This is a genomic window from Rhizobium sp. FKL33 (genome assembly GCF_005222915.1).
In the GTDB taxonomy this organism is placed as follows: Bacteria; Pseudomonadota; Alphaproteobacteria; order Rhizobiales; family Rhizobiaceae; genus Rhizobium_E.
Map to the genome: position 1 here is coordinate 57,672 of NZ_STFX01000006.1, position 113,171 is coordinate 170,842.

Consider the following 113,171-nt stretch of genomic DNA (forward strand, 5'->3'; position numbering starts at 1 on the left):
CTTCAGCCAGCGCCTCCGGACTGGCCGCATAATCGCGCCAGATGCAGACGAGGCCGGCGAGTTTTTCGTTGCCCGGATTGAAGGATTCCACGCCGATCACGCCGGCATAGCCGATATCCTTCAGGGCCCGGAACGTGTCGTTCCAGGGAACCATGTCCCGGCCCGGAACGCCGCGATGGCTGCCGCAGGCATGGAAATAGGCCAGTTGCGACCCGGTCTTGCGGATCGCGTCGGCCATGTCGTTTTCCTCCCGCAACATATGGAACGTGTCGAGGTGCACCTTGCAATTGTCGAGGCCGACATCGTCGATGAAGCGACAGGCGTCTTCGGCAGTGTTGAGATAGTGGGATTCGAACCTGTTGAGGGTCTCCACCGCAATGATCAATCCGCTTCCGGCGGCATATTCGCCGATCGCCCTATAGGCTTCGACGCCCCAGTTCCATTCGTCCTGACTGCGGCGACGGCCGGAATGATAGCCCCAGGCGCAATAATTCGCGCCGCAATAGATTTCCACCCCGGCTTCGACGCAGAGGTCGACGACGCGTTTCGACAGTTCGACGCCTCTTGCGCGGCAGGCGGCATCGGGGCTGATCGTGTTGGCGTCCAGCGGCAGCGCGAAATTGGCGTTGAGCGCCAGACCAAGCTCCTTCGCCCGCGCCCGGAGTTTGGCGGCGGGGAAGACGGAGGGGTCGACGGGAGTGACCTCGAAAACGTCGAAGCCCATGTCGTGGACCTTGTCGCAGAGGGCGATATCGTCTTCGTTGAAGGTTCCGGTGAAAAGAAGAGAGTTGACGGCGAAACGCATGGGTCAATCCTTCTGATTGGGTTGCAGCAGGACCAGACCGGTTGCGCGGTCCAATCCGCGGCTCATATGCACCGCGCTCTCCTCGATGATCAGCTCCATGGTCGGCCGGACGATCCCCTGGATCAGGTGACCGCCGCGTGTAGTGGCGTCGCGAAGCCCGACCACGCAATGGAGATGAAGATGGGGGCCGTCGTCGTCATCGCCGTCACCGTCGCTATCGGCCCCGCCATCCGGCCCGGCAATGTTGCCGACCAGCGCCAGAACCTCGGCCTGGACATCGATGTCGTTGCGGGTGAACTCCTTGGTGGCCGGGTTGAAATGGCCGAAGGAGCAGGTTTCAAACGCGCCGATGCCGGTGACCGAGGAGCCCTCGAGATCCTGAGCGCTCGCAAAAGCCTTGATCGCCGCGACCGCCTCTTCGCCGGCGTCCAGCACCAGCACGAACTTGCGGAGACCATTCTGATCTTCCAGAAGCTTGTGACGCATGGTCAGATCCCTGCCGTCTTGCGGATGTAGTCGCGCGCCTTGCGGGCATAATCCAGCGGATTGGCCTTGGCGGCGTCCTGCTCGGCTTCGACCATCAGCCAACCGGCGTAATCGGCGTCGGCGAGGACCTTGAAGATCGGGGCAAAATCAATGACGCCGTCGCCGGGCACGGTGAACACGCCCTCGATCACGCTCTCGATGAAGGTCCGGTTGGTTTCGTTGCAGCGGAGCATCACGTCGCGGCGGATATCCTTGAGATGGACATGGCGAATGCGTGACGCATAGGCACGGGCCATGTCGAGCGGATCGTCGCCCGCCCAATAGAGATGGCCGGTGTCGAGCAAGAGATGCACGACGTCCGGGTCCGTCTCGGCCATCAGGCGATCCACCTCGGGACGGAACATCACGCCGGTGCCCATGTGATGATGGTAGCAGAGTTGCATGCCGTTTTCGGCTGCGATCCGGCCCAGAGCGTTGAGCCCTTCGGTCAACGCCTTCCATTGATCGTCATTGAACAGCGGCTTGTTGGCGATCGGCGGCACCGGCTGCTGGTGAACGGCGTGACCGAGTTCGGCCACGACGACGGAGGTCCCGCCCATGCGCTTGATGAAAGCCATGGAGTCATGGAAGCTCTCGAACGTGCGCTCGCGCATGTTCTTGACCGTGAAGTAGGTGCTGGACCATGGCTCGGACACACGCAGTCCGCGTTGGGACAGCTCTCGCATCAGAACATCGGGATCGCGCGGAAACTTGTGGCCGACCGAGCAACCTTCATATCCGGCCAGCGCCATTTCCGAGACGCATTGCCCGAAGGAAATATCGTCCCCGAGCGCCGGGTAATCGTCGTTTGTCCATCCCGTTGGCGTGATGCCGACGAACACTTTGCTGCGATCAAACACGATCATATCTCCTGATTGGGATTGGGGATGCGCGGAGGACGGGCCCACATGGCGTAGCCCTGCGCCTTGACGCCAGCCGGGTTCGTGCCGATGGCCGGCCAGAGAAGACCTTCGGTGTAGGATGCGGCGCAGGGAACGGTGTCGACATCGTCGAGCGCCCCGCCGAAACGATCGTGCCATTCGGGGGGCAAGGCGTGCCAGACCCCGACATACCAGAGCTTGAGCAGGCTCCGCACCGGCGGCCCCAGGCAGGGATCGCTCAGCATCGAGTGGCGGATCGCGCGCTTTCTTTCGCCGGCATCGGCGATCGCGTCGATGCCGGCGAAGGTCTCGAGCAACCTGTCGAACGCATCCGCGCCGATGCGATCGGCGAGATGCCGCGCATAGATCTCAACCAATCCCGTGCCGCGCAGGTGAAAGGCCGAAAAGCCGGTGAGCGCGACGCTGAGGGCGGTGAATGTGTCGAGCTGGACATTGGGCATGTCGAGGTCTCCTCAGGCCAGGTTGATTTCGAACGTGGGGGCGGCGTTCAATCCGGAGCCGTCGCCGAGCGGCTGACGCATCAGCTGGTAGATCAGGTCCTTGAGGCGGAACATGTCGCCCACCGCGTCGACCAGCAGATTGGGTTCGCCGTTGAAGGCGCGGGTGAGAAGCGCGAGATAGGCGGCGTAACCGGCGTTGAACGCTTCGGCCGCCGCCCGGGCTTCGGAGCCTTCGGGATAATCGGCGATCTTGGCGTTGGGCTTGATCGGGTAGACGGCGCTCCAGTCGACCTCCACCGCGCCGCCGGTGGGGTGATCGGGCTGATCGCCTTCCTGGTAGAAGCGACCGAGGACCAGTTGCTGAAACCGGTAGTAATGCGCGATCTCGCCATCTTCGTCGAAGATATGGCCTGTCACGCCCTCCCCTTGCTCGGCAATGAGATCCAAGGCTCTCTTCGCCGACGCCAAGTCCGTGACCGGGATCAGTCCGCCGCCGCCGGAATAGTAATATTCGGGGCCGACCTGCAGCGCCGGGTCGCCGGAAAACAGGGCATCCCCCATCTCCGCATAGAGGTCGTCGAGACCGATTTCGACAGCCTTGTAGAATTCGCCGATCGAGAAGAAATGTTCCTCCTCGCCCGCATCGGTGTGTCCGGCTGCGAGCAGACCGCGCTTGCGTTTGCGAAACCGCTTGTTGCTCTCTTCGGGCCTGAGGCTCGCCGGCCGCTCAATCTTGAGAAAAGTCTCGATCGCCTGCGGCGAAAAGGCTTGCAGGCCGGCGGAAAAGTCCTGCTCTCCATCGGGCAGATAGGCCGGATAATTGGGCGTGAAGCCTGGTGTCGAGAGATCGGGACGTCCGCCCACCGCGTTGAGCAGATTGCAGACGAGCGTCAGATGCAGCATTTCCTCCACCGCCACCGCCCTGATGATGTGATAGCCCTCGCGGTTCGTTCCCGGAACGATGGAATAGAGCGCGGTCAGATAGATCGGGATCGTCGCATGCTCAAGCTGCATCGCGGCGAACAGGTGACGCTTCAACTCGTCGAGATTTTTGATCCGGTACAAGCTCATTTTAGGCTCCTGCAGCTGAAGCGGCGGCGGTCGGGGCGAGACGGGCGGCGATGTCCTGGGCTGTCCTGAGACAGATCGCGGCCAGAGTCAGCGTCGTGTTGGCGGTGCCGATGGTGGGCATCGAGCCCGCGCCCGTGAGGTAGAGATTGGGATGTTCCCAGGACTGCTGGCGGTCATTGATCACGGAATCCTTCGCGGAAGCGCCCATCAGATGCGTGCCGGCCCAGTGATTGCCGCCGCGCACGACATAGCCTTCGCCGTTATGCGTCACCCAGCCGGGAGACATAGGATCATAGTGGGAATGGTCGCGCGCGCCGACGCGCTGATAGAGTTGTCTGGTCAGGCGGCGGGAAAAGGCGACGGTTTCCAAAGTGTATTGCGGCACCTCGAAGGAGATCACCGGACGCAGATTGCCCAGCTGGTCCGTATAGCGCGGATCGACGGTGACGCGGTTTCCGGGATCGGCGGGAATTTCGATCATGCAGTCGATGAGCACCTGGCGGGCGACGGTGTCGATCAGGCCCTGGCGGAGGTCTGCCCCGAACAGATTCTGATTGTCGACCGCGTCGTAAAGGTCGGTATAGGGGCCGCCAGTCGCCCATCCCCAGCCGTCATTGTGGATGGAGAACCGCACCGCCGCCATGTCGCGCCGGTAGTTTCCGGTCCTCAGATCCTCGATGCCGGAGGTGCAGACTGGGCCGCGCATCACGCCGATGGGCTCGGGCATCAGCGCCCAGGTCAGGAGATAGCCGTGATCCATGAGATTGCGGCCCATCATGCCGTTCTGGCCTGGAAGTCCCGAAGCCAGCATGAGCCGCGCATTCTCGACCGCATTGGCGGCGAGCACATAGGTCCGCGCCTTGAACAGGCGCGTTTCGAACCCCGGCAGGTCGGGATCCTGATAGGTCTTCACCTCGATGCCGGAGACCGCGCCGGTCGCGGCGTCCACATGGACCTTGCTGGCTACCGACCAGGCCAGCAGGCTGACATTGCCGGTCGCGATCGCCTGCATCAGCGTTCGGCGAGCGTCATATTTGGCCTGCACCGGACAGATCGGCACGCAATTGGTGTTGCCCTGGCAACGTCCGCCCATTTCCGCCTGATCGACGCTGACGGCGCCGGTCGGCTCAAATCCTGCGCCGCCGGCATAGGCCTTGTTCGGAATCCCGTTTCTGGCCTGGGGCGTGGTCCTGACCTTGAGATTGAAGGTCTGGTCGGCGACCTCGACCGTCATGCCGTCGATGTCGCGCGCCAGCACCTGATCCAGATAGCTGGCGGGCATCTTGTGCATCGGCAGAACATAGTCGCCGCCCCCGAAGGTCAGACCGCCATAGAGTTGATCCTCGACATCGCCGGACACCCCGAGTTCGGCCTCGGCCTGACGGTAATAGGGTTCGAGATCGTCATAGCTGATCGGCCAGTCGCGTCCGCGCCCGAACAGGCTATGCATGCGGAAATCGTCGGGCAGCATCCGCAAGGCCTTGCCTTCCCAGTGCCGCGTGGTGCCTCCGAGAACGCGGGTATAGGTGCTGTCGATCTCGAACGGGCCCTTCTGAACCAGATAGCCGCGATCGTTGATCTCACCGTCCCGCAGCCGCACGGTTTCATAGTCGCGGGGCATGGGCGCGTTTTTCGGGTTGTAATAGGCGGAGTTGTTGTCCTTGCCGACGGCGCCATAGAAGCGAAAGACGTTTTCCTCGTAATCGGCGACGGTAATGTCGTCGCCCGAGCCCGCTTCGATCACCAGGACCTTCAGCCCCTTGGACCCCAAACTTTTGGCGATCAGCGCTCCACTTACCCCGGAGCCGACGATCACGGCGTCAAACGCCGTCGAAGCCGCTTCGTCAGCGTCGATGCTGAAGCGATCTCTTGCCTTTCGTGTCATCCGTTCTCTCCTGACGATCAGATTGCCTGAGATGATGGTTTGGACGAGGCGGCGCCCGAGCGCGGGCGCTTGCCCTTCAGCGCCGCCGGCGTCTCGCGGGCGCTTTCGCCGGCGCCGCTGCCGCCGATCGCCAATTCCTCGATGAGGACGCCGACCAGGCCCGTCCAGCCGGTCTGATGCGAGGCGCCGATGCCCGCGCCGACATCGCCGTGGAAATATTCGTAAAAGAGAACATTCTCCTTCCACGCCGGATCGGACTGCATAGTCTCGTTCGCGCCGAAGACCGGGCGGCGTCCCTGCTCGTCGCGTTCGAAGATCGACACGAGCCGCCGGGACAATTCATCGGCCACTGCGCTGAGCGTCAGATATTGACCGGACCCGGTCGGGCATTCGACCGTGAACGTGTCGCCGTAATGGGCGTGATAGCCGCGCAGCGCGTCGATCAGGAGATAATTGATCGGCATCCAGATCGGCCCGCGCCAGTTGGAATTGCCGCCGAACATGCCGGAATGGGATTCCGCCGGCTGATAGCCGGCCTCGAACAGGTGACCGCCGACCACGACGCGGAAAGGCTGGTCGAGATGCCGCCGCGACATGGAGCGAATGCCGTAATCCGACAACATTTCCTCGGGGTCCAGGAGCGGCTTGAGGATCTTGACCAGTTCGTCGGGGGAAAGGAACGACAGAAGCAGGTTCGCCTCTTCGGCGCCGTCTCGCTCGGTGATGCGGTGGAAGAGTTCGGTCTGCTTGCCCCTGAACCAGGCGATCCGGCGAGCGAAACTCGCATTGTCCTCCGCCTCCAGCTCCGCGAGGTTTAGGCTGGACACGGCGATCATCGGGATGAAGCTGACGAGCGATCGCGCCTTGAGAGGAATGAAGGTGTCGCCGATACGAAGCACGTCGTAATAGAGGCCATCCTCTTCATCCCAGAGATCGGCGCTGTTGGCGGAGGCGACATCGATATGATCGAGCGCGTCCGCGATCAGCGCGAAATGCTGGAAGAACTTTGCCGCCATCTCATGGTTGAGCGGTTCCTTCTCGCCGAGAATCTTGGCGGCCTGCATCATCTGCAGCGCGAAAAACGCGACCCATGCCGTGCCGTCGGACTGATAGAGACGGCCGCCGCCCGGCAGATAGCCGGAGGAGCGATCGAAGACGCTGATATTGTCGAGGCCGAGGAAGCCGCCCTGATAGAGATTGTTGCCTTCGGCGTCCTTCCGGTTCACCCACCAGGTGAAATAGAGAAGGCCGTGATCCAGCAGACGACGCAGGAAGGCGCGGTCGATATTGCCCGTCATCCGCCGCTCATATTCGACGATCTTGAGGCCGGCCCAGACCTGAACCGGCGGATTGACGTCGTCGAAAGCCCATTCATAGGCGGGAACCTGCCCATTCGGATGCATGAACCATTCGCGCGACAGGAGCAGCACCTGCTCCTTGGCGAAAGTCAGGTCGGTGCGGGCCAGCACGACGGTGTGGAACCCGAGATCCCAGCTCGCAAACCAGGGATATTCCCATTTGTCCGGCATCGAGATGATGTCGGCGGCGTAGAAATGGCGCCATTCCTTGTTGCGCCCCTGCTTGCGGCCGGCGGGCGGCGGAACCTGATCGCCATCGAGCCAATCCGACACGACATAATGGAAGAACTGCTTGGACCAAAGCATGCCGGCATGCGCCTGTCGGGCGATGGCGCGTCGGTCTCCCGTGACTTTGGCGGGGATGCGCCGGGCGTAGAACTCGTCCGCCTCGGCGATGCGATCGGCAAACAGCTTGTCGGGCGCTTCCCCCAGCCCCTCGCCATAGGCCGACTGCGCCAGGCGCAGCGTGATGGTGATCGACTGTCCAGCGGACACGGTGCGTTGATGCATCGCGCTCGCCTTGGTGCCGGTCATCGCAGGGTTCACGCTCGCCGCGCCATGGATCAGGTGATCGTTGATTCCGTCCTTGGGGAAAGGCGCGCCTGTCTGGCCGAAAAGCCTGCCGGTATTGGTTTCGTTCTCGCAGAACAGCAGCCGATCCGCATTAGGACAGAAGAGGCGCATCTCCGGCGTCTTCGGATGCCGGAGAGAGATCGCCTGAGCGCCGTGCGCTTCGAGTTGCGGGCGTTCGGCCCCCGAACTCCAGCTCCAGGTGTTTCGACACCAGACGGTGGGCAACAGCCAGATAGGAGCGTCTTCCGGCCCATGATTGTGAACCGTAATGCGGATCAGAATATCGTCGATCCACCGCTTGGCGTATTCGACGGTGACATCGAAATAGCGATTGCCCTCGAAGACGCCGGTGTCCATCAGCTCATATTCGAAACTGGCAGGATCACTAGCCTTGCGGCGGGCGTTCTCTTCCACCAACCGGCCGTAGGGAAAGGCCGCCTGAGGATATTTGTACAGCATTTTCATATAGCTGTGGGTCGGGGTGGAATCCTGGTAGAAATAGTATTCCTTCACGTCCTCGCCGTGATTGCCCTGATCGTTGGTGAGGCCGAACATCCGCTCCTTCAGGATGGGATCCTGCCCATTCCACAGAGCGAGCGAGAAGCAGATATATTGCTCGCTGTCGGAAATGCCGGCGATGCCGTCTTCGCCCCAGCGATAGGCGCGCGACCGCGCATGATCATGCGGCAGATAATCCCAGGCCGTGCCGCCTTCGCTATAGTCTTCGCGAACCGTGCCCCACTGGCGCTCGCTGAGATACGGCCCGAACAGCCGCCAGTCCTCGGCGCCGGCGTCCGCCTTTTGAAGTCTCAAATCCTCTGCCGTCAGTGTCATGGTGCATCCTGCGATTGGAGACGTTTGAAGGGGTTCGATCAGTCTGGAGCCGCGGCAACCTTATGGTTGGCGATCAGCGCCCAGGCGCGCAGCGTCTCCGCCACGCTCCAGGCCTGCGCGATGCAGCCGCGCGGCGCGTATGGGGCCCTGGCCTCGAAAATCTCGCCGATGCTGCCCAGCCCCTCGATGCGGAGCTGATCGCCAAGTGGCGTCAGGATTTCTAGGGCGCGGCTTCGATCGCCGAAATGATCGAGATGAGCCTCGACGAAAGCGCCGATCAGCCAGGCCCAGACCGTGCCCTGGTGATAGGCCCCATCACGGGCCTGCTGGTCGCCACCATAGCGGGGAATGTAGTCGGGATCGGCCGGAGACAGGGAGCGCAGACCGCAGGGGGTCAGGAGCTCGCGCTCACAGGCCGCGATCACGCGACGACACTGTTCCCCGGTAAGCGCCCCTGTCGCCGCCCTGGCGGCGAAGATCTGATTGGGGCGCAATTTTCCTTCATGCCCGGCGGGCCCATCCAGCACGTCGTAACAAAAGCCCGTCTGTTCGTTCCAGAAGCGGGCAAAACCCGTCAGGGCCTTGGCGAGATGATCGCGAAAGGCGGCGACGTCCCGCCCGAGGCTCTCGCCGGCGGCAATGATGAAGCGGAGATTGCTGATCCAGAGCGCATTGACCTCAATCGGCTTGCCGATCCTCGGCGTGACGACCCGATCGCCGACGCGGGCGTCCATCCATGTGAGCTGCACACCCTCTTCGCCGGCATGAATCAGTCCGTCGGTCGGATCGATCCGGATGCCGTAACGGGTTCCCTGCGCCAGATGATCGACGATCGAACAGACAACCGGGTAGATTTGCGTCAGGAAAGCGGCGTCCGGCGCTGTGCGATGGACCGCCGCGATGGCCTCGACGAACCAGAAGGTCGCGTCAACGGTGTTGAATTCGGGCTCGGTTCCGGCGTCTGGAAAACGGTTCGGGATCATGCCGCCGTCGATCACATCGGCGAAGGCCGACAAGATCGATCGCGCGATCTCCGGCCGGCCCGTGACCAGGGTCAGCCCAGGCAGGCTGATCATGGTGTCGCGTCCCCAGTCCGCGAACCAGTGATAACCCGCGATCACGGTATGGGCGGGAGCGCCGTCATGCAGATAGCGCCGCACGACGAATTGATCGGCGGCGAGCGCCAGATGCCGGACCCAATCGGGCGCGTCGTCCATGTCGGCCAGTTTCAGCAAGTCCGTCTGACGCTGCCGCTCTTCGGCCAGCGCATCGGCCGAGATCGCCGCATCCTGCCCCACCGAAAGCGTCAGTTGCACGGGCTCTCCGACCGCCAGATCGCGCGTCAGGACAGCCGCATGGATATGGTCCTCACGGTCTGTCAGCCCCCTCTCCCGCTCCTTGGCGAGATCGAAACCCCGCCACCACGAGCCATCGACCGCGACATGAGCGCCGGGCATGCGCGCAAACAGGTCGACGTCGCCGGTGCGCACCTGAAGGAAGCCATCGCCTGTCGAGATGTCCGGCCGCCAGTCGGACGAAAAGCTGCGCCCATGGTAATCGCGGGCGTCTGAAAGAACGCCAACGCTGAGGGTCGCCGGACCGGATGCGGAGAGGAGATGATACTGGACGCGCGTCACATTCGCGCCATGGTCCATCCAGAGGCATTTTTCGAAAACGACGCCGGCGCAATCGTAGCGCCAGATCGGCAGCAACCCCTCGAGACGAAACGTGAGCAGCGACGGGCTGGGGTCCGGTGCGATCGAGCCGTCGCTCCAGCGCAGACCGGAAAGAGCGATCTCGCGTCCCTCGACATGCAGGACTTCGACCAGGGCCGGAACGCAGACCCTGCGATCGACGGGAGGCTTCAGGGCGGCGACGAGAATACCGTGATAGCCGCGGGTCGGAATGCCGGAAATCGTGCCGGAGGCATAGCCCCCAATGCCGTTGGTAACGAGCCATTCCGACTCGCGGGCGCGGAGGTCTGCAATGATATCACGACCAAAACGCAAAGAAACCACTGCGCCCCCCAAGCAAGTAGCGGCATCTATTCTAAAATTTTGTCATGGAACTCCACTTACAGACGCGACACAGAACCAAATCAAAAACTGATTTTCATCTTCTAACATGAGTTTCCAACACATTTAATACAACGTGACAAGCTTGGCTTCGCGAACTCGTCGGACATTTCAGCTCCATTCATCTATTTATTCGAATATAATTCATCAATAGCGCAATCAATTCACGTGGTTATTACGTTCGGTCAAAGAAGCGCTGAAGCGCGATATTTTCACCGGGAAGACTGTTTCAAAACAGCGCGAAGCAATTTTCGCGGCGCTCAACCGCCGTTACGTCTGTTGCGGCGCGGCATGGCAGCGCGAATCAGACGCACTGCACCGATTTTCTCCGAGGCGACGTCCGAACCCGGCGTGAACGCCGTCGATCCGTCCGCTGTCAGCCAGAGAAGTTGGAAATGATGTCGGCGGTGTATTCGATTGCGTAACTCGAAACGCCCATCGCCCCCAGGAAGGGCCGGTCCATCTCGATGATCATGAAGATGACCAGGGCCGTCGACACCGACAGGAAACTACAGAGAATCTGGTGGCGACGCTTTTCCAATCCGAACATGAGGCAGACACCGATCAGCGTGAAGCTGCCGACAATCACCACCGTCCAGACGATGCCGTTGATGCCGTAGTCCGCCATCGCCATCCGTTCGCGCCGAACATCGAAAAGATCTGTCAGGGATGTCAGTAAATGCTCCTGGAGAACCACGTCCCTGGGCGATTTTGGATCGAGGCCGAGAACGAACGTCTGGATATTGCGGACGTCGGGCCAGGCTTCACTCGGCCTCTCGCCGTTCAGCATCGTCGGCCATTCCTTTTTTACGACCGTATCCGCATAGGCCAGCACCAGTCGCCGCGCCTCCGCAGCGTTCGGAGGCGGAAGTCCTTGTGCGAGCCGGGCAATGTCGCCCAGCGTGCCCGCCTCCCGCTCCACGATTGCAACCGATTTATCGTAACTTTCCCAGGCGGAGATCGCCACGGACGCCAGAAGCACGGCATAGACGACGCCAACTACGGCAATGACGAAACCGACAATGTCGTTGTAGGTATGCCGCAAGTCGAGCGGCTCGATCCTGCCGACGATCTCCACGCCGATCACCGAGATTGCGGCGCTGATCAGAACGAAGGCGATGCCGAGGATGGCGGGCGGCGTATTGTAAATCAGTGTGATCATGATGCGTCGTAGTCCCGGCTAATGGAGGAACGAGGCTTTGGAATAAAGTCTGCTTTCGCAGCTCAACCGCCATACGCGTCTCGCCGAGCAGCGTCCGCCCAGACAGTTGGCCCGAAAATAGAGGGAGCATGCATGCAATCGCGGTTTGGCAATCGTGATCTCGTATTGAAATCGCATATTTTGCGCCCCAATGAGCATATGTCCCTTCTTCACCTCATTAGACAACACTAATTCCGAAAATAATCCTTAAGAGACTTCACAACACTGTCACGATAGCGGCGCCGCTTTGCGTTGCCCCCATGTCTATGGGCGAAGCGGACAGGCATCGGGCTTGTTTTGTCCGAGCGACTACCCGCAGAGCCTTCTCTGGACGATGTTCCAGGTAAACTCATCATCCTCTGTAACGGTGACAGATATACCAAGGATCCTTGCTACTGGTTTCAGCCATGGATGGGCGCCCGTGTTGAGTTGAAGCTAGCGCCGGACCGATAGAGGCCGTGGTGCCGGCAATCAGAGAATCTGCACCGGCTTTGTCCACTGAATAAGAACCACGCAGCCCTCCTGCGAGGCGACTGAGTGAACAGTGCCCTCGGCATTGGCGACCAGCGATCCCGGGCCGTAATGGCCATGTTCATCGGTTTGCGAGCCTTCGAGCACCAGTATCGTTTCAAGGCCGGCATGCAGATGCTTCGGCACGCTCGCGCCGGGAGCGTAGCGCAGCAGCGCCAGTTCCGGCTCGCCGCGCACCAGACGGCAAATTTCCACCCCCTCGCGAAAATATTCAAAAGCGCAATGACGCCAGTCGCCCGACAGGAAGTTCGCGATATGCAGCGGTTCAGTCATCAAGGGCCTCGACAATCTCATCGACAGTGGCCGCCCATCCGACGATCGCGCCTTGCGCGGTGATCATGTCGATGGCGGCTATCTTGAATTCGGGGAAATAGCTTTCGGTGGCGTCGGTGGCGAGAATGCACTCATAGCCACGGTCATTGGCCTCGCGCATGGTGGTTTGCACACAGACTTCGGTGGTCACGCCGGCGAACACCAGTTGGGAGACGCCCTTCGCCGCCAGGATGTCGCCGAGCGGCGTCGCATAGAAAGCCCCCTTGCCCGGCTTGTCGATGACCGTTTCACCCTCGACCGGATAGAGCTCGTCCACGATATCGGCGCCCGCTTCGCCCGCGATCAAAATGCGGCCCATGGGACCGGGATCACCGATGCGCAGGGACGGTTTGCCCCGCGTCCGTTTCGCCGGAGGGCAGTCGGAGAGGTCTGCCGCATGGCACTCCCGGGTGTGGATGACCGGCAGTCCCGCCTTGCGAAAGCCGGCAATCAGCCTGGCGGTGGCGGGAATGATGGCCTGAAGCAGGGAGACGTCGTTGCCGAGCGTTGCGCCGAAACCGCCCGGCTCGATGAAATCGCGCTGCATGTCGATGACGATGAGCGCCGTTTTCGCCGGAACCAGGGTGAAATCGAAGGGTCGCGCCTTGATCGTCGCCATCAGTGATGTCCCGCCATGTGTTTCCCGATCTCGCCGATATCAGCGCCCGCCGCCTGGGTTTCAAAGACGACGGATCCTTCCGACATAACCAGAATGCGATCAGAAAGCTCAAGGATCTCGTCGAGATCCTCGCTGATCAGCAGCACCGCCGCGCCTGCGTTGCGGGCGGCCATGATGCGGGCGCGGATATCGGCGACCGCCGAGAAATCCAGCCCGAAACAGGGGTTGGCGATGAGAAGGAGATCGACCTCTCCGTTGAGTTCGCGCGCGAGCACGGCGCGCTGCACATTGCCGCCCGACAAGGAGGATATCGGCGTATCGAGCGAGGCTGTCTTCACCTTGTATTCGCCGACCAGCCGGGCGGCCAGCGCCGCCATGCGGCGGCTTTCAAGCCAGAACTTCGATGCGCCGGCGGCAAAGTCGAAATCACGGAAGAAGATGTTTTCGGCGACGCTCATCTTGGGCGCGCAGGCGTTGCGCAGCGGCTCTTCCGGCAGAAAGCGCACATTCAGCGCTCTCACCTCGCCGCGGGTGGCGCGAAATGACGCCTCTCCGACCCGGATCTGGCCCGCGGACAGCGGACGCTGGCCTGAAAGCATTTCCATCAGCTCCATCTGGCCATTGCCGGAAATGCCGGCGATGCCGACGATCTCGCCGGATTTGACCTGGAGATCGGCGATGTCGATCGTCTTCAGGCCCGAGCGATCTGACGCCTTCGCGCCTGATATCTTAAGAACGGGTTTGCCGTCGATCGCCACACGGGCGGCTGGCCGCACGAGCTCCTTTTCACCGATCATCATCGCGGCCATGTCCGCGGTTGAGAGATCGGAAACCTTGCCGCCGCCGACATGCTCGCCCCGCCTGAGAACGGAGACTTCGTCGGCGAAAGCCGTCACCTCGCGGAATTTGTGGGAAATCATCAGGCAGGTGAGGTCTCCGGCTGTGGTCAAACCGCGGACCATGCCCAGCAATTCATCCGCCTCGGCCGGTGTCAGCACAGACGTCGGCTCGTCGAGAATGAGAAACCGGCGGCCGAGATAGAGCTGCTTGAGCAATTCCAGCTTCTGTTTTTCCCCGGCCGCCAGTCTGCCGACTGGTACGTCCAGGGGAACGGCAAACGGCATGGTGGACATGAAGGCCGAAAGCGCCGCGCGCTCCCTCTGCCAATCGATGCGGGAGGGGGCGTCGTTACGGCTGATCACCAGGTTTTCCGCCGCCGTCAGCGACGGCGCCAGCGTGAAGTGCTGATAGACCATGCCCAGGCCGAGATCATGCGCCGCGCGCGGATCCGGCACCTCCACTTCACGCCCCTCGACCGCCATTTGCCCCGACGTCGGGTGATAAAAGCCCATCATGCATTTGACGAGGGTGGATTTACCGGCGCCGTTTTCGCCGAGAAGAACGTGAAAAGACCCGGCCGCGACCCGGATCGACACATCCTTTAAGGCCGTGAAAGATCCGAAGCGCATGGTCATGCCGATCGTCTCGACGCCGATGGCGCGCGACGGCGTATCCTGCTGAAGCGGCGGAACTCTCATGGCAGCGCCTCGACGAATTTAGCGCTGTCCGAGACCGAGCCGAACACGCCGCCCTGCATCTTCACCATCTTGATGGCGGCGGCGTGGTTGCCGGGGTCGGTGGCGGCGCAGCAATCCTCCAGCAGCAGGCATTCGAAGCCGCGGTCATTGGCTTCGCGCATCGTGGTGTGCACGCAGACATCGGTGGTGATGCCCGAGAGTACGATATTCTCGATGCCGCGCGTGCGCAGGAGCAATTCGAGATCGGTGGCGCAGAAGGAGCCTTTGCCGGGCTTGTCGATGATCGGCTCGCCGTCCAGCGGCTTGAGTTCATCGATGATCTCCCAGCCGGGCTCTCCGCGCACCAGGATGCGGCCGCAAGGCCCGGCGTCGCCGATGCCGGCCCCGATCTGACGCGACCGCCAGCGCTTGTTCGGCGGCAGATCGGAAAGGTCTGGCCGATGGCCTTCGCGGGTATGGATGATGTGATAGCCCTTGGCGCGCATGGCGGTGAGCACCGTCTTGATCGGCTCGATCGGCGCCCGGGTGAGCGAGATGTCGTAACCCATCTTGTCGACATAACCGCCCGGACCGCAGAAATCCGTCTGCATGTCGATGATGATCAAAGCGGTGTTTTCCGGCCTGAGATCGCCGTTATAGGGCCAGAGATAGGGATCGGCCTGAATGGTGGTCATCAAGGTCTCCATGCGCTTGCCGCCGGTTGCGGCGCGTGTCTATTTGGTGATGCTGAGTTCGCCCGGAGCCGACGGCATCGCCTGGGTCGGCGAGCTGGTGGCGACGAGCAGCCCAAGGGTGAGCACGTAAGGCGCGGCGTAAAACAGATAGTAGCCGCTGGTGACGCCGACCGATTGCAGCGCCGGACCGAGCGCTCCCGCCCCTCCGAACAGCAAGGAGGCGTAGAGGCAATTGACCGGGTTCCAGCGGGCGAAAATGACGAGCGCCACCGCCATCAAACCCTGGCCGGAGGAAATGCCTTCGTTCCAGCTGCCGGGATAGTAGAGCGAGAGATAGGCTCCGCCGACGCCTGCGAGCGCGCCTCCGGCCGCCGTGGACCAGAGCCGTACGCGGTTCACATCGATGCCGATGGCGCGGGCGGCGTCAGCGCTGTCGCCGGTGACGCGGATGGTCAGGCCGATGCGGGTGTTCTTCAGCATCCAGGCCGCGGCGAATGCCAGGACGACGCCAACAAGGAACAGTACATTGACGTTGAGCGCCGCCTCGACCTGTGGAATGCCCGACCAGAAACCGAGCGGAATGGCCGGAAGATCCGGCGCGACGGGCTGCACATAGGGCTTTCCGAAGAAGAAGGCGAGCCCGGTTCCGAAGATCATGAGAGCGATGCCGATGGCGATGTCGTTGACGCGCGGCAGCTTGCAGATCCAACCATGCAAGAGGCCAAACAGCAGGCCGGCAAAGGCTGCCGCGAGCGTTCCCAGCCAGGGAGAGCCCGTGTGATAGGCCACCGCATAACCGCTCATGGCGCCGAAGACCAGCGTGCCCTCGAGACCGAGATTGATGCGTCCCGAACGTTCCGTCAGGCACTCCCCGATCGAGACGAAGATGAAGGGGGTGGAGACGCGGATCGCGCCGCCGAGAATGGCGAGGGGCACGCCCCAGAGGCCGATATCATCCGTCATGCCTGCCTCCGTTCGAAAGCCGCCAGAAAGCGCAACCGGCCCTGAAACGAGTCCGACAGGAGGATGGCGATAAAGACCATGCCCTCCAGCACCAGAACCGTCGCATCGGGCAGATCCATTCGCCGCTGCACGAGCCCGCTCGACGCCTCGAAACCGGCAAGAAGAATTGCGGCGGGAATGATGGCCAGGCCATTGTGTCGAGCGAGAAAGGCGATGAGGATGCCCGTGTAACCATAGCCTGCGGCCAGCGAGGCGTTGGCCGAACCATGAACGGCCGCGACTTCGAACATGCCCGCCAGGCCCGCGAAAGCGCCGCCGAGAGCCGTGAAGCCGATGGCCAACACCGCCGTCGGCAGGCCCTGGATCTGGGCGGCGCGGGCGTTGCCGCCGACGATGCGGGCCGCAAAGCCGAGGGTCGTCCGCTCGATCAGCACCCAGCTGACAAGGCAGGCGAGAATGCCGACCGCGAGGCCCCAATGCACGCCCATTCCCGGAATTTCGCCGATCCGCCACGCCTCAGGCAGTGGCGCTGTCGAGGGCTTGTTCAAGCTGGCGGGATCGCGGAAAGGACCTTCGATCAGGTGGTTCATCAGCGCGATGGCGATATAGGCCATCAACAGGCTTGAGATGGTCTCGTTGACGCCGCGCAACTGGCGAAGCGCGCCGACCCCGCCGATCCACAGACCGCCGACGGCCATGGCGGCTATCGCCATAAAGCCAATGCCGAGGGGCGCCGGCAAACCCGGCGCAAGCATGGCGACAACGCCCGCCGCGACGCCGCCCAGCACGATGGCCCCCTCCCCGCCGATGATCACGAGACCGAGCCGCGCCGGCAGCGCGACGCAGAGGGCGGCGAGCAGAAGCGGCGCCGCCCGCGCCAAAGTGTTGGTCCACGAAAAGGCGGTGCCGAAGCCGGCTTTGTAGACCAGAAGATAGAATTCGACGGGCGATTTGCCGAGCGCGGCCAGAAAGATGGCGAACGCCGCCAATCCAGCCAGCAAGGCCCCGAGCGGCAGAAGCGCCGCCTCAATGCGTCGCGCCGCGGCTTCGCTGAGGAAGCCCGTCCGTCCGGCGAACGCAGCCGCCTGTTCGACCTGCATGCTCATGGTCTGCCCTCCGGTCTTCAACCGCTGTTTCAGGAGGTGGAGCCGACGACGCCTTCCACGAGGTAGTCCATGCTTTCGAGCGCGACATCCGTCTCGACGAAGGCCTGCCCCGCAGTCGCCACGACCTTGCCCTTGTTGTCCTTGAGCGGGCCCTTGATGGCGGCGAAACCACCCTTGAGGATCTCGGCTTTGACCGCTTCGAACTGAGTGCGGGCCGCTTCGGAGACGGCCGGGCCGAGCGGGCTCATCTTGATGAATCCGTCGGCGAGGCCGCCGCGCACGAAATTGTCGATCGTTCCGCCCGACAGCGTCGTCTTGACCATGTCGGTGTACACCTTGGCCCAGTTCCATTCGGCGCCGGTAAGATACTTTTCCGGCGCAAGCGCGCTCTGGTTGGCATGGTAACCGCAGAGATACATTCCGCGGCCCGCGCCGGTTTCCATCACCACCTTGGGACCGTCCACATGGCAGGTGACGACATCGACGCCCTGATCGGCGAGCGCATTGACGGCCTCGGCTTCCTTCACCGCCAGCGACCATTCGCCGGTGAAGATGACCTGGCAGGTGATGGTGGGATCGACAGCGCGCGCGCCGAGCAGGAAGGAATTGATGTTGAGCAGCACCTGGGGAATGGGCTTGGCGGCCACGAAACCAATCTTCTTGGACTTGGTCGCATGGCCGGCGGCGATGCCGTTGAGATACTGACCCATGCCGATATGGCCGAAATAGGACCCGACATTCTTGGGCTTGTCGGGGGTCCACAGGCCGCCGCAATGCTCGAAACGAACGGCCGGGTTTTTCGGCGCCAAAGCCAGGATATGCGGATCGAAATAGCCGAAGGATGTCGGGAAGAGCAGCGTCGCGCCGTCGAAGCCGATCATGCTTTCCATGGTCTTCTGAACGTCGACGGTTTCGGGAACCTGTTCCTCTTCGACCACGGTGACGCCTTCGATCGCCTTGACCGCGGCGGCGCCTTCGGCATGCGACTGGTTATAACCGAAATCGTCCTTGGGGCCCACATAGATGAAGCCGACCGTCAGCCCGGCGGCGCGCGCCGGGGCTGCGGGCAAAAGTCCGGAAAGGGCGGCTGCGCCGGCGAGACCGGCAGTGGTGTGAAGAAACTGGCGGCGATTGGGCATCAGGATCTTGGACATGCGAAAGTTCCCCGTTTTTGTTAGACCCACGGCGCGCCTCTGGTTCCGGACGCGTCTTGAATTTCCCGGCCAGTAATCCAGATGGACGCGCTTCTGTCTTGTGCTATGTTTTGGCTAGGCTGCTGCAAATAGTGCAGCAGGCGGGAAAGGCTGATCGTGCGTTATCTCTCGTCCATCCGCTATATCGACGCCGTGGTGAAGGCGGGCTCGATCAGAGCCGCCGCCGATACGCTCGCCATCACGTCGACAGCCCTCAATCGCCGAATTCTGGCGATGGAGGAGGAGCTCGGCGTGCCGATTTTCGAACGCCTGCCGCATGGGGTGCGTCTGTCAGCCGCCGGTGAGATCTACATCCATCATATCCGCAATCAGTTGTCCGACATGGAGCGGGTGCGATCACAGATCGCCGACCTCTCGGGCGTCAGACGCGGACACGTCTCGATCGCCTGCAGCCAGGCGCTTCTGCCCTATTTCCTGCCGAGCCAGATCGCGCTCTATCGGAAGGAACATCCGAATGTGACCTTCGGCGTCCACCTGCGCGACCGCGAAGCCGCCGAGCAGGCGCTCGTCGATCACAGCGCCGATCTCGCCGTGGTGTTCGAGCCCGTTCGCCTCACGGATTTCATGACGCTGATCAGGGTGCGCCAACCGGTGCATGTCGTGATGTCGCCGGATCACCCGCTGGCGTCGAAAACGACGTTGCGCCTCTCTGAATGCGTAGACCATCCGGTCTCACTGCCAACCACCGCCTACGGCGTCCGGCATCTCCTGGACATTGCAATGCGCATCACCGGAGTCCGTATCGATCCGGTCATCCAGTCCGACAATTTCGAATTCCTCCGCAACCACGCGGTGGCGGAGAACATCATCACCTTCCAGATTCCGATCGGCCTCTCCGATGAGACCTCGACGGGTCGGCTGATTTCCCGCCCCTTGGACAGTCGCGACGTGCCGGCCGGCATTCTCTATCTCGGCCAGTTGAAGGGCCGCACCCTCCCCGTCGCCGCCGCCCGCTTCGCCTCGCAACTTACGAGCGCGCTTGCAAGCCAGTTCGAAGTGTCGTGACGGGGCGAAAACACAGTCTATCCCGCCCTCGACGACGCCGGCTGACCATTCGCTTTCAGCAAGGCCATCAGCGCAGGTCCCAGCGAGAATTCGCCTTGCCGGGTCTTGGCGGTCAGACTGCGCAGATAGCCTCCGGCAGAGTTGATATGGCCAGACCGCTCCAGAATACAGGCTATGGCCGTGGCGGCATTTTCGGATCCCATGACCTCACAAGCCTCCTGATAGGCCGAGGGGCTGACGCCCAGCATCGATCGAACCACGACGGCTGCCGCCATCAGGTCGCGCCAGTTCGCAATCACGCCTCCCGGCCCATAATCGCCGATTTGCGGGCAAGCTCGCAGCACCAATCCGAGCGGAAAGGCTTTCAAGCCGGGGTGCAGAGTTTTCAGTTCTGGTGCAGCCCTTGCGCCCTGCTTTTTTTCTGGAGCGGGTTCAAGTTCATTGGTGGATTCGGTATTTGAATTCTGTATGTGACGCTCATTTTGATTGTCATTGCTGATCATATTTTCAGATTTAAGCTGACTTTTCAGCGTCTTGGACACATCGTCCATTAAATGGCGCAGATGCCGCTCTAGATGTTCGACGGCTTCGGTGTCGGAATTGCGCGGGATACGCGCGACAATGGCGACATAGCGCTCTTCGAATTCCAGCCAATTGCCGTTCGCCTCCTCCTCGATCCCTGCTGAGATCAGCTTGCGCAGATCGCGACGCAATAGCGTCAGCCTTTCACGCGCTTTTCGGAGCTGTGCGGCTTCGACGGCGACCTTTTGGGCGAAGAGCGCCAGTTCATCGGCTCTGGCTAGCAAGGGTTCAAGGCTGAAACCGAAGGCCGTTTCAATGTCGCCGTCCTGTCCGCGTCGGGCATAGCGCTTGCCATTCGGGCTGTCGCGACGAATGATCAATCCAGCCTCCACAAGCGCCGCCAGGGCGCGTCGAAGCGTCGCGCCGGAAATGCCGTTGGCGCGCAACGACAGCTGGGCATTTGACGGAAACACGACAAGCCCCTGCCCGTCCGCCAGTTCCGGCTCGGGATAGAAGCTCAGCAATGCACTCAGTACGGCCAAAGGCCGGTCGTTGAGGGCTAACAGCGACTTGGCTTCGCAGACGTCGCGAAACACCTTCCACTTGTCGACCGCCCTGTCCCTGGGCGCTTCGCTCACATCGATCTGACGTTTGATCAGCGCAAGCTTCGCCGGCCGCCGCCCGAAGGGCGTCGTTATCTGTCCGATCCGCATTCTCTTTCACCTTTCTAAAGGCAAAAGAAATCTATCCGCCAAACTGGCGCCGAATACGCTTGACTAATTTTCGTGGGAATGCGATTCTCCAAGGGCTCAATCAAAGAGAGGCTTCCACGGCGGCGACGTTTTGGGGGCCTTTTTTCTTTTGCGTCAGTCTCCTCTGGTCTTCTTGTAGTCTTCGAAGAGTGCGTCCAGCCTCTTCGACAGAAAATCTCCGAAGGCAGCGGCCTCCGCCGATTTCAGGGAGAGAACGAATGTTTTCCTCCCAGCCTTCATGCTCGCGGCCATGTCGCCGCCCGATTTCGGCGCCCATTGCACGGCTGTCGCTTCCGGTTCTTCTCGCGCAGTCACCGTAGCCAGGGTCAGTTCGAAACGCTCATCCGACGCCAGCGCCCGCGCATCCGCTTTTCCAAGTCGGGTGATCGCAGCGGCCAGCGTCTTCGGCGTCAGCGCTTCCGACAATGCCAGCCATTTCCGCCTGCCGATGCTGGGGGCCGATCCCACCAGCTTTATCAGCTCAGCAGGAACATTGGCGGCGACCGAGAGCATTTTGGACAGCTCGGTCTTGTCGGTCGACAGAGCCCTCATGATGATGTGTCGGGGGAAACCCTTTTGCTCCAGTGCAAGCGCAAAAGCGACGCGCTCGATATAGGACAGGTTCTTTCGTTCACCGTTTTCGATGCCCTGCGCAATCACCAACGACTGGTCGTCGAATTCTCGGATGACAGCCTTGACCTTGATGCCCAGCACCATGGCGGCCTTGAGCCGTCGATGCCCATAAGCGACCTGATAGCGCCCCTCCTCCGTGGGATGCGGACGCACGAGAATCGGCACTTCCTGTCCATTTTCCGCGATCGAGCGGACAAACGGATCGTCTTCACTGAACTCGATCTCTTCCAGACGGTCGCGCACGAAGGATGGATCGATCGAAGCGGGATCGAGATCCTGCACATGATGACCGGATTTCAGCGCCTCCTGCAGCGCCTTCGCCTCATCCTCCATCCGGCCCAAGGTCAGGGCCATGGACTTAACCGGACCTGCGGGGCCGCGCGGCTCTTCCCGATCATCGAAGTTGGCCGCGGCCAACCCCTCTACCGACTGCTGGAAGATTCCGCTGAGCGTCGTTCTCCTACTCATTTGCGCCCCCAGACCTTGAGGATATTGGCAAGCACTTCGGAATTGGCGGCGTTGACCGATTCCAGCGCGCGGTCATAGGTGGACTTCCGCACTTGGCCGCGCTCGATTTCGTAAAGCGTTTGCTTGGAAAGGCCAGCATCGGAAATCGCCGTCGACTTGAGGATCGTGGCCGTGAGCACATCGTCGGAGAACAGGCTGCGCAACAGCGCCACGATTTGCGACTGCGGGCCATCGAACGGCTCGTGGCGCGTCACGACATATTTGATAAAGTCGTGCGAAAGATCGCCGCCCGCCTTGCGGACCACCGCAAGCAGATCCGATGTCATCAGCAGAAACTGCGACATCGAGGCGACGTCGACCATCTGCGGATGAATGGTGATCAGCATGGCGGTCGAGGCGCACACAGCGCCCAGCGTTAGATAGCCGAGCTGCGGCGGGCAATCGATGACGACGATGTCGTAATCGGCCTCCACCTCGGCGATCGCCGCGCCGACGCGGCGGAAAAAAGGTTCGCTCTGCGTGTTCCGCCGATCGGCGAGCGCGCGCGGCGTCTCATGCTCGAACTCCATCAGTTCGAGATTGCCCGGCACCAAGTGGAGACCATCGAAATAGGTCTTGCGGATGATGTCTTTAAGGCTGCGCCGTTCATTGTCGTAGCGGATCGCGCCATAAAGGGTGTCGCCGTCGCGCAGATCGAACTCAGGCTGTACGCCGAGCATAGAAGACAGCGACGCCTGCGGGTCGAGGTCAACCGCCAGCACACGATAGCCGCTCAGCGCCAGAAACTCCGCGAGATAAAGCGTCGTCGTGGTCTTTGCGGAGCCGCCCTTGAAATTGGTGACCGCAATCGTTTGCAGCTTCTCGCCCGGACGACGATGCGGCAGGAATGTCAGGGCATCCTTCGGCTTGACGGCAGCGAGATGCCGCCTCAGCTCGTTGATCTGCGCCAGCGTGTAGGAGCGTCGACCGCTGCTGGTGACATCCGGCGCCGGTCCTTTTCCGTCCAGCGACAGCTGGCGCAGATACCCATCGGAGACGCCGATCAGCTGCGCGGCTTCGCCGGAAGAGAATGTGCGGAGGTTTTTCTGCGACTGCGGCGGAAACAGATGTTCCGACAGGAGTTTCAATTGGCGCGAAAGCTGTTTAGCCTGGCGCTCGATACGAACATCGGTCGTCGCAACGGTGTTTGCGGTCAAGTCGAATTTCCTTCGTAAAACGGTTTGCGTCCTGATACGGAAACTAGACGTTTATGGTAAAAAAACCGTACCGCGTTATGACACGATTCGGAATTGGCGCCAAACGCCAAAAAGTTGGCCGCGGCCAACATCGATTTCTCCCCAGAAACACCGTCCTACCCGCCCGCTTCCATCACCGAAATGAATCGATGCCGCCGACCGATTCAAACAACTGATTGGACCGTGAATCCTGGCTATAAGATAGTGTCGGCATGAGAAAGAACGACATTATCCTCTATGGCGAAAGGCGGGATCCGCGCCGAAACATGGCCCGCTTCTACGCTCTCGAAATTACCGGCGATCTTCTTGGCGGAATAAGGCTTGAACGACGCTGGGGGCGCATCGGCCAACGCGGTCGCCTGGCAGTGGAAATGTTTCCGACTTTTTCGGAGGCGCAAGCGGCGCTGGAAGCCTGGCGTGCCAAAAAATTCTCGACATCGAGAAACAGCTACAGGCCGCCGGCGAGCGCCTGATAGCAGAAGCGCCGGGCAATCCGCCCGGCGCGACAATCAGAGGATAGAGTGGAGCGTCGAAATCAAAATCTCGACTTCCACCGTGGTGGTGGAAATCCCCGGCGACAGGCGCAACACCGCGCCGCGATGATCGAGATAGATCTGTTTCCGCTTTGCGGCCGAAACCATGTCGGCCGCATGATCTGGGCTTTGCGCCTTGATCATCACGCTGCCGCCACGTTGGTTCGGATCGTGTGGCGAAACCAGCGGTAAGCCGAGGTCCCTCGCCGCCTCGATCAACATGTCAGAAAGAGCGAGATTGTGCGCCCGCAATGCCGCCACGCCACTCTTCATCACAAAATCGAGGCCCGGCTGTGAGGCGACGGCAGCCAACACCGCCGGCGTGCCGTGATCGAAACGCCGCGCATCCGGCGCATAGGCGAACGTATCCAGCGACCAGTTGAAGGGGTTGGGCTGACTGAACCAGCCGCGCAAGTCCGGCTTCACTGTGCGCAGAAGTTCAGGCCGGACATAAAGCGCGCCGGCCCCGGAATAGCCGCACAGCCATTTCAGCGACGAGCCGAACACGACGTCGCAATCGCCGACCTTGAAGTCGAGTATGCCGACGCCCTGGGTGATATCGACGGCGACGAGCGAACCCGCCTGGCGCGCCTTCGTCAGAATAGCGTCGAGATTGGCGCGCTTGGACGCCGTGGAGGTGACCCACGTCACCAGCGCCACCGCCACATCCGAGCCCAGTTCTGCCAGGAAATCCTCATCCTCGACGAAATCGGCGCCGGGACGCTTTCCCACAGTGTCCAACCGGAAGCCCCGGCTTTCAGCCAGGCCGGCCAACAAAAAGTGCAGGCTCGGAAAACAATCCTCGGCAATCAGAATGCGCTTGCCGCGCAGACGCTCCGGCGGTAACCCGCCAATCACGCTTGCAAGGGCCACGGTGACATTCTCCGTGGTGGTCATGGACCCTCTAGCGGCGCCGATCAGATCTTCCCATGTGTTGACGAAACGGCTTCGCGCCGCGAGCGCCTTCGGCCACTGTTCGTCGTCCAGGCTCGACCAATCCCTGGCGAAGGCGGCCAACGCCGCCTGCGTCTCTTCCTCCTTGCCAGGGAAGTGGCCGATCGAGTGATACAGGAAGTAGCCGGCCATCAGCATCCGGCCTCGGCTTTGTCGTGGATGGCCTCGCGCACCACGCCGTAAGAAGCGCCCCAGGCGTCCGTCATCTCGGCGCGGATATCCCAGAGTTCGGGGAAAAAGCGGTGGCGGGCGCCCGCCTGGAGAATATCGACCGGACGGCCCTTCAGCGATCTGGAGCCGAGACCGATGGAGCGCTGGATGAGATAGACATGGTTGGCGCGGAATTTCTGGAACAGTTCGTCGAATTCCACCAGCGCCTCGGCGGCCACATAGCTGTCGCCATGGTCATATTTGCCGTCATAGACATCCTTGACCGTCAGGCCTTTGCCGTCGAGATAGCTTGCCTTGAACGCATCCCAGAGATCATAGGGCATACGCAGCAGAAGCTTGAAGCCGGGCGATTCCTGCCCGGAGCCGTTTCCGAGCTGCAGGCGGATTTCCTGATATTCCTTCGGCGACATGGTTTCGAGCACGTCGAGCTGCTCGGTCATCAGCCGCATCAGGCGGTGAACGCGGCCCATCAGCGTGACCACACGATGCGTGTTGGCCTCCTTGAGATAGCCAATGACATCGACGAGCGTGTAACAGATCAGCTTCATCCAGAGTTCTTCGACCTGATGAACGATCTGGAACTGCAATTCGTCTGCATTGCAGAGATCGTCCAATGGCTTCTGACAGGTCAGCAGGCGATCGCAATTGAGATAGACGCCGTAATCGAGCATCTGGGGCTGTTCGATCATGTCGTAATAGTCGCGCTTGGTCTTCATGTCGGCTTCTCCCGCTGAACATTTCAAGTATCAACCATATCCCGCGACAGGACGAACAATGTCTTGAATTCACCCTCCGGTCTGACAAAGTGCGGGTCAACGTTTCTCATTCCTCCGATTCATCAGGACATCGTTCCATGGACCAGATCGACCGCAAAATACTCCATGCGCTCGAAAAAGACGCGCGGACCTCATTCGCCGATCTGGCCGATATGGTCGGTCTGTCGAAAACGCCATGCTGGACGCGGGTCAAGACACTGGAAACGGCGGGCTACATCACCGGCTACCGCGCGCTTTTGGACCCGAAGCGCCTCGGCTTTTCGCTCGAAGCCTTCATCCATGTTTCGGTCGATCTGACGCTCGCCGACCAGTTCGAAGCAGCCGTCATGCGGCAACCGCTGATCTTACGTTGCCACGCCACCACGGGGGACGCGGATTACACACTTCATATCGCGGCCGCCGACATGCCCGGGCTGGACCAGCTTCTGAGAGATGTGATCTGCCGTTTACCGGGCGTCCGTAAATTCGTGACCTCGATGATCACGCGCGACGTGAAGCCGGCGGCGCGTCTGATGCCGGCCGCCGACGGTCTCTGACGATTTCCGGGGAGGGGAGGGGCGCTGCAGCGAATTCAAGTCGGATAATCTTGACTCGTCATCCCCTAAACGCTCAACCGTTCCGACAAGCATCGCAACGCAGACATCTAGAGAAACGGGAAGACTGCAAATGAGCATCGAGCAGAAGGGTAAGTCGATTGCGAGCCTTGCCGCCTCCATTCAGACAGGCGCTCTCGACCCGCGCGACCTCATCGAGGAGACGCTCGACGCCATCGGCAATTATCCGGATCAGGCGATTTTCACCTGTCTCACGCCCGAACGGGCGAGGACGGAAGCAGAGGCCTCCTCGAGCCGCATCCGCGACGGTCGCTGCCTGGGACTTCTCGATGGCGTTCCCTTCGCCTGGAAGGATCTCTTCGATGTCGAGGGCGTAACGACGACCGCCGGATCCGTGGCGCTCGCCGATCAGCCGCCGGCGACAGAGGATGCCGATGTCGTCAGATCTTTGGCCGCCGCCGGCATGGTGAGCGTCGGCAAGACCAATATGAGCGAATTCGCCTTTTCAGGCCTCGGGCTCAATCCTCATTACGGGACGCCGCGCAATCCGGCGTCCGTCAATGACGATCGCATCACCGGCGGCTCCTCGTCCGGTTCGGCGGCGGCGGTAGCTGCTGGTCTGGTTCCTGCGGCGATGGGCACCGATACCGGCGGCTCCATTCGCATCCCCGCCGCCTTCAACGGCATTGTCGGTTATAAAGCCACGCGAGGCCGCTATTCGATGAAGGGCGTCTATCCGCTCGCGACGAGCCTGGATTCGCTCGGTCCGCTTTGCCGTACGGTGCAGGACGCCGTCTGGATCGATGCGGCCATGCGCAATCTCACGGCGCCGCAGATTGCGAGACGGTCTCTCGTTCGCCAACGCTTCGTCATCGCCGACACTGTTTTTTTCGACAGCGCCGAGGAGGGCGTCGTAAAGGTCTTCGAGGCTGCAGTGGAGCGTCTGGCGCGCGCCGGCGCGGTCATCCGTCGTCAGGCTTTTCCGGTGATCTCCGACATCTTCGCGCTGATGGCCGAGCGGGGACCGCTGGTGACGGCCGAGGCTTTTGCTCTCCACAAGGAGAGGCTTTCGGGACCGGACGCAGCGCGCATGGACCCGCGCGTCGTCGCCCGCGCGCGTTTCGGCGAACGTATCACTCTTCCCGATTACCTCCACATTCTCGAGCGCCGTCAGGCGATGCAAGCCGCATTTGCGGCTGCGCTTGCCCCTGGCGAATGGGTGCTGACGCCGACGCTGCCGCATGTCGCACCGCTGATCGAACCGCTGCGCCAGGACGACGACCTGTTTTTCGCCATGAATGGCAAGACGCTGCGCAACACGCTGATCGGCAATTTTCTGGATTGGTGCGGCGTCTCGCTGCCCTGCGGCTTCGGCGATGCCGGCATGCCCGTGGGCCTCTTGCTGTCGGGACTTCCCAATAGCGATGACGACCTGCTGGCGACAGCGCTTTCGGCGGAAGCGGTCGTGCGGGGTGAGCGCTAAATTTGTTTGATTAGATCAAATAGTCTGATACGAAAGGCGCTCAACTCGTTCGGGCGCGCCTTCATTCATGAGCAGAAATTTCCTCGTCATCGAGCCGGAGGAGGGCGCCACCGTCCTCAAGGGTCTCGCTTCCCCCCTTCGCGTGCAAATGCTGAAACTGCTGCACGAGAAGGGACCGATGAATGTCAACGACATCGCGGCCGAACTGGACCTTCCGCAATCCACCGTTTCCACCAATATCCAGGTTCTGGAAGACGGCGGCTTGATCCGCACGGAAAACCAGAAGGCCCGCAAAGGCAGCCAGAAGATCTGCCATCCCACCTATGAGGAAGTGCTGGTCGTCTTCAAAAGCGCCTACAAGGCGGTGAAGACCGACGTCATTGAAGTCTCCATGCCGATCGGCCTCTATACCGGCTTCGAGGTGACAGCGCCCTGCGGCCTCTGTTCCACGGAAGGCATCATCGGCCTGCTCGATGTGCCCAACGCCTTTCTCGATCCGGACCGCATGAATGCCGGGCTTTTGTGGTTCACGCGCGGCCATGTCGAATACCAATTTCCCAACAATGCCAAGCTCACCGGCGCCCAAATTCGCGATCTCGAACTGGCGGTGGAGTTGAGTTCCGAAGTGCCCGGCACCAGCGCCGACTGGCCCTCCGACATCACGGTCGCCATCAATGGCAAGGAGATTGGAACCTGGACGTCGCCCGGCGATTTCGGCGACAAGCGTGGCGTCTATACGCCAGACTGGTGGAAGCTGAAGGGCTCGCAATATGGCAAGCTCAAGAACTGGCGGGTGTCCGCTGACGGCGCCTATGTCGACGGGGTGAAGATTTCGGACGTCACCATCGGCGACCTCGATCTGCTCCATCACCACTCGATTCGTGTGCGGATCGGCGTGCGCGACGATGCCCGGCATCCCGGCGGCATCAACATTTTTGGACGCGGTTTCGGCAATTACGACGAGGACATCGTGCTGCGCATCCGGACGCTTTAAAAATCACATTCTACGATATGGACACATATTCAACGATATCAAGGGACTAGACATCTAAAGCTGGCGCACCGGCCTTCAAAAGTCATATTTTTGAGCCGCATAGCCTTGACCTCCCCGCCTAAATGATGATTGATATCACTCAAGATGATTTAAATCATCGGCTATGATATGTATGGGAGGATAGCATGAAGGCGACCGTTACGGCGCATGCGCGTTATATTGTTTCTGAAATCGATCCGCGCCTGTATGGATCCTTCATCGAACATCTAGGCCGCGCCGTCTATACCGGCATCTACGAACCGGGCCACGCCACGGCCGATGAGAATGGCATGCGACGCGACGTGATCGATCTCGTGCGCGAGCTCAATGTGCCCATTGTGCGCTATCCCGGCGGCAACTTCGTCTCCGCCTATAACTGGGAAGACGGCGTCGGCCCGAAGGAAAACCGTCCCGTCCGCCTCGACCTCGCTTGGCACACGTCCGAAAGCAACGAAGTCGGACTGCATGAATTCGCCGACTGGTGCTCCTCCGTCGGCACCGAGATGATGATGGCCGTCAATCTCGGCTCGCGCGGTCTCGACGAGGCCCGCAATCTGCTCGAATACACCAATCATCCCGGCGGAAGCTATTGGAGCGACATGCGCATCCAGAATGGTCGCACCGAGCCCTTCGACATCAAGCTCTGGTGCCTCGGCAATGAAATGGACGGTCCCTGGCAGATCGGCCACAAGACCGCCGATGAATATGGCCGGCTTGCCCATGAGACCGCCAAGGCCATGCGCGCCTTCGACAAATCGCTGGAGCTCGTCGTCTGCGGCTCCTCCAACGCCAAGATGCCGACCTATCCCTCCTGGGAAGCGACGGTTCTCGACCATACCTATAACGAAGTCGATTACATCTCGCTGCATATGTATTTCGACAACAAGGCCGGCGACACCGCCAACTACCTGGCCCAGAGCAAGAAGCTCGATGACTATATCGTCTCCGTCGCCGGCGTGATCGATTTCATCAAGGCCAAGAAGCGCTCATCGAAGAATGTCTATATCTCCTTCGACGAATGGAATGTCTGGTATCACTCGGCCGAACCGGACAAGAAGATCCTCGGAGGCGCCGAAGGCTGGCCGTTTGCGCCGCCGCTTCTGGAAGACATCTATAATTTCGAGGATGTGCTGCAGGTCGGCCTGATCCTCAACACCTTCATCCGCCGCTCCAATGTGGTGCGCATCGCCTGCCTGGCGCAGCTCGTCAATGTCATCGCGCCGATCATGACCGAGCCCAATGGCGCCGCCTGGCGGCAGACGACCTTCTATCCCTATCTGTTCGCCTCGCTCTATGGGCGCGGCCGGGCGCTGGATCTTTCGGTGGAAAGCCCGACCTATTCCGCGTCCGCCGTCGGGGAGGTGCCGAGCCTCGATGTCTCCGCCGTGCATGACGCCGAGACAGGCCATGTCGCCTTCTTCATCGTCAACCGCTCGGACGCGCCGGTCGCGGCCGAATTCAGCATCGAAGGCTTCGGCGACAATGCGCCCGTCATCGTCGATCATCAGGTGATGACGCATTCGGATCTCCGCGCCGTCAACAGCGCCGCCAATCCCGACAATGTCGTTCCGAAGAAAGGGGAGGGGGCTCGCATCGACGGCGGTCGCCTCAGCGCCGACTTCGCCGGCTATTCCTACCAGATGATCCGGGTCAAGGTCTGAGAGGTGGAAACGTCAGGACTTCTCGGGAGGAGGTTGCGGTGACGGCTGAGATCGAAATCAAGGAAGTCAGCAAACGCTTCGGGGCGTTGACGGTGCTCGACAAATTGTCGCTCACCATTCCCTCGCACGAATTCGTGGTGTTCCTGGGGCCGTCGGGCTGCGGCAAGTCCACGCTGCTGCGCATGATTGCCGGGCTGGAAAGCGTCGATGACGGCGAGATCCGCATCAATGGCGAGCGCATCGACGCGCTGCCGCCCGGCCAGCGCGGCGTGGCCATGGTCTTCCAGTCCTATGCGCTCTATCCGCATATGACCGTGCGGCAGAACATGGCGTTCGGGCTCGAAAACATCTCGGTCGGCAAGGACGTGATCGCGGCCCGCATCCAGGAAGCCGCGCGCATGCTGGAAATCGGCCATCTGCTCGATCGCAAGCCGGGTCAGCTCTCCGGCGGACAGCGTCAGCGCGTCGCCATCGGCCGCGCCGTGGTCAAGGAGCCCAAGGCCTTCCTGTTCGACGAGCCGCTCTCCAATCTCGACGCCGCGCTCCGCACCCGCACCCGCATCGAGCTTGCGCAACTGCATCAGAGGCTGAAATCGACGATGATTTTCGTCACCCATGACCAGATCGAGGCGATGACGCTCGCCGATCGCATCGTGGTGATGAACAATCGCAAGATCGAGCAGATCGGCGCGCCGATGGAGATCTATGATCGCCCGGCCACCCGGTTCGTCGCCGGATTCGTCGGCGCGCCGGCGATGAATTTCATCGATCTCGACAGGCTGGAAGCAATCGATGGCGTCTTCGTTGCGCAAGCGGCGGACGGCCTTCGGGTCAGGACCGAGATCGACGCGGCCTCCACCCCCGCGGGCAAGACGGCGCTCGGCATCCGCGCCGAAAGCGTGGGCGTCGCGGGCCCCGGCCAGGGCGACGTCGATGGCGTTGTCGACGTGCTGGAGCGTCTCGGCGATCGCACGCTCGTTTACGCCAGACTGCCCGGGGGACAGGTCATGACCGCCACCGCCGAAGGGCAATCGCGGCTGAAGATCGGCGAGCGCATTTCGCTCCGCATCGACGGCGCAAAGGCGCATCTCTTCGATGAAACCGGCCGCGGCTGGCATGCGCGGGAGGCGGGCCATGGCTGAGACCCGGCCTCTCCGTATTTCGAGCCGCGACATCAACGCGCCGGATTGGAAAAACGCACTCTTTGTCGCGCCTTTTCTCGCTGTGTTCACCGGCCTGCTGGTCGCGCCGCTGTTCTGGGGCATCTGGCTGAGCTTTCACAAGGCCGACACCTTCTCGACCGGTCGCTTTGTCGGCTTTGGCAATTATCTCAGGCTGTTCAAGGACAAGGTGTTCCTGCAATCGGTCTGGAACACGCTCTATTTCGTGCTGTTGACCGCGCCGACGCTTGCTGCGCTCGGTCTGTTCCTGGCGCTGGCGCTCAACCGGCGCACCCGGGGCGCCGCTGTCATGCGCACGCTGTTCTTTTCGTCCTCGGTTCTGTCGGTCACCATCGTCACCCTGATCTGGCGCATTGTCTTCATTCCGAAATATGGCATGCTCGCCACCATTTACGGCTGGTTCGACGCACCGGCGCCCGCCTTTCTCTCCGATCCCAATCTGGCCATGTTCGGCATCGCCATCGCCACAATCTGGTGGTGTATCGGCCTGCCGATGATGCTGTTTCTGTCGGCGCTGCAGCAGATCCCGCCCGATATCTACGAGGCGGCTGCGCTCGACAACGCCAGCCGCTGGCGGACGCTGACGGCGATCACGCTGCCCTCGATCAAGCGGACCTTCGTGCTCGTGCTGATCATCCAGATCGTCTTGCAGTTCCAGCTGTTCGGTCAGGCCTGGCTGATGACCAAAGGCGGCCCGAACAACCTGACCAAGCCGATCGTGCTCTACATCTACGACACGGCGTTCCGCCGCTGGGATCTCGGCCTGGGCGCCGCCGCCTCTGAAATCCTGTTCATCATCATCCTGATCGCCGCGATGGCGCAATATCTGCTGACCGGACGAAAAGGAGACGCCAGATGAGCGGCCTGTCCAATTCGCCGGCCTATGGCCGCAGCCTGGGCGACCGGGTGATCCTCTGGCTCGCGATCCTGCTGTCGCTGCTGATGGTTCTTCCGGCGATCTGGGTGATCGGCCTGTCGCTCAAGAACAATGCCGAGCTGATGGTCGATCCCAACTCGGTCTTTCACCCGCCCTATGTGATCGAGAACTATCTCAACATCATCAACACCTCGGCGGTGTTCCGTTGGGTGATGAACAGCCTGATCGTCTCGATCGCCATGACTCTGGGCACGCTTGTCCTGTCGTCGCTCGCAGGCTATGGCTTTGCGCGGCTGAACTTCAGGGGGCGCGACGCGCTGTTCGTCATCGTGCTGCTGGGTTTGGCAGTGCCGGAACAGGCGGTCCTGGTGGCGCGCCACCAGATCTTCAGCCTGCTCAAATGGCACAACACCTATCAGGGGCTGATCCTGCCGGGCCTGTCCAGCGCCTTCGGCGTGTTCCTGATGACGCAGTATTTCCGCGCCATTCCACGCGAACTCGACGAAGCGGCCTTGCTAGACAATGCCAGCCGCTTCCGGATTTTCTGGAAAGTGCTCTTGCCGCTGACGCTGCCCGCGCAGGCCACGCTCGGCATCTTCACCTTTCTCGGCTCCTGGAACGACTATTTCTGGCCGCTGATCTCGGCGACCAAGAAGGACATGTACACGCTGACGGTGGGCATGGCCTCGACCCAGACCAATTTCGCGCAGTCGGAAGGTATCGGCTATCTCATGGCGCAGGCGGTGTTCGCCGGCGCGCCGATCCTCGTCGTCTATCTGTTCTTTCAGAAATACATCGTCACGGCGGTGTCCGGCGCCGCCGTGCGTTAGCAGAGTTTATGGAGGCCCCGCTCTTGAGCGGGGAGAGTTTCAACGACAGCCGGACCGGGAGGGTCCGGCGCAATGGAGGAGACTATGATGCGATCGACATTCCTGCGCACTGCGCGCGCCGCAATCTCGGCATTGGCGCTGATGACGGCCTCTTCGGCGCTCGCCGATCCGGTCGAACTGACCGTGCAGCGCTTCTTCGGCGCCTGCGAAGCAGACTTCGGCGAAAACACCGACGTCGCCAAGGCGGTTGGCGAATGCGGCATCATCACCTCGCTGATCAACAAGTTCAATGCCGATAATCCCGATGTCCATGTCACCGTGACCACGGTGGAATGGCCGGGCTACGACCAGCTCAACGCCCAGTTTTCTTCCGGCGACGCGCCCGACATCGTGACGATCCACGAATCCGCTCTGTCGGACTATCAGTCGAAGGGGCTTTTGCAGCCGCTGGATGATATCCTCGCCTCGGTCGGCGTCTCCAAGGACGTCTTCACCGACGCCGCCGTCAAGGGCGTCACCAAGGACGGCAAGTTCTACGGCCTGCCGATCGACACATGGACCATGCTCTACCACATCAATATGGACCTCTTTAAACAGGCCGGCCTCGTCAACGCCGATGGCACGCCGATCTTGCCGAAGAGCCCGGAAGAGTTGATCGCCCAGGCCGAGCAGTTCAAGGCGAAGACCGGCAAGCCTTATTTCGTCCAGAACCTCGCCAATGAAACCGCGCTCTACATGCGCAATTTCTACACCTACCTCTTCCAGCAGGATTCGGATTTCTTCGCCGATCCCAAGAACATCAAGCTCAACACGCCCGAGGCTAAAAAGGTCGTCGAGATGTATAAGGCGATCTTCGACAAGGACCTCACGACCAAGGATCTCGACTACGGCGCCTCCATCAACGCCTTCCTACAGGGTGAGGGCGGCGTCCACCTGAACGGCACCTGGGTGGTGGGCGATTATGATGCGTCGTCGAAGACGGCGGGAACCGCGCTGAACAAGGGCGGCTACGCGGTCTACCCCTATCCACAACTGTTCGGCGGCGCCAAGGCGCAGTTCGCCGACGGCCACAGCTGGGCAGTCTCCGCCAAGGAGCGCACGCCTGAACAGACTGCGGCCATCGCCAAGTTCCTGAAATTCTTCGTCGACAATGATTTCGAATGGTCGCGCACCGGCCATCTGCCGACCATCAAGTCGGTGATCACATCCGACGCGTTCAAGACTCTACCGCATCGCGACACGATTTCCGTGGTCGCCGAACTCGGCCGCCCGCTGCCGTCGGAAGTTCAGCGCCAGTTCGCCATTCAGGACATCCTCGGCGAGGAACTGGGCGCGGCGATTTCCGGCCAGAAAGAGGTCGATGCTGCGCTGACGGATGCGGAGACACGCATCAACGAATTGCTCGCCAATCTCTGATCTCCCAGGCGAGGCGCGGAGCACGCGCCTCATCGCCAACTGGGCGCCTGCGTCGGGTTCCGCAGGCGCTCTTTTTATGTCCGGGCTCTTCAGCCGGCGTCGGACATCTTTTCCCGCGTCTCGACTGCCATCGCCGTGGCAGGGGAGGGGGCCATGCGCTCGATCATGCCGCGGGCGATTTCGTTTTCACCCATGATCACTTCGTCGGCGCCGAGTTGGGTGAGATGGGCAACCTCCTCATCGGAATGAGCCCGGCAGAGAATTCGGGCCGACGGGTTTGCGGCGCGGGCAGTCTCCACCACCTGGCCGGCTTCGAAGGCGTTGGGGATGGCGATCAACACCGTGCGCGCCGATGCGAGATTGGCAAGAGCCAGGACACTGGGCGAGGCGGCATTGCCCACAATCACCTCTATGCCGGCTTCACCGAGCGCGCGGATGCGGCTTTCCCCGTCTTCGATGACCAGGAATGGTTGGCCGCTTTCCCGCAAAGCTGCGCCAATGCGACTGCCCACACGGCCGTAGCCCACCAGAACCGTGTGATCGATGAGAGCGGTCGGCGCAACCTCCGCTGTCTCCGCCTCAGCCTCGACAGGCGCCGGCTCACTATGCGTGTCAGCCGCTTTGGCCGTCGCTGCGGCGGTCGTACCGGCGCGGAGCACCCGAGCCTCGACCGCCGGACGAATCCGGTCGCACAGGAAGAACACGAGCGGATTGAGAATGATCGAAATGATCGCGCCGGCGAGAATGAGGTCGCGTCCTTCCGTGGGCAGGAGGTTGAGCCCAACACCGAGTTCGGCGAGAATGAAGGAGAACTCGCCGATCTGCGCGAGACTGGCCGAGATGGTCAGCGCCGTGCCCGCTCCGCGCCCGAAGGCGACGACAATCGCAAAGGCGGCGAGGGATTTGCCGAGCACGATGATCAGCACGGTCGCAATCAGCGGCAGCGGCTGCTCCAGCACGATGGCCGGATTGAACAACATCCCGACCGAGACGAAAAACAGCACGGCGAAAGCGTCGCGCAGCGGCAGGCTTTCCTGTGCGGCGCGATGGCTGAGCTCGCTTTCGGACAGGATCATGCCGGCGAAAAAAGCGCCCAGCGCCAGCGACACGCCGAACAGTTTCGCCGCGCCGAAAGCGACGCCGAGCGCGATGGCCAGCACGCCGAGGCGGAAAAGTTCACGCGAGCCGGTATGGGCGATGCGGTGCAGAATGGCGGGGATGACGCGACGTCCGACAACGAGCATGAAGGCGACGAAGGCGGCAACCTTGATCAGCGTGATCACGATGACGGCGCCGATGCCGAGATCGAAATTGAGCGCTTCGCTCAACAGGATGGCGACGGAGTCATGCGATTGCTCGGCTTGGCCGCCGATCACGCCCGCCGCAGCCGGGATCAGCACCAGCGCGAGCACCATGGCGAGATCTTCGACGATCAGCCAGCCGACTGCGATGCGACCGCGATCACTGTCGACCAACCGCCGCTCCTGCAAGGCTTTCAGCAGCACGACGGTGGAGGCGACCGAGAGCGCCAGGCCGAAAACCAGGCTGCCGCCCAGCGGCCAGCCCATCAGCGCGCCCAATCCCCAGCCAAGCAGGGTCGCAAAACCGATTTGCACCATCGCGCCCGGAACTGCGATCATCCGAACCGACAGGAGATCTTTGAGCGAGAAATGCAGGCCGACCCCGAACATCAGCAGGATAACCCCGATTTCGGCGAGTTCGGCGCCGAGACTCTGATCGGCAACGAAGCCAGGCGTGTGCGGCCCTACCAAAATGCCGGCGATCAGGTAGCCGACCAGAGGCGGCAATTTCAGCCGGTTCGCCAGAGCGCCGAGAATGAAGGCGAACACGAACCCCGCCACCAAAGTCGAAATCAGCGGGGTCGCATGATGCATCAGATGTCCTCCAACTGGAAAATCGCGAAAAAGGTGCTAAATAAGATTGATAGTGACCAATATGGTTGATTTTATCGATGTATCAAGAGCCGAGAACAACTCTTTTAACGCCTGCGCTGTGCAGGGGCGCGCGCGGCATGCTCGACTGGACGCAAGCCGATCTTGCCGAGCGCGCGCAGGTGTCTCGCAGCACGATCCGAGATTTCGAGGGAGGCCGGCATGAGCTGCATCGCGCAACCGAGGCGCAATTGCGCCTGGCTTTCGAACAGCAGGGCATCAGCCTGACCTCGAATGATCGTGAAATCGGCATCGCGCTGACCAGAACGAACGCGTCAGATCCCGCTGCTCCACCGACGTAAAAAATCCGCCGGCCTTTTGGACCGGCGGATCGTCTTTTGCATGGATGGGAAGCATCAGCTCCAGGCGTGAAGCGGCGGCTTCTCGCCGTTGAGGAAATACTTGCCGAGGATCGAATATTTCCAACGCACCGGATCATGCAACGTGTGCGTCCGGGCATTGCGCCAATGGCGATCGAGGTTGTGCTCGGCGAGCGTCGAGCGCGTGCCGGCGAGTTCGAACAGCTTGTTGGTCGCCTCGATGGCGATTTCGGTGGAGAGGATCTTGGCTTCCGCCGTCACGATCTGCGCTTCGGCCACCGTTTCGGCATTCGGATTGGCCACGGCGCGATCAACCGCATAACCAGCCTTTTCGAGCAGAGCCTGGGCCGCATGCAGCCGAAGCGTCAGGCTGCCGACTGCCTGAATCGTATAGGGATCGTCGGACGCCCGCTCGAGGCCCGAATCCACCCAGGCACGTGACTTTGTGCGAACGAAGTCGACGGTCTCCTTGATGGCCGCCTGGGCGATGCCGGTGTCTACGGCCACCTGGATGATCTGGAAGATCGCGCCGTCGGCCGTCGGCGTTTCATAACCCTTGTAGCCGGGCACGAGCCAGGCCTTGTCGACCTTGACATTGTCGAGGATCACCGTGCCCGACAGCGTCGTGCGCTGGCCGAAGCTCGACCAGTCGTCGATGACGGTGAGGCCGGGAGCGTCGCGATCGGCGATGGCGTACCAGGCGCGGCCCTGATCATCGAGCGCTACGATCGGCACTTTGTGCGCGAGCAGCGCGCCGGAGGAATAGAACTTTTTGCCGGTGACGACGACATGGTCGCCGTGATCGGTGAAGCGGGTCTCGAAATCGACGGCCCGCTTGGAGCCGAATTCGGAGAAGGCGTTGCCGAGACGCAGGCCCTTGAGCACTTCGCCGAAGATCAGCGCCTGCTGCGCCTTGTCGGACACGGTGCGGATGGCCGCGACCACGCCGAGATGGTTCTGCGACACCTGGCCGATCGAGGAATCCGCCTCGGAGATGATTTCAACGACCTTCGCCAGCGTCGCATAGGAGACGTCGGGGCCGCCGAATTCGCGCGGCACGTTGATCGACCAGAGACCGCTCTGGGAAAAGGCGTCGAGTTCAGCCGCAGGCCAGACACGGTCGCGATCGCGTTCCGCGGCGCCTTTTGCGAAGTCCGCCGCCAGACGGTGGGCCACTTCGATCGCTTGAGCGTCGCTCTTGATGATATGGGCCGGTTCGGCCGGACGGGCCACGCCGGGCACGCCGACAGGCGGTTTAGCGATGACGTTCATATGTATCCTCCTTGGGGTTGTGGGTCAGGCCGCGGGCCTGGCGAGAGACGCGCCTTCTCCGAGATAGAAAGCCTTGATGTCGTCACGGCCACGCAGGTCCGCAGCGGGACCGGTGAGAACAGAGACACCGTTCTCGATCACCACGGCGGTGTCGGCATAGGTGAGGGCGACAGTGGAATTCTGCTCGGCGACGAGAATGGTGAGCCCTTCGTCGCGATTGAGGTGTTTGAGAGACTGGAAAATATCGCGGATGATCATCGGCGCGAGGCCCATCGACGGTTCGTCCAGCACCAGCAGGCGGGGCCTAGACATCAGCGCGCGGCCGATCGCGGTCATCTGCTGTTCTCCGCCCGAGGTAAGGCCGGCCGCAGTGCGGCGGCGCTCCTTGAGGCGCGGAAAAGCGAGATAGATCTTCTCCAGGTCATTGGCGATTTCGCTCCGGCTGCCGCCGCGCCCGAGACCGCCCGAGATCAGGTTCTCCTCGACCGTCAGGCTCTTGAAGCAATGGCGGCCCTCCAGCACCTGCACCAGCCCGTCCCGGACGAGGTTGGCGGGGCTGCGCGACAGGACAGAGCGTCCCTCGAACAGGATGGAGCCGGAGGTGATTTGTCCACGTTCGGTGGGCAGCAGGTTGGACACCGCCTTCAGCGTCGTCGTCTTGCCTGCGCCGTTAGAGCCGAGGATCGCCAGGATCTCGCCAGACCGGACCGAAAAAGACACGCCGTTCAAGGCCTGGATCGTTTGGCTGTAGACAGCCTGAACCGAATTGACCTCGAGAAGAATGGGCTGGTCGCTCATGGCTGACTGCTCCTCTATGACCCAGCGAACGGGCGCGATTGGTGAAAGCGGCATGCGGAGACCCGGTGTGTGGGTGACGAGCCCCCGCATGCCCAGGCCCTTGAGGGCCATCGGACGCCCGACGCGCGAGACGCCGGACGTGGTGATCGACGTGGTCAGCCGGTCAGTTGGTGCCGGCGGTCACGGCGTCGGCATCGGCCGCGGTGCGCAGCTTGATGCCCTTTTCCTTGGCATAGGCTTCAGCCGACTTCTCGATGATCGGGCGCAGCAGTTTCCAGTCCGGCGCGATCCAGTCGGAGACCACGTTCCACTTCTTGCCGTCCCACTGCTGGAAGGTCACGTAGCCTTCGCCTTCATGATTGTCCCAGCTGACATTGATCGAGTGGAAGAGGTCCTTGGCCCCGAGCGCGTCCACCTTGGCCTGATCGAGCTTAAGGTGCTCGAAGCCCCAGCGGACTTCATCGCCGGTCAGCGTGCGCTTGCCGAACTTCTCCTGCGCAATGCGAATGGCTTCCACATTCAGGATGCCGTTGACGATGCCCAGATTGTGATAGACCGAGCCGATGCGCTTCTTGTCTTCGAGATTGCCCTTGCCCTGGTCGTAGAGGGTCTTCACGATCTCCTTGACCACCGGATACTGGTTGCCGGACGCCTGTGTGGTGATGGCGGTGTAGCCGATCGCGGCGTCGCCGGCGGGGATCACGTCTTCTTCCGAATTGGACCAGACATTGCCGACGATCTTGGTGGCCGGGAAGCCCACTTTTTGGGCGGTCTTCAGCGCCACCGGGTTCATCACGCCCCAGCCGCGCAGCACCACGAAGTCGGGCTTGGCGCGGCGGATGGTCAGCCACTGGCTCTGCTGCTCGTTGCCCGGATGCGGCACTTCGATCTGCTGCACGGTGAAGCCGTACTTCTCAGCGAGCAGTTCGTAGATCGGGATGGTTTCCTTGCCATAAGGCGAGCCGTGATAGAGCACGACGATCTTCTTGCCCTTGAGATTCTCGAGACCGCCTTCCTTGCCGGCGATGTAGTTCACGATGCCCGAGGTCTCGGAATAGGGATTGAGGAGCAGCGGGAAGACGTAAGGAAACACTCGGCCATCGGTGGAGTCGGTCCGGCCGTGGTTGACCGTGATCAGCGGCGTCTTGTCGTCGGTGATGCGATCGATCATGGCGTAGGCGATGCCGACGGACAGCGGGTTCCAGGCTGCAGCGCCGGTCCGGCTCTTCTGACGCTCGTAGCATTCCACGCCGCGTTCGACTTCATACTGGGTTTCGCACTCGTCCCAAGTCAGCTTGACGCCGTTGACGCCGCCATCCCGGGTGTTGATGAGGTTCAGGTAGTCGATGAAGCCCCCGAAAAAGCCGGTGCCGCCCGCGGCATAGGGACCGACGCGATAGCTCTGCAGCGGGAAATACTGCTCGTCGGCATGAGCTGCCGGGGAGAGCCCGGCGGAGATTGTGAGCGCCAGCGCGGCAACCGCCGCCCTCAGGCCCGTCTTGATAGTGATCATAAGTCAAACTCCCTCTCTTGACCGGCCCTCCCGGACCGTTCTGGTTGAAACGATGGATGGAATGCGCGGCTTGCCCTTGGGGATCAGCCAGTCAGTCTTGATCTCAGCCGCTCCGTCAGGCGGCGGGCAAGCGCCGCCAGTCCGTCCGGCTCGAGGATCAGGAAGGCGATGATCAGCGCGCCGAGCACGATGCGCTGGCTCATATCGAGCACGCCGGAATCGAACAGATCCCCCAGGAAGAACGCGCCGATCCGGGACAGGGCCACCGGGAACACCACGATCAGGGCCGCGCCGAGGAACGCGCCCCGGATGGTGGCGAAGCCGCCGATGATGATGATGAACAGGATCTGGAACGACCGGTCGAGATTGAAGCCCGCCGGCTCCACCGTGCGCAGATAGGCGAAGGCCCAGAGCACGCCGGCCACGCCGATAATGAAGGACGACAGGCCGAAGGCCAGCAGCTTGGTCTTGAGCACCGGCACGCCGATAAACTTCGCAGCGGTCTCATTGTCGCGGATCGCGATGAAATTGCGGCCGGTCTGCGAGGTGGCGACGCGCCAGGCGAAGAAGGTCAGGGCGGAGACGACGATCAAGGCGAAATAATAACGACCGATCGAGGAGGAGAAATCGATCCCGGCAACCGTGAGGTTCGGCGCATCGATGACCCCGGATGGATTGTCGTTGGAAAACCAACCGAACTTCGTCAGAGCCCATTGCACGAAGAATTGCGCCGCGAGCGTGGAAACGGCCAGGTAGAAGCCGCGCAACCGGAGGCTCGGAAGACCGAAAACAATGCCGATCGCCGCCGCAGCCAGCCCGGCGCCGATGATGCTGAAGACCAGGGGCAGCCCTTCGATGCGGAGATTGAAGTTGAAGGCGGCGAACGCCCCGACCGCCATGAAGGCGGCGCTGCCGAGCGACACCTGGCCGGCGTAGCCGGTCAGCAGGTTGAGCCCAACGCCTGCCAGGGACAACGCCAGGAACGGCATCAGGATCGCTTCGATCAGGTAGCTGGAGCCGAATAGCGGCGCCACGCCATAAGCGAGGATCAGCAGCGCCGGCAAGGCCAGGGTCTTGGTGAGGCTGCGGGCGGGGACCGCCGGCGAATAGGTCACGGCCGTCATCTTTACACCCTTTCCACGAGCTTCTGGCCGAACAGGCCGGAAGGACGGATGAGCAGGAAGGCGAGCGCCAGCACATAGGCGAACCAGCCCTCGATGCCGCCGCCGAAATATTCGCCGATATACACTTCGGCGAGTTTTTCAGACGCGCCGATGATCAGGCCGCCGATGATCGCGCCTGCGATCGAGTCGAAGCCGCCGAGCACGAGCACCGGAAGCGCCTTCAGCACCACGAGCGACAGCGAGAACTGCACGCCCGATCGCGCGCCCCAGAGCAGGCCGGCGACCAGCGCCACCAGACCCGATGTCGCCCAGACGGTGGCCCAGATGCGGGGCAGGCGCAGTCCCACGGCGAGTGCGGCGAACTGATCATCGGCCACGGCGCGGAAGGTGAGGCCGACGCGGGTATAGCGGAAGAAGAGGATGAGACCTGCAACCATCGTCGCCGCCACCCCGGAGGCAAACAGATCAAATTTGGAGATGTAGACGCCATAGAATTCGAAGGGGATGTCTTCGATGCCCAGATCCAGCCCATGCACCTGCGTGCCCCAGAGCAGCTGCGCCGCGCCCTCGATCACATAGGACAGCCCCAGCGTGGCCATGAACAGCGTGATCGGCGGCTTGTTGACGAGCGGCCGCAACACGGTGCGCTCGATGGCTATGCCGATCAGCACCATGGCCAGGAAGGTGACCACAAGCGCCACAGGGAAGGGCAGGCCGCGCTCGACGAGCGAGACGAAAGTCAGCGCCGCAAACAGCAACAGCGACCCTTGCGCGAAATTGAGCACCCCGGATGTCTTGTAGATCAGCACGAAACCGATCGCGACGAGCGAATACATCACGCCGGACAAAAGTCCGCCGGTCAGCACTTCGATGAAAAAGAGATAATCGAAGTTTTCCATCAGATTCCCGCTCCCTCGTCATTGTCCCGGGCGACCCCGAGATAGGCGTCGATCACCGCCTGGTCGTTGCGCACTTCGTCAGGCGTCCCGTCGGCGATCTTGCGGCCGTAGTCGAGAACGGCGATCCTGTCGGACAGGCCCATGACCACACCAATGTCATGCTCGATCAGAATGATGGTGGTGCCGTAGAGCGAGCGCGCCGAGCGGATGAAATCCGCCATCTCCTGCTTTTCGGTCGCGGTCATGCCGGCCATCGGTTCGTCGAGCAGCAGGATGCGTGGATTGGGAGCGAGCGCGCGGGCGAGCTCCACACGCTTCTGCAGACCATAAGGCAACGAGGCGGCCGGGCGATCCGCCACCCGGTCGAGGTGAAGAAACCCGATGATGGCTTGAGCGCGTTCGCGCGCTTCCTTTTCCTCGGACCGAGCTTTCGGCAGACCAAATGCCTGGCTGAGAAAGCCGCCGCGGCGAGAGAAGGCGAGCCCGGTCATGATGTTTTCCGTGACCGTCAACCCTTTGAACAAAGCGAGGTTCTGGAAGGTTCGAGCGAGGCCGAGCTTGGCGGCGTCCTGAGCCGGCGCCTTGGCGAAACTCTTCCCGCCAATCCAGATCCGACCGGAATTGGGTTGATAGAGCCCGCTGATGACATTGACGAGCGAGCTCTTGCCGGCGCCGTTCGGTCCGATGATGGCGCGAATTTCTCCCGAGGCGACCGCGAGATCGACATCGGTCAACGCGCTGACGCCGCCGAAAGACAGATTGATCTTTTCGAGCCCCAGCAGGGGGCGATCCGCCTGAGCGCGCGATGCTCCATCGACCGCCGCCGGCCGCGCGCCGGCAGTGTCATCGGCGACGCTTCGAAAAGCAGCCCCCTCGAGCGTCGACAAGGTATAATGCGCGTCCAACATCCAACCCTCACATCACACGCCCGTAAGGGCGCGGTTGTCCGTTCGGCGTCCCGTGTCATCGGGACGCCGTTTATGTCTGCAATGTCCGCCTGTTACTCCGCGGCTTCGAGCGCGGCGTCTTCCTGCGCTTCCAGCTCCCGCACCAGCGGAATGACCTTCTTGCCGAAGAACTCGACTTCCTCCTGGAAGTGCAGGAAGCCCATTAAGATCAGGTCGGCGCCGGCGCGCTTGTGCTCGATGATCCGCTCGGCCACCTGCTCGGGCGTACCGATGAGGTTGGAGCGGAAGCCGTCATTGTACTGGACGAGATCCTGGAAGGTGGATTTCGCCCAGTTTCCTTCGCGTTCCGGCGAAGCGTTGCCGGCATTCTGGACTTCATGCTTGAAGCCGTTGACTGCGTCGGGAATCGCTTTGTCGATGATTTCCTTGAGCACGGACTGCGCCTCGGCTTCAGTTTCGCGGACAATGCCGAAGGCGTTCATGCCGATCTTGGTGCGCCAGGTCTTGCCGAAGGTCTTTTCCTTGGTCCTGATGTCGTCGACCTGAGCCTTCAAACCTTCGGGCGTGTTGCCGTTGGTGAAGTACCAGTCGGAGACGCGCGCCGCCATATCGCGCGCCGCGCGGGACGAACCGCCCTGGAACACCTGCGGGATGCCGCCTTCCGGCTTGGGCTTCATGGAGTAATCGGTGAAGCGGTAGAAATCGCCGCGCAAATTATAGCTGTCTTCGGTCCAGATGCCGCGGATTGCCTTGATGAATTCTTCCGAACGGCGATAACGCTCGTCATGATCGAGCCAGGGTTCGCCGATGGCGGCGAATTCGCCGCGGAACCAGCCCGAGACGATATTCACGTCGACGCGGCCATTGGTGAGATGGCTGATGGTGGAAATCTGCTTGGCGAGCAGCGCAGGGTGCCAGGGACCGGGCAGCACGGCGGCGATGACGCGCAGCCGCTCGGTGGCGGCCAGCAGCGCATGGCTGAAGGAGACGGATTCATGCTGGTTGTCGGCTCCGTAGCCGGCGGTGAAGCGGATCTGGCTCAGCGCATAATCGAAGCCGTTCTGTTCGGCGATTTGGGCGAGCTTGCGGTTGTAGTCGATGCCCCAATGGGTGCGCTGTTCGATCGTGCTGATTACGAGGCCGCCCGAGACGTTGGGCACCCAATAGGCGAATTTCAAAGATTCTGATTTGGCGTTCGACATGACGTTCTCCCTTTCAGTCGACGTTGGTTCTGTTCAGGCGATCCGCCTGGCGAAGGTCGGTTCGGTGAGTTTGCGGCGAAGGCTCGCGGCGGGCTGGGTGAGCGCCGCGCGCAGTTCGGCGCCCGCCTCGGCGATGCGCTCATTGAGCGCCTCGCTCTCCACGCCATAATCAGAAAAGTCGCTCTCGACGGCGTAGACCGAAGTCGGCAAAGGCAGCGCCTTGAAGAAAGCCATCAGAGGACGAAGCTGCTGATCCGGCATCAAGCCATGAGACGCCCGACCGCCTGTGGCGGCCAGGATGACGGGGACGCCTGTCAAGGCGCGGTAGTCCACCAGATCGAACAGATGCTTGAGGGCGCCGGTGTAGGAGGCGCGGTAGACGGGCGAGGAGACGATCAAGGCGTCAGCGTTTTCGACCGTTTCGATGATCTCCAAGCCATTTTTATCGAGTTGATCGGCGCGCAGCGCGCGAAACAGGATCGGGGCTGCGTCAACGAGGCTGATATGGCGCACTTCCGCCGCGAGGCCGCGCGCTGCTTCGCTGAGGAGCGCAGACGTCAAAGCGGCGGTCCGCGACGGCGCCTTGACGTTTCCCGATAACCCCACAATCCTGATCATTGACGGCTCCTTGTTGTTATTATCTATAGATTTACTAGATTAATGCAGCAATAGACGGATCTTCCAATTTCATGTCGCCTTATAAAAATATTTTGCTGACTTGTGGTGTTTAAGCTGCGGTTTCGGCGCTTGTCCCGCGTAGTGCGTCAACAAAGGCCAGCACTTCAAGCGCCACATCTCTTGCGTGGAGAGAGACCTGCGGCAGCCCCATCAGCTCACCGAAGGCGCCGCGCGCCAATGGGCCCGCGACGAACAGATTGGCCTGCGGCTTTCCCTTGGCGTCGATCAGGCGGGAGTGTTGGTCACATTCGAGACCGAGCCCGACGGGATCAAGCCGGACGGAGCCGGCGGCGGCGAGCCCTTCCAGAAACCTCTGGCTCGAGAGGACAGAGCCATGCGCGGGTCCTGTCGCCACGACGACTGCATCGACGTCGCGCAGCACGGTTCCCTTTTGGCGCGACAGGCGAAGCGCCACCCTTATCTTGTCGCCGAAATAGGAGACGGCGCTTACCGAGGCGGCGAGACTTTCCATCGGCCCATCCCTCAATGCGGCCTCGATGGCGTTCTCCACCTGCGGCGCGATCCGGAACCGGTGAACGTCCCAGAACGGACGGAGATGGCGCACGATCCGCCGCCGCTCCGCTACGGGCAGATTGCGCCAGATATCCTGCCCCTGTCCCCGCGCAGCGTCGATAACGGCGTGCCAGCTCACATCGAACAAGGCCGCCTGGTCGATGGCTTCGCGGATGCGCCGGGTCAGGACACGCGCCGATCGGATTGGACGGCTCAGGAAGTCGCCATGCGGCTCCTGCACTCCGCGTGCGTGCCCGCGTGAGCGAAGGCCGCGCCGGGAAATCGCTGTGATGCGGCCTGTATGGCCGCGCGACAGCAGGGAGGCTGCGATATCCGCACCGGTTAATCCATTGCCGATAATCAGCACATCATTGTTAGGCCGGATCGCCGCAAGCGCATTGGGCGCAGTCGGATCGGCGACAAAGCGCGGATGTCGTTCGAGAAGCGCGGCGAGCGCCTTGGGAGCAGCCGGCGAGGGGTGACTGGTGGCGATCACCATCACATCGGCCCTGACGCTACTGCCGTCTGAGCGGCGGATATGCCAGCCGCCTGCGTCCTTTTCCACCGAAACGACTTCGGATCGGACATGCTCCACCCGCCCATCCGCGAGCATTGGGGCGAGGCGGGCCGCGACATAGGCGCCAAAATCGGAGCGGCGCGGGAAGATCCGACCATCGGGCAACAGCGCATCGGCGTCTTCACTGTCGAGGCCCTGGTCGCGCAGCCAATCGATGAAATCATTTGCTTCGGCGGCGTCAAGGCTCATCCGCTCGGCGGGCACATTGATACGGTGGGTCGGGTCCGTCGTGTCGTAAGCAAGGCCGGCGCCGAGCATCTGTCGCGGCTCGTGCACGAGGATCCTGAGCGGACTGCGTTGCGCGGCGCGAGCAAGGTTCCAGGCGACGGCAGCGCCCGAGAACCCGCCGCCGATGATCGCGACGACGAAGCGAGAAGGATTTTTCGGCACCATGGCAGCCTCCTGTTTCATAAACACATATATTCTATATATATTATTGACAATAGCTTTTGTTGATTTAGGGTGAGGTTCATTCGCCCTACAGCGCGCAAGAACGGAGTTTGTCATGACGATCGCCCAGCTCACCACCCACCCCTTTGACAACCAAGACTTTCTCGGTCCGGAAGCGGCCAATGTGAAGCGCGCTCTGCGGCAATTGGCAGGCGGCGTCTGTGTGATCGCCGCGGGTCGCGGCGAAGACCGCACGGGTGCGACGGTCACGTCCGCGACGGGACTATCGATGGAGCCGCCGACCATGATCGTCAGTATAAACCGCAATTCCTCCACCTGGCCCGTCATCGCCCGCTACGGTCACTTCTCGGTCAATGTGCTCGGAGAAAATCAGCAATCGATCGCCGACCGTTTCGCCGGCGTTGGCGGCGCCAAGGGCGCCGCGCGCTATGAAGGTTCAGCGTGGACGACGCTGGTCAGCGGCGCGCCGGTCCTGACGAGCGCCCTGTCGGCCGTCGATTGCGAAGTGGAAGAAGTCATCGAACGCCACAGCCACGCCATCATCATTGGTCGCGCTGTGGCGGTGCTCGCAGGCGAGGGCCGCTCCCTGGTCTATCAGAACGGGGCCTATGCCCGCTTGGTCTAACGATTTTTGCAGACATTAAACGAAGGACTGCGGGACACATGTTTCGCGGTCCTTTTTCTTGCGCCACTGCTTGGCAGGCCAAGGAAAAAAACCCGGAACCCTAAGGGAACCGGGGGCGCCAACGGGGCGGAAGTCGGGAGGCAGTTGGGAAACGAGGAGGTGCGAACCTCTGAAATCTCAGAAGCGCCGATGAATATGCAGGAAAGGAGAATATTCGATCTCCAGATCCCGTGTTGTGGTTTCGGCCTCTCGCCGCGACGCTTCGGTCGGCGGTGGCGACTGAGGTTCGGCTGCAGCGTTTACGAACCGCGCCTGCTTGGGGAAGAAGAAGCCCAAAGTGAATCCATTCATCATGATCATGCCAGTCCTCCTTCAGTTGTGTCCGAGAATGGCGGCCAGAAGCTCGCTTTCGATTGCGGCCAGATCCCGCGAGCCATGCGCGCGTGGATGGGGAAATGGAACCTCAACGTCCTTTTTGATGCGTCCGTCTTCGAGAACGATGACGCGATCTGCGAGATAGACGGCTTCGGCGACGTCATGCGTGACCAGAACGGCGGTGAAGCCCTGTTCGCGCCAGACCCGAGCGAGCAGTTGCTGCATGGAAATGCGGGTCAGCGCATCGAGCGCGCCGAGCGGTTCGTCGAGCGTGAGGAAGCCGGGATGGCTGACCAGCGCGCGGGCGAGCGCGACGCGCTGGCGCTGGCCGCCGGACAGACGAGACGGCCAGTCGCCGGCCTTCTCCGACAATTGCACCGCCTTGAGCGCCTGAAGCGCCAGGACTTCGCTGCCGTCGAAGCCGCCTTTGGCGCCGAGGCCGACGACCACGTTTTCCAACACGGTGCGCCAAGGCAGAAGGCGGGGCTCCTGAAAGACGATGCGCGCGTTGGGCGAGACAGTTGCGCCGGAGCGGTCGACGAAATCGAGCCGGCCCGCGCTCGGTTCTTCCAAGCCCATCAGGATCCGTAGCAACGTGCTCTTGCCGCAGCCGCTCTTGCCGATGATCGCGACGAAAGAGCCGGGCTCGATGTCGAGATCGACGCCGCGCAGCACACGGTTGGACCCGAAGACCTTTTCGATGCCGCTCAACCGCAGGCCCGCCGTAGGAGAGGCTGGAAGCGACGTTGGTTGGTCCGGTATGCGACTATTGGAATGAAGAGCGACCATGTCCGCCTCCTTATCGTTGATAGGCCGGGTTCCACGACAAAACCGTCCGCTCGAGAAAGCGCACCGCAATATCGGCGAGCTTGCCCAGCAGCGCGTAAATGACGAGCGCGAGCACGACGATGTCGGTCATCATGAACTCGCGCGCCTCATTGGCCATATGGCCGATGCCGGAGGACGCGGCGATGGTTTCGGACACGATCAGCGTCAGCCACATGATGCCGAGCGCATAGCGTAGGCCCACGAAGATCGACGGCAGAGCGCCGGGGAAGATGACGTTCCGGAACAGCGTGAAGCCGCTCATCCCATAAACGCGACCCATTTCGATCAGATCGCGATCGACATTGCGCACGCCGTGATAGGTGTTGAGATAGACGGGAAACAGCACGCCGAGCGAGGTGAGGAAAAGCTTCGATTCCTCGCCGATTCCGAACCACAGGATCACCAGCGGAATCATGGCGAGATGCGGGATGGTCCGGAGCATCTGCAATGTGGTGTCGGTCAGCTGCTCGGAAAGCCTGGACACGCCGTTCAGGATGCCGAGCAGAAAACCGATCGATCCGCCGACGAGAAGGCCTGCGACGGCGCGAGCGGCGCTGACGGTGATGTCATGCGGCAGGTCGCCCGAGAGCGTGGTCGCCCAGAAAGCCTGCAGCACGTCGAACGGAGACGGCATGATCCGGGTTGAGATGACCCCGATCGAAGACAGGATCTGCCAGAGCGCCACTACAGAGACGGGCAAAAGATACGGCAGAAAAGCCGACAGGCCGGATAGATCGAACATGGGCTTTGGCGACGTCTCGGCCGCTGCGCCGCGCGGGGAGGTCAGGGTTTCTGTCAAGGCCATTCACGCTCTCCTTTTCGTCACAGGGGAAGGGCGCAAGACCGCGTCTCGCGCCCGCCATCGGATTTAGGAACCGGAAACGAGCCGGATATTGCCGCCATGGCCGCCGCCGCCGAACACCTGCGTCTGACCGAAAGAGGTCTTCAGGCGATGATGCGGCAAGCCAATGCCAAGCTCGGGGAACAGCAGTTCCGACACCCGATAGGCCTCCTCGAGATGCGGATAGCCGGAGGCGATCACCGTATCGATGCCGAGATCCTGATACTCACGCAGGCGAGCGGCCACCGTTTGCGGGGAACCGACCAGCGCGGTGCCGGCTCCCGAGCGTACAAGGCCGATGCCGGCCCAGAGATTGGGCGAGACTTCCAGCTTGTCGCGGCGACCGCCATGCAATTCCCACATCCGTGCCTGGCCGACGGAATCGGACTGTTTGGTGAAGCGTTCCCGCGCTTCGTTGATCGCGTCTTCCGGCAGGCGCGAAATCAGCCGATCGGCCGCCGCCCAGGCTTCTTCATCCGTTTCGCGGACGATGAAATGCAGGCGAATGCCGAAGCTGACCTTGCGGCCATGTCTGGCTGCTGCCTTGCGGACGCGCTCGATCTTCTCGCCCACCTGAGCCGGAGTCTCGCCCCAGGTCAGATATTTGTCGGTGTGTTCGGCCGAAAAGCCGATCGCAGCATCCGAAGAGCCGCCGAAATAGAGCGGTGGACGCGGATCCTGGATCGGCGGGAAACCGAGCTGGGCGTCATGCGCCTTGATATATTTGCCGTCCAGCGTCGAGCGGCCGGTAGCAAGCAACTCGTTGAACACCTTGAAGAATTCCACCGCATGATCATAGCGTTCGTCATGCGGCAGGAAAATACCGTCGCCTGCGAGTTCCTGTGCGCTGCCGCCCACCACGATATTGAGCAGCAGGCGACCATTGGAAACGCGATCGAGCGTGGAGGCAAGACGCGCGTAATAGGCGGGAGAGGCGACGCCTGGACGGATGGCGACGAGGAATTTCAACCGCTCGGTGAGCGGGGCGAGTGCGGCCGCCACAATGAAGGATTCTTCGCAGGCGACGCCGGTGGGGATCAGCACGCCGGAATAGCCAAGCCGGTCGGCGGCAACCGCCACCTCCTTGAGATAAGCGGGGTCGGCGGGGCGGGCGAGGTCATTTGAGCCGAGATAGGCGCCATCGCCTGAGGTCGGAATGAACCAGAGGAAATCGAGCGGTTTACGGGAGGATTGGGAGGACATGGTCTATCTCCTTGGAAATTGGGTCAACTGGCCTTGGGGCGCCAGACGATATCGCTGATATTGAGCTTGCGAGGCAGAACGCCGATGTCATGGAATTCGTCGGCAAGAGCCTGTTGATAGGTCTCCGCCTCCTTGGGCAGCAGATAGACCTTGCCGAGATCGAAGCCCGGACGGGTGAGAACCTTGCGGGTGACCGGCTCGGGCACGCCGGTAATGGCGGAAAGCGCGGGAACGGTTCTGTCGATATCCGCCTGCGCGGCGACGCCGACCTTTTTCAGTTCGTCGATGATCTCGAGCACAATGTCCGGATGGCTTTCGGTAAAGCCCCTGTTGCCGAGGAAGAAGCTCCAGCTCTCGGCGATGCCTTCAGCTGTCGCCAGTACGCGGGCCTGCGGATCTTGTTCGGCGACAGCGAAATAGGGATCCCAGATTGCCCAGGCGTCGACCGCGCCGGTCTTGAAGGCCGCCGCCGCATCCGGTGGCGGAAGATCGACCGGCGTCACGTCGTCGGGGGTCAGCCCGCCTTTGCGCAGGGCTTTGACGGCGAAGTTATGCGCCGAGGAGCCGCGCTTGAAAGCGAATTTTCTGCCCCTGAGATCGGCCAAAGTCCCGATGGAGCTGTCCTTGTGAACAAGGATCGCCGAACCGGAGGCCGCGCTCTGATAGGCGCCGACATAGAGGAGATTGCCGCCGGCGGCCTGGGCGAAGAGCGGAGGCACATCGCCGGTCGGTCCGAAATCGAGCGCATCGGCGCCGAGCGCTTCAAGAAGCGGCGGACCGGACGAAAACTCGGACCAGGCAATGTCGACGCCTTTGCCAGCGAGGCGCGTTTCGAGAGCGCCTTGCGCCTTGGCCAGGGCCAGAACGCCATTTTTCTGCCAGCCCAAGCGGATTTTCAGCGCCGGGGCTGCCCTGAGGACGCCCGGCAACGGCAGAGTTGCAGCTGCTGCCAACGAGATGAATTGTCTGCGTCTGATCATGACATTCTCCTATAACGCGGGCATTCAGGATTGCTTCGGCCGCCAGACGATGTCGCTCACCGTCAGTTGCCGCGGCAAAACCTTGTAGGAGTAGAAGTCGTCGGCGAGCGTCTGCTGATACGCGACAGCCGCATCCGAAACCGTCGTCACCGCTGACAGATCGGACCCGGCGCGGGTCAGCGTCACCTTGGTGATGGCTTCCTTGACGCCGGTAATGTCGGACAGCGCCTTGGCGGTGCCGTCGATATCCGCCTGAGCGACCTGGCCGAGTTTCGCCAGTTCCTCAAGGATCTCGACCACAAGTTCGGGATGGGCGGCGACAAAATCGCCGTTGCCGAGAAAATAGCCCCAGGCGTCGACGATGCCTTCCGACGTGACCAGAAGACGGGTATCCGGATCGGACTGGGCGACAGCGAAGAACGGATCCCAGATGGCCCAGGCGTCGACAGAACCATTCTTGAAGGCGGCTGCGGCGTCAGGCGGCGGCAGATCGACGCTTTCGATATCAGCGGGCGTCAGACCGACCTTGGCCAGCGCTTTGAAGGCGAAGTTGTGGGCCGATGAGCCGCGCTTATAGGCAACCTTCCTACCCTTGAGATCCTCGATCTTCTGGACCGGCGAGTTCTTCTTGAAAATCAGGCCATGAAACGCCGCCGGCGGCTTGTATGTGCCGACATAGAGCAGATTGCCGCCCGCGGCTTGGGCGAAGAGCGGCGGTACGTCGCCGGTGGGGCCAAAATCGATCGCATTGGCGCCCAGCGCTTCAAGGAGTGGCGGACCGGAATTGAACTCTGACCATTCGATCGAAACATTCCTGTCCTTTAGCCGCGCCTCCAGCACGCCTCGGCTTTTCGCAAGCGCGAGAATGCCGAATTTCTGCCAGCCGATACGCAACTTGATTTCTTCCGATGCGCTGACGGAGGCGCTTCGGGCCATGTAAAGCGTGGAAGCGCCGACGGCGGCGAGTTTAAGAGTTTGGCGGCGGTTGATCATCATCAGTCAGCTCCTTGCGAATTCTTATTATGTCTATATTATCTATCTTTTTTATCGAGAATATTTTATTCCAAAATTCACCCATTCTCTGAACATTCGTTCCTAGCGTTTCATGCGGCTCCAGCCCTTGGCTGGAAAGGAAATCCCCGAACCGGCTCGATCCAATCCGAGAGTGATCTAACGCCCGTTCGCCAAAAGCGGCTCCTGAGATCCGATCGAAGCATGCCAGCCCGCCTCCGACAGATCGGCAAGGGTCCGCGCATCCAGGATTTCAGAAACCGCATCCCTGACCTCGGTCATCGCCCTTCGAACCAGGCATGCGGCAATGTCCTGGCAATCGTCGCATGGCGAGTAGGCTGTGCGGCTGGCGCAGGCGATCGGCGCCAAGGGCCCATCCAGCACGCGCATGCATGCGCCGATCGAGATTTCGGCGGCGGGGCGTGCAAGGGCATACCCTCCCGCCGGTCCTTTCCGTGATCGCACGAGGCCGCTGCGACGCAGTTCGAGCAGTATCGTGTCGAGAAATTTCTTCGGGATTCGCTCGGCCAGCGCGATCTCGGCGGAAAAGGCCATCGCGCCCTCGGGCAGAGACGCGAGCGCGAGCATCGCCTTCAAGCCGTATTTGCCTTTCTTGGTCAACATCACTTTACTCCTCGGATCAGCAAAGCTTGACGGGGCCGCCGGGCGCCGGCGTCACATCAACGCGCGGGCGACAAGCCGCGCGACATTCGCCGCCTGCACCCGGATGTCTGGAACAGCGAAAATTTCGAAGAATCTGCCGATCGTCATCGGACCCAGAGCAAAGGCGGACGCGTTCGGCGAACCGTCCGAAGCCAGAAGCCGCGAATCCTGATCCACCGCCACGCCCAATCCCAGGCCGTCGCCATCAATCATTCCGCGCGCAGACATTTTCTTGAGCAACGGCGTCTTCGAGATCGAACATCGCTCCATGCCGGTGCAATTGACGAGCCAGTCGGCGCTCATCTGACGCAGCGTTCTGTTATGCCGATCGAGATAGGCGGCGCGTATTTTCCCACCGGCCTCATACACGTCTCGCAACCAGCCAGCGGTGACGGTGACTTGGCCCGAGGCGCGCATCTCCTCGAAGTTGTCCCACATGTCGGGCGCTACCCGATGGCGATGGATATTCCACCATGCATTCGCATGCCTGAGAAACCGGCTTTTTTCAGTCTTCGAAAGAGCTTGCCACAGCGCCTGGGTGATCGGCCTGACCCCATCCACCACGCTGCGCCAATCATCTGCTCGCGCAGCAGCGTCGCGCAAGGTGCGCATCATCGCGCTGAGCGGCTTGGCCCCTGGCTCAAGCACAGGTCCAACAGGGTTGGTGCGGGGAACCAGATGCGGCAACGGGATCAACCCATGCCGGGACAGAATATGAATACGGCCGCGGTGACCCCGCGCGCGCAACGACAGGACTTGGTCTATCATCGTAAGGCCGGAGCCCAACATCATGACATCGTCCCCAAGATCGCTGCGCTCGATCCAGCGATCCGCCCAGACATTGAGGCATAGATGTCCCCGCGCTTCCGGGGCGATCTTGTCCATGGGCAGAGGCAAGCCGGCCGGCGTTCCTCCAATGCACAAGACGCTCTTTCTAGCACGAAGGCGGCGACCGTCGCTAAGGTAGAAAACCTGCTCTTCGTCGTCCAAACGTTCGCAATCCAGAACCTCGGCGTCAATCAATTCAATGCAAGCGCCGTTGTCGACGCGACGCATGCCCTCGGCCAATGTCTCTTGGAGATAAAGACCATATAACCGTCTCGGGATGAAGTCTTCCGCTCCAAAACCCGTTCCTTCGCGCGTCAACCAATCGCACAGATGCTCGGGCCTGTCAGCCAAGGCGCTCATGCGTCCGGCGGGCACATTGAGGCGATGACTCGCCTCTGGACTGCTGAAGGCGACGCCCCGCCCAAGACCCTTCTTGGGCGCAACGATTGCGACTGTGTTTGACGGGCTCAAGCAGTCCATCAGATTCAGTGCAGTGGCGACTGCCGAAAAGCCCCCGCCGATAATCGCGACGTCAATCTGCATATGCGCAATCCTTTTAGTCTATGGATTTAGTAGATTAAAGGATTGATGCTGTCAACGCGATAGCTTGACCCATCCCAAAGTCGATACCGAGACCGAAAAAATCAGGGTCATGTAAAAGTTGAAGGTCGGGGTGCGGACGCCATCGAACAGATCCTTTCCGGTAAACCCGTCACGGGTGAACTGGTCATCGCCGGCTGCGTGTTCGTCCGAAGCCTGCGTTCGGATGGGGATCTTGTGTCGTGAGACGAAAGGCCGACCGTTTCCGCCGGAAAAGCCCCCATGTTCATGGCATGTGGCTGTCGCGGCTCTGATCTATGTCTGGCGTCAGGACGATCGATCAAGATCCGTCTTCAGAAGAATCCATCCTGAAACGCCAGACGCAAGGAGCTCCCATGTCCACGTTCAAAGCCATCGTCGCCAGCCTGTTCGCAATCGCCCTGACCGCCGGCCCGATCGCAGCGCATGCCCAGGAAGTGTTCGCCAAGGTCGACGTCAATGGCGACGGCGGTCTCGACCTCGCCGAATTCACCGGCTTCATCGACGCAGCAGCCGCTGCGGGGAAACCGAACGCCAAGAAAATCCAGGCCAACCAGTTCTACGCCAAGGCCTTCGCCCGCGTCGACAAGAACAAGGACGGCCTTGTCACCAAGAACGAAATCGCCGCAATGCGCTGAGGCATATCACGCCGCCACGCTGAATGCGCGCCGTCCTTTCCTCTCTCCTCGCGATGCTGCAGAATGGCGCGGAGAAAGGGAAGCGACGGCGCATCCGGCCGCCGCCGCAGGGGGATCGAATGGACGGATCGAAACGGGATCGCGATCAGGACCTGATCCGGGTGCTCGTGGTCGAGGATGACGCCGCGGTGCGCTGGCGTGTCTGCGACGCCCTGCGCACCGCCCCTGAATTCCTGGTGGAAGAGGCCGGCACGCTCGCCGAGGCCAGGTCCTGTCTGGCGGCAAACCCGGTCAGGGTCCTGCTCAGCGACCTCCGGCTGCCGGACGGGAGCGGCATCGACATCATCCGCTCTGTGCGCGCAAAATATCCCGACGCCGAAATCATGGTGATCTCCATTCTCGGCGACGAGGAAAGCGTGATCGCCGCGATCACCTCCGGCGCCAACGGTTATCTCCTGAAAGATGCTTTCCCGGCGGATGTCGTGGCGACCGTGCGCGATCTGGTCAAAGGGCATTCCCCGATTTCCGCGTCCATCGCCCGCTTCATCGTCCGCCATTCACAGGGTTCGGGACGCAAGACGCCGCTGCCGCTCAACACGGCCAAACTGACGCCGCGCGAGATCGACATTCTCTGGGGCATAGCCAAGGGCTTCAGCTATTCCGATATCGCCGACCATCTCGGCATTTCTCGCCAGACCGTGCCCGGCCATATCAAGAACATCTATCGCAAGCTGGAGGTCAATACGCGTGGGGAGGCGGTGTTTGAAGCCGTTCAGCAGGGCCTGATCAAGCTATGAGTTCCAGCGCAGGCGAGCAAAACCGCATCCATGGACGGAGCCGGCTCGCCAGCGCCGCACTCTATCTCGGACTGCAGATGCTGGTCGCACTGATCGCGATGGCCTGTTTCAGCCTTCCCCTTCCGGCGCCGCCTGAGAAATTTGCGCTGAACCCGGTGTCGCGCATAGCCGCAGGCGGTGCGGAGCAAACGGTCGACCTGCCCGATTTCTCCTCGCCGAAAGGCGACGAGGCGGAAATCCGCTATCGCACCCAGTTCACATATTCGCCCGGAGCCGGCCCATGGGCGGTTTTCCTGCCCAGATTTCTCGTCGATGCGGCAGTGCTGGTCAACGGCAACGAGATCGGCAATAGCGGCGTCGGCCTGAGCGCCGGAAAGGCGCAGCTCAATCTGCCGCTGATTGCAACCATCCCGTCCGCCGTGCTGAAAACAGGACAAAACCAGCTCGATATCCTGGTGCGCGCCGATCCGCCGATCTCCAAACATCTCGAAGCCGTCTATGCCGGACCGGAAAGCGAATTGCGGCCAGCCTTCAACACGCGAACAAAACTGTTCGTCGTCCTGCCGCAGATCTTTTCCGCCTGGCGCGTGCTGCTCGGCCTGATCCTGGCGATGATCTGGGCCAGTCGGCCGCTCGAATACGACTATGGCTTCCTGACGCTGGCGCTGCTGGTCGGCGCCGGCCGCCTCGCCTTTCTCGACTACAATTCCGCAGCCGCTCTGCCCTATATCGGCATGCTCGTGGTGTTCGAAAGCGCGCTGTTCGTCTCGTTCGCCTACGCCTTTCTCGGGCGAAAGCAGCCCGGCTGGCAGCCTCTGCTCTTTTTGCCGGGAGTTCTCATTCCGCTTCTGTCGCTGGCCGGCGGAGACACCGCGACCAAGTTCGCTTTCCTGCTGCTCGGTCCGCCGACCGTGCTCTTCCAGGCCGGGATCATCGCGGTGATTCTCGCACGCGCCGCGATCGCCGGGGGAGGCAAGGAGACCTATATTTTTGGTTCGGCGATGACGATTATTATCGTCACGGTTCTCCATGACGCCGCGACGCTTATGAACCTGTTGCCCGGCCCGAAATACTATTTTTCTGTCCAGGCCTATTCCGCCATGCTCATCGCCTGCGGTATCCTGCTCGCGGCGCGTTTCGTCCAGGCCCTGCGCAAGATCGACGGCTTCGCCCAGCAACTGATCGTCAAGATCGCCGAGGCCGAAGAGAAACTCAAACAGAGTTTCGCCCGCGAAGAAGCGCGCAAGCGCGCCGAGGCGCTATCCGCCGAACGTGAAAGACTGATGCGCGACCTGCACGATGGTTTGGGCGGCCAACTCGTCCGGATCGTGGCGCTCAGCGAACAGGATCACGAGGGGGCAGTGCCGACGGGAGAGGCCGCCCGGGCGGCGCTGCGTGATCTGAGACTCGTGATCGATGCGATGGAGGATGTCGAAGGCGACCTTCTGCTGGCGCTCGCCTCATGGCGAGAGCGGACCGCCCAGCATCTGAGGGTGCATGGCATCGCGCTCGATTGGCAGGTGCGGGCGAAACCTTCGGATCTGACTTTCCCCGACCTCCGTCCCTGGCACATGATCCAGATCATGCGCCTTCTCGATGAAGCGGTCACCAATGCGGTGCGCCATTCCGGCGCCGCGACGATCTCGATCATCCTTCGCACCGAACAAAAAGCCGGAGAGCGGGCTAGAATCCACATCACGGTGCGCGACGATGGGCGGGGGCTCGGCGAGGCACAGTCCAACCCGCCGGGTAAATTCGGCCTCGCGAACATGCGAAAGCGAGCCGCGCTCTGTGGCGCGACGCTGACGATCGAGAGCGACGTCTACGGCGTCTCGGTCGACCTCGCACTGCCCGAGAGTTTTCCCAATGAGCCGTCACCGGCCTGATCGAGCACGCGGGTTCTCAAGAAAGGGCAACTGCCGGCGTGGAGGTGGGGGACTCCATCGCAGCCAGAGGCGGAGCGCGTCCTTTCGGCGCCGGCAGCCCGGCAGGGACGGCCCGCCGGTAACGGGATCTGGAACGGCAGATCCCGCATGATTGTCGCGTCACCGCACGCCGATGCGATTGACGGGGCCGCCGCGATTGACGGGCGACCGAACGCGCCCCGCCGCGCAACCCGCTGGGAACCCCGGCCGCGTGCAACGGACCGCCGCAGCGCCCGGACGCCCCACGCAGCCGACGGGATAACCGGGCCGGGTGCAATAGATCGCGGCCGGGGCCGGCCTGACGACGCATCCCTTCGGGACGCCGACGGCCTTGCAATAGACGACCGCATGGGCTTCCTGCGGCAGAGAAAAATTCAACAGCCCGCCCGCCAGGGTGGACAAGGCGAAGAGGGCGGCAGTTCCCGCCATGGCGCCAATCCGTTTCATGTTCATGCCTCCGATAACGCCGAAGCGCGACAGCGCCCGGTCTGTTTCCTGAGACGACATTGCCTCCACCTTCACCCAGGGTGAATGCCATGAACATGGGGGATGCCAGCGCAACGACGAAAAGCTCAGGCCGATTGCCTCAGCATCAGCGCGCCATCCAGAAGGATTCTGTCACGCGACAGTCTGATGTCATCGCCATCAGCCTCCCCGAGCTTTTTCAAGAGAAGCGCAATCGCAAGAGAGCCGATCTGCGCATAGTCCTGCGCCACCGTCGTTAGCGGCGGACAAGTGTAACGGGACAGCGGATGGTCGTCATGACCGGCGATCCGGAGGTCGAAGGCCGGTCCATGGCCGATCTTGAGCCCATGCCGCCAGGCCGCCGAGACCACGCCAAAGGCGATGCGGTCATTGGCGCAGACCAGCGTGCGGCTGGGAAAGCCTCGCCGATTCAGGATTTCGGTCGCCTGTTCAAAGCCGAACTGTTCGAAATCCCAGGTGGACTGCGCGGGTAAATCGACGAGAACAGGCGTCCTTCCCTGCGCCGTCATCGCCTCGATATAGGCGTCGCGGCGATCATCGGCGTTGAGATTGACGCGGGGCATACCGAAAAACGCCGGCGCTTCGCCGCTGCGACAGAGATAATCGACGATGAGGGCGAAACTCTTGCTGTTGTCGGTGCCGACAAAGGCCGCGTCCAGGTCCGGCGGCGCATCGACATGCACCACGGGAATAGCGCGGCGCAGCTTCTCCAGCGCCTTGCCGCTGCCTCCATGGCCGGTCGGCGCGACAATGGCGCCGGCGACATTCAGCGACGAGAGCGTCGCAATCGCCTGTTCCTGCTTTTCGATGCGGCCATCCGACGACAGGATGAACGCCAGGAAACCAGCCTCGGCCGCAACCTGCTCGATCCGGCGCACGAGCGCCATGAAAAAAGGATCCAATGCATTGGGTATGATCACGCCGAGAATATTGCTGCGCCGACGGTTGAGATTGACGGCGAACAGATTGGGCTTATAGCCGGATCTGGCAAGCGCCTCCTCGATTTTTGCGCGCGTCGTCTTTCGGACCGAAGCGGGGTCGTGGAAATATTTCGACACGGTCGGCCGGGACAGGCCGACAAAGTGCGAAAACTCCTCCATGGTCTTGATGGACTCGGCCAAAATGTCTTCCTGATTTTCACCCCGCCGCGCAGAAACTAATGCGCTCACTTGGCGCATGTCCAGTTTATTCGGCGCCTCCGCTCCCCCAAGACCTCGAACCTTTCTGTCCGCGCCCAGGACCATACATCGAAATATTTACGCGCGTAAATTTTGATTGACCTCAGGCGGCGCCCGGCTTTAGATGCCCGGACATCTAGCTCATCCGGCATGGGAGGCAGGCCTTGAGCGCATCATCTGGAATTGCGGACGAGGCTCTCGGTCCGACCATCACCATAGGCGAAATCCTGGTGGAGATCATGGCGACGACGACAGGGGAGGGGTTTCGAGCGCCACAGACGTTGATCGGCCCATTCCCAAGCGGCGCGCCGGCGATCTTCATCGACCAGGTCGCCAAACTCGGTGGGGCCTGCGGCATCATCGCCGCTGTTGGCGACGATGATTTCGGCTGGCTGAATATCGAGCGGTTAAAGGCAGATGGTGCGGATGTATCAGCGATCGCTGTCCTTGCCGACCAGACCACCGGCTCCGCCTTCGTGCGCTATCGCGCCGATGGCTCGCGCGACTTCGTGTTCAACATCGCTCGCTCCGCCGCCGGCCATGTCGCCATGACGGAAGCGGCCAAATCTCTGATCTCCCGCGCCGGACATCTGCATGTCATGGGGTCTGCCTTCGCCATTTCCGGCATCGGCCCGATCGTTCTCGAAGCTCTCCGCGTCGTGAAGGGCAGGGGCGGTTCCGTCTCCCTCGATCCCAATGTCCGCAAGGAATTGCTGGGCGGTGGGCAGGGGCGCGAGGCGCTGGACGCGGTGCTGGCCGAAGCCGATCTTCTTATGCCGTCTGGCGAGGAATTGTTCATGGCGGCTGGCGTCGCCCAGGAAGACAAAGCGATCGAAACGCTTCTGGCGCGGGGCGCGACCGAGATCGCAGTCAAGCGCGGCAAGGGGGGCGCGAGCGTCTTCTCTGCTCAAGGCCGCATTGATCGCATGGCCTTTGTCGTCGAGGAACTGGATCCGACCGGGGCCGGAGATTGCTTCGGCGCGACCTATCTCACCTGCCGCCGGAAGGGCCTGCCGGCGGAGCAATCGCTGCGCTACGCCAATGCCGCCGGCGCTTTGACAGTCACGCGGCGCGGGCCGATGGAAGGAACCTGCAGCTTCGCCGACCTCGATGCTTTCATCGCCAGCCAGGAAAGTCAGAAAAACCCATGAGCGCGCTTCTGCTGCAACTGGCCGAGGCCCGGCGTGATGGCCGCCCCTTCGGCATCGCCTCGATCTGCTCCGCACACCCCACCGTTCTGCGCGCCGCCATTCGCCGGGCGAAAAAGGGCGATAGACAGGTTCTGATCGAGGCCACCTGCAATCAAGTCAATCATCTGGGCGGCTATACCGGCATGACGCCCGCCGACTTCCGCGCTTTCGTCGAGAGCATCTGCCGTGAGGAAGGACTGGCTTTCGAACAGGTCATTCTCGGCGGCGATCATCTGGGTCCCAATCCCTGGCGCGGCGAAGAGCCTTCCATCGCCATGGCCAAGGCGGAGGCCATGGTGGAGGCCTATGTGGCGGCCGGTTTCAGCAAGCTGCATCTGGATACGTCGATGGCCTGCGCGGGCGAACCGGCAGCGCTTGCCGAAAGCGTGATTGCCGAACGAGCTGCGCGCCTCTGCGCTGTGGCGGAAGCCGCGGCAACTCGGTTAGGACTGCCCAAGCCGCTTTATGTGCTTGGCACAGAAGTGCCTGTGCCGGGCGGCGCCGACCATGTTCTCGACAGCGTGGAGCCGACCCGTCCGGGAGCCGCCGAGGCGACCATCGCCTATCATCGGGAATTGTTTGAGAAAGCTGGATTGACCGCCGCCTTTTCGTGCGTCATCGCATTCGTGGTGCAGCCGGGCGTCGAATTCGGCAGCGACAATGTCATCGCCTATGACCGGGACAAAGCCGCAAACCTCGCCGCCGTGCTGAACCACCACCCCAATCTGGTGTTCGAGGCCCATTCGACCGATTATCAATCCGGGCCAGCGTTGAGGGACCTCGTCCTGGACGGTTTCCCGATCCTGAAAGTCGGCCCCTGGCTGACCTTCGCCTATCGCGAGGCGCTTTATGCGCTGGATATGATCGCGGCAGAACTCGCTCCCGACTATGGCGGCCGGCGCCTGCGCGACCGGATGGAGGCGCTGCTGACAGCCGATCCCGGAGATTGGCGCGGACATTATCACGGCGACGACACTGCGATCGCTTTGCAGCGCCACTACAGCTACAGCGACCGTATCCGCTATTACTGGAACCGGCCCGAGGCCCAAGCAGCAGTCGAAGACCTGCGTCAGGCCTTGTCAGGTCGGACGATACCCGAAACCCTGTTTCGTCAATATCTTCCGACGCTGCCATTGTCTCTTGCATCGCAAGCGATGGAAGACATTCTCATCGCCGCCGTCGATCAGGTGGTGAGCCTTTATGAAGAGGCGGCGGGCAATCCCGCGTGACGTTGTCAGCGCCGCCCAGAAGGCGGCGCGTCGATCACATCTTCAGCGTTTCGGATAGCCACAGTAGTGTCTTCGCCTCATCAAGTGGCGCCGTGGTGTCGATCGCCAGCGACGGCGCCCGCCCTGTGGGCGCCGCGCGCCGCGCCAAGTCGATCAACTCAGGCACATAGCTTTCGCCGGGATGTCCGGGCAAACGATCAGACAATCGCGCGCGGTATCGCTCGCCGATGACCTCGGGCGGCGCCGAACACCAGAGTTCGGCCAGGCCATCCACGCCCGATGACGCCAGATAGTCATCGAGTTGCTCCAGAGGCTGGAACCCGAACCAGGCGTCGATGACGAAGCCGGCACCAGGCGGCGCGGCCGCAACGATATCCCAGATCGCCCGATAACTCGCCTTGCCGAGCCTGCGGTTGAACAATCGATCGACATCGTCGAGTTCGGCCAAGAACGGGTTCTTGACCATGTCGAGCGACAGCATCTGCCAGCCCAGGCGATCTGCAACTTGCGAGGCAACCCGACTTTTGCCGGAGGCCGGCACGCCATTGACGAGCACGACCCTCTTGCCCATGCGGCGCGGTCCGGCAAGCTCAAGCGCGGCAAGCCCCGCGCCGATCATGCCGGCGTCATCGCCGAGCGCCGCGGCCCGGACCGGCGTCTGATACCATCGGCCGATCGCCGGCGCGAAATGCAGCGCGCCGACCGCGCATCCCCCAAGCCCGCCGCCGAGCAGCAAAACATCAGGATCGAATGTTGCCGACAGCGTATTGATCGCCGCCCGCAAGGGCTTGGCCCAGCGTTCGAGCAAGACCCGATAAGGCTCATCGCCGGATGCCGCGTTTTCCAGGATCTCCTCGCAACGGAGACCGGACGGCAACCCGGCTTCCACCGTCAGTCGTCCGAGCGCGGTGCCCGAGGAATAGAGTTCCACGCAACCGGCCTGTCCGCAGACGCAGACCGGGCCATCGGCCTGCACCACGACATGGCCGAGTTGGCCGGCGGCCTGCTTGCCGTTGACGATGCGGCCGTCCAGCATCGCCGCGCCGCCGATGCCGGTGCCGATCGTCAGCATCACCACATTGGCGAGCCCTTTGGCGGCGCCGACCCGCGCTTCGGTGATCAGCGCCATCGAGCAATCATTCTCGATGCGAACGTGGCGGCCGAAGTCCCGTTCGATCCGGCCCTTTACATCGACGCTGGAAAGATCGAGAAAACCGCCGGAAAGCACCGCGCCGCTGCGTGCGTCGACCCGTCCCGGCACGCCAATGCCGATCGCGCGCACATTGGGTCCGTCGAACTCGCGTATGAGGTCGCAGAACATGTCGAGCGCGCGGCCCGGCTCGCGGCAACCCTCGACGATTTTCTTGTCGAGGATCACGCCGTCCGCGCTGATCCGGGCGGCGCGCATGCGCGTGCCGCCGATGTCAAGGCCGATAGCCTCATCCGCCATGCCGGCCTCCCGTCACGCCGCCTGGCGGCGCTGGACTTTGGCGTAGCGGTCGATGATCGCCTGGATCTCGCGCAGGCGCGGAACGGCGATTTCCTGAAGGCGGGACTTGGTGACGGAACGATCGAGAGAAATGCAATCCTTCCACAGGGAACGGCCGGCGATCACGCCGGAAGCGCCATGTTTCATCGCGCTCTCCACCTGCACAAGGAAGGTGGAATGATCGACGCCAGCCGACAGCACCGCCCAGGGCGTGTCGCCGCAGAGCTTGGTGACAGCGGCGCAGGCGTCATCCGAACCCGGATAAGGGATCTTTAGCACCTTGGCGCCGAGGTCGAGGCTGAGTTTGCAGCCATCGAGAATGAGCTGCGGGAAGATCTCCTCATAGGCTTCCTTGCTTTCGCCCTCGAGCCGATAAGTCAGGAATTCTACAACGAGGAAAAGCTCTTCACGCGCGAAATCATCGATGCAATCCTTCAGGATTTCGAGATTGCGGGTGTTGGCCTCGGGCTTGTCGGAACGGAGATAGACCATGATCTTGCCGCCGGTGCCGCCGAGTTCGCGCACCTTGCGGGCATTGACGCCTTCGCAAAGCTTGGAGATGCGGTAGCCCTCGGGCGACACGTCCCAGCCCGATGCGTCCAGGCCGATCAGCAGCGCTGTGTTGCGCGGCAGGACCCAATTGTCGACGAGATGCGGAACGGCGCAAACCGGATCGACCAGCACGCAGCCAGCCTCGGAGGCGAGATAGCGGGTGATGTCGGCTTTGGTGTCGCCGAGCACGTCATTGCCGATCTTGGCCTGCGCTTCGGGATCAGCCGCCAGCAATTGCCGCATGCCGCCGCGCTGGTCGCAGGCGATCACCATCATCGCGCCATTGTCGCCGCAAATCTGTTGGTAGCCACGCAGTTCGGCTGTGGTCATCACGCTCATCGTCTTTCTCCCATGGCGGGTCTATGCCCGCAGATGCATCATGTGTGGTCGATTCCGCCGAAACAGCAGGCAACAACAGTCCATTGCCGGAAATGCTCTGATTTCCGGCCTGCATCGCTGAAAACAGCGACTCTCCTGGCGTTGCCAATCTGATGGTTTTCGGCGATAACTCCTCTGGCAATCGTGTAACACGTTTCTGAAAGGAATTGCAAGCTGCCTCCCCAACCTGCTCAGGAAACGCCGGCGACCCGCGCCATGCTGCATATGGTGGCCAAACTGCACTATGTCTCCGACATGGCGCAGATCGATATCGCGCGGAAGCTCGGCATCTCCACCGCAACGGTCTCACGCATGCTGCAAAAGGCCAGAGCGGTCGGCATTGTCCGCATCGACGTGATCGATCTCGTGTCTCCGGAAGAGATCACCGCTGAACTGATGGCGGCGCTTGGCTTGAAAGCTGCCGCGGTGATCGACACGCCGCAAAGCGGGGTGCTCGGCGCGTTGGCGGAGCCGCTCGGCGGTTTGCTGAAAGCGGCGGGTCTCGGCGATGGCGCCGTAATCGGCTTTGGCTGGGGGCGGGCGGTGCGCGAAGTGGTGCTGGCCGGTCTGCCGCCGCTCGGCGACGCCAAGGTCGTGCCGCTGAATGGCGGCATGCAACAGGCGGCGCCGCATTTTCAGATCAACGAATTCGTCCGGCTCGCAGCCGAGCAAATCGGGGGCCAACCGCATTTCCTGCACGCGCCCTATCTTTCCTCGCTGGAACTTCGCGATGCATTCCTGTCGGACCCGTCGGTCAAGGAAACCATCGCGCTCTGGGACCGGCTCGATTGCGCGATCGTCGGCATCGGTCTGACGCATGCGCCCCAACCCAGCGAAGCCAGCGCCGCCACGGCAAGCGAAAAGGCCCTGATCGACGCCGCCGGCGATGTGATCCGCCATTACGTGGCGCTCGATGGTCGACTGCTGCCCTGGGACGGCGAGGAAAGGATGATCGCAGCGAGCCCGGAGCAGATGCGCCGCACCCCGATTTCGATCGGCGTCGTGGCGTCTCCCGAAAAGGCGGCGGGCGTGATCGGCGCCGTCCGATCCGGCATGATCAACACACTTGTGACCGACACGACCACGGCGCAGGCGATCATCGACCTGATCAGCGGAAAAGGCGACCCCAATTAACGCAAAAAAACGCACGAAATATCTTTCAGGAAAATATTTCACTTGACGTCGGCTCTGAACGAGCGTGAATATGGGCCATGCACGATCCCGAGGAGGAGTGGATCGGGCTATCCCAACACGCACATCTCGAGGAGGAGACTATGGAGCGTCGTTCATTTTTTAAAGCGGCCGGTGCGCTCGCAATGGCGGGCGCAGTTGCGCTTTCGGCAGGAAGCGCTGGCGCGCAGGACAAGAAATTCACCATCGCCCTCATTCCGGGCCTGACCACGGACGCTTTCTACATCACCATGCGCAAAGGCGCGGAAGCCGCCGCCAAGGCCGTGGGCGCCGAACTCGTCTTCCAGGGCGCGCCGGATTTCAACCCGGTCACGCAGGTTCCGGTGCTCGACGCCGTGATCGCCAAGAAGCCTGACGCGATCCTGATCGCCCCCACCGACAAAACCCAACTGGTTCAGCCGCTCAAGAAGGCCGCCGACGCCGGCATTCCGGTGATCACCGTCGACACCTTCATCGGCACCGGCCAGTATCAGACGGGCGCCGGCGACGCCGACTTCCCGATCTCCTATGTCGCCTCCGACAACGTGCTCGGCGGGGCGATCGCCGCCCGCGCTCTGGCCGCTGCGATCGGCGACAAGGGCAAGGTCTATGTGTCCAACGTCAAGCCGGGCATCTCGACGACCGATCAGCGCGAAGAAGGCTTCAAGGCCGAAATGGCCAAGCATCCGGGCATCACCGTGCTTGAGACGCAGTATAACGACAACGACGCCAACAAGGCGGCCTCTCAGCTGCAGGCCGTTTACGCCCGTAACCCCGATCTCTCGGGCGTGTTCGGCGCGAACCTGTTCTCGGCTCTCGGCGCCGCCAACGGCGTCCAGCAGGCGGGCCAGACCGGCAAGGTCCGGGTCGTCGCCTTCGACGCGCCCGGCAGCATTGTCGACAACATCAACTCAGGCCTGGTCGATTTGGCGATCGCCCAGCATCCCGCCGAAATCGGCTATTTCGGCGTCATGGCGGCCTACGCCCATCTGACCGGCAATTCCGTGCCGACCTCGATCGGCACCGGCTTTACCGTGATCGACAAGTCCAACCTGTCCGATCCGAACGTCGCCAAGTTCATCTACTCGGAATAACCCATACTCCCTGAGCCTCGGCGCCCACGCTTCGCGATGGGCGCCGCTTTTCCTCGTTTGACGCGTCGGGGCGATGTTGTTCGCCCGGTCGCCGGGACTGAACCCGGGAAAACCAATGACGGATATTGCAACCATGACGACCGAGGCCGAAAAACACGTCGCGCCGCAGGCCGACCACGCCGAAGCCGGCAAGACGCTGCTGCAGCGGATCGCCCAACTCAGGGCCTGGCTGTTTCTGGCCGCCCTCATCATCATTTTTGAAATCTGGTCCCGCATTTCGTTCGGCGGCACCTTCGCTTTCTCGTCTTTCAACTGGCAATCGGTGGCGATCTTCGCCGTGGCGCCGCTGCTGATCGCGGTGGGCCAGACCTTTGTCATCATTTCCGGCGGCATCGATCTCTCCACCGGCTTCATCATGGGCCTCGCAGCCGTCGTCGCCGCGCATCTGACCAATATCGCCGGTGTCTACATGCCGCTGCCGTTCGCCATGCTGTTCGGCATTCTGGCGGCCATCGCCGCCGCCGCCATTCCCGGCGTAGTCAACGGCCTCCTGATTTCCCGGCTCAAGATTCCGCCCTTCATCGGCACGCTCGGCATGTTCGGCGTCGCCCGCGGTGCGGCCTTTCTTCTCGCCGGCGGCACCACTGTGCCGGTCAACAATTCCTGGTTCGCGGCGCTCGGCAATGGCCGTCTGTTCGGCGTGCCCTATCTGGTCATCGTCACCGCCGTTTTCGTGCTGGCCATGCATTATGTGCTCAGCCAGACCCGGTTCGGCCAGCACAATTACGCCATCGGCGCCAATGCCCAGGCGGCGCGCCGGGCCGGCATCGACATCAAGGCGCATATCTTGAAGCTCTATGTCCTCTCGGCAATGTGCGCTGGCTTGGGCGGCGCGCTTTATGCGGCCCGCTTCACCGCCGGCGCAGCGCAAGCGGGCGAGCCTCTGCTGCTCGATTCCGTTGCAGCCGTGGTCATCGGCGGCGCGTCGCTCTTCGGCGGCTCGGGCTCGATCATCGGCACGGTTGCCGGCGCTCTCGTCATCGCCGTGATCCAATATGGCCTCGTCTTCATCGATGTCGAACCCTTCTGGCAGTTCATCGCCGTCGGCGTCGTCATCATCATTTCCGTGCTGATCGACCAGGCCCAGCGCCGGTTCAGCGGAGGCAAGCAGGATGAATAGTCAAACGCCCCTTCTCGAAGTCCGCAATCTCTCCCGTCATTTCGGCGCGGTCCGGGCCCTCGAAGGCTGCTCCATGGCGGTCCGCCCCGGCGAAGTCGTGGCGCTGGCCGGCGACAACGGCGCAGGCAAGACCACAATGATCAAGGCGCTTTCGGGCGTTTACCCGCCGACTTCAGGTGAAATCCTGATCGAAGGCGAGGAGGTGAAGTTCGGCTCGCCGCAAGAGGCGCGCGCGCTCGGCATCGAAACGATCTATCAGGATCTGGCGCTCGCCGACAATCTCACCATCGGCGCCAATATCTTTCTCGGCCGCGAACCGATGCGCAAGTTGTTCGGCTTCCTGCCGGCGCTCGACCGCAAGAAGATGGCGGATGCGGCGCGGGAAACCATGGCCAAGCTGGATTTCCACGTCAAACGGCTGGACGCGCCGGTGAGCAACTTCTCCGGCGGCCAGCGGCAGGCGGTGGCCATCGGCCGCGCCGTCTACTGGAACGCCAAGATCCTGATCATGGACGAACCGACCGCAGCGCTCGGCGTGCCCGAACAGCGCAAGGTGATCTCGCTGATCAAGGCGCTGAAGGCGCAGGGCAAGGGCGTGATCTTCATCTCGCATAACCTGCAGGACATTTTCGCCGTCTCGGACCGCATCGTGGTGCTGCGCCGCGGGGTCGTCGCAGGCGAAAGACAGATTGCCGAGACGACGCATGACGAGATCGTCAAGCTGATGATCGGCGGCTGATCGCCACGCGCTTCGATATCGGAGGCTCCGGCTCAAGCGCCGGGTCCTCCTTAAGCCTTGGCAAAGGCGACCAGCCCTTGATATGAGGCGAAAAGCGCGGACGCGACGGCATCCCGCGTCATCAAGGGGAATAGACATGCAGAAAGAGACGGCGGCCAGCGCCGCGCTGCCGGCGGTGCGGCAAAACCGCCTCATCGATCTTCTCCGGCAGCATGGACAACTGACCGTCAACGAATTGATGGAGCAGCTTTCTGTCTCCCGCGACACCGTCCGGCGAGATCTCGATCAGCTCGAGCAGCGCGGGCTTCTCCTGCGCACCCATGGCGGCGCCGTTTTCAACGATGCGCTGGTGCGCGTCGACACCACGCTCGGCAGCCGCATGGACGCCTATACCGCCGCCAAGCAGCGGATCGCCAAGAAGGCGGCCTCGCTCATTCGCAATGGCGAAACGCTGATCGTCAATGGCGGCTCCTCCACCTGCTATTTTGCCGCAGCGCTGGGCGAACGCCGTGATCTGACGCTGATCACCAACAATCTCCGCATTCCGCCTGTTGCGCCCGACAATGCCGTCAGGGCGCTGCATATTCTCGGCGGCGTCTATTGGCCGGTGTCGCAGGTGACGATCGGCGCAGTCGGCTTTCCCGAAGTCTCCGGCATCAGCGCCGACACGGCCGTGATCGGCGCCACCGGCTTATCGATCGCCGGCGTCACCATGGGCCGGCTCGACGAGGCCTCGGAGACGGCGGCGATGATCAAGATCGCCAGCCGCGCCATCGCGCTCATCGATCATTCGAAATTCGGCGTCACCGCCTTCGCCAAGATCGCCACCTTCGCGCAGATCGGCGTGGTGATCACCGATGAATGGCCGCCCGAGCCGATCGCTCAGGCGATGAAGAAGGCCGGAACCCAGCTGATTGTCGCTTAAAGCAATTCCAGCAAAAGCGTGGAGCGGTTTTGCTGGAATTGCGTGAAAACAAACTTATAGCGCGCGCAGCCAGGCCATGCGCGCCGGCAGATCCGGATCGTTGAAGGCGAGCGAGCCCATCACAACCGTCTGAGCGCCCGCCTGACGGAGCAGCGGAACCGTCGTCTCACGGATACCACCATCCGCCGCCAGAACCGCATTGTCGCGGCCGGAGGCGGCGATGAGCGCCCCGGCTTCCTGAAGCCTCGGGCAGGCGGTTTCCGACAAGCCCTGTCCCTTGACGCCGATGGCCGTGCCGAGCAGCGTGACGAAATCGAGCATGGACACGTAAGGCGCAAGCGCCGACACCGGCGTCTCCAGCCGCAACACCAGCCCGGCTTTCACGCCCAATTCCGCGATCAGATCCAGCCCTGCGCTGGTGACGTCGCCGGTCTCGGGATGGAAGGAAATCAGGTCCGCGCCGGCTTCGGCAAACTGGCGGATCTGGCTGAGCAGGATGTCGCCCTCGATCATCAGATGCACATGGATGGGCTTGGCCGTGAGTTTGCGGATGCGGGCGATCTGATCGGGAAACATTAGGAAGGACGGGGCGAAACGGCCGTCTGCGGCGTCCGCATGATAGAGATCGACGAAGTCGTCGACCCTGAGTATATCGGCTTCGAGATTGGCGAGGTCGGCCGACCACAGCGAATATTCCGCCATCAGGCGCTCGCGCGGCAAAGTGTCGAACCAGTCGGAATTGGGCTTCAGGCTCATGATCGGGAATCCCTGGATGTCATTCGGAAAAAGGCGGATAGCGCGCCTTTGAGTTCGGCGGCGTAGGCCGTGCGATCCACGGCTTTCGGCGTGATTTCGGCGCAGACCGCGCCGGGAATAAACGAGGCGAGTTTTCGCGCGTAATCGAGCGGGTGGACAACGTCGACCCCGTGCCCGACCGTCAATGTCGGGACGCGAATGGCGGCAAGATCCTCTTCCGTCACCCCCGGGCCATCAAGCGCGATGTCCAGCAGGAGAGCGGCGAGTTGATCCGGTTCGGGATGGGCGAAGAAACCGAGCAACGAGACGAGATTGTCGGGCGCGTGCTCCGCCAGATAAAGCCCGATCGGGGAGGCGGCGAAACTGTCGCGCCCCTCCGCCCCATGCGCCCGGAGATGGTGGGCGACCGCCACGAATGGCTGCATATTGGTGGGCGCGGCAGCCGTAAGCCAGGCGGGACGCACCAGCGCGAGCGCGTCGATGCGATCGGGAAAACGGCAGGCGATGTTGAGGGCGACGGCTGCGCCCATGGAAACGCCGCCTATCGAAAACCGTTCGAGGCCGAGACCGTCCGCCGTGGCGATGACGTCATCGGCAAAGCGGGCGATGGAATAACGCCCCTTGGGATCGAAGGGGCTGAGCCCATGGCCTCGGCATTCCACCGTGACGCGCCGGCACGGCAAATCGGCGGGAAAGCTGTCGGCGATCTGGTTTCTGTCGCCGCCCAGGCCATGCTGGAAGACAACAGGCGCGCCCGAGCCGATATCCACGACATGGAGCGACGGCGTCGAGACCAGTGTCAGTTTGTCCGCCATCATACAGCCAGGCTCCGGAGAAAGTCTGAAACCTCCGGCGCTTCCGCTTCCGACAGTCCATGGGTCACCACAGGACCATCGAAACCCACTGCCTTCAAGCGGCGAAACATATCCGGGAAATCCACCACGCCGCGACCGGCGGTCACGAACGCGCCGTCGGCGTCGCGATCCTTGGCATGCGCCATGGCGATGCGCGGACCGAGCGCGTCGATTGCGGCCGCCACGATCGCGCGGGCTTCTTCCACGCTCGCCTTTTCGAACAGATTGGCGGGGTCCAGCACGATCTTCAGCCTGTCCGAGGGCACGGCGGCGAAAAGCCGTGCGGCGTCATCGGCGTCGCGGATCACATTGGCCTGCTCCGGCTCGATCCCAAGGGAGACGCAATGCGCTTCGGCAAGCGTCGCGGCGCGGCCCATCTCCTTGATGAGATCCCGCCAGGCTTCCTCCGTCTGATTGTCAGGATGATGCCGCCATTGATTGTCGGCATCCCGCGTGCCGGTGCACAAAGTCACCAGGGGAATGCCGAGATCGGCGGCCGCGCGGATGGCGACGCCGAGCCTGACGAGGCCCTCGGCGCGAACGGCCTTGTCGGGATGGATCATATTATAGGTCGCAGACAGTGCCGAAATCTCGACGCCGGACGCTTGGCGCGCCACCGAGATATCTTCGAGCACGGCCTCGTCGAGACTGTCCGGCATCGGAGGCAGGCCGCAACAAGCGAAATTGAACTGTACGCAGTCATAGCCCGCAGCCTTGGCAGCTGACAGGACCGGTCCCGGGCGCTCGCCGGCAAATGTCTTGGCGAAAATGCCGATCTTCATCAGACGGCTCCCCTGATCTCTCCGACAAAGATCTTGTCGCCGCTCTCGGCCGACCGGGCGATCGCCGCCATGGCCCTGACGCTCGCCAGTCCGTCGACGATATTGGCGCCCTGCATGGGCGCGCCGTCGAGAATGACGCGGGCAAAGCCTTCGAGCTGGCGACGGTAGAAATGACCATCCGCGCCGAGCGGGCGATGATAGGTCGCGGTTCGCTCGTCGAAGATCTCGACTTCGGAAGACCGGTAATACCAGGGGTTAAAGGTCTTGGCGGTGACGCTGCCATTCTGGCCATAGAGCTGGAAGCCTTCGTGCCAATCCATCCGCACCGCCACAGTCAGGTCGAGATGACCGAGAGACCCATCGGCGAATTCCGTTTCGACGAACCAGGAATAGGCGCCGAACCGCTCGAGCAACCGCGCTCGCACCCAGGTGATCTCGCCGCAGAGATAGCGGGCGAGGTCGACCAGATGGCAGCCATGCGCCAGCATGTAATAGCGCTTGAGATCCGCCTTCGGATTCTCCTTTGGCTTGAGCGCCGCCTTGCTGAAAACAGGCAGGGGCTGAACCGCATCGGTCATCGTGTAGCGATGCGTGCTGTCGCAATACCAGGCCTTCAACGCCAGGCGCTCGCCCATATCATGGTCGATGAAGCTCTTCGCCGCCTCGATGCCGGGGTCGAAGCGCTTCATATGGCCGATCTGCAGCACCTTGCCGGTGCGCTCCACCACGGCCTGGAGGGTCTCGACCTCCTCCACGGAAAGGCCGATCGGCTTCTCGCAGAGAACATGTTTCCCGGCTTCCAGGGCCTTGATCGAGGCCGGCACATGGAATGCGTCCGATGTGGCGATGATCACCGCTTCAAGCTCGGGATCGGCGAGCATCTGGTCATAGTCGAGATAGATCTTGTCAGGCTCGTAAGTCGCCCCCATGCGGCGGGCGAGATCCTCGGCGGCGTCGCAGATTGCGTAGAGGCGGCAATTGGCGGCCTTCACGGCGGATTCGAAATGCGCGAACTGGGCGATCGGGCCGCAACCCAATACGCCGACCCGCAATTGCCGGCTGTCTTTCTTCACGGTTTCCTCCCAAAAATCCGTCAGGAAAGAAATGCGCTCTTCTGCGAAATGTCAAGCGATATGAGCAGATAAACGCATAAATGCTGAATTCAGATCAAGCGACGCCGAGACCTGCAAGCAGCCCGCCGTCGATCCGATAATCCGCGCCGGTGATGAAACCAGACTTCTCCGACGCCAGAAAACAGACGAGGCGCGCCACTTCCTCCGGCTCGCCGATGCGGCCGATAGGATGCGCAGCCCCGAAACGGCGGAAGGCATCCTCGACATCGGCGTCGTCGCCGTCGAAGGTGCGGGCGGCGAGTTCGAGGATCGGGGTGCGGACAGAGCCGGGGCTGATGGAATTCACCCGCACATTGGCTTTAGCGTGATCAAGCGCCATGGCCCGCGTCAGCGCATGGATCGCGCCTTTGGTCGCGACATAGGCGGCGACATTCTTCTGGCAGGCATGCCCCTGCACGGAGGCGATGTTGAGGATCGCGCCGCCGCCCTTCTTTTCCATCAGGGGTATTCCGTATTTGCCGGTCAGCTGGATCGAGCCGACATTGACCGCATAGGCGCGCAGGAAAATCTCATGTTCGGTCGTGACCACCGTGCCATAGGGGTGCACTGCCGCCGAATTGACGATGACGTCGAGACCACCATGCTCGCGTCCAAGCGCCTCGAATACGGCAGCCACCTGATGTTCATCCGCGACATCGGCCTGCCGGACGGCAAGGGACAGCGCCTCGCCAGCGGCGATTTCGGCCAGCTCCGCATTCGCCTTGGGATCGATGCCGAGCGCCGTCACCGTGGCGCCCTCTTTCGCCAGCGCGATCGCCGCCGCGCGGCCGATGCCCGACGTTCCCGTCACTACGGCGATCTTTCCTGAAAACTCCACGATTACTCCTCCCGATCCGCCTCGGGGCGGACAAAACGCATGCCGTATTCCAGATGCCGGCTCAGCAGATAGGCATAGGCGATCCGGTCCTTCGCCCGGAGAGCCTCGACGATGGACTTGTGCTCTCGCCAGGTCTCTTCATTGACGAAGCGTGTCTCCTTGCCGAGCCGCATCAGCTCCAACATCGATTGCCGCTGGTGGCGATAACTCGCGAGCAGCACGGCATTGCCCGCCAAACCCACCAGTTTTTCGTGAAAGGCGTAGTCGGCTTCCGCCGCTTCGGCGACCGTGGCGCTATCGAGAATCCGGAGATTGGCTGCGTCCAGGTCAGCAAGCTGCGCCTCCGTCAACGTCAGCAGCGCGGCTTCGCCTGCGCCCGTCTCGACAACCTTGCGAAAACCCTGCACTTCGCGAAAAGACGCCGGCGAAATCGCGTGATGCAGAGTGAGAAGCGACGACATCGCATCGGAATGGCGGTTGGCGAGAACCGCGCCGGCCTTCGGCTTGATGTCCACGATCCCATAGGCGCGGAGATATTGCAGCGCCTCGCGGACTGTGTTGCGACTGGCTCCGAATTGCTGCGCGAGGTCGCGTTCGGTCGGCAAAGGATCGCCGAAAGACAAGCGCCGTTCGGCGATCATCTCCTGAATCCGCTCCACCAGCCTCGAGACGGCCGAGCCGCCGGGCTTGCGAGCGCCGCTCTCCGCTGCCTCGATCTGCATCTTGTCCTCCCGTCTCAATTGTTGGACCAATTTATGATCTTCGTCAACCATGATGGACCAGAGATATCATTATTGATCTCTTTCTCATTCTGTGGTCCAACATTACGGCAAGGGAGGATGATGATGCAGGAATGTTTTCGCTGGTACGGGCCGAATGACCCTGTCACGCTCGACCATATCAAGCAGGCCGGCGCCACAGGCGTGGTCTCGGCGCTTCACCACATCTATGACGGCTCCGCTTGGCCGGAAGACGAGATTCTGAGCTACAAGCGGCGGATCGAGGCCGAGGGGCTCGAATGGTCGGTGGTCGAGAGCATTCCGGTGCATAATTCGATCAAGATTGGCGGCCCTGAGCGCAGCGCCTATATCGGCCGCTACAAGGATACGATCCGGGCGCTGGCCAAGTCCGGCATCCGCACCATCTGCTACAATTTCATGCCGGTGGTCGATTGGACCCGAACCGATCTCATGTATCGCATGCCCTCGTCCGGTTATGCGCTGCGCTTCGACGCGATTGATTTCGCGGCCTACGACCTGTTCATTCTTGCGAGACAAGCCGCAGAGGCAGACTACTCCCCCGCACGCATAGCCGAAGCGCAAGCTCGGTTCGAAACCATGGACGAGGCGACCCAGGCGCGGATCGAAAAGAACCTGATCGCCGGCCTGCCCGCCACCGAGCGCGCCTATGATCGCCCAGCCTTCCGCGCCGCGCTTGCCGACTACGCTGGAATCGACGCCGCGACGCTGCGCGGCAACCTCCATCATTTCCTGCGCGAGATCGTTCCTGTCGCGGCCGAATGCGGGGCGCGGCTCTGCATTCACCCCGACGATCCGCCATTCTCGCTGTTCGGCCTGCCGCGCGTGGTCTCGACGGCCGAAGACGCCCGTTCGATCCTCAACGCCGTGGATCTGCCGGAAAACGGCCTGACCTTCTGCACCGGCTCCTATGGCGCCCGCGCCGACAATGATCTCGTCGCCATGGTCGAGGAATTCGGTCCGCGCATCCACTTCACCCATCTGCGCAATGTGCGGATCGAGCCCGACGGCTCCTTCCACGAATCCGACCATCTCGACGGTTCCGGCGACATGGTCGGCGTGATCATGGCGCTGATGAAGGAGGAGAAGCGACGGAGGGAAGAAGGACGGCAGGATTGGCGGATTCCTCTCCGCCCCGACCACGGCCATCTGCTTGCCGATGATATCGGCAAGGCGCGGGTCAATCCGGGCTATTCGCTGATCGGCCGCCTGAAGGGATTGGCCGAAATCCGCGGCGTGATGCGAGCCGTGGAACGGTTGGCGGCGTGATCGCCGCCCATCGCCTCAGATGGGCGCTTCCCAGAGTTCGATAAAGACGTGATCGACATCATCGGCCTCAGCCAGCGCCGTGCCGAAATAAACTGCGTCGCCAAGCCTTCGATAGGGCCCATCGGGCGTTTCAAGCGTCGCGCGTGTGCGGCCCTTGAAACTTCCGTCAGCCTGCGGGACCATCTTGCCGGCATTGGTCACCATGACAGGCGTGCCGTCCTCGAGTTCGAAACAATAGCGGGCCTCGACTGCGTAGGAGCCGTCCGGCAGACGGATTGCAAAATCCGCGCCGCCAGGAAGGATGCGGCCGCGCCAGCCAATCCCGCGCGCCTCGCCGCCGACGATCGGAAACATCGACCGGACATGGCCCTGGACGGTCACGAATTCCAGCGCGGGGCCGAGATCGGCGCGGATGACACAGGCCTTGCGCAGCAAGGGTTCACCGAGCGTCGTGGTCGCGCCGAGCGAAGTCATGTCTATGTCGAGGTCATGCGGCTTCATGAGTGACCCGTCCATCGCAAATCGTCATTCTGATCTCAAGCGCCGCGATTTCTTCCGCAGGCGTCGCCTCGATATCGCCAGAGAGCAAAACGAGGTCGGCCAGCATGCCCGGTTTCAGCGTCCCGATCTTGTCGTCCATATGACCGACATAGGCGCCGTTGCGCGTGAAGGCGGCGAGAACGTCGTGAAGGCCGAGGCGCTGATCCGGCAATCCCGGAAGATGCGGCTTGCGAGTCAGGGCCGTCTGGATGCCGAGAAGCGGATCGATGGGCACGATCGGCCAGTCCGAAGAGAAGGCGATCGTTGCGCCGGCTTCATGCAGCATCTTCCACGCATAGGCATATGGCGCCCGCTCGGGACCAATGCTGCGCGAGGTCGGCGTTTCTCCGACCGGCGCATGCAGAGGCTGAACTGAGGCGACCACGCCGAGCTCGGCGAAACGACCGATATCGGCGGGATCGATCATCTCCACATGTTCGATGCGATGGCGGCTGTCGCGTGGTCCATTGGCTTCGCGCGCGGCCTGGTAGCCGTCGAGCGTGATGCGGACGGCGGCGTCGCCGATCGCGTGCACGGCGATTTGCAGACCCCGGCGATCGGCTTCGATGGCGGCTTGCTTGAAGCTCTCGGCGTCGAAGATCGGGTCGCCACGTAGGCCGGGGCGATCAGAGTATTCGGCCAGCATAGCGGCGGTGCCGCTTTCGATGACGCCGTCGACAAAGATCTTGACCCGGCCGCAGCTGAGCTTGTCGCCAGTGAAATCACGCGTCATGGCCGAGGCGCGCTCAAGTTCCGAAAGCGGCATCTCCCGCGTCAGATGGAAAGGCACGGAGATACGGGCAAGCAGTTCGCCGTCCTTCTCGACATCGCTGAGAAGCTCCAGGAGATGCCGGTTGCCGTCCATATTGTGCATGGAGGTGATACCCTTGGAGGCGACGAACCGCATGCCTGCCTTCAGGGTCTCCATATCCTCGCGCCATTCGTCCGGCGTCGGCGTCTGCGGCGGCTCAACGCCGGACATGCCCAGCATTTCGCGGCCGCCTGACGTTCGCAGATCGAGCACCGGCAACAGCGCGAATTTTTCGCGCAATTCGCCGGTCGCAAACCCGTCTTCGCCCATCACAACTTCGTTGCCGACAGGCAGGGACTTACCGTTGAGAAGACCCGCCGCCTTCAGCGCCGCCGTATTGGCGAAGAGCGTATGGAAGTCATAGGCCATAACGGCCAAGGGCCGGTCCGGGCACATGGCGTCGAGAGCATGACGATCGAGCCGCGTGCCCTTGCCGAGAATTTCGTAATCCGCCCCCTGGGCGAACAGCAGTCCTTCATGGGGACGGGAAGCGGAGAAGGCCTCGACGGCGGCCTTCATCGCATCGAAACCCTTGATATCGGCGAGCTGCAACAGGGTCTGGCCATAGGCTCCGGAAAACAGATGCAGGTGGCTCTCGACGAAACCGGGCATCAAACTTGCGCCGTTGCCGTCCACGATGCGGGTGTCGGGTCCGGCATGGCTCATCACGAGGTCGCGGTCGCCGACGGCCAGAATACGATTTTCCTCAATCGCCAAGGCTTCCGCTCGCGGCGCTTCATCGTCCATGGTGAGCACATGGGCGTTGATAAAAATGATCGAAGCAGTCATGCGGCTGAACCTTTGCGGCGGGGTTTTGCAATGCTGTCGTCTTCGAACAGCATGTGGACGAGCGGCATGATGCGCGCCCTGAGGATGACTTCATGCTCCTCGAGGCTCTGGTCCACATTGGTGATCAGACTCAGGAAGGTCGGCATCCAGACATCGTGAAACAACTGCGCCAGCAATTTCGGCTGCGGCTCGACCTGCGCGCGCAACTTGAGGTCGAGTTCGGCGAAAAACTCGGCGACCACATCGACCAAAGCGTCGGAAACACTGGCATATTGTGCGGCGAGCTCGGTCTCCGGGTGTCGAATGGCCGCGGATTCGGCGTAACGCCAAACTCGTTTGCCGGCGATTTCCAGCGTGCGGCGCGAGACCCGGGCGAAAAGGTTGAGGATCAGTGTCGCAAGATCGGTGTTTTCGGTCCAGTGCAGCGGACGATCGTTTTCACGCGCTTCGGTGGTGCCCTCGCTGATCAGCGCGATCAGCACCCCGTCCTTCGAGCCGAAATAGTTGAAAACCGTCGGCGCGGAGATGCCGGCCGCCGCCGCGATGTCCGCCATCGTCGTCGCATCTATCCCCTGGCGCGCAAACAGTTCCTGCGCAGCTGAGATGATCTCATCCCGCCGCTTCGCTTTCTTCCGGCTGCGCAGTCCCGGCTCGGGCTGGCTGACGTCGATAACCACATCGCTCATTTTTTACACGCTATATTTTTTGTGTCGATAAAAAATTTGGTTGACTAAAATGATTTTGTCAATACGCATATTGAAGACCTTTGGGGACAAGAGGCTGATGCTCGACATTCGTGAACTTTCTAAGCGCTTCGGTTACGGCAATGCGACGGTGACCGCGCTGCATGAGGTGAGTTTCTCCATCACGGAAGGAGAATTCTTCACCCTTCTCGGTCCGTCGGGCTGCGGAAAGACAACTCTGCTTCGTCTGATCGCCGGCTTCAGCGCGCCGAGCGGCGGCGCGCTGATCCTTGACGGCAAGGACATCGCGCAGATGCCGCCCAACCGCCGACCGGTCAACACGGTCTTCCAGAACTACGCGCTCTTTCCGCATATGACGGTCGCCCAGAACGTCGCTTTTGCATTGGACGCCCAGGGCAGGCCACGATCCGAGGTGGAGCCGGCGGTGGACGCCATGCTGAAGCTGGTCCAGCTCGACCATCTCAAGAACCGCAAGAGCTCCGAACTCTCCGGCGGCCAGCAGCAGCGCGTGGCGCTTGCCCGCGCTTTGGTCGCAAGACCGCGCATTCTTCTGCTCGACGAGCCGCTGTCTGCGCTGGACATGAAGCTCCGCAAGGACATGCAGATCGAACTCAAGCGACTGCAACGCGAAACCGGCCTTACCTTCATCTTCGTGACCCATGATCAGGAAGAAGCGCTGACGATGTCGGACCGCATCGCCGTGATGAGCGGCGGCCGCGTCCAGCAGATCGCCACGCCGCGCGAACTCTATGATCGACCTGCCAATCGTTTCGTGGCGGGCTTCATCGGCGAGTCGAATTTCCTGCCCGCCCACGCCAAGGCGGGCGTGATCAGCCTCGGCGATGCGCGGTCCCCACTCAACGGCGCAGCGGATGGTCCCGTCACGCTGATGATCCGGCCCGAGCATGTGGCGCTTGCGACCACGCTTCCGGAAGCGCTCAATTTCACCGCAACGGTCAGGCAATCTGTTTTCTTCGGCACGGACACGCATGTGCATCTGGCGCTGCCGGACGGTTCCGCGCTGGTCGCGCGCGTACAGAACGCGCTGCATGGCGGCAAAAGGTTCATCGATGGGGAAACCATTCCCGTGGCGCTGCCCGCCGAGGCCCTGCGCGCCCTCGTCGACATGGAGGAAAAAGCGTGAGCGCTTCCGAGACATGGCGCCGCTGGGGACTCGTCCTGCCGGCCGTGACGATCATCATGCTGTTTTCGATCCTGCCTCTGAGCGTGGTCGTCGTCTATTCCTTCCTGACGCCGGGCGACTTCGGCAATGTCAAATGGATATTCTCGACCGATGGCTGGTTCTCCGTCCTCTTCGAGCGTGACATCTTCGACGACACGGTCAGTCTTTCAGACGCCAATCTGATCATTCTCGCCCGCTCCGTGGGCCTTTCTCTCGCGACAACGCTGATTACCCTCGTCTTCGGCCTGCCGACGGCCTGGTTCATCGCCACCCGCCCGGCCTCGCAACGCGGTTTCTGGTTGTTCCTGATCACCATTCCCTTCTGGACCAACCTTCTCGTCCGCACCATCGCCGTGCAAGAAATGATCCGCTCCGAGGGAGTCCTAAATCGCCTGCTCATGGCGCTCGGGATCATTCATGAGCCGCTGCAGATGATGTTCACCAATTTCGCGGTGTTGCTTGGCATGGCCTATGTCTTCCTGCCGCTGATGGTGCTGCCGGTTTATGCGGCCATCGAGAAATTCGATTTTCGCCTCGCGGAAGCCGGCTACGACCTCTACGCCTCGCGCCTCTACTGCCTGCGCCGTGTGATCCTGCCGCTGGTGCGGCCGGGCATCATCGCCGGTTCGATCCTCGTCTTCGTGCCGTCGCTCGGCGCCTATGTGACGCCGCGCATCATGGGCGGCGGCAAGTCGATGATGCTCGGCAATCTCATTGAAATGCAGTTCGGCCAGGGCCGCAACTGGCCGCTCGGCGCGGCGCTGTCGATCACTCTGACGATTTTGGTGCTCGCGGCCCTCATCTGGTACACGCGCCTCACCTCCGCCCGCAAGGAGCGCAACCATGGTTGAACGCGGCTTCGACGTCAAACGCCTGCCCGGCGCGGCCCTGCTCGCCATCGCCTGCTTCGTGATCCTCTACGTGCCGATGGCCATCCTCGTCGCCTATTCCTTCAATGCCGGCAAGGTGATCGGCAATTGGGAAGGCTTCTCGCTCAACTGGTATTTCATGGCGCTCGAGAACGAAGCCTTCATGGACGCCGCCGTGAACTCGCTGATCATCGCGACCTCGGCTGCGGTGATATCGACGATCCTCGCCACCATGGCCGCGCTCGCGACCACGCGCGGCGACGGCTTCAGGGGCGAAGGCGCCGTCCACATTATCTTGAACCAGCCGCTGATGGTGCCGGAAATCGTGCTCGCCATCGCGCTCCTCATCATCATCGGCCAGATCAAGCAGGCGACAGGCTATACCGGGCTCGGCTTTCTGATCGCCGCGCACACCACCTTTTGCATTCCCTTCGCCTATCTGCCGATCCGCGCCCGGCTTGAAGGCATGGATCTCAGCCTCGAGACGGCAGCCGCCGATCTCTACGCCAGTCGCTTCTATACGTTCCGGCGGGTGACGCTGCCGCTGCTCGCGCCTGCGATCATGGCGGGCTTCATGCTGGCCTTCGTCGTCTCGCTCGACGACCTCGTGATGAGCGACTTTCTCAAATCTCCCGGCCAGGAAACGCTTCCGACCTATCTCATGGGCGAATTGCGGCGAAACCTGACTTCGGAAATCTACGCCATTTCCTCGCTTCTGCTCCTCATCAGCGTGCTGATCGTGGCGGGGTCATGGGTGGCAACGCGCAAGAAAAACTAAACAAAGAGGTGAACATCATGAAATACGCTTACCGCCTGGCCGCATCCACGGCTCTTCTGGTCAGTGTCGGATTTCCCGCACTCGCCGAAGGGCAGCTCAATATCTACAATTTCGGCCTCTACACGCCGCCGGATCTGATCAAGAAATTCGAACAGGCCTATGACGTCAAAGTCTCGGTCACCGAATACGACTCCAACGAAACCGCCATGGCCAAGATCGAGGCCGGCGGCCACGGCTTCGACATCGTCATCCCGTCTGCCTCGGTGGTGCCGATCTATATCGAGAAGGGGCTGCTCCTGAAGAGCGAGCCGTCCCAGATGTCGAACTTCAAGAACGTCAATGCCGAATGGGTCGATGTCGATTGGGACGCCGGTCGCCACTACACGGTTCCGTGGGTCTGGGGCACCACCGGCGTGATGGTCAACACCAAGATCTATAAGGGCGACATCAACACCTCTGCCGTCATTTTCGATCCGCCGGAGGAGCTTAAGGGCAAAATCAACGTCGTCCCCTCAATGAATGACGTCATCGACATGGCGATCGGCTATGTCGGAGGACAACCCTGCACCGATGACAAGACGGTCCTGAAGGCTGCGCGCGACAAGCTGATGGCGGCCAAGCCCTCTTGGGCGTCGATCGATTATGCGAGCTTCGAGAAGTTCATCAAGGAAGACCTCCAGGCGTCTGTGTTCTGGAGCGGCGCGACAATGCGCATCCGCGCTGAAAATCCCGGCTTCGCCTATGGCTATCCGAAGGAGGGCTATGCGCTCTGGCAGGACAACGCCGCCATTCTCGCCGACGCCAAAAATGTCGAAAACGCCAAACTTTTCCTCAACTTCATCATGGACCCGGAAAATGCGGCGCTGATATCCAACTATACGCGCTATGGCAACGCCATCACGGGCTCGGAGAAATTCATGGATCCCGAATTGCCGAAGGCGCCGGAAATGAACATTCCGCCTGAACTCAAATCGGCGGCGCATTTCCAGGTGACATGCCCTGCCGACGTTCAACAGATCTATACGAAGATCTGGACCGAACTGACGAAATAATGCGACAACGCCCGGCGCGATCTCGTCTCGCCGGGCGCCCAGCCTGATTTGCCGTTCATCACGAAAAGAGTCCCGACCATGACCTGGCGCATGCCCTCCGAAACAGCCCCGCACGACCGCACCTGGATGGCGTTTCCGCGCCAGGGGGCCACGCTCGGCGAGGGAGAGGCATGGCAGGAAACCGGCTACGCCGCCTGGACCGCCGTCGCCCACGCCATCGCCGAGTTCGAACCTGTTTCCATGGTGGTGGACCCGTCAGAGCGCGACCGCGCCCGGCGCATGCTGGGCAGCCATGTCGAGATCGTCGAAGCCCCGCTCGACGAATTCTGGATGCGCGATTTCGGCCCGACCTTCGTGCTCGATGACGAACGGCCCGGCGTCCTCGGCGCCGTGGACTGGATCTTCAACGGCTGGGGCGACCATGAATGGTCCGAATGGAAGAAGGCGAACGAAATCGCGCGCCTGATTGCCGTTCATACGGGCGCTGAACTCATTTCCAGCGTGCTGGTCAACGAAGGCGGCGGCATTCATGTCGACGGCGAAGGCACAGTCCTCGTCACCGACACCGTGCAGCTCGACCCGCGCCGCAATCCCTATGCCGACCGCGCCCGCGTGGAGGCGGAACTCGCCCGCACGCTGGGGGCGACCAAGGCGATCTGGCTGCCGCGTGGCCTGACCCGCGATTACGAAGACTTCGGCACCAGCGGCCATGTCGATATCGTCGCGACGATCGCCTCACCCGGCGTATTGCTTGTCCACAAACAGTCCAATCCCGAGCATCCCGACCACCAGGTTATGCGCGAGATCCGCGGCCTTCTGGCCGAGGCCAGAGACGCCGCCGGCCGGCGCTTCACTCTTCTTGATCTCGACGCGCCCGCCCAGATCCGCGACGAGGATGGCTTCGTCGATTTCAGCTACGTCAATCATCTCACCGTCAATGGTGGCGTGATCGCCTGCGGCTTCGGCGACGAAAAGGCTGACGCTGCGGCTGCCGAGGTTCTGCAGCAGGCCTATCCGGGGCGGAAAGTGGTCACTGTCGATTCCCGCGCCATCTTCGCGCGAGGCGGCGGCATTCATTGCATCACCCAGCAGCAGCCTGCCGTTGAGACGAAGGCGTCACGATCATGAGCCGCTTCGACGTCGTCGAAAAGTCGATCGCCGATTTGCGTTTGGCTCTTGAGGCCGGGGCGGTGACGAGCGTGGAACTCGTCGAAGCCTATCTCGCCCGCATCAAGGCATATGACTCTCCGGGCACGCCCACCGCGCTCAACGCCATTGTGGTGATGAACCCGGATGCGCTGACGGAAGCGGGAGCCTCCGACGCCCGCCGCAAGAAGGGCGACGTTCTCTCGCCGCTCGACGGCATCCCCTACACCGCCAAGGACAGCTATCTGGTGCGCGGGCTGACCGCCGCCGCCGGCAGCCCAGCCTTCGAACATCTCATCGCCCAGCGCGACGCCTTCACGATTGAACGCCTACGCGAAGCCGGCGCGATCTGTCTGGGGCTGACCAATATGCCGCCGATGGCCAATGGCGGCATGCAGCGCGGCGTGTATGGACGCGCCGAAAGCCCCTACAATCCCGAATTGCTGACCAGCGCCTTCGCTTCGGGATCGTCAAATGGGTCAGGCACAGCGACATCAGCCTCTTTCGCAGCCTTCGGATTGGGGGAAGAGACCTGGTCAAGCGGCCGGGCTCCCGCCTCCTATAACGCGCTCTGCGCCTACACGCCCTCGCGCGGCGTCATCTCCGTGCGCGGCAACTGGCCGCTGGTGCCGACCATGGATGTCGTCGTGCCGCACACCCGCGACATGGCCGACATGCTCGAAATTCTCGATGTCATCGTCGTCGACGATCCGGAAGAGCGCGGCGATTTCTGGCGCGCACAGCCCTGGATATCCCTGCCGGCCGCGTCAGCCCTCAGGCCGACAAGCTACCACACCCTTGCGCCTGCGGACGGACAAGCGGCTCGACAGGTCTTGGCCGGCAAGCGCTTCGGCGTGCCGCGCATGTATATCAATGAAGACCCGGAAGCCGGCTCCAATCCGGAAGGCGGCATCGGCGGCGCGACCGGCCGGCAGATCGAAACCCGCGCCTCGATCATCGACCTCTGGCGCCAGGCGAAACGCGATTTCGAAGCCGCGGGCGCCGAAGTCATCTTGGTCGATTTCCCCATGGTGACAAACTATGAGGCCGATCGTCCGGGCGCGCCGTCGATCTTCACGCGCGGTCTCGTCAGCCCGGATTTCCTGCATTATGAAATCCACGATCTCTCAGCCTGGGGCTGGGAGGATTTCCTGCAGGCGAATGGCGATCCTGCCCTCAACAGCCTCGCGGATGTCGACGGAAGCCGCATTTTCCCGCGTCCGCCCGGCGCGCTGCCGGATCGTTACACCGGCTTCTCCGACGACATCTCGCAATATCCGGCGCTTGCGCGCGCCCGGCCCTATCGCTCGCTAGAGGAGATCCCGACGCTCGAAGAAGGTCTTCAAGGCCTTGAAGAGACACGGCGACAGGATCTGGAGCTCTGGATGGATGAACTCGGGCTCGACGCGGTCATCTTCCCCGCCGTCGCCGATATCGGTCATGCCGACATGGATGTGAATCTCGAACACGCCGACCTTGGCTGGCGAAATGGCGTCTGGGTCGCCAATGGCAATCTCGCCATTCGCCATCTCGGCATCCCCACCGTCACCGTGCCCATGGGAACCATGGAAGACACAGGCATGCCTATCGGTTTGACATTCGCCGGCCGCGCCTATGACGACAACAGGCTTCTGGCGCTCGCCGCCGCCTTCGAGAAAACCGGCCAACGCCGGACACCGCCGCCGCGCACGCCAGCGCTCTGAAGCGGATACTTGAAGACAAAAAGAGGCCGAACCGGACATTCCGGTTCGGCCTCTTCGCTTTTTCGATCAGTTCATCTGGGTCACGAAGCGGGTTTCCAGATAGGCCTCTGTCGCCTCGGAACCACCCTCGGTGCCATAGCCGGAATCCTTGATGCCGCCGAAGGGCACTTCCGGCAGCGCCAGCCCATTGTGATTGATGGTCAGCATGCCGGCTTCCACCTGAGCCGCCAGCGCATGCGTCGTCTCGGTAGAGCGGGTGAAGGCGTAGGCTGCAAGGCCGAAAGGCAGGCGATTGGCCTCGACCACGGCGTCCTCGAAGCTCGAAAAACGGTTGACGATCGCAAGCGGTCCGAAAGGCTCTTCGTTCATGACCCGCGCCGTGATCGGCACATCGGCGATGACGGTCGGCTCGAAGAAATAACCCTTGTTGCCGATGCGCTTGCCGCCGGTGACGATGCGCCCGCCCTGGGCGACTGCGTCCTGCAGCATCCCTTCGAGCGCCGGAATGCGGCGTTCATTGGCGAGCGGGCCCATTCCCGAATTGGGATCGAGACCATTGCCGACGACGATCTTGCAAGCTGCTTCGGCAAAGCCTTCGAGGAACTGGTCGGCCACTGCGTCCTGCACGAGGAAACGGGTCGGCGCGACGCAGATCTGGCCGGCATTACGAAACTTCGACGGCGCGGAAACGGCGATCGCCTTCTCGATGTCGGCATCGTCGAAGACGAGCACGGGCGCATGGCCGCCAAGCTCCATCGTAGCCCGCTTCATGTGGGTCCCTGCCAAGGCCGCAAGCTGCTTTCCGACCGGCGTGGAGCCGGTGAAGGAGATCTTGCGGATCACCGGATGAGCGGTGAGATATTCGGAGATCTCGGCGGGCGTGCCGTAAACGAGATTGATGACGCCAGCCGGCACGCCGGCGTCGGCGAATGCGCGGATCAGTTCGGCCGGCGAAGCCGGCGTCTCCTCGGGCGCCTTCACGATGATCGAGCAACCGGTGGCGAGCGCCGCCGAGAGCTTGCGGACGACCTGGTTGATCGGGAAGTTCCAGGGCGTGAACGCCGCCACGGGGCCGACCGGGACCTTGATCGCCATCTGCGCCACGCGTCCGGAGCGGGCCGGAATGATCTGGCCGTATGTGCGGCGCGCTTCCTCGGCGAACCAGTCGATGACATCGGCGCCGGCGAGGATTTCGCTCTTTGACTGGGCGAGCGGCTTGCCCTGTTCGCGCGTCATCATATAGGCGATCGCATCGACCCGCTCGCGGAGGAGATCGGCGGCCTTGCGCATGATCTTGGAGCGATCGTAAGCGGACACATCACGCCAGTGGCGAAAACCCTTGTCGGCGGCGGCGAGCGCGAGATCGAGATCGGCGCGGCGGGCATGGGCGATCTTGCCGATCGTCTCTTCAGTCGCGGGATCCACGACAGCAATTGTTTCGCCCGCGAGCGCATCGCGCCATTCGCCGTCGATGAAGAGTTTGACGTCGGGATAGTTCTGCATAGGCTGCTCCTCTTCATGCGACGCGAGGCCGAAGCGATCGCGTCAAAGGGCGTCCGCTGGGAGGACCGGACGCGTGAGAGACTGTTTCAAGCCGCCGGAGATCAACCTGCCTTCAAAAACGCCGTGATTTCGGCGCCTGTGCGGGCGCGGGCTATATCGGCGACATCAGAGGCGCCGGCCCAGGTCTTGATCTCGTCAGAAAGAGCCTGGCCGCGGGTCGCGACCAGTCCCCGGATGAAGTCTGCGGTGAATTCCGGGTGCGCCTGATAGGTAAGGGCGGAGTCGCCATATCTCAAGATCGCGAAGGGACAGCTTTCCGAACCGGCCAGGACTTCGGCTCCCTCGGGCAGTTTCAGAACCTGCTCCTTGTGCCAGGCGAGCAGGGTGCGATCCTCTGCGCCATCCGGACCGCGATAGGCGCTCGCGCCGGCCACCCAGCCGCCGGGATTGGCGCCGACCTCGCCGCCGAGCGCCTTGGCGATGGCCTGATGGCCGAAACAGATGCCGACCATCGGCCTGCCGGATGACTTGATCTCCTGGATCAGGTCCAAAAGCCTTCCGACCCAGGGATCGTCATCATTGACGGAAAAGCGCGAACCCGTGATCAGCCAGCCATCGGCGTCCGCGACACTTTCGGGGAAAACGTCATCGACGACGGGATAAACCGCGTATTCAAAGGTCTCTTCCCCTAGCAGACGCCGGAAGAAGAGATCGTAGTCGCCGAAGTCGGACCTCAGCTCATCCGGCGCGTGGCCGGTCTGGAGAATGCCGATCCGCATGGTGTCACACGCCCAGCCGATCGCGCAGGCCATACCACCAGGCGCCGAGCGCCGTCAGCGGCACGCGGAACGCGCGGCCTCCGGGGAAAGGCAGGCTCGGCAGCGAGGCCCAGACGTCAAAACGCTCCGCATGACCCGCCACCGCCTCGCCGAGGATCTTGCCGAGAAGATGGGTGGTGGTGACGCCATGGCCGCTGTCGCCATGGGAGAAATAGACGGTGTCCGACAGCTTGCCGACATGAGGAATGCGCGTCAGCGTCAGCGCAAAGTTGCCGCTCCAGGCATAGTCGATGCGCGTGTTGGCGAGTTCCGGGAAGGTCTTGATCATGTTGGGGCGGATGATGCCGGTGAGATTGGCCGGGTCCTGACCGCCATAGCCGATGCCGCCGCCATAGAGCAGGCGGTTGTCATTGGTGCGCCGGTAGTAATCCAGCACGTAATTGGCGTCCTCGACGCAGTAATCAGCCGGTAGCAGGCGGTCGAGAAGCGCGGCATCGAGTTTCTCCGTGACCATGACCTGGCTCGACACCGGCATCATGCGCTCGGTGATCTTGGGCAGAAGATTGCCGAGATAGGCATTGCCGCAAACCAGCAGATAGCGGGATTCGACGCGGCCTTTCGCGGTCTTCACCACCGCGCGCTTGCCGCTGATATCGACGCTGACGGCGCGGGAATTCTCATAAATCCGGGCGCCGAAACTTTCTGCCGCGCGGGCCTCGCCCAGCACCAGGTTTAGCGGATGAATATGGCCGCCGCGGATGTCGATCATGCCGCCGATATAGCGCTCGCTTGAAACATAGCGGCCGACATCCGCCTTGGACACCATCTCCATGCCGCCGATGCGGTAGCTTTCGCAGCTCTTCTTCACGGCTTCGAATTCGCGCATCTGCTTGGGGGTGAAGGCTGCGAAGAAGCCGCCCTCGCGCAGATCGCACTCGATGTCATGCTTCGCCACGCGCGCACGGATGATCTCGCCGCCCTCGCGCGACATGGAAGCAAGCTTGCGGGCGATCTCGGGGCCGAAGCGTCCCTCGATGGTTTCGAAATCGCGGCTATAACCGTTGACGATCTGGCCGCCATTGCGGCCCGAGGCGCCGAAGCCGATGCGCTCGCCTTCGAGAATGACGACGCTGAAGCCTTTTTCGGTCAGTTCGAGCGCCGCGGAAACGCCCGTGAAGCCGGCGCCGATGATGCAGACATCGGCCTCAACCGCGCTTTCAAGCGCTGGGCGAACAGTCTTGTCATTGGCGGTGGCCGCATACCAGGAGGCGACATGGCCGGGATTCTGATGTGCTGTCGAGAGGGTCATTCAAGCCGTCCTGATGTAAGCGTCATATTCGACGTCGGTGACTCTGAGGGCGAATTCCTGCAATTCCTGTCGCTTGCAGGCGGCGTAAAGCTGGCGGAACTCGGGGCCGAAGGCCGCAAAGGCGAAACCGGAATCCGAGAAGCTCTGCACGGCGGCGTGCCAGCTGCGCTCCAATGGCTCGAGATCGGGGGAATGATAGTCGCCGGTCACCGGTCCGCCCGGATCGACGCGTTCGATCATGCCCATATAGGCCGCCTGCAAGATCATCGCGAGAACGAGATAGGGATTGGTGTCGGCGCCGGCGACGCGATGCTCGATGCGGGTTGCGGAACGGCCGGCGGTGATGACGCGAACAGCGGCCGACCTGTTATCGAGACCCCAGGAGGCATAGGTCGGCGCGTGTTCGCTCGGCGTCAGCCGGCGGAAGGAATTGGCGTGCGGCGCGAAGATCGCCGTGCTTTCCTGCATATACTTCAAGAGACCGCCGACCGAATGCATCAGCGCGTCCGACGGACCCTTCTCGTCGGCATAGATGTTCACGCCCTGATCGTCGATCATCGAGAAATGCACATGCATGCCGCTGCCGGCCTGGGTGCCGTAGGGCTTGGCCATGAAGGTCGCGTCGAGCCCGTTCTTGCGCGCCACGCCCTTGACGATGCGCTTGAGCAGCACCGCATTGTCGGCGGCGCGCATGGCGTCGGGCAGGTGGTTGAGATTGATCTCGTATTGGCCCGGGCCGTTCTCGCGCAGCGTGGTGTCGGCGGGCACGCCCTGTTCGCGGCAGACGGCGGCGATTTCGCTGAAGACGTCCTCGAAATCCTGCAACTCGGCGATCGACAGAACCTGGGTCTGGCCCGTATGCCAGCGACCTTCGCGGGTATTGGGCGGACGAACTGGATCGAGCGCCGAGCGAACGGGATCGATAAGATAGAATTCAAGTTCGGTCGCCACGACGGGCCGCAGCTTCATGCGCTCGAAACGAGCCAGCACATTCTTCAGCACCTGTCGCGGATCGGCGTGGAACGGCTCGCCGGCGGCGTTCTGCATGCTGAGCATCACCTGGGCGGTCGGTCGCTTCAACCAGCCGACGCGGGCCAGCGTGCCCGGCACGGCGCGGCAGATGCCGTCGGGATCGCCGGTGCCTTCGGCCAGACCGGCTTCGTTGACGTCGCGGCCCCAGATATCCAGCGCATAGACCGAGCGCGGCATCGCCATGCCCTTGACCAGCACTTCCACGGCGCGTTCGCGCGGAATCCATTTGCCCCTTGGCACGCCGTTCACGTCGATGACGAAGGCTTCCAGCACTTCGACATCGGGGTTCCTGTCGAGGAAATCGCGCGCTTCCTGTTCATCGATCATGCGTCACCATATTTTCGGACACGGCGAATTGGGCGCGGATGCGCCGCGCGTTCGGGCCCGGATTGTCAAACCAGTGTGAAGAGAGGTGCGCCGGCGCAATGCCCACGCGGGATCTGTTTCAGAAAGTGGCCAGCGGCCCTTCATCGATCTTCATGCAGCAGCGCATCGAAGGCTCCCCGGCTGAATTTGATCATCAGCCCCTTAATATGATCATATTTTTATATGATCTGATCATATTTGTAAATCGGCAAAATTGCCTGCAAAGTGGTTTTCGCTGTGCTAAGGCGGATTCACCCGCCGAAAACGCGCAGGCGCCGCCGGTTTGAGGGGAAAAAGCAGGGTCGATCGATGGACGCAAAGCAGGTCACGGTCATGGACGAACCGAAGCAGAAGGGCGAATCCACCAAGAAGTGGGTCTATCGCTCGCTGAGCCGCGCGATCATGTCGGGACGTTTTCCGCCCGGCCAACCGGTCACCATATCGGGTTTATCCGAAAGTCTTGGCGTCAGCACGATGCCGGTGCGCGGGGCGCTCGACCAGTTGATCGCCGACGGCGCGCTCGAATATCTCGACAACAGGCGCGTGCGCGTTCCCGATATCGGACCCGACAGGTTCGACGAGTTGATCGCGACCCGGATCGCGCTTGAAACGGTGGCCGCCGAGCGCGCCATGCATTTCATCGACTACATCAGGATCGAGCGATTGCTGCTGCTCGATGGCATGATCGACGAGGCCTATCAGGCCGGCGACATCGAGCTCGGCATCGAACGCAATTTCGCATTCCACCGCTGCATGTATGAGGTCAGGCCATCCTTCGTGCTGTTGCCGCTGATCGAATCCGTCTGGTTGCGGATGGGGCCCTTCATGCGCGAGGCGGTCGCCCATCTCGAACAGAGCTATCAGGTCGACCGGCATATGGAGGCGATTGAAGCAATCAAGCGCCGGGACGCGAACGCGCTCCGGGAGGCCATCACCGCCGACATCCAGGACGGCGCTGGACATGTCGGGCGTCAACGACTGCTCGATGTCGCCAAAGCCAAGATCGTCAATCCCGTCGCGGCGCTCAAGCAGCGTCCGCCTGAAGGCGGAGCCAAGCCGTCGGCGTGACGCCGTTCATTCGCTTGAACAGCTTGCAGAAATGCGCCTGATCGGAAAACCCGCAGGCGAGCGCCACCTGCGAAAAGCTCTCGACGCCTTGGCTGAGCATGCGCTTGGCGCGCTCCATTCGCTTCTGCAGCACATAGGCGTAGGGCGTCGTGCCGAATGTCGCGCGGAAGGCCCGGGTGAAATGGCTGACGCTCAATCCCGCCGACCGCGCCATCGCATCTGCGCTGAGGGCCCCGTCGAGATGGGCGTCGACATGGTCAAGCACACGCCGCCGCTGCCAGGCGGTCAACGGCCGTTCGGTCGGTTGAGCTGCTTCGACGCGGCGCAGCGCGCAGCCGGTGAGAATCTCCTGCGCATGGGCGACGCAACGGCGCGCCCGGGAGGGATCGAGCTCCAGGGTCAGTTCCGCTTCATCGAGCAGTTTTAGGAGGGCGCTCACGAGATCGGCGCTGGCGCTTCTAGCTGTAGGAGACCCGGCAAGGACGGAATCGATTGCGATGGGCATATACGCCTCCTGTTCCGGAAAATCATGTCCGGAAACTACAAGGCTACCCGAAATGAAACGAGTTAAGCGCCGTAAAGTTTTGCAAACATCAGAGCGAGAACCAGACTAACGCAGCCGGCGCAGCCTGCCGGGCGACACACCCAGGATATGTGTGAAATGCCGCGTCAGGTGCGACTGATCGCTGAAGCCGCAGGCGACAGCAATATCCGCGAGCGAATAATCGCTTCCCTCGATCATGCGTCTCGCCTCTTCGACGCGCCGCTGCATCAGCCACCGATGAGGCGTGAGCCCCGTAGCAGCGCGGAAGGCGCGGATGAAATAGCCCCGGGACAGTGAACAGCCTTCGGCGATCTCGGCGATCGACACATCGCTCGACAGTCGCGCCTCCATGAGGTCCTTGGCGCGCTGTTCCTGCCAGCGCGCCAAAGCCGGCTGTTTTTCGGTTACGGGCGCCGCGCCCGCGCATCCATGAGCATGAAGAAGATGCAGGCCTATGGCCATCGACAATTGCTCGACAAACAAGCCGCTCGCCTCTTGCGGCCGCTCCAGCGTCGGCGCGAAGGCGCGCATCAGATTGGACAACACAGGATCGTCTTCGCCGGCGAACGGAATAAACCCGTCCCCCAAGCGCAAGCCATTTTCCACAGCCGTTTCCCTCAGGAAAGCCGTCGAGAGCTCCAGAAGAAGAAAGTCGAAAGGGCCATTCAATTCGGCGCGGTAATCGTCGCCGAAATTGCGGAGATAAAGCGAGGAGGACGCAAAACCATAGGCCTGAGATGACGCCCCCCTGAAAATCCGCCGGCTGTGCCCCTGGCTCAGCGACAGGCCGATCAGCGCGCCACGGCCCGACGCCGGGGTGAAGACTTCAGAGACGCCGTCCTGCTTGACTCCCTTGCGATAAAGCGTCAGCCCACCGCGCTCGAATTCGATATCTGTTCCCAGCTTGTCCGAGGAGCAACCGAGGCCATCGCGTTGACGCGCCGAACGTCCCAGGGCTTCGACCCGAATCGACGTCGTCGAGGCTGCCGTTGTCATGGCGCACTTATCTCCCAAGATCCTACATTGCGGTCGTCAATCGACGCACGCCATGCTTGCTTTTCGGAATGTCGCATTAAATCCCGCCTCTGTATAGCCGGCGCGCCGATGGATAAAAGTACGATTGTCCAAAACCGCTTCAAAAGGACAATCTTCAATCGGCGCATTCCGGAATACTAGCCTCATCATCGAAACCTTGACGAGGAAACACCATGCTCCAAGCGAAAGCAGCTCCCGGATCGCTCCTGCTCAATCCTGCCGACCACACGCTGATTCTTATCGACTTCCAGTCGCAGATGTCCTTTGCGACCAAGTCGATCGACGCAGTGAACCTGCGCAACAACGCCGCTCTGATCTCCCGCGCCGCCAAGGGCTTCGGTGTCTCGACCATCCTGACTACGGTTGCCGAAAAGAGCTTTTCAGGTCCGATGTTCTCGGAAATCACCAGCGCCTTTCCGGGTCAGAAACTGCTCGACCGCACCTCGATGAACACCTGGGAAGACGAGGCCGTCATCGCCGAGGTCAACGCCATCGGCAAACCGCGCATCGTGCTCGCCGGCCTCTGGACCAGCGTCTGCATCGTCGGACCTGCGCTGTCGGCCATCGACCAGGGCTTCGAAGTCTATGTCATCGCCGACGCCTGCGGCGACGTCTCCACCGAAGCGCATGATCGCGCCATGGAACGCATGATCCAGGCCGGCGCGCGTCCGATGACCTCGCTGCAATACATGCTCGAACTTCAGCGCGACTGGGCCCGCGGCGAAACCTACGACCTGACGACCGGCATCGCCAAGGAATTCGGCGGCGCCTACGGCCTCGGGATCATCTACGCCAAGAGCATGTTCGGCGCGTCCGAAGGTCATTGATCACCTCGATCCGCGTCCGGGCCGGATGGTCCGGACGTCTCTCAACAGGAGGCAGTCGTGAAAATCTATCTCATGTCGCTCGGAGCGGGGCTGGTGGTCGGCATCGTCTACAGCCTTCTGAACGTGCGGTCGCCGGCGCCCCCCGTCGTGGCGTTGATCGGACTCCTGGGCATTCTGGTCGGCGAGCAGATCGTGCCGAGCCTGCGCAGCCTGATGGCGCGCGAGCCGGGCTTTTCGTCCTGGCTGCACCAGATCCAGCCGCACATGTTCGGCCATCTGCCCACGGGTTCGGCGGCCAAACAGGCGACGGCAAAGCCCGACACAGACGAAACCGTCGTCTGAAACCGCGCTTCTGAACAGCATCCGCTCCAACGAGGACAGCCATGAACGTCGCCACCAAGGGCTACGCCGCCGCCGATCTCATCCTGCACAACGGCCGCATCGTCACACTCGATCGCGCCAATCCGAACGCCACCGCCATGGCCGTCAAGGATGGGAAATTCCTGATGGTCGGACAAGATCATGAGGTCCTCACCCACTTCGGTCCGGACACGCGGATCGTGGATCTCGGCGGACGGCGCGTGCTGCCGGGGCTGATCGACAACCACACCCATGTCGTCCGCGGAGGGTTGAACTTCAACATGGAACTGCGTTGGGACGGCGTGCGCAGCCTTGCCTACGCCATGGACATGCTGAAGCGCCAGGTGGCGGTGACTCCTCCGCCGCAATGGGTACGCGTTGTCGGCGGCTTCACCGAACATCAATTCGCTGAAAAGCGCCTGCCGACGCTCGACGAGATCAACGCGGTTGCGCCGGATACGCCGGTTTTCATCCTGCATCTCTATGATCGTGCGCTTCTGAACGGCGCGGCCCTGCGGGCCGTCGGCTACACCAAGGACACGCCCAATCCGCCCGGCGGCGAGATCCAGCGCGACGCGCAGGGCAATCCGGTGGGTCTCCTGCTCGCCAAGCCCAATGCCGGCATTCTCTACGCGACGTTGGCGCGGGGACCGAAACTGCCTTTCGATTATCAGCTGAATTCGACGCGGCATTTCATGCGCGAACTCAACCGGTTGGGCGTGACCGGCGTGATCGACGCCGGCGGCGGCTTCCAGAATTATCCCGACGACTACGCCGTCATCCAGAAACTCGCCGACGATGGCCAGATGACGGTGCGGCTCGCCTACAACCTCTTCACACAGAAGCCGAAGGCCGAAAAGGACGACTTTCTCGCCTGGACCGCCTCGGTGACCTACAAGCAGGGCACGGACTACTTCCGCCATAACGGTGCCGGCGAAATGCTGGTGTTTTCCGCCGCTGACTTCGAGGATTTCCGCCAGCCGCGCCCCGACATGCCGCCGGAGATGGAGGGCGAGCTCGAGGATGTCGTGCGAGTCCTGGCCGAAAATCGTTGGCCCTGGCGCATGCACGCCACCTATGACGAAACCATCGCGCGGGCGCTCGACGTCTTCGAAAAGGTCAACGCCGATATTCCCTTCACCGGTCTCAACTGGTTTTTCGACCATGCCGAGACCATCTCCGAACGCTCGATCGACCGTATCGCGGCGCTGGGCGGCGGCATCGCCGTGCAGCATCGCATGGCCTTTCAGGGCGAATACTTCGTCGAGCGCTATGGCCATCGCGCCGCCGAGGCGACACCGCCTGTGGCGCGGATGCTGCAGAAGGGCGTCAAGACCTCGGCCGGCACCGACGCCACCCGCGTCGCCTCCTACAATCCCTGGGTTTCGTTGTCCTGGCTGGTGACCGGCAAGACGCTTGGGGGCCTTTCGCTTTACCCTCGCGCCAACTGCCTCGACCGTGAGGAAGCGCTGCGCATGTGGACCGAAAATGTCGCCTGGTTTTCCAACGAAGAGGGCAAGAAGGGTAGAATCGAGGCGGGCCAGTTCGCCGATTTCATCGTGCCGGACAAAGATTTCTTCTCCTGCCCGGAGGACGAAATCTCCTTCATCACGTCCGAGATGACGGTGGTCGGCGGGAGGATCGTCTATGCCGCCGGCGCTTTCGCGGCGCTGGACGATGCGCCGCTTCCGCCGCCGATGCCTGACTGGTCGCCGGTGCGCAAATTCGGCGGTTACGCCGCCTGGGGCGAACCAGACGGGGCCGGCAAGGCGTCGCTCAGCCGGATGGCCTCGGCTTGCGGCTGCGCCAACAGCTGCAATCTTCATGGCCATGATCATGCGCGCGCCTGGGCGTCGAATGCGCCGGTGTCGGATTTTTCCGGCTTCTTCGGCGCGCTCGGCTGCGCCTGCTGGGCGGTGTGAGGAGAACAACATGGCTCAAGATTTCGAAGCGCATCTCGCCCGCCGCTGTGCGCCAGCCTTCACCTCCCATCCCGCCCGCTTCATCGGACTCCTGCTTCTCTGCTCGGCCTATCTGCAGGGCAGCCTGATGAAACTGTTCGATTTCGGCGCGGCGATCGCCGAAATGCAGCATTTCGGCCTGATGCCCGCCGCGCCAATGGCGGCTGCGGTCATCTTCTTCGAGCTTGCCTGCAGCCTGATGATCCTTTCGGGCTTCTGCCGCTGGATCGCCGCTCTGGCGCTCGGCGCCTTCACGCTCGCCGCAACCTTCATCGCGCTTCGATTTTGGGAGATGTCTCCGGGGATGGAGCGGACGATGGCGACCAACGCCTTTTTCGAGCATCTCGGCCTTGCCGGAGCCTTCCTGCTGGTCGCCTGGAGCGATCTGCACAAATGGCGCCGTGGCGTGGACGGCGACTGACAATTCCTCATTTTTCAAGAAAGGAACAAAATGACCTCCCTCGACGATTTCCTCCCGTTGACGCGACGGCAGACCCTGTCGGCCGGGGTCGCGCTTACGGGCGCACTCGCTCTCAACCTTTCCGCCTCCGTCTCAACCGCAACCGCAGAAGGACACCTGCTCATGTCGACCGGATTCATCGAAACCAAGGACAAGACCAAGATTTTCTACAAGGACTGGGGTCCCAAGGACGCCCAGCCGATCCTGTTCCATCATGGCTGGCCGCTGTCGGCGGACGCCTGGGACAACCAGATGCTGTTCTTCGTCCTCAAGGGCTATCGGGTCATCGCCCATGATCGTCGCGGCCATGGACGCTCTGACCAGCCGTGGGAAGGCAACACCATGGATCAATACGCCGACGACGTCGCGGAATTGATCGAGAAGCTCGACCTCAAAAACCTGGTGATGATCGGTCACTCAACGGGCGGCGGTGAAGTCGCCCACTATATCGGCCGTCACGGCGACAAGCGGGTCGCGAAAGCCGTTCTCGTCGGCGCGGTTCCCCCGATCATGCTGAAGACCGACGCCAACCCAGAAGGCCTGCCCATGGAGGTGTTCGACGGCATCCGCAAGGGCACGATGGACAACCGCTCGCAATTCTTCAAGGACCTGACCACGCCCTTCTACGGCTTCAACCGCGCCGGCGTGAAGGACAATCAGGGCTTCCGCGACAGTTTCTGGCTGATGGGCATGCAAGGCGGCATCAAAGGTCTTTACGATTGCGTCAAGGAATTTTCGGAAGTCGATTACACAGACGACCTCAAGAAGATCGGATGCCCGACGCTGATCATCCATGGCGACGACGACCAGATCGTACCGATTCACGCATCCGCCGAAAAGGCTGCGAAGATCGTCAAGAATGCGACGCTGAAAGTCTATGCCGGCGGCAGCCATGGCCTGGCGCAGATCGAAGCGGACAAGTTCAACAACGACGTTCTCGATTTCATCAAGTCGTGATCACCTGAGCACAGCCGCGCCCGCCGCCCCGCCGGCGGGCGCGCGTAATGAGAAGGAGCGTCCATGCCCCGCAAGAGCCTGCCCGTAATCCTGAGTTTTAACGCTGGTTATGTCGATGCGGCTGGGTTTCTAGCGCTTCAGGGTCTCTTCGCCGCCCATGTGACCGGCAACTTCGTCACCATCGGCGCTGCGCTCGTGAACGGAACCAGCGGCGTGGTGGCCAAACTCCTGGCGCTGCCGGCTTTCGGCCTGACGATCTTCCTCATCGCCTTTCTGCTCCGGACATTTTCGCCGAGTGAAAAGGCGGGGCTTGTCGGCCTGCTTGGCGCGCAGACCGCTCTTCTCACGGCCGCTGCAGGCTTGGCGCTGGTCTTCGAGCCTTTCCCAGCCGGAGACCATCTTGCCTCGATCGCCACCGGATTGACACTGGTCTTCGCCATGGCGACGCAAAATGCGCTTCAGCGTCTGCATCTCGGCAAATTGCCGCCGACCACGATGATGACGGGCACGACCACCCAGATGATGATCGATCTTGCAGACCGCGCCGCAGGCGTCGAAGGCGAGCAACTTTCGGCGCTTCGCGACCGGATGCGCGCCATGGGCGCCAATCTCGGCGCTTTCGCACTGGGTTGCGCGATTGCCGCCGCTCTCTACGCCTATCTGGGCTTGGCGTGTCTTTTACTCCCGCCGACCATCTCTTTGGTTGCGCTTTGGCGTGAACGCACTTGAAGCGCCTATGCGAGGACCTGATGTCGTTTCGACGCCGCATAGGCGCGAATGGTCCGCAGCATTCGGTAGCAGGTCGACCCGGAGGACTGATCGGCAACCACGAGCGATTTGGCGACGAGATCGGCAAGCAGACCGCTAAGTGAGCATGAAGACGCAAATGCATCTCCGGCGACAGTCGCCGCCGACTCCAGGCTGAACTCGCTTTCGAACAACGCGAGTTGAGCGAAAAGTGTCTTCTCTTCGACGCTGAGGAGATCATAGCTCCAATCGAATGCCGTCAGAAGCGTACGGTGACGATCAAGCGCGGTGCGTCGACCGGAGCTCAGCGCGAAATACAGTTCGTCATTCATGCCATCCATCTCCGAAAGGCACATCGACGAAAGCTTCGCCGCCGCCATTTCGAGCCCAAGCGGCAATCCATCCATTTTATGGCAGATGCAGACCAGGGCCGGGAGGTCGGCTTCGACCAACCGCCAGCTCGAATCCTGCGCCTGCGCGCGCTCGACGAACAAGCGCGCGGAAGACGAGCGCAGGACATTCTGGATTGTAACGTCCCCATCCGCATCCGGAAGATCCAGAGCCGGCGTCCTGACCAGCCATTCGCCTTCGGCCTGAAGCGGTTCGCGACTGGTGGCGATGATCTTCAGCGACGGCGCCGCCCGCAACAACGCTTCGACGGTTTCGGCGACACGCTCTATAACATATTCGCAACTGTCCATTACGACGAGGTAGTCTCGCCCGGCGAGACGCTGCGCCGCATTCTCCAGCCCCCCAGCGTCAGACGCGATCCCGCCGAGACGCTGGATGAGGGAGCCAACAATTGTTTCTGCCTCGTCTAGACAGGCGAGATCGAGAAAAACCGGCGTCAGGCAGTGCGTTTCGCTGATTTCGAGCGCAACAGCCGTCGCCAGCGTCGTCTTGCCGACACCGCCGGGACCGCAAAGGGTCACAAGCCGCCGCGACCTGCACAGGTCCGCAAGCTCCGCGAGGAGCAGCTCACGCCCTATGATGCTGGTCAGGGGTCTCGGAAAATCCTGTCGCAGTTGTTCCATCGTTCTCTGGGTCGACTTCAGATCGACGAGATCGGCGATAAGGCGATAGCCGCGGCCGTTCTCGTTGACGATCAGCGGCCGCTCCTGCTCATCTGTGCCCAAGAGCCGCCTGAGCGCCGATAGATGGACGCGAAGCGCCGCTTCTTCGATCTGCTGCTTGGGCCAGACGCGATCGAGGAGCTCGTTCTTGCTGACGAGCTCTCCCGGTCTTTCGGCAAGAGCGATCAGAATTTCCATGGCGCGCGCGCCGATCTTCACCGGCTGACCATTTCGCAGCAACGCCCGCTCTCGGGAGAGCAGCTGAAAGGGCGGGGTCGCCAACCGGTCGCCTGGGTCGAGATGTTTCATCGCGTCATCCTCGGGTCCCCTTATTTGAGAGGCTCAGCGCAAGCTGATCCTTACAACGTCGGCGACGAGGCCAGATAGGACGATAGTGCCGCGGTTTGAACAATAGGAACATGAGCGTTTGTTACCGGATCATCGGACCCCGCCGCCAGGCCGTGGGCGTCGTTCCGACGCTTTTGTGAAAGACCCGGCTCATATGGCTTTGATCGGCAAAACCGCAGGCGCTGGCGATCTCCGCAATGGTCATGGCGCTCGCCAGAAGCTGCTTGGCGCGCTCGATGCGGAGATCGAGCAACCAGCGATGCGGCGTGACGCCGGTGGTCTGGCGAAAAGCCCGGATGAAGTGACTGCGGGACAGGCCACAGGCCGCCGCGGTGTCCTCGAGCGAGATCGACCGATTGAAATTTGCCCGCATGAAGTCTTTGGCCATTTCTTCCTGACGCGGAGAAAGCAATCCTCGAGCCCGCAAGGGTCGGTCGGTCGGAGCGTAGCTATGCAGAAGATGCGAAATAACGGCGTTTTGAACCTGCAACAGAAAGCTCTTGTTGGCGGAAAGCGGACGCTCCAGGGCCGGCAGCAGCGAAAGCGAGAGGGACATCATTACGGGATCATAGGTCCCGAGTCTGCAGTCCAATTCTGTCACGCCGGAGAAACCGAGGCCGATCGAGGCTCGCGCCAGCATATCGAAGGGGAGGTGAAAGTCCATGCAATCGTAGCCCGTTAGATATTCGCGACTCCATTGGGCGCGGAGATCCAGAATGGCGACGGCTCCGGGGCCGAAGGTTCCATCATAGACGGCCTTGCCGTTTCTCCAGATCCTGACGGGAGCCGCGTCATGCAATTGCACGGTTGCCAGATAGGCGCTTTCGACGCCAGCGAGCGGCATCGGGGTCGCATCCGCGCGAGAATACCGCATGCGTTTGACCGTGATCCCGGCTGTCGACATCGCCGATACGATCGGCGGAACTTTATTGTGTTCGCTCATGAGCTTGTCTCGGCGCGCGCGGGCTCGACCGGGGCGCATGCTGCGCCGCCCCGGCTTCACCGTTTCGGATGATTGGGAAGGGTCAGACCGGCAGGAGGCTCGCCGCTTGCGGCAAGGCGCTTTCGATCAGCCAACGTTGCGGCTCGAGCGCCGCCGGCAGCTTCAGATCGGTTCCCAGCCTGGCTGCGTCTTCATCGACGAGAAAGCCCGGCCCATCTGTGGCGATCTCGAACAGGACGCCGCCGGGCGTGCGGAAGTAAACCGACTTGAAATAGGTCCGGTCCTTTTCTTCGGTCACCTCGACACCCCTTGCGACAAGTTCATGCGTCAGCGTCCTGAGCTCCGCGATATCGCGTGCGCGGAAAGCGATATGATCCACCGACCCCGCGCCGGCGCGCGCCGGCAGGAAATCGCCGGCAGCTCTGAGATCGATGATCCCGGCTCCGCCGGAGGCGACATAACGTTCGACATAGCCATCCACCGCCACCCTGCGATAACCGAGCAAGGCGGTGAGAATGTCCGCTGTCGGCCCGCTGCGATCGATGAGCAAAGTGACGTTGTGGACACCGCGCACAGCATGTTCCGCAGGCACATCCTTGCCCTCATAGCCAAGCTGATTTTCCAGACCATCCACCCCCACCAGCGCCAATCGGAGGCCATCCGGGTCCCGAAACGGCAAAATCGTCTCGCCGAAACGTTTTTCGAATGGCGAAAAGCTGACGCCGTTCTGGATGAAACGATGCATCCAGAAGCCGAGCGATTGCCGGGGCGCCGCGAGCCCGACATCCTGGGTCTCGCCGATGCCCAACCGACCGGGCGCCGTGTCGTCCCAGACGAAGAATGTCAGTATGCTCCCTGGACTTCCTGTTTCATCCCCGAAATAGAGATGATAGGCGGAGGGCGCTTCGAAATTGACGGTCTTCTTGACCAGACGGCGTCCGAGCACGCGACCATAAAAATCCAGGGTGCGATCGAGGTTTCCGGAATTAGCGGTAATGTGATGAATGCTGTGCGTCATCGCCAGTCCCCTTGCATCGAGGCGTAATTTATTGCCTGCATGCATAATAAGCGCACGCATTTAGAAAATAAGCGCCATTCGCTTGCATCCTTGCAAAGTCGATCTTGCGTGTTAACATCCGCCCTGCGCGGAATGGAGAGGCGCCACGACCATGAAATCGCTGTCCTGGGATGATTTTCGGCTCGTCAAAGCCATAGAACGCGCCCAAGGCATCGCGGGCGCGGCGGCCGAATTGCATCTCGATCAATCGACCATCTTCCGCCGCCTCGGCGCTCTCGAGGAGAGCCTGGGAGGCCCTCTGTTCGAGCGACGTCGGAGCGGCTATCGATTGACGCCGAACGGCGAGGAAATGGCGCAGGCCGCGGCCCGCATGGAGGACGATGCGCTGTCGACCGAGCGCCGCATTCGCGGCAAGGCGATCACGCCGCGCGGCGAAATCCGCATCGCCACAGCCGATAGCCTCTTGACCCATCTCCTGACGCCGATGTTCAGGCGGTTCCAGGATCTTTGCCCGGATATCCGTCTCGACGTGGTGGTCGGCAACGCGCCGCTCAATCTGTCAAAACGCGATGCCGATATCGCCATCCGCGCGACACAATCGCCTCCAGACACGCTGGTGGGGCGCAAAGTCGCGCCGATCAACTGGGCGCTCTATGGTCTTGCAGCGGACTATCCCGATCTCGACGCCTTTCCGGGCGCCGATAGTCTCGCCGAAAAACGCTGGGTGGCTCTGGGCGAAGACATGGCGGCGTTGCGCGCCGTCCGCGCCTTCGTGAATATTTCGCCGGAGAAAATCGTGTTTCGAGCCAATTCCGTGCTGGCCCTTGCTCAGGCCGTGGAGGGTGGGATCGGCGTCGGGCATCTTCCCTGTTTCATCGGCGATCGAAATCCGGCGATGCGTCGGTTGTCAGAGATACGACCGGATATGGGCGACGACCTCTGGCTGCTCACCCATGAGGACCTCCGGCATTCGCCGCGCATCCGCATCTTCATGGATTTCATCGGCGAGGAATTGATGAAGCAGCGCGCTGTCATCGCAGGAAGCGGCTAGCACGCAGGTCCCGGCGATCAATGCAGGGACATGCCGGCCCCGTCGAGCAGGTGGGCGCAGAGGGCGCCGATCATATGCGGCAGGGAAGGCGGGGCATCCGGTGGATCCTTTTCGAAGCAAGGCAGGATGGATAGTCCCAAGCGATAGGCGATGGCGTCCTGTTCATTGCGGCGCAGCCGCAACGGCGCGGACGACATGCCCCGCTCACCCTGCCTCGCCTCTTCAGCGAGCTGGAATGGCAGCACGAAGCCAAGCGCATTGAGGCTCGACGACAAGCGGATGCGCGCGCCTTCAGAAAGATCGATGAGACAGAGTGAACCGCGTCCATAGCGTCGCCCGGGGAGCGCCTCGCCATTGGCCAGGAGGTCGCAGTGATCGACGGGATCGAGATAGAGCATCACGAAATAAGCCGCCTCAGGGGCGAGATTGAACTCTCGCGGCTCATCGGCCCGCGCCACAATCCTGATGCTGGCGGCCCGCGCCTCCTCGACGCCGAAAGGGTTGACGACGATCGCGGGAAAGGCCCTTAGATCGAGCATCCTCGGGTCGTGGCCCGTCTCATGCGACATGGCGTTCTCCGCCGTCCAGACTTCATCATCGAACAATGACATAGGCCTGGAGCGCCGACTTGGCAAGGACATCCGCCGATGGATCACCCATAGGCGCCGCGGCGCAGGCCTTCGATCCAGTTGTTGCACAGGCGCACGCCTTCTTCAGGACGAAAGGCGTCCGGGTTGAGGCACCAGGCCAGCCAGAGCCCGTCCATCAGAGCGGTGAAGGAAATGGCGGCGAGGCGGAGATCGGCGACCGCGAAGCCTTCTTCGCGGGCGAGATCGCCGATGAGACCTTCGACCGTGCGGACGTAATCGCCATATTCCTGCTGCTGCGAGGCGCTCATGCGCGGCGAATGCAGGATCAGGCTCCAGAACACCACCCAGACGCCGAGCACGTCGCGATCCATCATGATCGGCGAGAAAGAGGCGGCGATGAAGGCGTCGAGCCGCGCTTTCGGCGTGGACTCGGCCTCATCCACCGCCTTGACGATGGATTGCAGGATGCCCTCGGACATGATGTCGAAGGCATAGGCGACGAGTTCATTGATCTCGCCGAAGTGATGGGTGATCAGCCCCTGCGTCACACCGGCCTCGGCCGCGATCTGCCGCACGGAGACGCCGGCATTGCCATGCTTGACGATGCAGCGCAGCGCCGCTTCGCCCAATTGGCGGCGGCGCTCTTCCGGCGCCTCGCGGCGAAAGCGGGCGCGCGTCTTCGGTCCTGTCTTGGCTGTCGTCACAATCGAAATCCCCTCATGCTTCTATTTATCCTGTTCCCGTCCATCCATCAACATCATAATTTAATTGATGTTTTCTCTCTTGTTATAAGATCGTATAATTTTTCTTGACTTCAGCAACGGCGCTTCTATCCTGACCTCAAGATCGGCAAAGCCGGCAAAGGGGAACTCAATGAATGTGATGACGAAACCGCAATCGCGGTATGACGTCCTGTTCGAGCCTGTCCGGATCGGCCCGGTCACCGCGCCCAACCGTTTTTATCAGGTTCCGCACGCCTCAGGCATGACCAATGCTCTTCCCCGAGTCCGCGCCGGCTTCCGTGAAATGAAGGCCGAGGGCGGCTGGGGGGTGATCTGCACCGGCGCCTGCTCCATCGACATCTCCTCCGACGACGCGCCTCTGCCGATGGCGACGATGTGGGACGACAACGATATCCGGGCGCATGCGCTGATGACGGAGGCCGTGCATCGCCATGGCGCGCTGGCCGGCGTCGAACTCTGGCATGGCGGCGCCTCCGTGATGAACCGGTCGAGCCGCATCGCGCCGCTGTCGCCCTCGGGCATTCCCTGGATGGCCACCCATGTCGGTTTCATGGGCAATCTGCGCCCCCGCGCCATGGACAAGCAGGATATCCGCGACGTGCTGCGCTGGCAGGCGGAGGGCGCCCGCAAGGCTCGGCAGGCCGGCTTCGACATCGTCTATGTCTATGCCGGCATGGGCTATCTCGGTTATGAATTCCTGTTGCCGGAATATAATCACCGCATCGACGACTATGGCGGCTCGATCGAAAACCGCGTCCGCTTCGTGCGCGAACTGGTGGAGGTCACCAAGGATGCGGTCGGCAAGGATTGCGGCGTGGCGCTGAGGATTTCGCTCGAGGAATTGCGCGGCCGTCCCGGCCGGCATCTGCCATCTGAGGCGCATGAGGTGATTTCGCTGCTGGCCGAGACGCCGGATCTCTTCGACGTCAAGATGGATTCCAGTCCCACCGACTGTTCCGCCTCCCGCTTCACCGGCGAGGGCAGCCATGAGCCGGTGATCGATTTCGTCAAGACGCTGACGAAAAAGCCTGTTGTCGGCGTCGGCCGCTTCACCTCGCCGGATACGATGGTGAGCCAGATCAGGCGCGGGGTGCTCGACTTTATCGGCGGCGCGCGTCCCTCGATCGCCGATCCTTTCCTGCCCGCCAAGATCCGCGACGGCCGAGTGGACGAAATCCGCGAATGCATCGGCTGCAATATCTGCATTTCCAGCTGGCATGACGGCGTGCCGGTGCGCTGCACGCAAAACCCTACCGCCGGCGAAGAATGGCGGCGCGGCTGGCATCCGGAAAATCCGGGCAAGGCCGAGCGGCGCGAAAAAGTGCTGGTGATCGGCGGCGGCCCCGCAGGGCTCGAAGCCGCGCTCACGCTCGGCCGGCGCGGCCATGAGGTGACGCTGGCCGAAGCAAGCTCCAGCTTCGGCGGCCGGCTGGTGTTCGAACGCGGTCTTCCCGGTCTTTCGGCCTGGAACCGGGTGGTGGATTATCGCCTGGGCCGGTTGCGGGAAATGCCCAATGTCCAACTCTATCTCGAAAGCCGGCTTGGGGCCGACGACATCGCCGATTTCGCACCCGATCATGTGGCGGTCGCCACCGGCGCGCGCTGGACCAATTTCACCTATTCCTCGATGGAAATCCCGGTCGGCCGCATCGAGCACCCCAATGTCTTCACGCCCGACGACATCGCTGCAGGGCGAGTGCCCGAGGGCCCGACGCTGGTGTTCGATTTCGACAATTATTACATGGGCGGCGTCATCACCGAACATCTGGCAGGGCGAGGCGTGAGCGTCTCCTACGCCACCCCGGCGGGGCAAGCCTCGGCCTGGACGATCATGACCAATGAACTGCCGCTGGTGCATCGCGCGCTCAGCCGCCGCGCCGTGCCGGTTACCACGCTGGTCACCGTCTCGGATTTCGATGGCGAGGTGGCGACGCTGACCCATATCTTCACCGGCGAGACGGAAAAGCGGCCCTGCCGCAATCTGGTGATCACCGGGCTCCGGCTGCCCCGCGACGAACTTTTCCAGGAGTTGCTCGCCCGGCGGGACATGTTGCGTGATGCGGGCGTCAAGACGATCGAACGGATCGGCGACACGCTTGCGCCCGGCGCCATCGCCCATGCCGTCCATAGCGGACATCTCTATGCGCGAGAGATGGGGCAGGGGGCCCGGGGCTTCCGCCGGGACGCGCCGATCGTCGAGTTCGAGCCGGCCTTCACCTCGCGCGCCGGCTTGGCGGAGGTCTGATGAACGCTGCCGCTCCCACTCTCTCGCCTTGGTCCGTCGCCTCGCCGCTTGCCGGCGGGGCGCTGCATGCGGTGGGGTCGGGCCTGTTCCACACGCTTCTGCCCCTGCGGCTGGTGGCGGACGGGCAGGGGGCGGACGCCGTGGGCCTGGTGGTGGGCGTGGAAGGCGTCGGCTTCATTCTGGGCTGTATCGGCTCTGTCCGGCTGATCCGCTCGGTCGGCGAAGTCAGGGCTTACGCGGCGCTGTCGGCCATATCGGCGACGCTGATCCTGTGCCTGGGTCTCGATCCGCATCTGGCGCTGTTCATGGCGATCCAGGCGGTGATCGGTTTCGCCAATGCCGGCCAGGCGGTGGTGATCGAAAGCTGGATCAACGCCATGGTTTCCAATGTCCATCGCGGCCGGGTGCTGACGCTTTATGTGCTGGTGCTCGGCCTGTTCTATGGCCTCGGCCAGTTGCTCGCCACCAATCTCGATCCCGCCGGCCATCCGATGCTGATGATCACCGCCGGCTTCTATGTCATCGCGCTTGCACCGGTCACCGCCATCTGGGTCGGCGAGCCGCAGCTGCATGTGCCGGTGGGCGTCAGGCTGTTCCGCACCTTCGCGATCTCGCCGATCGGCGCGCTGGCCTGCCTGATGACCGGGCTCATATCCTCGACCTTCGCCTCGGTCGGCCCGCTTTACGGACTGCAGATGAATTTCACTCAGCAGACCATCGTTTTCCTGATGGCGGCCACGCAACTGGGCGCGCTCTTCCTGCAGTTTCCGCTCGGCTATCTCTCGGACCGGGTGGACAGGCGCGCGATGATGCTGTGGCTGTCGCTTTCGCTCGCGCTGGTCTGCGGCGTCTTCCTGCTGATGCGGGCGGATTCGCCGTTCTGGCTCTATCTCATCCTGTTTTCGCTGTTCGGCGGCATATCCGAGATCTTCTATCCGCTCGGCGTGGCGCATGCCAATGACAAGGCCGATCCCGCCGATTTCGTCATGCTGTCGTCCAATCTCCTGCTGATCTGGGCATTCGGCGGCGCGGTGGGTCCGGCGATCGTGACGGCGGGAGTAGGCTCGTTCGGCGCGGATCTGTTCTTCTGGTACGGCATCGGGCTGTCGGCGCTGTTTGCCGGTTACGCGCTGTTCCGGCTCTACCGGCAGCCGCCGGCCCGCAAGCGCGAACATTTCGTCGCCTATCCCCAGACCTCGCCGATGGTCTATGAATGGACGCCACATGATCAGGCGGACGGCAGCGACGGAAAGGCGGACACATGAGCCGGATCGTCGAGAGCTTCCCGCGCAAAATCACAACGCTCGATCCGGTGTTTATCACCATGTCGGACGGCGTGACGCTCGCCGCCACGATTTGGCTGCCTGAAGACGCCGAAGCCGACCCCGTGCCGGCCATTCTCGAACTCATTCCCTACCGGCGCCGCGACGGCACGGTGTTCCGCGACATGAAGATGCATCCTTACGTCGCCGGACACGGCTTCGCCTGCGTCCGCGTCGACATCAGGGGATCGGGCGATTCCGAAGGCGTGCTGACCGACGAATACACCGAGCGCGAACAGCGAGACGCGGAAGACATCATCGCCTGGCTGGCCGCACAAAGCTGGTGCACGGGCGCGATCGGCATGACCGGAATTTCCTGGGGCGGCTTCAACGCGCTTCAGGTGGCGGCCCGACGCCCGCCGGCGCTGAAGGCGGTGATCGCGCTCTGCTGTTCGGATGATCGCTATGCCGATGACGTTCACTATTTCGGCGGCAACCTCCTGACCGAAGACGGCATGTGGTCGAGTTTCATGCTCGGCATGAATGCGCTGCCGCCGGACCCTGAGATCGTCGGCGCGCGCTGGCGCAAGATGTGGCGCGAACGGCTGGAGGCGATCTCCTGCTGGTCGGAGACCTGGCTCCGCCATCAGCGCCGCGACGCCTATTGGGCATTCGGCTCGGTCGCGGAGGATTTCTCCGCCATCGACATTCCCGTTTATGCGATCAGCGGCTGGGACGACACCTATTTCAACGCCGTGCCCCGGCTGATGCAGGGTTTAAATGGGCCGAAGAAGGGGCTGATCGGCCCCTGGAGCCATGCCTATCCCTTTCTCGGCGCCCCCGGTCCCGCGATCCATTATCTCAAGGAGGCGATCCGCTGGTGGCGGCATTGGCTGGTTGGCGAAGACACCGGCATCATGGAGGAACCCGCCTATACCGTGCTGATCAAGGATCCGCACAGGCCGGCGCATTTCTATCCTGAGCATCCCGGTCAATGGGTCGGCGAACCCGGCTGGCCGACGCCATCGGTTGAGATGCAGCGGCTCTATCTCAACGCGACGGGGCTTGCAACGGAGCCGGTAACGGGTCCCCTCATGCGGCTCAAATCACCCGTCACCGCCGGCCGCGATTGCGGCCGTTACGGCGGCTATGGCGGTGAAGTTCCTGATATGGCCGGCGATCAGCGCCGCGAGGATGGGTTGGGGCTCTGTTTCCAAACGGCGGAACTCGAAGACGACCTCACAGTACTCGGCGCAGCCGTAGTCGACCTCGAGCTGGCCTCGGACCGTCCGCAGGCGACGATCATCGCCAGGCTCTGCGAGGTCTGGCCCGATGGCGTGTCCACATTGATCACCTGGGGCGCACTCAATTTGAGGCAGCGGGAAAGCCGCGAGGCGCCGACGCCGCTCGTCCCCGGAGAGGTGGTCAAAGCGCGGCTTGAGCTCAATCATTGCGGACGGCGATTGGCGCGCGGCAACCGCCTCAGGCTGGTTCTCTCCAACCAGCATTGGCCTGTTCTCTGGCCTGCGCCGGGGATGCCGACCTTCACGCTCGCCTCCGGCGCTTCAGTGCTGCTGTTGCCCGTCCGAACCGCCCAACCCGACGACGGCGGGATCGCCCTTGAGCCCGCCGAAATGTCCCCGCCCGTCGCCGCGACCGAGTTGCGCGAGACGCATGACAGCCGGATTGTGACGATCGACGCTGGAAAGCGGTGCGAGACGCTGACGCTCGACAGCGATTACGGCCGCCAGAGGCTAGAGGATCGCGGCATCGAAACCTGGTCCGCAGTGCGCGACGTCATGGCGATCACCGAGGATGATCCGCTGTCGGCCAGACTAGAAACCGGCTGGACGCTCGGCTTCAAGAGCCGCGATTGCGACGCCGAGGCGACCTCGCGAGTGACGCTGAGGTCGACAGCGACGGAGTTCCATCTGCAATGGCGCATCGAGGCGCGGGAGAAGAACGAGACTATTTTCACGAGGGAGGGCGAGGCATGGATCGATCGGGATCATCTCTAGCCCCGTTGAGGAGACTGCGGGAAAGTGGGCCGCGCCTTGGCCGGGGGAGGGCGACGTCATGACGGCCTTCATTCTTCGCCGCGTCGCGCTTGGCGGGCTGATCCTGCTTCTGGTCTCCATCCTGCTCTTCCTGATGCTGCATATGATCCCCGGCGACGCAACAGTGGTGGCGCTCGGGCCACGCTCGACGCCGGAAATGCGCGAAGCCTTCCGCGCGATGATGGGCCTCGACAAGCCGCTCATCGAGCAACTCGTCGCTCATCTTGTTCGCCTTGCGCATCTCGACCTCGGTCAGGATGTATGGAGCCGCAGGCCGGTCACAGATATCGTCATGGAAGCGCTGCCCTATACGGTGACGCTGGCCTTCTGCAGTTTCGCCTGGGCGGTGACGCTCGGCACGCTGCTCGGCTGCATCGCCGTAGTTCATCATGGCCGCTGGCAGGATTGGCTGATCGGCCTGTTCTCGGTGGGCTTCGTCGCCGTGCCGTCCTTCGTGGTGGCGCTTTATTCGCTGCTGTTCTTTGCGGTGACGCTGAACTGGCTGCCGGCGATCGGCGCAGGCGAGGCGGGCGATCCCCTGTCGCAGATCCGCGCGCTGATCCTGCCGTCTTTCGCCATCGGAATCGGCTGGGTGGGCTATGTCGCCCGCATCATGCGCGCGGCGATGATCGAGGCGCTCGGGGAAAGCCATGTCCGGACGCTGCGGGCCTTCGGGGTGAGGGAAAGCCGCATCGTCTATGGCTACGCGCTGCGGCAGGCCTTTCTTTCGGCGCTGCCGGTGATCGCCATCGGCTTTGGCGGATTGCTCACCGGCTCGGTTTTCGCCGAAATCGTCTTCACACGCCCGGGCTTAGGCAAACTGACCTATGACGCGGTGATGTCGCGCAATTATCCGTTGGTGATGGGCGCTGTGCTCATTGCCTCAGCCCTCTATGTCGCCTGCATGATCATTGCCGATCTCCTCGCCGCAGCGCTGGATCCCCGCGTCAGGAGCGCCCTCTGACATGGCCGAGATCGCCAGCGCCCGGACCGAAGACAGACATCAGGAGCCCGGCGCGCTGGCGCGGATAGGGGCGGTGATGGTCTCGGTCCTGTCGACACCGCTCGGCTTGATCGGAGCCGCGCTCGTGTTGCTGGTCGTCTTCACGGCGCTGTTTGCGCCCTGGCTCGCGCCCTATCCGGCCACCGCCATCAATGTGAAGGAGAGGCTTGCCGATCCCTCCTGGGCGCATTGGCTCGGCACCGATCAGCTCGGACGCGATCTCTTCTCGCGCGTGGTGATCGGCACGCGCACGGCCATGAGCGTTGCGCTGACCGCGCTCACCATTGCGCTTGCGGCCGCACTGCCGCTCGGATTGATTGCAGGCTATGGGCCGCGCTGGCTGGACGCGCTGATGATCCTCGTCTTCGACAGTTTCTCCTCGCTGCCGATGATCATGCTCGGTCTGACGCTCGTGGTGCTGCTCGGTCCCGGCCTGGGCACGGTCATCCTCGTCATCGTCCTCTATTGCATTCCGAGCTATGCGCGGCTGGTGCGCGCCCAGGTGCTGAGCCTGAAATCGCTCGATTTCATTAGGGCGCAGCAGGCGATGAACGCCAGCACGCCGCGCATTCTCTTCCTGCATCTGCTGCCCAATGCCGTGGGTCCACTGCTCATCCTGGCCTGTCTCGATCTCTCCACCATCATCACGCTTGAAGCAGGGCTCTCTTTTCTCGGCTTGGGCGTGAAGCCGCAGATCCCCAGTTGGGGCAATATCCTCAGCGATGGCTTCGCCGTGCTGCGCAAGACGCCGGTGCCGGTGATCGCCGGCGGCCTGCCGCTGATCATCGCTACGATCGGCTTCACATTCTTCGGCGAGGCCCTGCGCGACGCGCTCGATCCCAAGCTCGCTAGGAGGCGGTCGACATGACGGACGCACCCGTGCTCGACATCGATAAGGTCAGCATCACCTATAGCGGCGTCGCGCGCGCCGTCTCAGAGGTCAGCCTGAAAGTCATGCCGGGCGAAGTGGTCGGGTTGATCGGTGAAAGCGGGTCGGGAAAATCAACGTTCGCCCATTCCATTCTCGGCCTGTTGCCCAAAAGCGCCGAGATCAGCGGGAACCGCATGCGACTTGCCGGCGTCGACCTCTTGACCGCCGGAGAGCGCGATTTCGCCCGCCTGCGCGGTCCGGCGGCGGCCATGGTGTTCCAGAACCCGATGGCGACCTTCAGCCCGCTGCACCGGATCGGCCGGCAGCTGACGGATTTCCTCTGGCGTGACCGGACCTCCACAGAACGTCAGAAGCGGGAGAAAATCATCGCCGCCCTCGCAGACGCCGGCATTTCCGATCCCGAAGCGCGTTTCGACGCCTATCCCTTCGAACTCTCGGGCGGCATGTTGCAACGCGTCTCCATCGCCGCCGCCCTGATGTGCGAGCCGGCGCTTCTGATCGCCGACGAGCCGACCACCGCGCTCGATGTCACCATGGAAGCGCAGATCCTGCATCTGATGCGCGAATTACGCCAGAGAACCGGCGTGGCGATCCTGATGATTTCACATCAGCTCGGCGTCATCGCCGAAATCTGCGACCGCGTGGCGGTGATGCAGGCGGGCCGGATCGTGGAGGAGGGGACCGTCGAGCAGATCTTCGCGGACCCGCGACATCCCTATACGCGGGCGCTGCTCGCCTGCGAATTGTCGCTGGTCGACGACGACGCCAAGAGGCTTCCGGCCATCGCGTGGGATGAGACGATGGAGGCGGCGCGATGATGGCGACGCCAATCCTTGAAACGCGCTCCCTCTCGGTCTCCGTTCCCGGCAAGAGCCGCCTGCCATTCGTAAAAGGCCAGACGCTCGATATCCTCCGGGACGTGTCGCTGGATATTGGCCGAGGCGAAATCATCTCGATGGTCGGCGAAAGCGGCTCGGGTAAATCGACCTTCGGACGAACATTGGTCGGCCTGATGAACCCGTCCGGCGGCGAGATCCTGCTCGATGGGGAAGCGCTTCCGAAATCGCAGGCGAGCGTGAGACGGCTGCGGAAGGCGGCGGCGCTTCTCTTTCAGGACCCCGTGACCTCATTCGATCCCCGCCAGCGCATCGGCTCGATCATCGCCGAGCCGCGCCATATCGCCGGTCGCGGCGATACCGGACGGGACGCAATCGCGGAGCTCGCCGCAAAAGCCGGTCTCACCCGCAATCTGCTCGAACGCTTTCCGCATGGGC

108 protein-coding genes (2 of these 108 cut by a window edge) are annotated in these 113,171 nt (G+C 62.2%); 45 read left to right on the forward strand and 63 right to left on the reverse strand.

All coding sequences use genetic code 11. The features are described from left to right. The 16 genes from E8Q41_RS03935 to E8Q41_RS04010 form a co-directional block, all read right to left on the reverse strand. A protein-coding gene (locus E8Q41_RS03935; RefSeq protein ID WP_137154211.1) for a sugar phosphate isomerase/epimerase family protein crosses the window boundary here: on the reverse strand, positions 1 to 805 show its 5' portion. Its footprint begins 56 nt before the window's first position; the window shows 805 of its 861 coding nt (coding positions 1-805); the start codon lies at positions 803 to 805; the stop codon falls past the left edge of the window. Positions 806 to 808: 3 nt separating this feature from the next. Continuing rightward, positions 809 to 1,291, reverse strand: a complete 483-nt coding sequence (locus E8Q41_RS03940; RefSeq protein WP_137154212.1) for a DUF296 domain-containing protein — start codon at positions 1,289 to 1,291, stop codon at positions 809 to 811. Positions 1,292 to 1,293: 2 nt separating this feature from the next. Then, positions 1,294 to 2,190 carry a myo-inosose-2 dehydratase gene (iolE, locus tag E8Q41_RS03945; RefSeq protein ID WP_170976352.1) on the reverse strand — a complete coding sequence of 299 codons (897 nt, stop codon included), beginning with the start codon at positions 2,188 to 2,190 and terminating at the stop codon, positions 1,294 to 1,296. A gap of 2 nt (positions 2,191 to 2,192) precedes the next feature. Beyond that, the gene (locus E8Q41_RS03950) at positions 2,193 to 2,672 is read right to left on the reverse strand and encodes a hypothetical protein (protein WP_137154214.1); all 480 of its coding nucleotides are present in this window, start codon (positions 2,670 to 2,672) and stop codon (positions 2,193 to 2,195) included. A gap of 12 nt (positions 2,673 to 2,684) precedes the next feature. Then, entirely contained in the window at positions 2,685 to 3,743 is a 1,059-nt protein-coding gene (locus E8Q41_RS03955; protein WP_137154215.1) for a ferritin-like protein, read from the reverse strand. A gap of 1 nt (position 3,744) precedes the next feature. Continuing rightward, a complete protein-coding gene (locus E8Q41_RS03960; RefSeq protein ID WP_137154216.1) occupies positions 3,745 to 5,628 on the reverse strand; it encodes a GMC family oxidoreductase in 1,884 nt (627 codons plus the stop codon). 17 nt (positions 5,629 to 5,645) lie between these two features. After that, positions 5,646 to 8,393 carry a glucosidase gene (locus tag E8Q41_RS03965; protein ID WP_137154217.1) on the reverse strand — a complete coding sequence of 916 codons (2,748 nt, stop codon included), beginning with the start codon at positions 8,391 to 8,393 and terminating at the stop codon, positions 5,646 to 5,648. 38 nt (positions 8,394 to 8,431) lie between these two features. Next, positions 8,432 to 10,411, reverse strand: coding sequence for an amylo-alpha-1,6-glucosidase (locus E8Q41_RS03970; RefSeq protein WP_205910360.1), 1,980 nt, complete (start codon positions 10,409 to 10,411; stop codon positions 8,432 to 8,434). 433 nt (positions 10,412 to 10,844) lie between these two features. Then, on the reverse strand, positions 10,845 to 11,630 hold the full coding sequence (locus E8Q41_RS03975) for a DUF4239 domain-containing protein (protein ID WP_137154218.1): 786 nt from the start codon (positions 11,628 to 11,630) through the stop codon (positions 10,845 to 10,847). Between the two features lie 510 nt (positions 11,631 to 12,140). Further along, on the reverse strand, positions 12,141 to 12,473 hold the full coding sequence (locus tag E8Q41_RS03980; protein ID WP_137154219.1) for a cupin domain-containing protein: 333 nt from the start codon (positions 12,471 to 12,473) through the stop codon (positions 12,141 to 12,143). Beyond that, complete coding sequence (locus tag E8Q41_RS03985; RefSeq protein ID WP_137154220.1) at positions 12,466 to 13,131, reverse strand: isochorismatase family cysteine hydrolase; 666 nt, start codon at positions 13,129 to 13,131, stop codon at positions 12,466 to 12,468. Before E8Q41_RS03985 ends, E8Q41_RS03980 begins: the two co-directional genes overlap by 8 nt. Next, complete coding sequence (locus E8Q41_RS03990) at positions 13,131 to 14,669, reverse strand: ABC transporter ATP-binding protein (RefSeq protein ID WP_137154221.1); 1,539 nt, start codon at positions 14,667 to 14,669, stop codon at positions 13,131 to 13,133. The genes E8Q41_RS03985 and E8Q41_RS03990 overlap by 1 nt, the downstream gene beginning before the upstream one ends. Next, positions 14,666 to 15,343, reverse strand: a complete 678-nt coding sequence (locus E8Q41_RS03995) for an isochorismatase family cysteine hydrolase (protein WP_246660069.1) — start codon at positions 15,341 to 15,343, stop codon at positions 14,666 to 14,668. Before E8Q41_RS03995 ends, E8Q41_RS03990 begins: the two co-directional genes overlap by 4 nt. Before the next feature lie 39 nt (positions 15,344 to 15,382). Then, positions 15,383 to 16,306: an ABC transporter permease gene (locus E8Q41_RS04000; protein ID WP_137154223.1), complete on the reverse strand. Its 924-nt coding sequence runs from the start codon at positions 16,304 to 16,306 to the stop codon at positions 15,383 to 15,385. Next, positions 16,303 to 17,406 (reverse strand): ABC transporter permease, encoded by a 1,104-nt coding sequence (locus E8Q41_RS04005; protein WP_246660076.1) that lies wholly within the window; start codon positions 17,404 to 17,406, stop codon positions 16,303 to 16,305. The genes E8Q41_RS04000 and E8Q41_RS04005 overlap by 4 nt, the downstream gene beginning before the upstream one ends. 35 nt (positions 17,407 to 17,441) lie before the next feature. After that, entirely contained in the window at positions 17,442 to 18,566 is a 1,125-nt protein-coding gene (locus E8Q41_RS04010) for a BMP family ABC transporter substrate-binding protein (RefSeq protein WP_137154225.1), read from the reverse strand. Positions 18,567 to 18,722: 156 nt separating this feature from the next. On the opposite strand from E8Q41_RS04010, the gene E8Q41_RS04015 reads away from it, so the two are divergent. Next, positions 18,723 to 19,631 (forward strand): LysR family transcriptional regulator, encoded by a 909-nt coding sequence (locus E8Q41_RS04015; RefSeq protein ID WP_137154226.1) that lies wholly within the window; start codon positions 18,723 to 18,725, stop codon positions 19,629 to 19,631. A 17-nt stretch (positions 19,632 to 19,648) separates the two neighbouring features. Here the strand turns inward: E8Q41_RS04015 and repC are convergent, their stop codons facing one another. From repC to repA, 3 genes are all read right to left on the reverse strand, one after another. Further along, positions 19,649 to 20,866 carry a plasmid replication protein RepC gene (gene repC / locus E8Q41_RS04020; protein ID WP_137154227.1) on the reverse strand — a complete coding sequence of 406 codons (1,218 nt, stop codon included), beginning with the start codon at positions 20,864 to 20,866 and terminating at the stop codon, positions 19,649 to 19,651. A gap of 153 nt (positions 20,867 to 21,019) precedes the next feature. Further along, on the reverse strand, positions 21,020 to 22,006 hold the full coding sequence (gene repB, locus E8Q41_RS04025; RefSeq protein ID WP_137154228.1) for a plasmid partitioning protein RepB: 987 nt from the start codon (positions 22,004 to 22,006) through the stop codon (positions 21,020 to 21,022). Continuing rightward, complete coding sequence (repA, locus tag E8Q41_RS04030; protein ID WP_137154229.1) at positions 22,003 to 23,202, reverse strand: plasmid partitioning protein RepA; 1,200 nt, start codon at positions 23,200 to 23,202, stop codon at positions 22,003 to 22,005. The genes repB and repA overlap by 4 nt, the downstream gene beginning before the upstream one ends. Before the next feature lie 251 nt (positions 23,203 to 23,453). On the opposite strand from repA, the gene E8Q41_RS04035 reads away from it, so the two are divergent. Continuing rightward, positions 23,454 to 23,714 carry a WGR domain-containing protein gene (locus E8Q41_RS04035; RefSeq protein ID WP_137154230.1) on the forward strand — a complete coding sequence of 87 codons (261 nt, stop codon included), beginning with the start codon at positions 23,454 to 23,456 and terminating at the stop codon, positions 23,712 to 23,714. Positions 23,715 to 23,750: 36 nt separating this feature from the next. Here E8Q41_RS04035 and E8Q41_RS04040 read toward each other — a convergent pair whose 3' ends face one another. Continuing rightward, positions 23,751 to 24,860, reverse strand: coding sequence for an aminotransferase class V-fold PLP-dependent enzyme (locus tag E8Q41_RS04040; protein ID WP_137154231.1), 1,110 nt, complete (start codon positions 24,858 to 24,860; stop codon positions 23,751 to 23,753). Continuing rightward, positions 24,860 to 25,615 carry a tryptophan 2,3-dioxygenase family protein gene (locus E8Q41_RS04045; protein ID WP_137154232.1) on the reverse strand — a complete coding sequence of 252 codons (756 nt, stop codon included), beginning with the start codon at positions 25,613 to 25,615 and terminating at the stop codon, positions 24,860 to 24,862. The genes E8Q41_RS04040 and E8Q41_RS04045 overlap by 1 nt, the downstream gene beginning before the upstream one ends. A 137-nt stretch (positions 25,616 to 25,752) precedes the next feature. On the opposite strand from E8Q41_RS04045, the gene E8Q41_RS04050 reads away from it, so the two are divergent. The 8 genes from E8Q41_RS04050 (at position 25,753) to E8Q41_RS04085 (ending at position 34,710) form a co-directional block, all read left to right on the forward strand. Continuing rightward, positions 25,753 to 26,211: an Lrp/AsnC family transcriptional regulator gene (locus E8Q41_RS04050; RefSeq protein ID WP_137154233.1), complete on the forward strand. Its 459-nt coding sequence runs from the start codon at positions 25,753 to 25,755 to the stop codon at positions 26,209 to 26,211. A 136-nt stretch (positions 26,212 to 26,347) separates the two neighbouring features. Continuing rightward, on the forward strand, positions 26,348 to 27,712 hold the full coding sequence (locus tag E8Q41_RS04055) for an amidase (protein ID WP_137154395.1): 1,365 nt from the start codon (positions 26,348 to 26,350) through the stop codon (positions 27,710 to 27,712). Positions 27,713 to 27,779: 67 nt separating this feature from the next. Next, positions 27,780 to 28,706, forward strand: a complete 927-nt coding sequence (locus tag E8Q41_RS04060) for a helix-turn-helix domain-containing protein (RefSeq protein ID WP_137154234.1) — start codon at positions 27,780 to 27,782, stop codon at positions 28,704 to 28,706. Between the two features lie 185 nt (positions 28,707 to 28,891). Beyond that, positions 28,892 to 30,406, forward strand: coding sequence for an alpha-N-arabinofuranosidase (locus tag E8Q41_RS04065; protein WP_137154235.1), 1,515 nt, complete (start codon positions 28,892 to 28,894; stop codon positions 30,404 to 30,406). Between the two features lie 38 nt (positions 30,407 to 30,444). Further along, positions 30,445 to 31,548: a sn-glycerol-3-phosphate ABC transporter ATP-binding protein UgpC gene (ugpC, locus tag E8Q41_RS04070; protein WP_137154236.1), complete on the forward strand. Its 1,104-nt coding sequence runs from the start codon at positions 30,445 to 30,447 to the stop codon at positions 31,546 to 31,548. Continuing rightward, on the forward strand, positions 31,541 to 32,446 hold the full coding sequence (locus E8Q41_RS04075) for a sugar ABC transporter permease (protein ID WP_246660071.1): 906 nt from the start codon (positions 31,541 to 31,543) through the stop codon (positions 32,444 to 32,446). Before ugpC ends, E8Q41_RS04075 begins: the two co-directional genes overlap by 8 nt. Continuing rightward, positions 32,443 to 33,294 (forward strand): carbohydrate ABC transporter permease, encoded by an 852-nt coding sequence (locus E8Q41_RS04080; protein WP_137154238.1) that lies wholly within the window; start codon positions 32,443 to 32,445, stop codon positions 33,292 to 33,294. Before E8Q41_RS04075 ends, E8Q41_RS04080 begins: the two co-directional genes overlap by 4 nt. Positions 33,295 to 33,381: 87 nt before the next feature. Next, on the forward strand, positions 33,382 to 34,710 hold the full coding sequence (locus tag E8Q41_RS04085) for an extracellular solute-binding protein (RefSeq protein ID WP_137154239.1): 1,329 nt from the start codon (positions 33,382 to 33,384) through the stop codon (positions 34,708 to 34,710). Positions 34,711 to 34,799: 89 nt separating this feature from the next. Here the strand turns inward: E8Q41_RS04085 and ybaL are convergent, their stop codons facing one another. Then, positions 34,800 to 36,605, reverse strand: a complete 1,806-nt coding sequence (gene ybaL / locus E8Q41_RS04090; RefSeq protein ID WP_137154240.1) for a YbaL family putative K(+) efflux transporter — start codon at positions 36,603 to 36,605, stop codon at positions 34,800 to 34,802. A gap of 77 nt (positions 36,606 to 36,682) precedes the next feature. On the opposite strand from ybaL, the gene E8Q41_RS04095 reads away from it, so the two are divergent. After that, complete coding sequence (locus E8Q41_RS04095) at positions 36,683 to 36,964, forward strand: helix-turn-helix domain-containing protein (RefSeq protein ID WP_137154241.1); 282 nt, start codon at positions 36,683 to 36,685, stop codon at positions 36,962 to 36,964. A gap of 54 nt (positions 36,965 to 37,018) precedes the next feature. Here the strand turns inward: E8Q41_RS04095 and E8Q41_RS04100 are convergent, their stop codons facing one another. From E8Q41_RS04100 to E8Q41_RS04140, 9 genes are all read right to left on the reverse strand, one after another. Then, a complete protein-coding gene (locus E8Q41_RS04100) occupies positions 37,019 to 38,254 on the reverse strand; it encodes an SfnB family sulfur acquisition oxidoreductase (RefSeq protein WP_137154242.1) in 1,236 nt (411 codons plus the stop codon). Positions 38,255 to 38,278: 24 nt separating this feature from the next. Continuing rightward, a complete protein-coding gene (locus tag E8Q41_RS04105; RefSeq protein WP_137154243.1) occupies positions 38,279 to 39,052 on the reverse strand; it encodes an ABC transporter ATP-binding protein in 774 nt (257 codons plus the stop codon). A gap of 163 nt (positions 39,053 to 39,215) precedes the next feature. Next, the gene (locus tag E8Q41_RS04110) at positions 39,216 to 40,562 is read right to left on the reverse strand and encodes an ABC transporter substrate-binding protein (protein WP_137154396.1); all 1,347 of its coding nucleotides are present in this window, start codon (positions 40,560 to 40,562) and stop codon (positions 39,216 to 39,218) included. Positions 40,563 to 40,648: 86 nt separating this feature from the next. Further along, positions 40,649 to 41,689 carry a branched-chain amino acid ABC transporter permease gene (locus E8Q41_RS04115; protein ID WP_137154244.1) on the reverse strand — a complete coding sequence of 347 codons (1,041 nt, stop codon included), beginning with the start codon at positions 41,687 to 41,689 and terminating at the stop codon, positions 40,649 to 40,651. 2 nt (positions 41,690 to 41,691) lie between these two features. Then, entirely contained in the window at positions 41,692 to 42,588 is an 897-nt protein-coding gene (locus E8Q41_RS04120; protein ID WP_137154245.1) for a branched-chain amino acid ABC transporter permease, read from the reverse strand. Further along, a complete protein-coding gene (locus E8Q41_RS04125) occupies positions 42,588 to 43,496 on the reverse strand; it encodes an ABC transporter ATP-binding protein (protein WP_137154246.1) in 909 nt (302 codons plus the stop codon). Before E8Q41_RS04125 ends, E8Q41_RS04120 begins: the two co-directional genes overlap by 1 nt. 92 nt (positions 43,497 to 43,588) lie before the next feature. Continuing rightward, positions 43,589 to 44,698 (reverse strand): dimethylsulfone monooxygenase SfnG, encoded by a 1,110-nt coding sequence (gene sfnG, locus E8Q41_RS04130; RefSeq protein WP_137154247.1) that lies wholly within the window; start codon positions 44,696 to 44,698, stop codon positions 43,589 to 43,591. Between the two features lie 33 nt (positions 44,699 to 44,731). Then, entirely contained in the window at positions 44,732 to 45,313 is a 582-nt protein-coding gene (locus E8Q41_RS04135) for an NAD(P)H-dependent oxidoreductase (RefSeq protein ID WP_137154397.1), read from the reverse strand. A 112-nt stretch (positions 45,314 to 45,425) separates the two neighbouring features. Further along, positions 45,426 to 46,859, reverse strand: a complete 1,434-nt coding sequence (locus tag E8Q41_RS04140; protein ID WP_137154248.1) for an FAD/NAD(P)-binding protein — start codon at positions 46,857 to 46,859, stop codon at positions 45,426 to 45,428. Positions 46,860 to 46,971: 112 nt separating this feature from the next. Here E8Q41_RS04140 and E8Q41_RS04145 point away from each other — a divergent pair, with 112 nt between their 5' ends. Beyond that, positions 46,972 to 47,502 (forward strand): flavin reductase family protein, encoded by a 531-nt coding sequence (locus tag E8Q41_RS04145; RefSeq protein WP_137154249.1) that lies wholly within the window; start codon positions 46,972 to 46,974, stop codon positions 47,500 to 47,502. 177 nt (positions 47,503 to 47,679) lie between these two features. Here E8Q41_RS04145 and E8Q41_RS04150 read toward each other — a convergent pair whose 3' ends face one another. The 8 genes from E8Q41_RS04150 to E8Q41_RS04185 all read right to left on the reverse strand — a co-directional run bounded on the left by E8Q41_RS04150 (position 47,680) and on the right by E8Q41_RS04185 (position 54,774). Continuing rightward, positions 47,680 to 47,862, reverse strand: coding sequence for a hypothetical protein (locus E8Q41_RS04150; protein WP_137154250.1), 183 nt, complete (start codon positions 47,860 to 47,862; stop codon positions 47,680 to 47,682). A gap of 12 nt (positions 47,863 to 47,874) precedes the next feature. Next, entirely contained in the window at positions 47,875 to 48,666 is a 792-nt protein-coding gene (locus E8Q41_RS04155) for an ATP-binding cassette domain-containing protein (RefSeq protein ID WP_137154251.1), read from the reverse strand. Positions 48,667 to 48,676: 10 nt separating this feature from the next. After that, complete coding sequence (gene ssuC / locus E8Q41_RS04160; protein WP_246660078.1) at positions 48,677 to 49,447, reverse strand: aliphatic sulfonate ABC transporter permease SsuC; 771 nt, start codon at positions 49,445 to 49,447, stop codon at positions 48,677 to 48,679. A gap of 126 nt (positions 49,448 to 49,573) precedes the next feature. Beyond that, the gene (gene ssuD / locus E8Q41_RS04165) at positions 49,574 to 50,749 is read right to left on the reverse strand and encodes an FMNH2-dependent alkanesulfonate monooxygenase (RefSeq protein WP_137154253.1); all 1,176 of its coding nucleotides are present in this window, start codon (positions 50,747 to 50,749) and stop codon (positions 49,574 to 49,576) included. Positions 50,750 to 50,772: 23 nt separating this feature from the next. Continuing rightward, positions 50,773 to 51,729: an aliphatic sulfonate ABC transporter substrate-binding protein gene (locus E8Q41_RS04170; protein WP_137154254.1), complete on the reverse strand. Its 957-nt coding sequence runs from the start codon at positions 51,727 to 51,729 to the stop codon at positions 50,773 to 50,775. Between the two features lie 24 nt (positions 51,730 to 51,753). Then, positions 51,754 to 52,722: an aliphatic sulfonate ABC transporter substrate-binding protein gene (locus tag E8Q41_RS04175; RefSeq protein ID WP_137154398.1), complete on the reverse strand. Its 969-nt coding sequence runs from the start codon at positions 52,720 to 52,722 to the stop codon at positions 51,754 to 51,756. A 177-nt stretch (positions 52,723 to 52,899) separates the two neighbouring features. Then, the gene (locus E8Q41_RS04180; RefSeq protein WP_137154255.1) at positions 52,900 to 53,364 is read right to left on the reverse strand and encodes an Rrf2 family transcriptional regulator; all 465 of its coding nucleotides are present in this window, start codon (positions 53,362 to 53,364) and stop codon (positions 52,900 to 52,902) included. Between the two features lie 51 nt (positions 53,365 to 53,415). Continuing rightward, positions 53,416 to 54,774 carry an FAD/NAD(P)-binding protein gene (locus E8Q41_RS04185; RefSeq protein WP_137154256.1) on the reverse strand — a complete coding sequence of 453 codons (1,359 nt, stop codon included), beginning with the start codon at positions 54,772 to 54,774 and terminating at the stop codon, positions 53,416 to 53,418. A gap of 392 nt (positions 54,775 to 55,166) precedes the next feature. Between E8Q41_RS04185 and E8Q41_RS04190 the strand changes: the two genes are divergently transcribed. From E8Q41_RS04190 to E8Q41_RS04200, 3 genes are all read left to right on the forward strand, one after another. Beyond that, entirely contained in the window at positions 55,167 to 55,448 is a 282-nt protein-coding gene (locus tag E8Q41_RS04190; RefSeq protein WP_137154257.1) for an EF-hand domain-containing protein, read from the forward strand. 119 nt (positions 55,449 to 55,567) lie between these two features. Beyond that, complete coding sequence (locus tag E8Q41_RS04195) at positions 55,568 to 56,245, forward strand: response regulator transcription factor (protein ID WP_137154258.1); 678 nt, start codon at positions 55,568 to 55,570, stop codon at positions 56,243 to 56,245. After that, on the forward strand, positions 56,242 to 58,131 hold the full coding sequence (locus E8Q41_RS04200) for an ATP-binding protein (RefSeq protein WP_137154259.1): 1,890 nt from the start codon (positions 56,242 to 56,244) through the stop codon (positions 58,129 to 58,131). The genes E8Q41_RS04195 and E8Q41_RS04200 overlap by 4 nt, the downstream gene beginning before the upstream one ends. A gap of 159 nt (positions 58,132 to 58,290) precedes the next feature. Here E8Q41_RS04200 and E8Q41_RS04205 read toward each other — a convergent pair whose 3' ends face one another. Beyond that, on the reverse strand, positions 58,291 to 58,617 hold the full coding sequence (locus tag E8Q41_RS04205) for a hypothetical protein (protein ID WP_205910361.1): 327 nt from the start codon (positions 58,615 to 58,617) through the stop codon (positions 58,291 to 58,293). A 125-nt stretch (positions 58,618 to 58,742) separates the two neighbouring features. After that, on the reverse strand, positions 58,743 to 59,756 hold the full coding sequence (locus E8Q41_RS04210) for a LacI family DNA-binding transcriptional regulator (protein ID WP_137154400.1): 1,014 nt from the start codon (positions 59,754 to 59,756) through the stop codon (positions 58,743 to 58,745). 242 nt (positions 59,757 to 59,998) lie between these two features. On the opposite strand from E8Q41_RS04210, the gene E8Q41_RS04215 reads away from it, so the two are divergent. Both E8Q41_RS04215 and E8Q41_RS04220 read left to right on the forward strand, forming a co-directional pair. Continuing rightward, positions 59,999 to 60,985 (forward strand): sugar kinase, encoded by a 987-nt coding sequence (locus E8Q41_RS04215; RefSeq protein ID WP_246660072.1) that lies wholly within the window; start codon positions 59,999 to 60,001, stop codon positions 60,983 to 60,985. Next, positions 60,982 to 62,253: a D-tagatose-bisphosphate aldolase, class II, non-catalytic subunit gene (locus E8Q41_RS04220; protein ID WP_137154260.1), complete on the forward strand. Its 1,272-nt coding sequence runs from the start codon at positions 60,982 to 60,984 to the stop codon at positions 62,251 to 62,253. Before E8Q41_RS04215 ends, E8Q41_RS04220 begins: the two co-directional genes overlap by 4 nt. Positions 62,254 to 62,287: 34 nt before the next feature. Here E8Q41_RS04220 and E8Q41_RS04225 read toward each other — a convergent pair whose 3' ends face one another. Both E8Q41_RS04225 and E8Q41_RS04230 read right to left on the reverse strand, forming a co-directional pair. Next, positions 62,288 to 63,703 carry an ROK family protein gene (locus E8Q41_RS04225; RefSeq protein WP_137154261.1) on the reverse strand — a complete coding sequence of 472 codons (1,416 nt, stop codon included), beginning with the start codon at positions 63,701 to 63,703 and terminating at the stop codon, positions 62,288 to 62,290. Between the two features lie 12 nt (positions 63,704 to 63,715). After that, positions 63,716 to 64,633: a tagatose-bisphosphate aldolase gene (locus E8Q41_RS04230; RefSeq protein ID WP_137154262.1), complete on the reverse strand. Its 918-nt coding sequence runs from the start codon at positions 64,631 to 64,633 to the stop codon at positions 63,716 to 63,718. A gap of 255 nt (positions 64,634 to 64,888) precedes the next feature. Between E8Q41_RS04230 and E8Q41_RS04235 the strand changes: the two genes are divergently transcribed. From E8Q41_RS04235 to E8Q41_RS04255, 5 genes are all read left to right on the forward strand, one after another. After that, a complete protein-coding gene (locus tag E8Q41_RS04235) occupies positions 64,889 to 65,806 on the forward strand; it encodes a sugar-binding domain-containing protein (RefSeq protein ID WP_205910362.1) in 918 nt (305 codons plus the stop codon). A gap of 140 nt (positions 65,807 to 65,946) precedes the next feature. Next, positions 65,947 to 66,936 (forward strand): ABC transporter substrate-binding protein, encoded by a 990-nt coding sequence (locus E8Q41_RS04240; protein ID WP_137154263.1) that lies wholly within the window; start codon positions 65,947 to 65,949, stop codon positions 66,934 to 66,936. A 115-nt stretch (positions 66,937 to 67,051) separates the two neighbouring features. Then, positions 67,052 to 68,116 carry a ribose ABC transporter gene (locus E8Q41_RS04245; protein ID WP_137154264.1) on the forward strand — a complete coding sequence of 355 codons (1,065 nt, stop codon included), beginning with the start codon at positions 67,052 to 67,054 and terminating at the stop codon, positions 68,114 to 68,116. Further along, complete coding sequence (locus tag E8Q41_RS04250) at positions 68,109 to 68,855, forward strand: ATP-binding cassette domain-containing protein (RefSeq protein ID WP_137154265.1); 747 nt, start codon at positions 68,109 to 68,111, stop codon at positions 68,853 to 68,855. The genes E8Q41_RS04245 and E8Q41_RS04250 overlap by 8 nt, the downstream gene beginning before the upstream one ends. A 136-nt stretch (positions 68,856 to 68,991) precedes the next feature. After that, the gene (locus tag E8Q41_RS04255) at positions 68,992 to 69,780 is read left to right on the forward strand and encodes a DeoR/GlpR family DNA-binding transcription regulator (protein ID WP_170976355.1); all 789 of its coding nucleotides are present in this window, start codon (positions 68,992 to 68,994) and stop codon (positions 69,778 to 69,780) included. A 54-nt stretch (positions 69,781 to 69,834) separates the two neighbouring features. On the opposite strand, the gene E8Q41_RS04260 is transcribed toward E8Q41_RS04255, so the two are convergent. The 6 genes from E8Q41_RS04260 to E8Q41_RS04285 form a co-directional block, all read right to left on the reverse strand. After that, entirely contained in the window at positions 69,835 to 70,536 is a 702-nt protein-coding gene (locus E8Q41_RS04260; protein WP_137154267.1) for a ribulose-phosphate 3-epimerase, read from the reverse strand. After that, positions 70,533 to 71,354: an alpha/beta hydrolase gene (locus E8Q41_RS04265; protein WP_348640006.1), complete on the reverse strand. Its 822-nt coding sequence runs from the start codon at positions 71,352 to 71,354 to the stop codon at positions 70,533 to 70,535. The genes E8Q41_RS04260 and E8Q41_RS04265 overlap by 4 nt, the downstream gene beginning before the upstream one ends. Further along, entirely contained in the window at positions 71,351 to 72,172 is an 822-nt protein-coding gene (locus tag E8Q41_RS04270; protein ID WP_137154269.1) for a sugar phosphate isomerase/epimerase, read from the reverse strand. The genes E8Q41_RS04265 and E8Q41_RS04270 overlap by 4 nt, the downstream gene beginning before the upstream one ends. Next, positions 72,172 to 73,245 (reverse strand): Gfo/Idh/MocA family oxidoreductase, encoded by a 1,074-nt coding sequence (locus E8Q41_RS04275; protein ID WP_137154270.1) that lies wholly within the window; start codon positions 73,243 to 73,245, stop codon positions 72,172 to 72,174. Before E8Q41_RS04275 ends, E8Q41_RS04270 begins: the two co-directional genes overlap by 1 nt. Before the next feature lie 94 nt (positions 73,246 to 73,339). Continuing rightward, on the reverse strand, positions 73,340 to 74,125 hold the full coding sequence (locus E8Q41_RS04280; RefSeq protein ID WP_137154271.1) for an SDR family oxidoreductase: 786 nt from the start codon (positions 74,123 to 74,125) through the stop codon (positions 73,340 to 73,342). Next, positions 74,125 to 74,844, reverse strand: coding sequence for a GntR family transcriptional regulator (locus E8Q41_RS04285; protein WP_170976356.1), 720 nt, complete (start codon positions 74,842 to 74,844; stop codon positions 74,125 to 74,127). Before E8Q41_RS04285 ends, E8Q41_RS04280 begins: the two co-directional genes overlap by 1 nt. Before the next feature lie 123 nt (positions 74,845 to 74,967). Here E8Q41_RS04285 and uxuA point away from each other — a divergent pair, with 123 nt between their 5' ends. Then, positions 74,968 to 76,149 carry a mannonate dehydratase gene (uxuA, locus tag E8Q41_RS04290; RefSeq protein WP_137154273.1) on the forward strand — a complete coding sequence of 394 codons (1,182 nt, stop codon included), beginning with the start codon at positions 74,968 to 74,970 and terminating at the stop codon, positions 76,147 to 76,149. A 15-nt stretch (positions 76,150 to 76,164) separates the two neighbouring features. Here the strand turns inward: uxuA and E8Q41_RS04295 are convergent, their stop codons facing one another. From E8Q41_RS04295 to E8Q41_RS04305, 3 genes are read right to left on the reverse strand one after another with little or no spacing between them, the layout of a single operon-like run. Beyond that, positions 76,165 to 76,650, reverse strand: a complete 486-nt coding sequence (locus E8Q41_RS04295) for a DUF3237 family protein (RefSeq protein WP_170976357.1) — start codon at positions 76,648 to 76,650, stop codon at positions 76,165 to 76,167. Further along, positions 76,637 to 78,289, reverse strand: coding sequence for an amidohydrolase (locus E8Q41_RS04300; protein WP_137154275.1), 1,653 nt, complete (start codon positions 78,287 to 78,289; stop codon positions 76,637 to 76,639). Before E8Q41_RS04300 ends, E8Q41_RS04295 begins: the two co-directional genes overlap by 14 nt. Then, positions 78,286 to 78,975 carry a TetR/AcrR family transcriptional regulator gene (locus tag E8Q41_RS04305; RefSeq protein WP_137154276.1) on the reverse strand — a complete coding sequence of 230 codons (690 nt, stop codon included), beginning with the start codon at positions 78,973 to 78,975 and terminating at the stop codon, positions 78,286 to 78,288. The genes E8Q41_RS04300 and E8Q41_RS04305 overlap by 4 nt, the downstream gene beginning before the upstream one ends. A gap of 97 nt (positions 78,976 to 79,072) precedes the next feature. Here E8Q41_RS04305 and E8Q41_RS04310 point away from each other — a divergent pair, with 97 nt between their 5' ends. The 6 genes from E8Q41_RS04310 to E8Q41_RS04335 all read left to right on the forward strand — a co-directional run bounded on the left by E8Q41_RS04310 (position 79,073) and on the right by E8Q41_RS04335 (position 85,724). Then, complete coding sequence (locus E8Q41_RS04310) at positions 79,073 to 80,137, forward strand: ABC transporter ATP-binding protein (RefSeq protein ID WP_137154277.1); 1,065 nt, start codon at positions 79,073 to 79,075, stop codon at positions 80,135 to 80,137. 56 nt (positions 80,138 to 80,193) lie between these two features. Further along, the gene (locus tag E8Q41_RS04315; protein ID WP_137154403.1) at positions 80,194 to 81,027 is read left to right on the forward strand and encodes an ABC transporter permease; all 834 of its coding nucleotides are present in this window, start codon (positions 80,194 to 80,196) and stop codon (positions 81,025 to 81,027) included. Then, a complete protein-coding gene (locus E8Q41_RS04320; RefSeq protein WP_137154278.1) occupies positions 81,020 to 81,823 on the forward strand; it encodes an ABC transporter permease in 804 nt (267 codons plus the stop codon). The genes E8Q41_RS04315 and E8Q41_RS04320 overlap by 8 nt, the downstream gene beginning before the upstream one ends. Before the next feature lie 17 nt (positions 81,824 to 81,840). Beyond that, the gene (locus tag E8Q41_RS04325; RefSeq protein ID WP_137154279.1) at positions 81,841 to 82,875 is read left to right on the forward strand and encodes an extracellular solute-binding protein; all 1,035 of its coding nucleotides are present in this window, start codon (positions 81,841 to 81,843) and stop codon (positions 82,873 to 82,875) included. A 78-nt stretch (positions 82,876 to 82,953) separates the two neighbouring features. Continuing rightward, positions 82,954 to 84,003 carry an agmatine deiminase family protein gene (locus tag E8Q41_RS04330; RefSeq protein WP_137154280.1) on the forward strand — a complete coding sequence of 350 codons (1,050 nt, stop codon included), beginning with the start codon at positions 82,954 to 82,956 and terminating at the stop codon, positions 84,001 to 84,003. Then, the gene (locus E8Q41_RS04335; RefSeq protein ID WP_137154281.1) at positions 84,000 to 85,724 is read left to right on the forward strand and encodes an amidase; all 1,725 of its coding nucleotides are present in this window, start codon (positions 84,000 to 84,002) and stop codon (positions 85,722 to 85,724) included. The genes E8Q41_RS04330 and E8Q41_RS04335 overlap by 4 nt, the downstream gene beginning before the upstream one ends. A 66-nt stretch (positions 85,725 to 85,790) precedes the next feature. Here the strand turns inward: E8Q41_RS04335 and E8Q41_RS04340 are convergent, their stop codons facing one another. The 4 genes from E8Q41_RS04340 to E8Q41_RS04355 all read right to left on the reverse strand — a co-directional run bounded on the left by E8Q41_RS04340 (position 85,791) and on the right by E8Q41_RS04355 (position 90,674). Beyond that, positions 85,791 to 87,227 (reverse strand): NAD-dependent succinate-semialdehyde dehydrogenase, encoded by a 1,437-nt coding sequence (locus E8Q41_RS04340; RefSeq protein WP_137154282.1) that lies wholly within the window; start codon positions 87,225 to 87,227, stop codon positions 85,791 to 85,793. A 101-nt stretch (positions 87,228 to 87,328) separates the two neighbouring features. Beyond that, positions 87,329 to 88,039: a type 1 glutamine amidotransferase gene (locus E8Q41_RS04345; RefSeq protein WP_137154283.1), complete on the reverse strand. Its 711-nt coding sequence runs from the start codon at positions 88,037 to 88,039 to the stop codon at positions 87,329 to 87,331. Next, positions 88,011 to 89,315, reverse strand: coding sequence for an FAD-binding oxidoreductase (locus E8Q41_RS04350; RefSeq protein ID WP_137154284.1), 1,305 nt, complete (start codon positions 89,313 to 89,315; stop codon positions 88,011 to 88,013). Before E8Q41_RS04350 ends, E8Q41_RS04345 begins: the two co-directional genes overlap by 29 nt. After that, the gene (locus E8Q41_RS04355) at positions 89,316 to 90,674 is read right to left on the reverse strand and encodes a glutamine synthetase family protein (protein WP_137154285.1); all 1,359 of its coding nucleotides are present in this window, start codon (positions 90,672 to 90,674) and stop codon (positions 89,316 to 89,318) included. It lies immediately after the preceding gene. Between the two features lie 98 nt (positions 90,675 to 90,772). Between E8Q41_RS04355 and E8Q41_RS04360 the strand changes: the two genes are divergently transcribed. After that, complete coding sequence (locus E8Q41_RS04360; protein ID WP_137154286.1) at positions 90,773 to 91,000, forward strand: hypothetical protein; 228 nt, start codon at positions 90,773 to 90,775, stop codon at positions 90,998 to 91,000. Between the two features lie 22 nt (positions 91,001 to 91,022). Next, positions 91,023 to 91,781, forward strand: a complete 759-nt coding sequence (locus tag E8Q41_RS04365; RefSeq protein ID WP_137154287.1) for a GntR family transcriptional regulator — start codon at positions 91,023 to 91,025, stop codon at positions 91,779 to 91,781. Here E8Q41_RS04365 and E8Q41_RS04370 read toward each other — a convergent pair. Together E8Q41_RS04370 and E8Q41_RS04375 are read right to left on the reverse strand one after the other, a co-directional pair. Continuing rightward, positions 91,738 to 92,286: an AraC family transcriptional regulator gene (locus tag E8Q41_RS04370; protein WP_137154288.1), complete on the reverse strand. Its 549-nt coding sequence runs from the start codon at positions 92,284 to 92,286 to the stop codon at positions 91,738 to 91,740. The genes E8Q41_RS04365 and E8Q41_RS04370 overlap by 44 nt on opposite strands. Before the next feature lie 105 nt (positions 92,287 to 92,391). Further along, a complete protein-coding gene (locus E8Q41_RS04375) occupies positions 92,392 to 93,321 on the reverse strand; it encodes an AraC family transcriptional regulator (RefSeq protein ID WP_137154289.1) in 930 nt (309 codons plus the stop codon). 212 nt (positions 93,322 to 93,533) lie between these two features. Between E8Q41_RS04375 and E8Q41_RS04380 the strand changes: the two genes are divergently transcribed. The 6 genes from E8Q41_RS04380 (at position 93,534) to E8Q41_RS04405 (ending at position 98,654) form a co-directional block, all read left to right on the forward strand. Next, positions 93,534 to 94,187 carry a hydrolase gene (locus E8Q41_RS04380; RefSeq protein WP_137154290.1) on the forward strand — a complete coding sequence of 218 codons (654 nt, stop codon included), beginning with the start codon at positions 93,534 to 93,536 and terminating at the stop codon, positions 94,185 to 94,187. Between the two features lie 57 nt (positions 94,188 to 94,244). After that, on the forward strand, positions 94,245 to 94,529 hold the full coding sequence (locus E8Q41_RS04385) for a XapX domain-containing protein (RefSeq protein ID WP_137154291.1): 285 nt from the start codon (positions 94,245 to 94,247) through the stop codon (positions 94,527 to 94,529). Between the two features lie 41 nt (positions 94,530 to 94,570). Beyond that, positions 94,571 to 96,469, forward strand: a complete 1,899-nt coding sequence (locus E8Q41_RS04390; protein ID WP_137154292.1) for an amidohydrolase — start codon at positions 94,571 to 94,573, stop codon at positions 96,467 to 96,469. Between the two features lie 10 nt (positions 96,470 to 96,479). Further along, entirely contained in the window at positions 96,480 to 96,929 is a 450-nt protein-coding gene (locus E8Q41_RS04395) for a DoxX family protein (protein ID WP_137154293.1), read from the forward strand. Between the two features lie 162 nt (positions 96,930 to 97,091). Beyond that, positions 97,092 to 97,925, forward strand: a complete 834-nt coding sequence (locus E8Q41_RS04400; RefSeq protein ID WP_137154294.1) for an alpha/beta hydrolase — start codon at positions 97,092 to 97,094, stop codon at positions 97,923 to 97,925. Between the two features lie 63 nt (positions 97,926 to 97,988). Further along, complete coding sequence (locus tag E8Q41_RS04405; RefSeq protein ID WP_137154295.1) at positions 97,989 to 98,654, forward strand: YoaK family protein; 666 nt, start codon at positions 97,989 to 97,991, stop codon at positions 98,652 to 98,654. A 5-nt stretch (positions 98,655 to 98,659) separates the two neighbouring features. Here E8Q41_RS04405 and E8Q41_RS04410 read toward each other — a convergent pair whose 3' ends face one another. The 3 genes from E8Q41_RS04410 to E8Q41_RS04420 form a co-directional block, all read right to left on the reverse strand. Further along, positions 98,660 to 100,054 (reverse strand): winged helix-turn-helix domain-containing protein, encoded by a 1,395-nt coding sequence (locus E8Q41_RS04410; protein WP_137154296.1) that lies wholly within the window; start codon positions 100,052 to 100,054, stop codon positions 98,660 to 98,662. A gap of 121 nt (positions 100,055 to 100,175) precedes the next feature. Beyond that, positions 100,176 to 101,036, reverse strand: a complete 861-nt coding sequence (locus tag E8Q41_RS04415; protein ID WP_170976358.1) for an AraC family transcriptional regulator — start codon at positions 101,034 to 101,036, stop codon at positions 100,176 to 100,178. Positions 101,037 to 101,118: 82 nt separating this feature from the next. Next, positions 101,119 to 102,054 (reverse strand): ring-cleaving dioxygenase, encoded by a 936-nt coding sequence (locus tag E8Q41_RS04420; protein ID WP_137154298.1) that lies wholly within the window; start codon positions 102,052 to 102,054, stop codon positions 101,119 to 101,121. A 151-nt stretch (positions 102,055 to 102,205) separates the two neighbouring features. Between E8Q41_RS04420 and E8Q41_RS04425 the strand changes: the two genes are divergently transcribed. Beyond that, positions 102,206 to 103,105 carry a LysR family transcriptional regulator gene (locus E8Q41_RS04425; protein WP_137154299.1) on the forward strand — a complete coding sequence of 300 codons (900 nt, stop codon included), beginning with the start codon at positions 102,206 to 102,208 and terminating at the stop codon, positions 103,103 to 103,105. A gap of 17 nt (positions 103,106 to 103,122) precedes the next feature. Here E8Q41_RS04425 and E8Q41_RS04430 read toward each other — a convergent pair whose 3' ends face one another. Then, positions 103,123 to 103,674 carry a hypothetical protein gene (locus tag E8Q41_RS04430; protein ID WP_137154300.1) on the reverse strand — a complete coding sequence of 184 codons (552 nt, stop codon included), beginning with the start codon at positions 103,672 to 103,674 and terminating at the stop codon, positions 103,123 to 103,125. A gap of 83 nt (positions 103,675 to 103,757) precedes the next feature. After that, positions 103,758 to 104,399 (reverse strand): TetR family transcriptional regulator C-terminal domain-containing protein, encoded by a 642-nt coding sequence (locus E8Q41_RS04435; RefSeq protein ID WP_137154301.1) that lies wholly within the window; start codon positions 104,397 to 104,399, stop codon positions 103,758 to 103,760. A gap of 169 nt (positions 104,400 to 104,568) precedes the next feature. Between E8Q41_RS04435 and E8Q41_RS04440 the strand changes: the two genes are divergently transcribed. The 7 genes in view from E8Q41_RS04440 to E8Q41_RS04470 are tightly spaced (at most 58 nt apart) and all read left to right on the forward strand, a layout consistent with a single transcriptional unit that may run on beyond the window. Then, complete coding sequence (locus tag E8Q41_RS04440) at positions 104,569 to 106,683, forward strand: FAD-dependent oxidoreductase (protein ID WP_246660073.1); 2,115 nt, start codon at positions 104,569 to 104,571, stop codon at positions 106,681 to 106,683. Beyond that, on the forward strand, positions 106,683 to 107,948 hold the full coding sequence (locus E8Q41_RS04445; RefSeq protein ID WP_137154302.1) for an MFS transporter: 1,266 nt from the start codon (positions 106,683 to 106,685) through the stop codon (positions 107,946 to 107,948). The genes E8Q41_RS04440 and E8Q41_RS04445 overlap by 1 nt, the downstream gene beginning before the upstream one ends. Continuing rightward, on the forward strand, positions 107,945 to 109,963 hold the full coding sequence (locus E8Q41_RS04450) for a CocE/NonD family hydrolase (RefSeq protein WP_137154303.1): 2,019 nt from the start codon (positions 107,945 to 107,947) through the stop codon (positions 109,961 to 109,963). The genes E8Q41_RS04445 and E8Q41_RS04450 overlap by 4 nt, the downstream gene beginning before the upstream one ends. Positions 109,964 to 110,021: 58 nt before the next feature. Continuing rightward, positions 110,022 to 110,966, forward strand: a complete 945-nt coding sequence (locus E8Q41_RS04455; RefSeq protein WP_137154304.1) for an ABC transporter permease — start codon at positions 110,022 to 110,024, stop codon at positions 110,964 to 110,966. A gap of 1 nt (position 110,967) precedes the next feature. Further along, positions 110,968 to 111,873: an ABC transporter permease gene (locus tag E8Q41_RS04460; RefSeq protein WP_137154305.1), complete on the forward strand. Its 906-nt coding sequence runs from the start codon at positions 110,968 to 110,970 to the stop codon at positions 111,871 to 111,873. After that, positions 111,870 to 112,715, forward strand: coding sequence for an ABC transporter ATP-binding protein (locus E8Q41_RS04465; protein ID WP_137154306.1), 846 nt, complete (start codon positions 111,870 to 111,872; stop codon positions 112,713 to 112,715). Before E8Q41_RS04460 ends, E8Q41_RS04465 begins: the two co-directional genes overlap by 4 nt. Beyond that, positions 112,712 to 113,171 carry the 5' end (the start) of an ABC transporter ATP-binding protein gene (locus E8Q41_RS04470; RefSeq protein WP_137154307.1) on the forward strand. It continues 527 nt past the right edge of the window, so 460 of the gene's 987 nt are visible here — the first part of the coding sequence; the start codon lies at positions 112,712 to 112,714; its stop codon lies beyond the right edge, outside the window. The genes E8Q41_RS04465 and E8Q41_RS04470 overlap by 4 nt, the downstream gene beginning before the upstream one ends.

Bases quoted from the DNA above. Each gene is read 5' to 3' on its own strand.
- E8Q41_RS03940 (WP_137154212.1), bottom strand. From the start codon at position 1,291: ATGCGTCACAAGCTTCTGGAAGATCAGAATGGTCTCCGCAAGTTCGTG.
- E8Q41_RS03950 (WP_137154214.1), bottom strand. From the start codon at position 2,672: ATGCCCAATGTCCAGCTCGACACATTCACCGCCCTCAGCGTCGCGCTC.
- E8Q41_RS03955 (WP_137154215.1), bottom strand. From the start codon at position 3,743: ATGAGCTTGTACCGGATCAAAAATCTCGACGAGTTGAAGCGTCACCTG.
- E8Q41_RS03960 (WP_137154216.1), bottom strand. From the start codon at position 5,628: ATGACACGAAAGGCAAGAGATCGCTTCAGCATCGACGCTGACGAAGCG.
- E8Q41_RS03965 (WP_137154217.1), bottom strand. From the start codon at position 8,393: ATGACACTGACGGCAGAGGATTTGAGACTTCAAAAGGCGGACGCCGGC.
- E8Q41_RS03975 (WP_137154218.1), bottom strand. From the start codon at position 11,630: ATGATCACACTGATTTACAATACGCCGCCCGCCATCCTCGGCATCGCC.
- E8Q41_RS03980 (WP_137154219.1), bottom strand. From the start codon at position 12,473: ATGACTGAACCGCTGCATATCGCGAACTTCCTGTCGGGCGACTGGCGT.
- E8Q41_RS03985 (WP_137154220.1), bottom strand. From the start codon at position 13,131: ATGGCGACGATCAAGGCGCGACCCTTCGATTTCACCCTGGTTCCGGCG.
- E8Q41_RS03990 (WP_137154221.1), bottom strand. From the start codon at position 14,669: ATGAGAGTTCCGCCGCTTCAGCAGGATACGCCGTCGCGCGCCATCGGC.
- E8Q41_RS03995 (WP_246660069.1), bottom strand. From the start codon at position 15,343: ATGACCACCATTCAGGCCGATCCCTATCTCTGGCCCTATAACGGCGAT.
- E8Q41_RS04000 (WP_137154223.1), bottom strand. From the start codon at position 16,306: ATGACGGATGATATCGGCCTCTGGGGCGTGCCCCTCGCCATTCTCGGC.
- E8Q41_RS04005 (WP_246660076.1), bottom strand. From the start codon at position 17,406: ATGCAGGTCGAACAGGCGGCTGCGTTCGCCGGACGGACGGGCTTCCTC.
- E8Q41_RS04010 (WP_137154225.1), bottom strand. From the start codon at position 18,566: ATGTCCAAGATCCTGATGCCCAATCGCCGCCAGTTTCTTCACACCACT.
- repC (WP_137154227.1), bottom strand. From the start codon at position 20,866: ATGCGGATCGGACAGATAACGACGCCCTTCGGGCGGCGGCCGGCGAAG.
- repB (WP_137154228.1), bottom strand. From the start codon at position 22,006: ATGAGTAGGAGAACGACGCTCAGCGGAATCTTCCAGCAGTCGGTAGAG.
- E8Q41_RS04035 (WP_137154230.1), top strand. From the start codon at position 23,454: ATGAGAAAGAACGACATTATCCTCTATGGCGAAAGGCGGGATCCGCGC.
- E8Q41_RS04040 (WP_137154231.1), bottom strand. From the start codon at position 24,860: ATGGCCGGCTACTTCCTGTATCACTCGATCGGCCACTTCCCTGGCAAG.
- E8Q41_RS04045 (WP_137154232.1), bottom strand. From the start codon at position 25,615: ATGAAGACCAAGCGCGACTATTACGACATGATCGAACAGCCCCAGATG.
- E8Q41_RS04050 (WP_137154233.1), top strand. From the start codon at position 25,753: ATGGACCAGATCGACCGCAAAATACTCCATGCGCTCGAAAAAGACGCG.
- E8Q41_RS04060 (WP_137154234.1), top strand. From the start codon at position 27,780: ATGAGCAGAAATTTCCTCGTCATCGAGCCGGAGGAGGGCGCCACCGTC.
- E8Q41_RS04065 (WP_137154235.1), top strand. From the start codon at position 28,892: ATGAAGGCGACCGTTACGGCGCATGCGCGTTATATTGTTTCTGAAATC.
- E8Q41_RS04075 (WP_246660071.1), top strand. From the start codon at position 31,541: ATGGCTGAGACCCGGCCTCTCCGTATTTCGAGCCGCGACATCAACGCG.
- E8Q41_RS04080 (WP_137154238.1), top strand. From the start codon at position 32,443: ATGAGCGGCCTGTCCAATTCGCCGGCCTATGGCCGCAGCCTGGGCGAC.
- E8Q41_RS04085 (WP_137154239.1), top strand. From the start codon at position 33,382: ATGCGATCGACATTCCTGCGCACTGCGCGCGCCGCAATCTCGGCATTG.
- ybaL (WP_137154240.1), bottom strand. From the start codon at position 36,605: ATGCATCATGCGACCCCGCTGATTTCGACTTTGGTGGCGGGGTTCGTG.
- E8Q41_RS04095 (WP_137154241.1), top strand. From the start codon at position 36,683: ATGTATCAAGAGCCGAGAACAACTCTTTTAACGCCTGCGCTGTGCAGG.
- E8Q41_RS04100 (WP_137154242.1), bottom strand. From the start codon at position 38,254: ATGAACGTCATCGCTAAACCGCCTGTCGGCGTGCCCGGCGTGGCCCGT.
- E8Q41_RS04105 (WP_137154243.1), bottom strand. From the start codon at position 39,052: ATGAGCGACCAGCCCATTCTTCTCGAGGTCAATTCGGTTCAGGCTGTC.
- E8Q41_RS04115 (WP_137154244.1), bottom strand. From the start codon at position 41,689: ATGACGGCCGTGACCTATTCGCCGGCGGTCCCCGCCCGCAGCCTCACC.
- E8Q41_RS04120 (WP_137154245.1), bottom strand. From the start codon at position 42,588: ATGGAAAACTTCGATTATCTCTTTTTCATCGAAGTGCTGACCGGCGGA.
- E8Q41_RS04125 (WP_137154246.1), bottom strand. From the start codon at position 43,496: ATGTTGGACGCGCATTATACCTTGTCGACGCTCGAGGGGGCTGCTTTT.
- sfnG (WP_137154247.1), bottom strand. From the start codon at position 44,698: ATGTCGAACGCCAAATCAGAATCTTTGAAATTCGCCTATTGGGTGCCC.
- E8Q41_RS04140 (WP_137154248.1), bottom strand. From the start codon at position 46,859: ATGGTGCCGAAAAATCCTTCTCGCTTCGTCGTCGCGATCATCGGCGGC.
- E8Q41_RS04145 (WP_137154249.1), top strand. From the start codon at position 46,972: ATGACGATCGCCCAGCTCACCACCCACCCCTTTGACAACCAAGACTTT.
- E8Q41_RS04150 (WP_137154250.1), bottom strand. From the start codon at position 47,862: ATGATCATGATGAATGGATTCACTTTGGGCTTCTTCTTCCCCAAGCAG.
- E8Q41_RS04155 (WP_137154251.1), bottom strand. From the start codon at position 48,666: ATGGTCGCTCTTCATTCCAATAGTCGCATACCGGACCAACCAACGTCG.
- ssuC (WP_246660078.1), bottom strand. From the start codon at position 49,447: ATGTTCGATCTATCCGGCCTGTCGGCTTTTCTGCCGTATCTTTTGCCC.
- ssuD (WP_137154253.1), bottom strand. From the start codon at position 50,749: ATGTCCTCCCAATCCTCCCGTAAACCGCTCGATTTCCTCTGGTTCATT.
- E8Q41_RS04170 (WP_137154254.1), bottom strand. From the start codon at position 51,729: ATGATCAGACGCAGACAATTCATCTCGTTGGCAGCAGCTGCAACTCTG.
- E8Q41_RS04175 (WP_137154398.1), bottom strand. From the start codon at position 52,722: ATGATCAACCGCCGCCAAACTCTTAAACTCGCCGCCGTCGGCGCTTCC.
- E8Q41_RS04180 (WP_137154255.1), bottom strand. From the start codon at position 53,364: ATGTTGACCAAGAAAGGCAAATACGGCTTGAAGGCGATGCTCGCGCTC.
- E8Q41_RS04185 (WP_137154256.1), bottom strand. From the start codon at position 54,774: ATGCAGATTGACGTCGCGATTATCGGCGGGGGCTTTTCGGCAGTCGCC.
- E8Q41_RS04190 (WP_137154257.1), top strand. From the start codon at position 55,167: ATGTCCACGTTCAAAGCCATCGTCGCCAGCCTGTTCGCAATCGCCCTG.
- E8Q41_RS04195 (WP_137154258.1), top strand. From the start codon at position 55,568: ATGGACGGATCGAAACGGGATCGCGATCAGGACCTGATCCGGGTGCTC.
- E8Q41_RS04200 (WP_137154259.1), top strand. From the start codon at position 56,242: ATGAGTTCCAGCGCAGGCGAGCAAAACCGCATCCATGGACGGAGCCGG.
- E8Q41_RS04205 (WP_205910361.1), bottom strand. From the start codon at position 58,617: ATGAAACGGATTGGCGCCATGGCGGGAACTGCCGCCCTCTTCGCCTTG.
- E8Q41_RS04210 (WP_137154400.1), bottom strand. From the start codon at position 59,756: ATGGAGGAGTTTTCGCACTTTGTCGGCCTGTCCCGGCCGACCGTGTCG.
- E8Q41_RS04220 (WP_137154260.1), top strand. From the start codon at position 60,982: ATGAGCGCGCTTCTGCTGCAACTGGCCGAGGCCCGGCGTGATGGCCGC.
- E8Q41_RS04225 (WP_137154261.1), bottom strand. From the start codon at position 63,703: ATGGCGGATGAGGCTATCGGCCTTGACATCGGCGGCACGCGCATGCGC.
- E8Q41_RS04230 (WP_137154262.1), bottom strand. From the start codon at position 64,633: ATGAGCGTGATGACCACAGCCGAACTGCGTGGCTACCAACAGATTTGC.
- E8Q41_RS04235 (WP_205910362.1), top strand. From the start codon at position 64,889: ATGCTGCATATGGTGGCCAAACTGCACTATGTCTCCGACATGGCGCAG.
- E8Q41_RS04240 (WP_137154263.1), top strand. From the start codon at position 65,947: ATGGAGCGTCGTTCATTTTTTAAAGCGGCCGGTGCGCTCGCAATGGCG.
- E8Q41_RS04245 (WP_137154264.1), top strand. From the start codon at position 67,052: ATGACGGATATTGCAACCATGACGACCGAGGCCGAAAAACACGTCGCG.
- E8Q41_RS04250 (WP_137154265.1), top strand. From the start codon at position 68,109: ATGAATAGTCAAACGCCCCTTCTCGAAGTCCGCAATCTCTCCCGTCAT.
- E8Q41_RS04255 (WP_170976355.1), top strand. From the start codon at position 68,992: ATGCAGAAAGAGACGGCGGCCAGCGCCGCGCTGCCGGCGGTGCGGCAA.
- E8Q41_RS04260 (WP_137154267.1), bottom strand. From the start codon at position 70,536: ATGAGCCTGAAGCCCAATTCCGACTGGTTCGACACTTTGCCGCGCGAG.
- E8Q41_RS04265 (WP_348640006.1), bottom strand. From the start codon at position 71,354: ATGATGGCGGACAAACTGACACTGGTCTCGACGCCGTCGCTCCATGTC.
- E8Q41_RS04270 (WP_137154269.1), bottom strand. From the start codon at position 72,172: ATGAAGATCGGCATTTTCGCCAAGACATTTGCCGGCGAGCGCCCGGGA.
- E8Q41_RS04285 (WP_170976356.1), bottom strand. From the start codon at position 74,844: ATGCAGATCGAGGCAGCGGAGAGCGGCGCTCGCAAGCCCGGCGGCTCG.
- uxuA (WP_137154273.1), top strand. From the start codon at position 74,968: ATGCAGGAATGTTTTCGCTGGTACGGGCCGAATGACCCTGTCACGCTC.
- E8Q41_RS04295 (WP_170976357.1), bottom strand. From the start codon at position 76,650: ATGAAGCCGCATGACCTCGACATAGACATGACTTCGCTCGGCGCGACC.
- E8Q41_RS04300 (WP_137154275.1), bottom strand. From the start codon at position 78,289: ATGACTGCTTCGATCATTTTTATCAACGCCCATGTGCTCACCATGGAC.
- E8Q41_RS04305 (WP_137154276.1), bottom strand. From the start codon at position 78,975: ATGAGCGATGTGGTTATCGACGTCAGCCAGCCCGAGCCGGGACTGCGC.
- E8Q41_RS04310 (WP_137154277.1), top strand. From the start codon at position 79,073: ATGCTCGACATTCGTGAACTTTCTAAGCGCTTCGGTTACGGCAATGCG.
- E8Q41_RS04315 (WP_137154403.1), top strand. From the start codon at position 80,194: ATGCTGTTTTCGATCCTGCCTCTGAGCGTGGTCGTCGTCTATTCCTTC.
- E8Q41_RS04320 (WP_137154278.1), top strand. From the start codon at position 81,020: ATGGTTGAACGCGGCTTCGACGTCAAACGCCTGCCCGGCGCGGCCCTG.
- E8Q41_RS04325 (WP_137154279.1), top strand. From the start codon at position 81,841: ATGAAATACGCTTACCGCCTGGCCGCATCCACGGCTCTTCTGGTCAGT.
- E8Q41_RS04330 (WP_137154280.1), top strand. From the start codon at position 82,954: ATGACCTGGCGCATGCCCTCCGAAACAGCCCCGCACGACCGCACCTGG.
- E8Q41_RS04335 (WP_137154281.1), top strand. From the start codon at position 84,000: ATGAGCCGCTTCGACGTCGTCGAAAAGTCGATCGCCGATTTGCGTTTG.
- E8Q41_RS04340 (WP_137154282.1), bottom strand. From the start codon at position 87,227: ATGCAGAACTATCCCGACGTCAAACTCTTCATCGACGGCGAATGGCGC.
- E8Q41_RS04345 (WP_137154283.1), bottom strand. From the start codon at position 88,039: ATGGCCTGCGCGATCGGCTGGGCGTGTGACACCATGCGGATCGGCATT.
- E8Q41_RS04350 (WP_137154284.1), bottom strand. From the start codon at position 89,315: ATGACCCTCTCGACAGCACATCAGAATCCCGGCCATGTCGCCTCCTGG.
- E8Q41_RS04355 (WP_137154285.1), bottom strand. From the start codon at position 90,674: ATGATCGATGAACAGGAAGCGCGCGATTTCCTCGACAGGAACCCCGAT.
- E8Q41_RS04360 (WP_137154286.1), top strand. From the start codon at position 90,773: ATGCCCACGCGGGATCTGTTTCAGAAAGTGGCCAGCGGCCCTTCATCG.
- E8Q41_RS04365 (WP_137154287.1), top strand. From the start codon at position 91,023: ATGGACGCAAAGCAGGTCACGGTCATGGACGAACCGAAGCAGAAGGGC.
- E8Q41_RS04370 (WP_137154288.1), bottom strand. From the start codon at position 92,286: ATGCCCATCGCAATCGATTCCGTCCTTGCCGGGTCTCCTACAGCTAGA.
- E8Q41_RS04375 (WP_137154289.1), bottom strand. From the start codon at position 93,321: ATGACAACGGCAGCCTCGACGACGTCGATTCGGGTCGAAGCCCTGGGA.
- E8Q41_RS04380 (WP_137154290.1), top strand. From the start codon at position 93,534: ATGCTCCAAGCGAAAGCAGCTCCCGGATCGCTCCTGCTCAATCCTGCC.
- E8Q41_RS04390 (WP_137154292.1), top strand. From the start codon at position 94,571: ATGAACGTCGCCACCAAGGGCTACGCCGCCGCCGATCTCATCCTGCAC.
- E8Q41_RS04395 (WP_137154293.1), top strand. From the start codon at position 96,480: ATGGCTCAAGATTTCGAAGCGCATCTCGCCCGCCGCTGTGCGCCAGCC.
- E8Q41_RS04400 (WP_137154294.1), top strand. From the start codon at position 97,092: ATGTCGACCGGATTCATCGAAACCAAGGACAAGACCAAGATTTTCTAC.
- E8Q41_RS04405 (WP_137154295.1), top strand. From the start codon at position 97,989: ATGCCCCGCAAGAGCCTGCCCGTAATCCTGAGTTTTAACGCTGGTTAT.
- E8Q41_RS04410 (WP_137154296.1), bottom strand. From the start codon at position 100,054: ATGAAACATCTCGACCCAGGCGACCGGTTGGCGACCCCGCCCTTTCAG.
- E8Q41_RS04415 (WP_170976358.1), bottom strand. From the start codon at position 101,036: ATGAGCGAACACAATAAAGTTCCGCCGATCGTATCGGCGATGTCGACA.
- E8Q41_RS04420 (WP_137154298.1), bottom strand. From the start codon at position 102,054: ATGACGCACAGCATTCATCACATTACCGCTAATTCCGGAAACCTCGAT.
- E8Q41_RS04425 (WP_137154299.1), top strand. From the start codon at position 102,206: ATGAAATCGCTGTCCTGGGATGATTTTCGGCTCGTCAAAGCCATAGAA.
- E8Q41_RS04430 (WP_137154300.1), bottom strand. From the start codon at position 103,674: ATGTCGCATGAGACGGGCCACGACCCGAGGATGCTCGATCTAAGGGCC.
- E8Q41_RS04440 (WP_246660073.1), top strand. From the start codon at position 104,569: ATGAATGTGATGACGAAACCGCAATCGCGGTATGACGTCCTGTTCGAG.
- E8Q41_RS04445 (WP_137154302.1), top strand. From the start codon at position 106,683: ATGAACGCTGCCGCTCCCACTCTCTCGCCTTGGTCCGTCGCCTCGCCG.
- E8Q41_RS04450 (WP_137154303.1), top strand. From the start codon at position 107,945: ATGAGCCGGATCGTCGAGAGCTTCCCGCGCAAAATCACAACGCTCGAT.
- E8Q41_RS04455 (WP_137154304.1), top strand. From the start codon at position 110,022: ATGACGGCCTTCATTCTTCGCCGCGTCGCGCTTGGCGGGCTGATCCTG.
- E8Q41_RS04460 (WP_137154305.1), top strand. From the start codon at position 110,968: ATGGCCGAGATCGCCAGCGCCCGGACCGAAGACAGACATCAGGAGCCC.
- E8Q41_RS04465 (WP_137154306.1), top strand. From the start codon at position 111,870: ATGACGGACGCACCCGTGCTCGACATCGATAAGGTCAGCATCACCTAT.